The sequence below is a fragment of the Litoreibacter sp. GN1-5 genome (assembly GCF_055693805.1).
The window spans coordinates 1,074,366-1,184,730 of record NZ_JBVFUP010000001.1 but is presented as its reverse complement, the minus strand read 5'-3'; the positions used below and the strand labels follow the sequence as shown (position 1 = coordinate 1,184,730).

The window sequence follows — 110,365 nt, the reverse complement described above, 5'->3', positions numbered from 1 at the left end:
CCGGGAGAGATTTCCATCGTCAAAGCGGGCAAGGGCCACACCCAGGGTGAGGGTGCCGTGCGATCCGTCGTGTCCGGGTCGATGATCATCATTGAGGATGTCGTCGGTTTCCAGTCACCGGAGTATTTCAGTTACGCCTCCCGCAATGGCGCAATGCCGGTGAATGATTTCGCTGGCGAACTGTTCCTTGAACAACGGCCTGACGGGCTACTCGCGAGATACAGGGGTGGCTTCAATCCGAAGTATTTCGGGACCGGCTGGCTTTTTCGTGTCATTTTTCGCAGAGCACAGAATTCAGTCCTCCGGAGCCTCGGGAAGGCTTACGAAGGACGCTATGGAAGCGGGATCGATCGCGGTGTGAAACCTGACTAAGCCGACGCATTTGATACAATCAGACAATTCTCAGAGATGATCGCGCCTATTTCAAAAGGCCTCTGAGAGTTATCTGCAGCGTCAAGACAAACGAAAGACACAAGTCGCCAGTCAGCGCTGGCAGGAGAAAGAAAATGGCTGATACAACATTCGGACCGCAAGGCTGGACACCGGAGCGCCTGGGTTCACTGGAAGGCAAAACCTATGTCATTACGGGTGCCAATGCCGGGGCGGGATTTCAGGCTGCGCGCACGCTCCTCACCAAGGGCGCCAAGGTGGTGATGCTGAACCGCAGTGCCGACAAATCAAAGGCCGCCATCGCCGAATTAAAGGAAGAGTTCGGGCATGAGGCCGATGTGAGCTTCGTCCGCATGGACCTTGCTTCGCTGGCCAGCGTGCGCGAAGCCGCTGAAGAAGTCCTGAAAACCGTCCCCCGTATCGATGCGCTCATGTGCAATGCGGCGATCGCGCAGGTGCCGACGCAGCAGTTCACCGTAGACGGCCATGAGAGCATGCTGGGCACGAACCACTACGGACACTTCCTACTTTGCGGCCTGCTCTTCGAGCGGATCGAAGAGTCGAAGGGCCGGATCGTTGTGGTCAGCAGCCTTGGCTACAACATGGGGATCAAAGCCATTCAGTTCGATGACATGAATTGGGACAAGAACTACCACCAGAACAGGACCTATTCCCAAAGCAAGCTGGCGCAGATGATGTTCGCCTACGAGCTGCAGGATCGGTTGGCCGCTGCGGGCAAGACGGATGTCGAAGTTTACGTCTGCCACCCCGGCTCATCACGGACATCGCTGATCACCACCAGCGGTAATTTCGCGACACGGATCATGTTCAAACTCATGTCCCTTTCGCCGATGGTGCAATCGGCCGAGAAAGGTTCGTGGCCAGAAGTAATGTGTGCAACAGAGAATGGTCTGGAACAGCGAGCTCTCTACGGCCCCACGGGTCGCATGGAATTCGTCGGGCCGGTCGGCAAGGGCACGCTTCACCACCACGCATATGATAAGCACGTTATGGCAAAGTTGTGGGAGTTGTCTGAAAAGGCGACCGGGTTCATCTGGGCGCGATGATTACATCACATGCCGCACAGCCGACATTGGTGCGTGGTGCAGCATCAAGAAATTTGGGCTCGAACCGGACCTTAGCTGCGATCAATAGGAACGGCAGCTTACCCGATTTTCTCATTTTTGGGTCAGTTAGTGAAATGAAGGTCAAAGTCATCTGACGTTCGGCATTTCGGACGTTTCCTCAGCATCTGGAGCCGAAGCAGCCCAGCGGTTGAGCCATGCAAGTCCAGCCAGTGCCAGGCCAAGGGCCAATAGCGAGAACACGCGCGTCAGGCCTTGCAGGCCCGAGATATCGATGAAGAACACTTTAATCACGCTTAGCCCAATCACGATCATCGCCGCGCGACGCAGCAGGGCCGACTTGCGCGCAATCGCTTGATACAAAAGCAGCGCGCCCGTGAGGATCAAGATGACCGTGTAGCTGTACAGTTCGGGCTGTGTGGTGCCGGGCACGGACAAATCCGCCCCGCGCCAGAAATGTCGGATTGCGAACCCAACATAGAGGGCCACCAATCCAACAGCGCCCGCGTTGAACCCGATCAATACCCAGCGGGGCAGGTGGGTCAGATACCGCGCTGCGGCGGCAAAAAGTAGCGCGGGCAGAATGTAGGCCAGCAATAGCGTATTGGCGATGATCGGCCCCAGCACTGGCTCCGCCCAATCCATCAAAGGATTGCCAATGGTCAGAGCGGCAAGCAGGAATATGCAGCCGATGGCACTCAGCAGGATACCCAAAACCAGCCGCACCTTGGCCAATACGCCGCCAGCCTGCATCCGATAGAATTGTGCCATGCCGAGGATAAACCAGACCATAGCCGCCAAGCTTAGGAACCAATGACTGATAAGGTTGTCTCCATCAGTGTCGGTTGTAGTCCAACGCACCAGTAACAAAGTGCCGAAAATAGCCGCGTTCGACCAGAGCGCGGATTCCAACACGATCACCGTCACAGGCCGCTTAAATGGCGCAATCAGATATTGCGTTGCAAAAAGTGCGGCAAGGCTGCCAACATAGACCACCAGAAGCTCGATCAGTGGCGCGTCATAGCCCCAGAACAAGCCGGGATCAAACACCAGCCTGTAACCAATGATCAAGGCCATTGCTTGCATGAACCAGCCTAAAGCGGGCAGGTTGAATTTGCGATCTAACAGGCCAGCGGCAACCATTGTCACCGCAAGCGCGAGCGTCAATGTGGCAGAGCTGAGGATCAACGCGAAGGCCAAGGCAATCATCGACAGGCTTGCCAGCATGGCGAAGGAAGCACGCAAACGGTGATCCGGGCCGTCCTGACGGGCAAAGCGTTCGGCCAGCAACATCATGGCGATGGATAATGCAGCGGCATGTAAGGCCGTCGGGTAAGCCCCGATAACACGCGACGGGGCCCATATAAATTCCAGAACAACAAGAGTGACAGGGGCTATCCCCGCAGCCGCAGCACCCCATTGCATGCGCCACCGGGGCCGGGACAGGCTGCGGATTGCAGCGCACAGGCTCATCAGGGTGCCGGCTGCAAACAGAAGGCTGGCCTCTTTTGGCATGGGGGTCTCGGGCGGCCTGCTGGCAGCGTTTTGAAAAGCTTCAAAGGCGGGGCCATACTGATTGGCTTCGGCCATAAGTATTCCAAAGAAGGCAAGCGCGGGTAGTGCCGCCAGATCTGACAGGGCAGGGGCATCACGTAGCCACAGGGCAAACCCTGCAAACATTGCCACAAGGACCGCCATCGCGGTCCAGAAGTTGGACGCGTCGTTCGTATAGATCCACCAAATTGTACCAACCGCTGCAATCGTGGTGCCGCTGGTCAAACGGGTTGGAAACTCCGGCCATTTATTTCCAGAACGGGCTGCAAACAATTGGTACGTCAACGGGCCGTCATGGGTTGGGTTAAGCTGTAGGACAGGTATTGCGATACTGGCGGCGACCATAACGGCGATCACCAGCATATAAGCCTGCGCCCCGCCAACGCCGGAATACAGCATCCAGCAGCTTACAAATCCAAGCACCAGCGCCAGAACGGAAACCCATGCCCAGCGGCGCAGGGCATCGACCGCCAACCCGATCAGTGTGACCAGCAGAAAGTAACCATAGAGCCAATAGGGCGCTTCGCTCTCTCCACCGACCAGAAATGGCGCGACCATCGCGCCGGCAATGCCAACAGCGGCCAGCAATGGGCCATGAAACCACCCCAGAACAATCGCCAGAACCGCAGTTGCCACCATGCCGACAAATGCCATTTCCGGACCAATCAGATCGTACAGCATCCGGGCTGACAGAATAGCTGCAAACAAAGCAACCAGCCCCGCGCCCGAGAAGGTCGAGGGCAGATAGGCGGTCGCCACGTCCTCGCCATCGCCGTAGCGCTTGCGAATGAACTCCCCCGCACCGATCAGCGCGCCGCCAAAGGCAAGGGCCGCAGTGACCCGTGCCGTCGGGGGCAGCAGGCCGTTTTCCATCCCGTATTGCACAAGGAAGATCCCCGCCAACCCAAGAGAGACGGCCGAGATCGCGTAAAACCAGTTGTTCAGCAGCCAGACCCTGAAGGCCTCAAACCTGTTCGCAGTGAATACGACTGGCCCGTCTACAGGGACGGGAGCGTCTCGTGGGCTGCGCAGCTTCAGTTATGACTGTATCCTGCATATTCGTCTGCGCAGGGGCCGGGGTGTCCGCAGCCGGCGCGGGCATGTTGGGCGCATCACCCGTTTCAACTTGGAGCGCTGCATCCTGCGCCCCTGTCTCAACCGGGGTTTGCATTGCTGCATCTGGCGTGCCGCCGCTTTCAGCCTGCCGTGCTGCTTGCTGGGCTGCAATATGTTTCAGAAGCGTTGTGAGTCGCTGTTCTTGCTTGGCAAACTTGGTCGCAAGATCGCGATAGCGGAAAAACAGATAGATCAACCCGGCAAATAGCGCTGCCAGTATAATAAAGGCGACTACAATTGCACCGATGATCAACTCGTCAAACACGCCACGCGTCCGCTGTCCAGTCCCATTCCGCCACAAAGGAATGCCTATTATTCAGGCAATCACAAGAGATATATTATGTGACGGCCGGTTTAGTTAAACGCGGTAGCGGTGCTAGGCGTCTATAAAGCCCAGCTTTTCCAGTGCTTCGCGTGCTGTGGTGCGGATAGAACGGTCATCGCAGAACACATCATTGTTGAGCTTCGCAATCGTGGTGTGCAGGCATTTTGCAGCCGTCTGCATAAGGATGAATTGCGGCACGTCGCTATCTGGCATCGCCAGAATGCTTTCGGCCGTGACAGGCCGATCTGTTAAATAGTCTTTCATATGTCCCCCGACACGTTTCACCCTTGGCGCGTGGCGATGACGCTAAATGCTTTGCCCAATGGCGCAAGCATTTTTTTGTGCCGTGAAGGAAATAGGCGAAATTCGTTGTGGATAAGCCGTTAAAAATTTTTGGGCCGAATTTTACTCTTTTGAGGAATTTCGGGCGGGTAAACCTGACTTGTTAATGAGGCCATCTTAATGCACAATTTTTATGCATACTGTGAAAAGCTTATTGGTGCTACCCACCGATTTTTAAAACTAATCGCATATTTATATTAGGAGCATACGAATGCCTACAACGGTAAATGATCAGGCCTATGGTGGTGATTTTGATCCAGGCTTCCCGCCAACACTCCCGGCTTCTGTGACGGTAATATCAATCTCTTTGCTCGATTTTGATGATGACGGGTTAATAACCGCGAATGGCACCGATCAGGTGAATGGCAGCGATGTCACTCAAGTATTTAATGGCGATACCGTTACAATTGGTGGCGTGGTAATAGAGGGCGCTACTATATATACGGCAGATGGCGCGCGGTATTTCACGCCCACCGACAGCACTGTACTGGTTCCGGGAACGGTCACAGATACAGGTTTTGTAAACACATCTACTCAACTCACCCTTGCCAGTCTTGGCCCGCCTTGCCTGGTTGAAGGCACCCGTATCGAGACGATCGATAAGGATAAATGTGTCGAAGACCTAGAAGTCGGTGATCTCGTCAAAACCTACGACCGCGGATATCAACCGATCCGCTGGATTGGGCGGCGAAAAGTTCCGGGCGTTGGGAATTTTGCCCCAATCTGCTTTTCAAAAGGCAGCATTGGCAATGTGCGCCGGCTACGGATGTCGCCGCAGCATAGAATGATGGTATCGGGCTGGAAGTGCGAGACATTGTTTGCCGAACCAGAGGTTCTATGTGCGGCAAAGCATTTATATGATGGCGATCAAATCTATACTGACCCCTGTGAGACAGTGACTTATTATCATCTTATGTTTGATCAACATGAGATCATTTTTGCAGAAGGCGCCGCGACAGAAAGCTTTTTCCTGGGCGACTATGGCGCCAGAGCAGATCGTGAAACCCGCGAAGAAATAGAAGCTCTTTTTCCCGAACTTCCGGCAAGTGCCTTGGGTGTATATTTGGCCGCCAGACCCTTCCTTAAGGGGTTCGAAGCTGAATCGCTGAAAGCGTAAAACCGACCAAAAATTAATGTAACAGAGCCCTGCAAAGCAGCACCCGATCCGCCACGATCATCAGCGCGATCGCAAATGGCGGTATTGGGCTTTTGCTGACCCGGGGCGATCATCACTCAGAAGGATCGGGAAGAGGTCAGCCATTAACATCATCCCCATTATTCTGATGATTATGTTGCTGGATAGTTTTCTGGCTGGTTGCGTCGACGGCTTATCATCGGTAACGATAGAAGCCATTAGTGGTGGGGACTGCTATCGGTAATGAGTTTTGTGGAAGTGAATACATATGGCCCGCCTGTCTGCAGACACCTTAAAGGTGCACCCCGATTGTGATGTAACAGATTGTCAGTTTGGAAAATTCGTTGAAATAGGGCGGGGCAGCCGCCTGACCCATTCAGACATCGGGGATTATTCTTATTGTGATCGATACGCTGATATTGCCAATGCAAATATCGGGAAGTTTTCCAACATCTCCAGCTTCGTGCGGATCGGGGCAACGGATCATCCGCTAAGCTGCGCGTCGCTGCATCATTTCATGTATCGCTCGGATGATTACTGGGATGATGCCACGGCGGACGAGGCGTGGTTCGAACACCGCAAGTCGCGCCGTGCGATTATCGGCAACGATACATGGATCGGGCACAACGCGCAGATCAAACCCGGTGTCAGCCTGGGGCATGGGGTGGTCGTGGCCTCTGGTGCGATTGTGACCAAATCCGTGCGGCCCTATACGATTGTGGCAGGCGCTCCGGCCAAGACATTGCGCCAGCGCCAGCCTGACAATATCGCCGAACGGCTGATGTCCTTGGCGTGGTGGGACTGGAGCCACGAGGATATTCGCGAAGCGCTTGTGGATTTCCGGACCCTGAGGGCGGAGGAGTTTCTGGACAAGTATGAAGGACAGTAGCCCTTAGTGCAGTCGATCCAGCTTTAGGGCTTGTGCGGCTGTGACGGCGGTTTCGGGGTCTTTGCCATCCCATCTGATCATCAGCAAAGACTGATCGCCGGCATCTGAAAATGATAGGGTGATTTTACCCGTTTCATAGCGCGCGCTGGCCCAGTCCAAAGTTTTGCTGCCGGGAATATCTCTTTCTGCCAGCGCTTCCATCACCAGACGCTCTGCGCGTCTGTCGGTATTTTCCCAGGAATGATCATTCGCGGCGGCTGTGATCCATGTCTCGTAGGTATTTCGCGGGAACCGCCATGCGCCGAAATCGCCGTGCCATTCCACGAAGGGATCATCGACCATGATATCTGCGACATAATCGTTGCACCCGATGATGCCACAACTGCATCGACCGATCCGGGTTTTGCCACCTGCAAGCAGCATTGGTTGCGAGAATAGATCGGGCGGATCAAGGCCCATTACTCCTTTCAATGCGTCGAGAATATCCGCGCCATTGATCAGAATTCTTGCCTCATGATCTCCCGCTTCGGGCGACGGGGTAATGGCAAATTCAAGGGAGCGGACAATGGGTCTCATATCGCTTGCTAGCAAATCCCTATCGGCGGGTCGAGAGATTTGGCTAAGGCGCTGCCCACCGCACGCTGGTATAATAAAACCTAAACGCCTTTGCGCTAAACCGCCCCTCGACGTCAAAACGTGGTTACAGATTTCCGTCCGGTATGGCAGCCGGGGATATGCGGAACACCTGACAATCATGCATGAACCGGGGCCTTTGCCCCAAAGGTGCAGGGGTAGCGCCCTGTCTGGCATCAACCGCACCGGCGGCGCCGCCTTTCTTTGCAACAGTACCGAGATAGCCCCAGCCCGCAGCGTCCCACTGCCGTGGGCCTTTTTGGCGTGGGTTAGGGAAGGTCGGGCGCAGCTTGGCGTTTCCCCTCTGGCCATGTCTTGGCGCTGTTACTCTGCCTCAAGGGTTAGTGTGACCCGGTCGCCTGCGAACCATGTGTGGCCGAACTCGACCGGAGTGCCATGCAGGTCAGCGTTGATGTTGACCGTTCGCAGGATCGGTGTGCCTTCGCGGATGCGCAGGTGCAGGGCTTGGGTCGCGGTGGCGAGTTTTGCGGTCAGTCGGGTTGAGATGCGTGTGTAATCAGACACGCCGCACGCCGCGAGCGCTGCGGTTACAGAGCGCGTTTCGCGCAAAACGTCCGGCAAAGCAGCAAGCCGAGCGGCTGGAAACACGCTGCGAAAGACAGCGATTGGCTGGGCATAGGCCAGTGACAGGCCCTCATAGGCATGGACCTTCGCGCCGTCTTTCAATCCAAGGTGGCAGGCTTCTTCGGCCATGGCTGTGCGGGTCTCTAGGGACAGGATTTCCTTGGTTGGCAGATGTCCGGCTGCGCGCAGGTTTTGGTGAAAGCGGACTCGTGTGCCGATGGGGTACTCGGTTGGTGTATGGCTCACGAAGACGCCCGCGCCGCGGCGGGGTAGAACCAGACCATCCTCGGTCATTGCAGCCAATGCGTGTCGCACTGTATGGCGGTTGACGCCGAACCGCGTGGCCAGCTTGGCCTCGGTCGGTAGCTTTTCTCCCTTGGTATATTGGCCTGACGCGATGTCATTGGCCAGGGTCCGGGCAATGGATTTCCAGATCGGTGTGCGGGGCATGTCATCAAAGCTTCATCAAAGGGGGATTGTGCGACTCGCAGCACAGTTTTATAATTTGTCTAGTTGTATATAAATACGAATAAGATGTCTATATGGGCAATGCAGTGAACAGACAGAGATGGATGTCGCTATTGGCGAAAGCACCAGCGGCAGCATTGGATGAGCTTTGGGCTGGGCTTTGTATAACGCCCGCATATAATTTGCTGCGCCCGCCTGACATTATGGTGCGGGGACGGGCAGGCGGCACAGGTGCGCCCTTCAATCTGCGCGAGATGACCGAGTCTTCGCAGGACGAGAAATTCGTTTTGTATAGCGCGGATAATATTCAGGCAGAACTTGCACTGATCCGCAAGCTGCGCCGTAACGCAGAAAAAGCCGTGCGGGAGGCTGCGGAATGATCCGCTTAGTCCCCCGTTCTGGCGCGTTCGCGGGCGCGGGCGAGCCACGGGTCAATCTCCGGCTCTGGCAATTCTGCTTTGACGGCGGGTCCGCGACGCAGTCTCTTCCAAAGCAGGTTGGCAAGTATTTGCAGCACGAAGACCACAACGGCAAATCCAAGCACAAACATCATGATCGAGCCAAAGGTGAAATCAATATTCATGCACCAGCTGTCCCCTTCCGGCGGAAACAACATGGCCCGCAAGGGGCTGATAACTTCACTGCAACTCTGGCTGGTCAGGCTCATAATTCATCCCTTCCTCAATATACCCAATATCGGGGAAATATCCCCATTTGGCTATTGAAACCATTTGAAAACAAAAAGTTTTCAATTCCACCCCACGCAATACACATAAACACTTTGGCAACATTTTTCCAGATGGAAGTGACAAACCCATGACTGATCACAATTTTGCCTATCTTGATGAGCAGACCAAGCGAATGATCCGGCGGGCTATTGTGAAAGGTCTGGCGATCCCAGGCTATCAGGTGCCATTTGCCGCGCGCAAGATGCCGATGCCTTATGGCTGGGGCACGGGCGGGGTGCAGGTGTCGGCCGCGACCCTGACGCCAGAGGATACGTTCAATGTCATCGATCAGGACACGGATGATACAACCAACGCGGTTTCAATCCGCAAGTTCTTCAAGAAGACCGCAGGTGTGGACGTGACCGGTTTCGCCCCGAAAGCGGCCTGATGGCCGGGCGTCTGATTGCCGTTGTTGGCCCTTCAGGGGTCGGCAAGGACAGCGTTATGGCAGGGCTGGCGGCCCGCCGCCCTGATCTGCATCTGGTGCGCCGTATGATCACGCGTGCCGCTGATGCAGGGGGCGAGCCGTTTGAGCCGGTCAGCGAAGATGAGTTTGTCAGGCTGCGCGACACAGGCGCGTTTGCGCTTTGCTGGTCCGCTCATGGTTTGTCCTATGGCATTCCGGGCGGCGTGCAGGATGTGCTGACCGAAGGTCGTGACGCGCTGGTCAACCTGTCGCGCGGTGTGCTGGTGCAGGCGGCAGAGGTCTTTCCGGGGCTGTTGATCCTCAACCTGACCGCAAGCGCCGATGTTCTTGCCGCGCGGCTTGCGGCGCGGGGGCGTGAGGCATCTGACGATGTGAAACGCCGCCTTGCCCGTGTTGCACAGCCTTTGCCCACGCATCTGCCCGTAACAGAGGTGCCCAACAATGGTGCGCTTGAAACGACCATAACCGAGGCGCTGCGCGCGCTTTATCCGGAAAGGGTGTAGCGTTGGATCTCGTGGAAAAAACCGTCCTGTGCTTCCCCGGCAAGGGTCAGCGTGTCCAGCTGAAAGGGCTGCTCCAACATTGGGGCCAGTACCGGGGCGAGGGCGCGTTCAACCTCCAACGCCATCTCGGGCGTCAGTTTGCCCGACAGGGTGATGTGAAAGCGGAATTCCTCCATCACATAGGGATAGCCCCATTTGCACAGCAAAGCGTCCTGTCGAGGGGTAAGGTCGGCTTGCCTGCGTCGCGCCAACTCGGCCTGCGAAGGCGCGGCGCGAAACCGATCCAGCCGGGTCACAACGCGCCCCGCCAGCATCGCCAGATCGCTTATGTCGTCGGGCTGGCTCAGTTGGGGCGTCAGGGCCAGAAAGCTGCCGATCCAGCTGAGCTGCAATCGCCTCATGGCCACCGGGCGGCACTCTGCCGCCAGCGCAGCCACCGCTTGCATCAGGGCATCCGCATGCGTGCCCTCCGCCAGCCGGAAGGGTGGTTTCAGCGTTCCGTGCAAGCCGTATTTGCGTGGCGTGGCGGTGATGTCTGTGATGGGCACCGACAGCCCGTCAACCTGCGGGTGGGGGCAGGTCTGCCCTGTCGCCATATCCCAGCCCAGCCAGCCTGCGCCAAAATCGGCCAGTGCGCCGGGCGGCGGTGTGTAGTAGATCGCATAGCGGTTGAACTGCATCACGCCCCTCAGTTTTTCCGTCTTCCTTGCCAAGCGAATGTGACACTTTCATGACTCAGACTTTTGCCCTTGCCAATGCCATGCTTGTCTTACCCTCCGAAACTGTGCGTGGCGCAGTTTCGGTGCGCGATGGCAGGATCGCCGACATCTCGACTGGGGCTTCGGTGCCCAAAGGGGCAGAGGATTGCGACGGCCAGTTTATTGCCCCCGGTCTGATCGAATTGCATACCGATAATCTGGAACGCCACATTGCCCCACGGCCCAGAGTGGACTGGCCCCATATGGCCGCGATTGTGGCCCATGACAGCGAATTGGCGGGCACGGGCATCACCACGGTTTATGACGCGATGCGGGTGGGGTCTATCCCGACCGGCAAGACGCGCTACACGAAATACGCCCGCAACCTTGCCAATGAGCTTTTGGGGTTGCGCGCATCGGGTGGTTTGAAAATCAGCCATTTCCTGCATCTACGCGCGGAAATCTGTTCGGAAACGCTGATCCCCGAGCTGGCCGAATTCGGGCCGGAAGACCGGGTTGGCCTTGTTTCGCTGATGGATCACACGCCGGGGCAACGGCAGTTCCGCGATATGACCCAGATGAAAAACTACGTCATGGGCAAGAACAATCTGAGCGAGGATGAATTTGGCGATCACGTGGACATGCTGAAGGCCCTGCGCGACTGTGTGGGGGCGGCGCACGAGGCTGCGGCCGTGGCCGAGGGCCATCGTCTGGGGGCCGTGCTTGCCAGCCATGATGATACCACGGCGGATCACGTGGCGACTTCCCGCGCCAATGGCGTTGCCGTGGCAGAGTTCCCCACCAGCGTCGAGGCCGCACAGGCCTGCCGTGATCACGGGATCGCGGTGATCATGGGGGCGCCCAATCTGGTGCGGGGCGGGTCTCATTCGGGCAATGTTGCGGCGTCCGAGCTGGCCCAATTGGATTTGCTGGACATCCTGTCCTCTGACTATGTGCCTGCTGCCTTGTTGATGGGGGCAGTCCAACTGGGCCAGATCTGGGGGGATATGTCGAAGGGGCTTGCCACCGTCACCGGAACACCAGCCCGCCACATGGGCCTTCAGGACCGCGGCCGCCTGCAACCCGACCACCGCGCGGACCTGATACGGTTCCGTATGATCAATGACACCCCGGTTTTAAACGGTGTCTGGTCCAACGGCAGGCGGGTTGGTTGAGGGTTTTGTCTGCCAGCGACTGGGACAGTTTGTTTTTGTAAGGGAGTAGATCGCCCCTTAATCATGCTAAAAATTTGATCCGGACAAACCAAAATGTTTGTGCGGTTGAGATTTTTTGAAAGGCGAATGTAGTTATTGCTGTAGGACAACCTTAAAGTCAGCTTTGGTTCTTCCGCTATTGTTTTTTGCTTTCTGGCGACCGCTTGTTTCGCGTGGAATAGAGCAATCACGTATGACAGCGATTGGCATCGGTCCTGTCTCGCCCGTTGCCAACAACGACACTTCTGAGGGCCAAGCGCGCAACCGTCGGGTGGAGATGGTTCTGAAATGACCTGATCATCTTTGCTGGCCTCAAGACTGCTGGGGCATTCCACGTCGTGCCAGACGTCAGACACCTTTGACCTTTGCACCGCAACAGTGACCCAGATCGAAACCGGACCTCGATCATTCGCGCGGTTAGCGGCAGGAATGAGGCCACTTTACTGATTTACTGTGCTGCGACCAAAATCTGCTTTTGGTGACTTTGTTGTGAAAGCTTTGCTTCCGGGTATAGGACACCAGAGCTTTAAGAAGGCAGTTACGCTTTGCATGCATTCACGAAAGCCTCAAAAGCGCTCCAGATATCAGCGCTGGCTTGGCTGCGTTTCGGATGGATCAGCACGAATTCGAATTCCTGACCTTCATTGGCCGGCAGCTGGCTGACAACTTCATTGGCATAAACGTCGATCGTCGTCCGGGGTGATCTGGGCGAAAAGTTATGTTGTGCCGACTCCAGCTCTACGCCACCATGCATCGTCGCATTTGCTCCGGCGCCCATGACCCCTTTTGACAACGGCGCTTGCGCGCCGTGAACCTTGACGGTTTGATCATACTGCAATTTCGACGCGTCAAACTGTGCGCTGAACAAGTCGATCGTCGAAATGTTGCGGCGGCTGATGTGAAAATAGTTGTTGAAGTAAAGTATACGGATGTTGCAATTCGCCCCAGCAATCAACAACCCTGAATCGTCGTCTTGATACTGGGCCACTGCCCGCAAAGCATCCAGGGTTTCGGGCACGGACACAGCATTTTTTTGCCCGCCACTGGCTTTTTCTTTTAGCAGCCGGGTAATATTGTTGAAACAAGCTACCTGCGCCGGAGGGTCGTCAGATTTTTCCTGGCAAGTTAACATCAAGGCAGATAGCGGAAACTCTGTTCCATCGACGTTTAACATTTGCTCAGCTTTAACGGCGCTCGCCAAAATCCCGAGCGACATTGCAAAACCACATATCAGCATCTTCATTTATTGTACTCCGAAACAAGATCACCGCGCTTACCACAACTATCTTATTGATTACTTATTACGTTTTTCGTGGACGACGGTCGGCCGTCCCGGCCAAGGCAAATCGAAAAGCTTCGCCTTGGCCGCAGCTTTTATTGGGCAACTACCAAAAGATCAGTTACTCAGCACGAAGTCGATTTGATCGATGCCACTGTCTTCTGTGGTCGATGTGACGCGAATACCAATCGTTTCCTTTAGTGCGATCCACACGATACTGGTCGTTACAGCAACATAAGTGATGATGATCAAAACCGAGGACAGCTGCCCGAGAACGGTCGCGTCAGGGTTTGTGAAACCCGCAGCAATGGTGCCCCAGATGCCGCAGAACAGATGAACCGGGATGGCCCCTACAACGTCGTCAATTTCGAAATAGTCGAGAAGTTGAATGGCCCAGTAGATGATCAGACCACCGCCCATGCCAACCGCAAACGCCCAGAAAGGCGATGGGAAAAGCGGCTCTGCCGTGATCGAGACCAGGCCACCAAGTGCCCCGTTGAGCATGAAGGAAAGATCAAAGCGAAACTCCCGAAGGTACGACACAAAGGCTGCAACAATGACCTCGCCTGCAGCGGCCAAGCTCGTGTTCAGGAAAATACGCGACACATTGGAGGCGTCCGCATCTGTTGAGAAGCTGAGGTAGGAGCCCGCATTGAACCCGTACCATCCCATCCACAAGATCAGGGCCCCAATTGTCGCCAGCGGCATAGAGTAATTGCCAAGCGCGACTTTCTTACGGTTAACAAAGCGCTCTTTGCGCGCACCGACAAACAGCGCACCGGTCAATGCGGCAACACCGCCAACGACGTGAACAACTGTACTGCCGGCCAGCTCTTTAAAACCAAGGTCAGTTGCCAGGAAACCGCCACCCCAAGTCCAGGAGGCTTGGATGGGATAGATGATGGCGGTTAAAACGGCAGTGAAGATAAAGAACGACACAAGCTTCATGCGCTCCGCAACGGCGCCGGACACAATCGACGCAACAGCCACGCAGAACATTGACTGAAAGAAGATGTCACCGGCTCCGGCATGACCGCGACCGATGAAATCGGCATTGTATTCAACAACATCCGTGACCTCGATGATACCGTCAAACCCCAAGATACCGGGTAAGATCCAGCTCCCGTTTGGGAACATGATGCCGTATCCGGTCAGGATGAATGCCGTTGATGCGATGGCAAAAGACCAATGTTCTTGGCGCATTGGTTGATGACGTTTTTTCCGCGAACAAAGCCTGCTTCGATCATCGCGAAGCCCGCTGTCATCCACATGACCAGGACGCCGCAGAAGACAATGAACAACGTGTTCATGACAAAAGGTGAGACGCCTGACGACGCCTGTTGCGCAGCGGCAGGTCCGGCGAACAGCGCGGTCAGCAATGCGATTCCGATTACATTTTTCTTCATTTCGAACTCTCTTCATTATGAAACAATAATGCTGATCGCCCGCTTTTTTAGGCACAATTATGACCAAATGCGGAATTTATGAACACTATTCGAACGCACCGAGGTTTTGGTTGGAAACATGATGTTGCTGCTCCACCGGGAATTGGTCGCCACATCATGCAGCCCCTACGCAGTGGGGATCACGTCTGATCAAATCAATACCGGCGCAAACGCAATGCCGTCGGACCAAAGCCTGATGGCACATTTGTCGACGGACACCCGTTTGGAAGACACGGTCCCAAGTCCGCAGGAGATGGAAGACATCTGAATTGAGGTGTGACCTCGTAACCAGCGCCGATCTAGAGTCGAAATAGCGGTCATTGGCGCATCAGTCTGGCGGCGCTTGAAATCTGTCGCGCAGGATGTTCTTTTGGACTTTGCCCATTGTGTTGCGGGGCAGGGCGTCCAGTATTTCGTAGCGCCTCGGTTGTTTATGGCGCGCAAGGGCGGGTCTGATCGCCTGGCCGATGGCCGCAACATCCAGCACCTTACCTGCACCTTACCTGTTATGGGCACAAGCGCTGCCAGCACTGTTTCGCCGAAATCGGCATCTGCCACCCCGATCACAGCGCTTTCAAGAATGCCGGGTTGCGCGTCTAGGATCAGCTCAACCTCTTTGGGGTAGATGTTATACCCGCCCGAGATGATCAGGTCTTTGCTGCGTCCCACGATGCTGACGTAGCCCTGATCATCAATCAGTCCCAGATCACCGGTCTGGAAAAAGCCGTCCGGGCGTAAGTCTTCTGCGGTTTTATCCGGCATCTGCCAGTAGCCCCGAAAAACATTCGGGCCGCGCACCTCGATCTGACCGGTCTGCCCATCTGGCACCTGCACCCCATTGCTATCTGTAATCTTCAGTTCAACCCCCGGAAGGGGCAGACCAACCGTGCCAGCACGGCGCACGCCGTCATAGGGGTTGGAGGTGGACATGTTCGTCTCGGTCATTCCGTAGCGTTCCAGAATGCGGTGGTTCGTGCGGGCCTGAAATTGTTGGTGCGTGTCAGCCAACAAGGGCGCGCTGCCCGAGGTGAACAGGCGCATGTGCTGTGTCAGGCCTTCCGTGAAGCGCGGGTCATCCAACAAGCGTGTATAAAAGTTGGCACACCCATCATTGTGGTGGCATGGGGTATGGCAGCAATCATGCTGTCCAGATCGAATTTTGGCAGAAAGATCATCGCACCGCCAGCCAGAAGCAACGTATTGGTAGCGACGAACAGCCCGTGCGTGTGAAAGATCGGCAAAGCATGTATCAGCGTGTCTGCATTGGTGAAACGCCACAGATCGCGCAAGACAAGAGCATTCGACAGCAGGTTGTCATGGCTCAGCATTGCGCCTTTCGATCTGCCTGTGGTCCCCGATGTATAGAGCAATGCGGCCAGATCGTCCGGTTTGCGCGGCACTGTGTCAAACCTGCCCGGCTGTGTGCGTAAGGCGTCAGCGAAGCTACCTTCGGTTCCGTCCGTAGTCAGTGTCATCAGCTTGTGTGCGAAGGGCATCAGCGCCTCGGCTTGATCAGGGGCGCAGATCAACAGCTTTGCGCCGGAATCCTCCAGAAAATAGCGGGTTTCGGGCGCGGTATAGGCGGGGTTGAGTGGCAGATAGACGATCCCGGCCTGCACGCATCCTGCATAAATCGCCAGGGCAGTCGGGGATTTATCAACCTGCGCTACAAGCCGGTCGCCGGGCTGCAAGCCTGCTGCGGAAAACGTGTTCGCACACTGGGCTGCACGTTTGAGAAAGCCGTCATAGGTCGCTGTAACAGCGCCGCCCATAGCCTTGAGGAAGGGGGCTTCACTGCCCTGATGAGATTCAAAAAGTGAATTATATAAATGATTTATCATGCGAACCTGATGTTATTTCAATAATAGGACCTGAACATCGGCGACATTGGTTCCGGTGCCGCCGGTTATCAGCAAATCCCCCGCAGCGGCCAGCGCTGCGTTGCTGTCATTGTTATCAAGCAAAGCCTGTGGATCATGGCCCGCTGCGCGTATCCGGCTTATAGTGTTCGGGTCCACCAAGCCGCCTGCGGCCTCGGTCGGGCCATCACGGCCATCCGTGCCGCCTGATAGAAAGACCCAAGGGGGGCCCAAGTCTTGTGCTGCAAGGGCAAAACGCAGAGCAAGATCCTGATTGCGCCCGCCAAGACCGGTGCCGGTCAGAGTCACGGTGGTCTCGCCCCCAAATAACAGCGCGGCAGGGCGATTTGCGGCTTCTGCGATCCGGACAAGCTTTGGGGCGACATCGGCCACATTGCCGGTCAGGTGGTCATCAACGATCTGCGCGTCCCAGCCTTTGGCCGCAGCGCGCATCGCCTCAAGGCTGCGCCGGTTCGAGCAGATCAGATGGTTCTGCGCCGCTGGCAAAGGTGGCTCAGGCGGGACGGGGTCTGACAACAGCGTTTGCACGCTTTGGGGCATAGTGTTGAAAACTCCGTACTGCCTGAGCAGTTCAACAGCCTGCGCCCGTGTGCCGATAGGGGCCACGGTTGGGCCGCTGGCGATGACCCGTAAGTCATCCCCGATCACATCGGACAGGATATAGGCGGTGGCGGGGGCGGGGTCAGCCAGCCGCAGCATACCGCCGCCTTTCAGGCAGGATAGTTGCTGGCGCACAAGGTTCATCTGAGCAATGTCAACGCCTGCGCCCAGCAACGCGCGGCTGACTGCAGCCTTGTCGTCCAGCGAGATACCGGGCAGGGGGCGGGTAGCAAAGCCGACGCCCCGCCCGAGATCAGCGCTATGACCCGGTCCGACGCAGTCGCGCTACGAAGCAGGTCCGCGACTGCGCGCCCTGCGGCCTCGCCATATGCATCGGGGACGGGGTGGTTTGCTTTCATAACAGTGCAGCCCGGAATATCCTGCAGATTTTCCGGCAGATTTTCCGGATTGGTCACGGCCAGCGCACTACAGTCCGTACCCTTTGCCACGTGACGCAAGGCTTCGATCATCATCGGACAGGCAGCTTTACCGGCAGCGATCAGGATCAGCCTGCCACCCGGCGCAGCAAGAGGCGTTTGCCCCAGATACGCTCTTAGCGCCTGTGCGGGGTCGGCAGCGGCGATAGCCGCGTCAAACAAGGTGCGCGCCGTTTGGCGCAGATCGGCCAGATGCATTGCAAGGGCTCCGTTTCAGGTGCACCTTACGGATCAGGACAGGCTGTTCAATGCCTTATAGGTAGATTGATACCGGGTATAGGCCTGGGCAAACGGATCGACCAGCGTCGCATCCGGATCCAGCACTGCCGCGATCTTTGGCGGTGTGGCGACCCCGGTGTCGCCTGTAACAGCGATCATACCCAGCCGTGCTGCCCCGAAAGCCGCGCCGAAATCGCCGGCAACTGGCACTTTGATCGGCATGTTCAGCGCAGTTGCCATAGTGCTGAGCCATGTCGTTGACTGGCTACCTCCGCCCACGGCGATCAGGCTGTCAATCTGCGTGCCAGTTTGTTTCAGCGCCTCAAGACAATCGCGCATGGCGAAGGCCACACCTTCTAGAATGGCGCGGGTGCCAGCGGCAGTGTCGGTGACATGCTCCAGCCCGATGAAAGCACCTCGGACTTTGGCGTCGTTATGGGGGGTGCGCTCACCGCCCAGATAAGGCAGGAACAGCGGACGTCCGGGGGCTGTGACATTGCCCAGATCCGCCGTTAGCGCAGCGGGGGATTGGCCCACAAGCCGCCCGTACCATTCCAGTGCGTCTGCGGCCGCAAGGATCACCCCCATCTGGTGCCATGTATCCGGCAGCGCATGGCAGAACGTGTGCACAGCCGTTTCGGGCGCAGGTGCGTAGGCACCCGTTGCCGCAAACAGCACGCCAGAGGTGCCAAGGGATAAAAACGCCTGTCCGGGTTTGACCACACCAACGCCCACGGCCGTGGCGGCATTGTCACCACCGCCTCCTGCAACGGGTGTCCCTGCGGGGATGCCCCAGCGGTCGGCCAGTTCCTTGCGCAGACCGCCCGCTGGGGTGGAGCCTTCGACAAGCCTTGGCATATGGTCCCGCGTGAGGTGGGTTTTCTGTAGCAGATCGTCCGACCAGTCCCGCGCGCCTACATCAAGCCAGGAGGTGCCGGACGCGTCCGACATCTCGGACACGGACTCGCCCGTCAGCCAAAGGCCGATATAATCCTTGGGCAGCAGCACCTTGGCCGTAGCCTTGAACACATCCGGTTCATGTGCCTTTACCCAAGCCAGTTTCGGGGCGGTGAAGCCGGGAAAGACGATATTGCCCGACACGTCACGAAATTGCGGGTCGGCGTCAAGCGCGGCGGCTTCTTTATAAGACCGCGTATCGTTCCACAAAATGCAGGGGCGCAGCACGTCGCCTTTGGCGTCGATCAGGGTCGCGCCATGCATATGGCCAGACAGGCCAATGCCTTTAACAGCGCTCAGATCGACCTGCTGGCCCAGTGCCACAATCGTGTCAGACAGAGCGGTCAGCCAGTCGGCCGGGCATTGCTCGGCCCAGCCGGGGTGGGGGCGAGTGACATCAAGCGGCGCGTGCGCCTCTGCCAAAACGCCCTGATTGTCGTCAATCGCAATGGATTTGACGCCAGAGGTGCCCAGATCAAGGCCCAGATACATATTATGCCGCCTGTTTCGGATTTTTACCCAGAATGATCATGCTCAGGATGTCATCTTCGGTTACGTCCTCGACCCGCTCGGTCCCGACCATCTGGCCGTTTTTCATAACCGAGACACGGTCGCACAGCTCCATCATTTCGTGGGTGTCGTGTGAGATCAGGAAGATGCCAAGCCCTTGTTTTTTCAGCTCACCGATCAGTTCGGCCACCATCTGCGTTTCATGCACGCCAAGGGCTGCTGTCGGCTCATCCATGATCAGGATTTTGGCATTGAAGTATACTGCGCGCGCGATGGCGACGGATTGGCGTTGTCCGCCTGACAGGGCCGAAACTGGATCTTTCAGCTTTTTGAAATTGGGGTTGAGACGCGCCATGATCTTGGTGGTTTCAGCCTCCATCTTTGCGTCGTCGACGAAGCCCAAAGGGGTTGTCAGCTCGCGTCCCAGAAACAGGTTACTGGACGCATCCAGATTGTCGGCCAGCGCCAGCGTCTGGTAGATCGTCTCGATATTGTAGCGCCGCGCATCGCGGGGGAGTGGATCTCGGCCTTTTGGCCATTGATCCAGATCTCGCCGCTGTCTTTCGGGTAGGCGCCCGACAGGATTTTGATCAGGGTGGATTTCCCGGCGCCGTTATGGCCCAGAAGCCCGACAACTTCGCCCGGATGCAAATCGATAGAGACTTGATCGACCGCTTTGACACCGCCAAAGGCGATGGAGATGTCTTTCATTTCAACCAACGGAGCAGTCATTTACTTTGACCCCATATGTTTGCGGTAGATAATGTCGATCAACACGGCTGTGACCAGCACTGTGCCGACAACGATGTTCTGCAAGGGCGCGTCCACGCCTACCATGGCCATGCCGGACTGAAGCGACTGCATGATCAGCGCGCCAAGGATGGCCCCATGGATTGTGCCGATGCCGCCCGATAAGGCCGTGCCACCAATGACAGCGGCGGCGATCACGCGCAATTCGTCCAGCGTACCGATGTCGTTGGAATGGTTGGTCAAGCGCGCCGAGGCGACCACTGCCGACACCGCGCAGAGCGCGCCCATCAAGGCAAAGACCTTTACGGTCAGCAGGCGGGTGTTGATGCCTGAAAGCTCTGCCGCGTCGGGGTTGCCGCCTGTGGCGAAGATATAGCGCCCAAGCCGGGTCTTCTTGGCGATGACTGTCATACCAACGGCGATTGCGATAAGCAGCAGGACCGAGACGGGCAAGCCGTAAGAGGCGGTAAAGCCCTCGGGCATTTCCTGGCCTTGTGATGCGAAGATGCGTTTCAGGCGCGCTGTTGGAATTGTGTAGCTGTTCAGGATCGCAATGAAGCCAAGGATGCCGCCTGCGACCAGGGCTGCCATCACGCCTTCGGCCCAAAGTGGCTTGACCGGAAAATCATGGGCAAGTTTGTTGCGCCGCGCGCTGTACAAAGCCCAAAGAGCTGCGGCGACGGCGATAAAGCCTACGATCCAGCTCCAGGTCGCGCCTAGGGTGCCGTTGATACCGCCGAATTTCATGAAGGTCTGGTTCAAGGGCCCAATGGTGGCCCCGTCGGTCAGATACCAGCCGACATTGCGCCAGACAAGCAATCCCCCAAGGGTCACGATAAAGGCTGGGATGGTCAGATAGCCCACCAGATAGCCCTGAAACGCCCCGATCAGTGTGCCGGCACACAGACCGACCACAATAGCAATCCAGGGCATGGCCCAATGTCCAAGGGGCAGGCCCACCCATTGCGGAAGATACAGCGTCTGCGTCATCGCCATCAATGCCGAGCATGTTGCCAGCAGCGCACCACAGGCAAGATCGATATGCCGGGTGACAATGATGAAGACCATACCCGTGGCCATGATGGCAACAGAAACAGTCTGGATCGTCAGATTGAAGATGTTGCGCGGGGTTAGAAAACGCGCATCGGTCAGGATGTTGAATATCACGCAGACCAGTATGAAGGCGCCGATCATGCCCAGAAGGCGCGTATCGATTTCCAGCGTTTGAAGAAGACTACGCTTTTGCGGTGCTTGTTGAGATGTGGTGTCAGACATTGCCATGATCCTGCGGCCCATTTTTCATGTGGCCTTTAGTGCCCCGGCGCGTCTTGTAACGCGCCGGGTCCCGTTCCGTGTGTGTGATGTAGGGGGGAAAGAGACCTCGGCAACGCGCCGGGGCGGGGGTATTTACGGTTTTAGTTGCAGGGTGCTGGCCCGTTTGAAACGCCTTGGCACAGCTTGTCTTGCTCGATCCAGCCCGCATCGACGACAACGCTCAGGTTGTCTTTCGTAACCGGGATCGGTTCCAGGAAAACCGCTGTCAGATCAGTTCCACCGGGGGAGGTCCAGCTTTGCGCGTCTGGTACTTTGGTCATGTCTGCGTCACCCGCCAATGCCACGGCAATCTCGCCAGCGGCTTTGCCCAGCTCACGTGCATCTTTCCAGACGGACACGGTCTGCGTGCCAAGTGCGACACGGTTCAGTGCGGCATGGTCACCATCCTGACCGGATACTGGCGTGCCTTCCATGCCTTGCGCAGTCAGTGCAGCCACAACGCCACCGGCTGTGCCATCGTTCGAGGCCACGACCGCGTCGACCTTGTTGTCTTGCGCGGTCAGGATCTGCTCCATGTTGCGCTGCGCGTTGGCAGGCAGCCAGCCGTCTGTATAGGCTTCATCCACAATGGTGATGTCGCCCGCGTCAATCGCTTCTTGCAGGACTTCCTGTTGACCACCGCGCAAAAAATCTGCGTTCGGGTCAGTGGGGGAGCCTTTGATCATGACATAATTACCTTTTGGCATGGCCTCGAACACGGCACGTGCCTGCATCCGGCCCACTTCGACATTGTCAAAGGTCAGATAGAAGGCCCGAGGGTCTTCTATCAGGCGGTCATAGCCTACAACCGGGATACCTTCATCGGCAGCCGCATCGATAGCCGGGCCAATGGCGGCGCTGTCTTGCGCCAGAATGATCAAGGCATCGACGCCCTGTGCGATCAGGCTTTCTACATCAGAAAGCTGCTTGGATGATGATGATTGCGCATCGGCGGATACATAGGTGGCGCCTGCGGCTTCCAAAGCGCCTTTGATGGCAGCTTCGTCAGTTTTCCAGCGCTCTTCTTGAAAATTCGACCAGCTTACCCCGACGGTGATGTCTTGTGCCAGTGCAGATGTTGTAAAGCCGGCGAATGCAATCGCGGCAACGGTCAATGCTTTACGCATGAGATCCTCCCAGAAGTTATGCCTTTTTTATATATACGGCAGCGACGAGTTCGACTCGCAGCGCTATAAACATGAACACATTTAATTCATGTGTCAAAATTAAATTGACCTGTTACAGAAATATCTTACCATATTAAGGGGTGAAGTATTACGCTTTGCATAGCATACGGGTCATCGATCCATGTTGGGAGGGGGATTTAATTCTGGAAATGAAAAAAGTTAGCACCTCTGACACTGACACATCAGATATTGCCGATGATCGCATTGTCGGCTGTGGCCCTATTTTGCCTGATAACGCGGCTGGTAGCAAGCCATTGCGTCAGCAGGTGTTTGAGCGCGTGCGGGCTGCTGGTCAGACGCCTCGGGTCGATGTGGCGAAGATGCTTAACATCAGTCCCGGCTCGGTCACGGCGCTGACCTCCGAGCTGATTACTGCGGGCCTGATCCGCGAGATCGAAACGCCGCATACCAATGGTAATCGTGGCCGCCCGCCGGTTGCATTGGGCGTTGAACCGGGTGCGCGCCATGTTGTCGGTCTGAAGCTCAGCGATTTTACCCATTCCGCGGTCGTGGCGGATTTCGCAGGTAATCCGCTGGCAGAGGCGGATCAAAGCACCCCTTATCAAAAGAAAGACACGGACACCCTGATTGATGAGGCGGAAGTCCTGCTTGATAAGGTGTTGGACCGTGCCGGGCTGGAAAGGTCACAGATTTCGGCAGTAGGTCTGGGCCTGTCGGGCATAGTGGATCATACTAAGGGTATTGTGCCCTGGTCGCCCATTCTGCGGGATCGCGATGTCGCCTTGCGCGACAAACTATACGCCCGGCTTGGTTTGCCGGTGCATATCGACAATGACGCCAACATGCTGACCCTGGCTGAGCTGTGGTTCGGGGCCGGGCGGGGCATGAATTCATTCGCGGTGGTGACGATTGAACACGGTGTTGGCATGGGGCAGGTGCTGGATAATCGGCTTTATCGCGGGTCCATGGGGCTGGGGATGGAGCTTGGACATACCAAAGTGCAACTGGACGGCGCGCTCTGCCGCTGTGGTGCGCGCGGGTGTCTGGAGGCGTATGTGGCGGATTACGCGCTTGTCCGCGAAGCGTCGATCGCGCTGGAACTGCCATCAGATATGCCAGAGACCACCCACGGTATGCTGGAGACGCTCTATGATCAGGCGAAGGCAGGTAACGAGCGGGCGCGCACGATTTTCCGCCGTGCCGGGCGCTACTTATCTGTGGGGCTCAGCAATGTGGTGCATTTGTTCGACCCGGATCGGATCATCCTGTCGGGGGAGCGGATGCGCTATGATTACCTATATGCCGAAGATGTGCTGGCCGAGATGACTGCGTTGACGCTGGACAAGGGCCGTGCGCCCACGCAGGTCGATATCAATGTCTGGGGCGGCTATGTCTGGGCGCGTGGCGGTGTAGCACTTGCCCTGTCGGCGGTCACGGAAGAGGCCGTGGGGCAGGGCTGGGCCGAGGCATGAACTCCCTGACAGCGGTGTGTTGCCTGCTGCCGGGGCTCGCGCTGGCGGGGCCGGAATTTGAGCCGCACCTTTTGCCCGCGCAGCATATCTATTCCGGCGGCTGGGAACATTTCGTGGGCGGTGGCGCGGCCGTGTTTGATTGCACCGGCGATGGCCTGCCCGAACTGCTGGTGGCTGGTGGCACATCCCCGATGAGTTTGTTCATAAATACCACAGGCCCCGAAGGTGATATTGCATTTGACGTAGGCGGCTTCCCTGACATCACCGGGGCGACAGGCGCTTATCCTTTGGATATCGACAATGACGGTTGGCAAGACCTCGTGATTTTGCGGGTTGGGGCCAATATGCTGCTGAAAGGCGGGCGAGCCTGCGCATTCGAGGATATGACCGACGCTTGGGGTTTTGCGCCCGGAAACAGCTGGTCCACCGCCTTTGCCGCCACATGGGAAGACGGGCAGGACTGGCCCACACTGGTCATCGGCAATTACGTAGACCGGGACAACCCCAAAGGTCCCTTTGGGGCCTGTGATACAAACCGGCTCTATCGTTCTGACGGGGCGGGATACGGCGCGCCTGTCGCCTTGCCGGGTTTTTGCACTTTGTCTTTGTTGTTTTCTGACTGGCAGCGGCGCGGCACAGCTGACCTGCGCGTGTCCAATGACCGCCATTACTACATCCGCGACGGGTCCGAGCAGATGTGGCACATGCCCGACCTGACCCTGATGGAAGGCGACGGGTGGGACCCGATCAGCATCTGGGGCATGGGGATCGCCTCGCAAGACATCACCGGCGATGGGCGGCCCGAGGTGGTGCTGACCTCGATGGGGGATCAACTGATGCAGATCGCTGGCCCTGATGGATATACTATGGCCCCGTTCGAGATCGGAACCTATGCGCAGCGGCCCTATATTGGCGACGACGGCAGGCCTTCTACGGGATGGCATGCGCAGTTTGGGGATGTGAATAATGACGGATTGCCTGATCTGTTCATTGCAAAGGGCAATGTGGATCAGATGCCTGATATGGCGATGGCCGACCCGAACAACCTGTTGATGCAAGGCGCGGATGGCCGGTTTGTGGAACAGGGCGCTGAGGCGGGGATTGCGACGACGGACCGGTCCCGCGGGGCAGGGCTTGCGGATTTCAACGGGGACGGGCTGCTGGATCTTGTGGTGGTCAACCGCCGCGCCCCGGTGGAGCTGTACCAGAACATAAGTGCCGAAGCGGGCAACTGGGTTGCGTTGGAGTTGCACCAGACCGGGGCCAATCGTGATGCAATCGGCGCATGGGTCGAGCTGAAACTGGGCAACCGCATCCTATCTGTTGAGCGCACAATTGGTGGCGGCCATGCCAGTGGTCAATCCCAGCCAATGCATTTCGGCTTAGGCACGGCAGATCAGGCAGAGGTCCGGGTCATCTGGCCCGATGGCGTGGTCTCGGCCTGGACAGAGGTTGAGGCGAACGGCAGGTATGATATTTTTCGGGATGGTGTGGCGTTGAAAGTGTCGGAGAGGTAGCTATTTTCTGCTAAGCGTCAGATATGGTTGGTCCTTTTTCGATGGATATTCAACCGAGTTTTGAATGCGTAATGTTGGTATCAAACTCATAGGTAATGTCAGGTCCATTTGAGTTGACGATACCACGCGACCGCGTCCCGCTCCGCAGCTTGAATGAAGGGAGCTTTCCCGTCCACGTATTTATCCCATGGCGGATCACTTCCGCCTGTGAGCTCTGCTTTGAGTGCCGAATACTCGGCAGCTATTTGCGGGTGCGATGTCAGGTAGTCTCGGAAAGCGAGGTGCCGTTCGATATTTGGCGAACCTTCCGAGAAGATATGCAGGTGGTGGGTTCGCCGTCCCTTTGCATTGACCTTGCGAAAATACCTTCTGCCTTCAATGCCATAGGCCCCCATTGCCTCATATCCGAGCTTTTCCAAAGCACCAGAATGCGCATCGACTTCGCTGAGATCGCGAACCTCGCCAAGAAGGTCAATTATTGGCTTTGCAAGGATGCCGGGAATAGAAGTGCTGCCGATATGATGAAGTTTGATGCGCATATCTGCGACAGCTACATGGATTGCTGAGGCCTCTTCCGAGAAAGCTTCTTTCCATTCAGGATTATGTGGAACAACAGTCACGACCATTCAAAAAGTATGTATTCTGATGATGGTTTCGGTAATGGCGGCTTTGTGCAAAGATTAATCATTTTTTCGCAGCATCATCCAATTTGGGCTCTACGCGGGCCTTGGCCGTTTGGGGCGCGAAGGTTGGAGTTCCCCTGCTTCATGGTTACAGCGCCTTCCAGAACACGATCTTATCGTCGCCCGCCGCCCAGAAATCCCGGATGCGGGCTTCTTCGGCATAGCCGTTTCTGCGGTAGAAGGCGCGGGCTTGAGCGAATGGGTCCGTCCCTGACGTCTCGGCGATCAGGATGCGGTGGCCGCGCGCTTTCAGATCAGCCTCAAGATGTCTGGTGATGGCAGCGCCGCATCCTTTGTCCTGCTCGGATGGCAAAACGGCGATGGCGAGCATATTCCATGTGCCCTCTGCCAGCTGCTCGGGGGTGGCGTAGCAAAAGCCCACAGCTTTCCCTTCTGTTTCGCAGGTCAGCCAAAGGTCATGACTGTCATGGTCTGACAGAAACCCACCCAGCATATCGGGAAGCAAATCCCGTGGGAACAGCCCGGTGTCGTCCAGAACGCTTTGCAAGGCGGGGATGTCTTCACGTTGTGTTGGTCTGATCGTCATCGTTCATCTTCTTTCAAAATAATATCGCCGCGGAAGGGCGGGTGCCCATGCAACATGCGTTCTGTTTAATTTCGGGCGACTATAATGTAAGTCAGTTGCGGTGAGATACTATCATCATCCTTCGCATAGCAACCCGTTGAAAAGAGATGCTGGCAATGTATTATCTAGTGGATACGCCTTTTATCGGTGCTAACAAAGACATTGATCCCGCAGATGCGGATCTGGTTGTTTTTGGGGCACCACACGGGACAGTCTATCGCGATATCGATAATGAGCCATATGCTGACGCGCCCGACACTTTACGGCGCGCCTTGGAAGATGATGCCAGGTGGCTTGATCATTGGGATTTCGATTTGGACGGCCCTCTGCTTGGCGATAGGGGTTTTGCGGTCGCCGATGCTGGCAACCTTAAGACGTCTCCGTTGGACGGGGCTGGCAATAGACATCTTATCAGAGAGGCAACCGCTCAAATTGTGGATGGTGGTGCAATCCCGGTCATGATTGGCGGGGACGATTCTACCCCCATTCCTTTTATCGAAGCCCTCAAACCTCTTGGTCCACTGACAATAGTGCAAATCGATGCCCATATAGATTGGCGTGATGAACGACGCGGTGAGCCTATGGGGTTCTCCAGCACAATGAGACGTGCATCGGAACTGGAACATGTTGAGGCTATCATTCAGGTCGGTATTCGCGGGCCGGGGTCAGCACGCCGCGCTGAAGTTGATCTGGCAAAAGGTTGGGGCGCAAAAATTGTAACAGCGCGAGACCTGCATCGGGATGGAACAGCGGCTGTCATGCAGCATCTGAAAAGCGGTGCGAATTGCATGATAACCTTTGATTGTGACGGGTTGGACCCGGCCATAATGCCCGCGGTTATGGCACCGACACCGGGGGGATTGTCCTACACTCAATCAATTGATCTGATTGATGCTGTGGTCAAGAAATCCAGACTTGTTGCCTTTGATATGGTCGAGTTTGTTCCGTCGCGAGACCCAAATGGGATAGCGGCCATGACAGCCGCGCGCATTCTGGCAAATGGTATTGGCTGTCTTGCGCGTGGGTCATAACGGGATTTTCTGATCCGCATTTCTGATCCGCGGGGCGAGGAGACTGTTGCTTATAAATTCGGGCGAGGCTTGAAACGAAAAAGGCACCCTTGCGGATGCCTTTTGTTTGATCTGAACAGTGCTTTTTAGCAGCTATAGTACATCTTATATTCCATGGGGTGAGGTGTGTGCTCGTAAGCATAAACCTCTTCCCATTTCAGTTCCATATAGCCGTCAAGCTGATCCTTGGTGAAGACGTCACCGGCCAGCAGGAACTCATGATCGGCTTCCAGCGCGTCCAGCGCTTCACGCAAGGAGGCGCAGACGGTTGGGATGTCGGCCAGCTCTTCCGGCGGCAGGTCATAGAGATCCTTGTCTGAGCTTGGGCCGGGATCGATCTTGTTCTTAATCCCGTCGAGACCCGCCATCAGCAGGGCTGCGAAGCACAGATAGGGGTTCGCAGCCGGATCCGGGAAGCGGGCCTCTACGCGTTTTGCCTTTGGCGATTCCGCCCATGGGATGCGCACGCAGCCCGAGCGGTTGCGGGCTGAATAGGCACGCAGCACAGGGGCTTCAAACCCTGGGATCAGGCGTTTGTAGCTGTTCGTGGACGGGTTGGTGAACGCGTTCAGCGTCTTGGCATGTTTCAGGATGCCGCCGATGAAATACAGTGCTTCCTGAGACAGATCAGCGTATTTATCACCCGCAAACAAAGGTTTGCCGTCTTTCCAGATCGACATATTCACATGCATGCCCGTGCCATTATCACCGGCAATCGGCTTTGGCATGAACGTGGCCGATTTGCCGTAGGCGTGGGCGACGTTGTGGATCACGTATTTATATTTTTGCAACTCGTCTGCCTGCTTTGTCAGGCTGTCAAAGATCAAGCCAAGCTCATGCTGACAGGACGCCACTTCGTGGTGATGTTTGTCGACCTTCATGCCCATGCGCTTCATGGTCGACAGCATCTCGGAGCGCAGGTCTTGCGACGCATCGGTTGGGTTGACCGGGAAATAGCCGCCCTTGATGCCGGGGCGATGGCCCATATTGCCCATCTCGTATTCGGCATCGCTGTTCCATGACGCATCATTTGCGTCGACTTCGAACGATACTTTGTTCATCTCGACCGAGAAACGCACATCGTCAAATAGGAAGAATTCGGCTTCGGGGCCGAAATAAGCTGTGTCGCCAATGCCGGAGGATTTCAGATACGCCTCGGCGCGCTCGGCTGTGCCGCGCGGGTCGCGCTCATAGCTTTCGCCTGTATCAGGCTCAACGATGGAGCAATGCACACAGATGGTTTTCTCGGCATAGAACGGATCAACATAGGCGCTTGCCGGATCGGGCATCAGTTTCATGTCAGACTGGTCAATCGATTTCCAGCCCGCAATGGAGGAGCCGTCGAACATGAAGCCATCTTCAAGGAAATCCTCATCGACCTGATCGGCCATAACGGTGACGTGCTGCAACTTGCCGCGCGGGTCAGTGAAACGGATATCGACATATTCGACATCCTCATCTTTCATGGTCTTAAGCATATCCTTGGCGCTCATGTGACCTTTCCTCTCTGCTTTGGTGTGTGGAATGAAACGATTACAGGGCTTCGTCACCGGCCTCGCCGGTTCTGATGCGTATGGCTTGTTCGATGGTGGACACGAAAATTTTGCCGTCGCCAATTTTGTCGGTCTTTGCGGCAGCGATGATGCCTTCGATCGCGCTGTCCAGCTGATCGTCGGCAAGCACGACTTCGATTTTCACCTTGGGCAGGAAGTCGACAACATATTCTGCGCCCCGATAGAGCTCCGTATGGCCCTTCTGGCGACCAAAGCCTTTGACTTCTGTGACGCTCAAGCCTTGGATGCCAAGCTCTTGCAGCGCCTCTTTTACTTCATCAAGCTTGAATGGCTTGATAATGGCTTCGATCTTTTTCATCGCGGCCGACTCCCTTTAATATGTCTGATAGGCGTGAGACCACTTCTCATTCGGACGAACAATTGTCAAACTGGCAGTGGAATTGGGGGGACTTACGATTGCAGTCTTATTGCCTAAATTTTAGGCAAATAGATTTATTTTAGTGCAAAGTGTGAAGATTGGATAAATCGCAATGACGGAGCTTCTGACTGCTGCCCAGATGAAGGCCATTGAACAAGCAGCGATCAATAGCGGAGAGGTCACAGGGCTTGAGCTGATGGAACATGCCGGGCGGGGTGTTGTCGAAGCCGTATTCGAGCAATGGCCCGAGCTGGCAAAGGGATCTTTTCGCGCAGTGGTTCTGTGCGGGCCGGGCAATAATGGCGGCGACGGCTTTGTCGTCGCACGCCTGTTGAAAGAATGGGGCTGGGAGGTCGAGGTTTTTTTATACGGCGACCCGGATAAACTGCCGCCGGATGCGCGGGTGAATTATGAGCGGTGGGTTGAGGTGGGTGGGCTTGTTCTACCACTGACGGAAGATGTGATCGACGGTTACGGCGAGGATCACCCTGATACAGCGCTTGCAATTGACGCGCTGTTCGGGATGGGATTGACCCGCCCGTTTACTGCGCTTGGACGCGTGCAGGACGAACTGAATTACTGGCAAGCAGTTTGCGGCCATCAAAGCCTACCGAGGGTTGTTTCGATAGATGTGCCTAGCGGGCTGGCATCTGATACTGGCAGATATCCCGGCTATGAAGACGAAAACCCGATGGATAGCTGTATCGTGGCCAATTTGACTGTGACATTTCATAAGCCTTATATCGGTCACTACCTTCATTTTGGTCCGATTGCGTGTGGTGTGCTAAAGACGAAATCCATCGGGATAGAACGCTGGAATGATTTCGAAAACGATTTGTCAGGCGTCGTTCAAACGATCTCTGATCTGAGTGTTCCAGGTGCCCTGAAATATCGTCAACTGGTTCAGAAAAGATTTGGGCACAAATACTCCCACGGCCACGCGCTGATCCTCTCGGGTCCTGCGTCGAAAACAGGTGCGGCCCGTCTTGCGGCGCGGGGGGCGCTGCGAATAGGGGCAGGGGTGGTCACTGTTGGTGCCGCGCCTGAGACCGTGCCAACCTTAGCAGCACACCTGACGGCCATCATGATTGATGAAATTCAGGGCGACGAAGATTTAGCTGCGAAATGGGGGGCAGATAACCGGCTCAAGGGCATCTGCATTGGTCCGGCGCTTGGTGTGAACGCGCACTGTGAAGACATGGTGGCGGTTATCTTGCGCTTCAAAAAACCAACCGTGCTTGATGCTGACGCGATCTCTATTCTGGCACGGCGGCCTGATTTGTTTGATCTGCTCCATGACCAATGCGTTCTGACACCCCACGCGGGTGAGTTCGCCCGCTTATTTCCCGATCTTGCAGAAAAACTGAATGCAACGCCAACCAAAGGACCTGCCTACTCAAAGGTTGATGCGACGCGCGAGGCGGCGGCGCGGGCAGGGTGTGTTGTCTTGTTCAAAGGGCCTGATACGGTGATTGCTGATCCGGATGGCCGCGCAACGATCAATTCCGCTCAGTACGACCGGGCGGCACCATGGCTGGCCACTGCCGGATCAGGGGATGTTTTGGCAGGGTTCATTACCGGGCTTTTGGCGCGCGGGTTCGCACCGATGCAGGCCGCAGAAACGGCGGCTTATCTGCATGTAGACTGTGCCCGCGCTTTTGGGTCCGGCCTGATAGCAGAAGACCTGCCGGAGATGCTCCCGCAGGTCTTCCACGCTCTGGGTATAAATGGGTAGATCCCGGTTTAAGCGGCCATCGTTACGTCGGCTGAAACAGTGTTGGCAACGGGGCTGACGATTTCCAGACCTTCGGCGTAAAACACTTCTTCTTCGTCGAAGCGCAGGTCGAAAACTGTGTAGGTCTGTTCTTCATCCACCTGTGCGATAAATTCGTCATCGGCCATGCGCGCAATAGGCATGATCACCTGATTGCGGCCGAAAATCTTTTCGGCGCGCCAATCGCGCACCATGACTTGTGTATCAGGCGCGACCAGCATCGGGCTGTCGCTGCGACTGAAACCGGGGGTGCCTGGACCGACCTTGACCGGCTGCATATCCATGTCTTTACGGGCAAGCCTGCGAAGGTGGCGCACGCCGTTACGTGTGATGATGCGATCCCCTGCCTTGAGATTCTCGATCGGTACATACCCTGTCATTGTCAGAACCTGAGTTCCTGCAAGAAGGCCTGTTTGCGCGCTGTCCACGCGATCTTCATTTGACAGTACAAGTGTGGTGGCGGACATTTTTCGTCTCTCCCGGTGTTATTCGATGGAATAATGATTGCCTGCCAATTGGGGCGGAATCTGGCCTTGGGCCGGTCATCAGCGGGGCCATGTCTTGATTTTTGGATGGCAGAGTTAACAGGGCGGAAGTTTTCGCAGTATTGTTGACAAGAATACGACAGATAGGCGCATTTTCGACGTGCATCCTGTTTCGAGCTTTGCTAAACGGGCGCAAATTCAGCCGTGCCTGCGCGCGGCTGTCTTAGGTTTTTGCGGGTGTGGCGGAATTGGTAGACGCACCAGATTTAGGTTCTGGCGCCGCAAGGCGTGGGGGTTCAAGTCCCTTCACCCGCACCAAAGACATGTAAAGGACGGATAAACATGCAGGTCACAGAGACCCTGAACGAAGGCCTCAAGCGCGGCTACGCGATCACTGTCACAGCTGCTGAGCTGGACACAAAGGTCAATGAGAAGCTGAGCGAAGCACAACCGACTTTCGAAATGAAAGGCTTCCGCAAGGGCAAGGTGCCGATGGCATTGCTGAAGAAGCAATTTGGCGACCGGGTTCTGGGCGAGGCGATGCAGGAAAGCATCGATAGCGCTGTGTCTGATCATCTGAAGGAAACGGGCCATCGCCCTGCGGTTCAGCCCGAGATGAAGATGACCAATGAAGACTGGAAGCCCGGCGACGATGTCGAGGTGGCCGTTACTTATGAAAACCTGCCTGAAATACCGGATGTAGATCTTAAGAAGGTCAAACTTGAAAAGCTGGTCGTAAAGGCTGCTGACAAGGACGTGGACGAAGCACTGGCAAACCTGGCCGAGACGGCTCAGAATTTCGAGGACCGCAAGAAGGGCTCAAAGTCCAAGGACGGTGATCAGGTTGTCATCGACTTTCTTGGCAAGGTGGATGGTGAGCCGTTTGATGGTGGTGCTGCAGAAGATTACCCGTTGGTGTTGGGCTCAAAATCCTTCATTCCGGGGTTTGAGGATCAACTGATCGGCGTCAAGGCGGATCAGGATGTCGAGGTAAAGGTTGATTTCCCAGCAGACTATCAGGCAGAAAATCTGGCCGGAAAAGCGGCTGTGTTTGAATGCAAGATCAAAGCGGTGAAGGAACCCAAAGCGGCTGAGGTCAATGATGAGCTGGCTAAGCAATATGGTGCAGACGATCTGGCTGCCTTGAAAGGCCAGATCTCTGAGCGGCTTGAGACGGAATATTCCGGGGCGTCCCGGGCTGTTATGAAGCGCAAACTGCTGGATGAGCTGGACAAGCTGGTCAGCTTTGAATTGCCGCCCTCGCTGGTCGACATTGAAGCCAAGCAGATCGCCCATCAGCTTTGGCACGAAGAAAACCCTGATGTCGAGGGCCATGATCACCCTGAGATAGAGCCCACAGACGAGCATAACAAACTTGCCGAACGCCGCGTGCGCCTTGGGCTTTTGCTGGCCGAGATGGGCCGTAAGAACGAGATTGAGGTGACGGATGCGGAAATGACCCAGGCGGTCATGACTCAAGCACGGCAATACCCGGGGCAAGAACGGGAATTCTTCGAATTTGTTCAGAAGAACGCGCAGATGCAGCAACAACTGCGAGCGCCTTTGTTTGAAGATAAGGTCATCGACTACATCTTTGAATTGGCTGACGTGAAAGACAAAAAGGTCAAGAAGGCCGATCTTGAAAAAGCCGTCGAGGCGCTGGAAGACGAGATCAGCTGATCGCCTTGTAATCTTTACATGAAAGGGTCGCCTTGGGGCGGCCCTTTTGGGTTTAAGCAGCCGAATTTATCCTGAATGAGCCGTCTGTTGGGGGTAGGCTTCGGGGCGGCTGCGATGGAACTGGCTGATAAATGGCCGTCCAGAGCGTGGAAGTGAGGGTTTGCTTTGTATTTTGCTGCGCCTTGACCCAAGGTCAGCAGAGCGAGGGCTTGGCGCCGTGTTGCGAGGTCAAGGCATGACATGACTGTTCAGGCCGAGTGCTGAAACAAAATTGATCCATTGGGGCGACTGTGCCAGGATTAGATGATGAGCAAATCTTCAGCCGTTATCGCATCAAAAAACTTCCTAGACGAAGTCTGGATTGGTAAACCACCAACTATTTCTAGGCTCATTGAACTTCTTGATCGGCTACTTGTCAGTTACCACGATACGGATAGCGTCAAAGCACCATATCATGAGCTTGATCCGCCAGAAAGAGATTGGAAAGCCATTTATGATCAGGCTGGGAAACGGTTCCCTGATTTGGGGCTATACCCAATCACTGATCCGTCAGAAGAAGGTTTCGGGACACTGATGATGGGTGATGCGATTGATGATATTGCCGATATCACCTCAGATTTGAGGGAAATAATTTGGTACGCAGAAAATCACAGTGACGAATATGCAGAAGCTTACTTCAGGACATTCTACTTTCATTGGGGCAAACACGTCCGTGAATTACTTTTATTGCTGCATACGAAGCAAAGGAACCTAATGTAGCTTAGGGCTCGGAATTGACATGCGTCTGTAAAGAAAAAGCCCCCACATAAAGAGGGGGCTTTCTGTGTCGGGGCAAGACGCCTTACATTCAGGTCATATCAAAACTGTCAAACCTTGCTGACAATATTTCGGTTAGCTGTTGGATAAACGCGTCGAGCTGAGCGAAATCAGCGAAGATAAGTTGATCAGGAGCATCCTCGTTCAGAGCAGGGGGTTGCTGTGGCATTGGGTCGTCCATGACCTCTGGTTCAGGGTCCCTACTAACCGGGTCGAAGACAAACTCTATACCTTCCTCAGGCATTTCCACTGGTGCCTCTCTATCATCAATTGCAGCCGGAACTGCGGGAGCGACAACCTCAGGCACAGGCGCTTCAGCAACGGGGGCGGGTTGTGCCGGTGTGCTGGGTGCGTCGGTATTATCTTCGGTTAGTGTCGGCGCAGGCGTCGGATCGGTAGTTGGCACACTTGCCACGTCTTCAGGCTGTTCAACTGGTTGTTCGGGCTCGTTTGCCGGTGTCTGCGCTGGTTCATCAGGCATAACGTCTGCGACAACTTCTTCTGTGGGTTCAGCAGGCGGCGTTGCCGGGGCTATTATATCATCGTAAGCTGACGTATCTGCGCTGGTTCGCGCGAAGTTCTGAGTGATCATCATGGCATCATATGTTCTGCCATCTTTTGGGCTTGTAAAATCACCAAACTCAATCCCGATACCGATACTTGTAACATCGTCATCCAGAATGGATGCCCTGTGACCGGGGCTTTCCATCAAACCTTGGTGTTGTTCGCGTACGATCTCGCGCAGATCATTATCGGACAAATTACCGGTTGTGCCATACCATGATATGTTTTCACGCGCTTCCCAAGCCCCTTCCAAGGGGTAGTCTGCATCCGCAATGCGGTCCGAAGGTCTGGAGCCATCTGGCGTATTATGGTCAAAGAAGTTCCGGTTCAGCATGTCCTTGCTGTGATCTTCGCTTGCCTCATTTAAGCGTTTATTCAGCGTCAGCGGTTCCAGACCGCGTGATGTGCGTTCTTCATTAACAAGCTCAAGCATATATCGTTCGAGGTCACTCGCAGTAGACATTCGGGGTATCTCCTCTTCTTTTCCGGCCCCAATTCAGAGCCTGTGTACGGTTTGATGCTTCGCCTAAACGCGTGTGATATATGACACCCCCATTAAACTTCTTACCATTTATGGATCGAAGCTTTGATCATCATATCTTTCAGGCTTTCGCAAAACTTCCCAATTTAAACTTATATTTCAGCACATTAATCAAAGCCGTGTAGGTTTTGATGGCAAATTCTTATGAGCGGTACGCAATGAAATCAATACAGAAGCAGTGTATGTTGAGAAATCTGGTTTTGTCGGCATTTCTTCGCCGAAAAGGGCTTATAAAGGCGGCAAAAAATGCGCATGACTGTGTCTCAGTCTGCTTATTGGGAAGGGTTAGGTAAGGGATATGTCGGCAGTTTTTAAACTTTTAGGTATTCTGGCTATCTTGTGGGGGTGCCTCGATTTTTGGTTCATTACCCTTGGCATAGATTTGTACAGTCTTGTCGGAATTGAAGCGCCAGGATTTATCTATTCCTTCACCCATATTCTGGCGATTGCCTATGGTCTGATAACAATCATGGTCGCAAGCTATTTGCAGCGCGCGAAGCAGCCTGATGTCGAAATTCCTGACATCACCGACCCTTATTACATGCCCAAACCAAAACCTGTGATGGAAGGTCAGTCTTTATCATCTCATATCTGGTCCGCAGTACGGGCTGTTTTATGGGGTATTGCCATTAGTCTTTTCTATCTGCTGGTGTTTTTCAATCTGTTCCCGGATGGCCCCGAGATCGCCTTTGGCGCTGCTGATGTCGTTGATCCCAAGGCCAGGAAGATTTTCTATCTGTCCTCGATCATTCTGGTGGCGGTCCTGACATTTGCAGGCATGTTCATCTTGAACGCGAGAGGCGCTACAGGGATCGTGTTAATCTGGGCTGCTGCGGGCGTGACGGCTTTGGGTGTCAGTGGGGCAGCTTTATCTTACCCCAATGTGGGCACATCACTGTTTGGGCAGGACGTGATGCAAAGCGCCTATGTCAAAATGGGCTACCCGGAGGGGCGTCCCGAGGGATGGAGCGTTCAACGCGAATTCAACCGCACCATCCGAACGCTGCGAGGCAGGCACCGCCGCTGGTAGGGCGTTCTTACCTTGCATTTAAGGGCAGTTTACCAATGCGCCCTGAAGCCAGATGGTGCCTGAACTTGATTGTCGGTGGTCCACAATCCGCAAGCACTCAGACTGGCTGTCATTATTCCCGATCACCGCAAGGGCAACGGGGTCAGGGTTGACGGCCGACAGCAGCGCAGACCGAAGATAGATTGCTGTTCTCGGTTCTACGATTGCGCCGGGCCAAGCTGCCATGTCCATATCGCGGAGCGCAGGGTAGTACCAACCGTCCGGCTCATCCGTTTTTCCAAGGTAGGACCAGCCTATAGGGCTAAGATCAGCCCCTGCGCGCGCGGTTTCGGGGGCCACGCTTTCAGAGGCAACGAGGCCCGGTTCGATCTGATTTGCCGTAGGTTCTTCCGGTTCAGACAGCGAGAATATGTCAACGATAAGGGTTTTACCCGTCGGAAAAAAGCTGAGCGCAGCGACTGCCAATGCCGAGATCGCGCCTATATCTTTTATTAATGCGAGAATGGTTTTCGATATGGTAACAGCCTTGTCCCATTGCGTGGTTTCTTTCTCAACAGTGACGATCTCGACCTTAATAGGTTCTCGCATAGTAAGATTACCTCAAATAAATCACATGTGTTATTCTCAACCCATGTGCGTTTCGAGATCAACCTTTCGCCCGAAACAATGGTTACGGAAGCTCTGGCAACAGAAAATATCGCACAATGCCATAGGCGTAGAGTGCTGAGAACATGATATTGAGGTATTTGAGCTGTGGTTCTGTCCTTAACCAACCGCAATAGACCCATATCAGACAAAAGGGCAGACCAAGCAGCATTGCGGCCAATTGCCAGCCCTGCACAACACAAACTGTGCTGCAAAAGCCCAACACAACCGCGACCCACTTCAAAGGCTGCTCGTATGCAGCAATCGAAAACAAGTTCATCTCTAAAGCTTTCTGGATACCAGCGCCGTTAACCCGGCGTTCTGGCAGCTTTGACTTAACCGAAACACCCACCAGAAATCAATATCCAACGCACCTATATGGATCTTGTCACGTGGCGTGCCCGAATTTTCTTGCACAACGGCGCGGGGTCGTTATAACCCGCCCATCTCCGCAAGTCAGTTTGAACGCGGTGCCCCTCGTGGACGGGTGTGGAGATCGTGATGCCCGTCCTTTGAAGCACGCCTGAAAATATGAAAAGGAATGCCCATGCCGCTCTATGAGCATGTGTTTATTTCGCGTCAGGACCTGTCCAACACACAGGCCGAAGGTTTGATCGAACATTTCGGCGCAGTTCTGTCCGACAACGGTGGTAAAGTTGTCGAAAGCGAATACTGGGGCCTGAAGACAATGGCCTACAAGATCAACAAGAACCGCAAAGGCCATTATGCTTTTGTCCGCTCTGACGCGCCAGCGCCTGCCGTGCAGGAAATGGAACGCCTAATGCGCCTGCATGATGATGTGATGCGTGTGCTGACCATCAAGGTGGATGAGCATGAAGAAGGCCCATCAGCGCAAATGCAAAAGCGCGATGAGCGTGAACGCCGTCCGCGCAACTGATCTTGAAAAGGAGCTAACCCATGGCAGCTAAACCATTTTTCCGCCGTCGTAAGTCCGATCCCTTTGTTGGCGATAACGCGCCCAAGATCGACTATAAAGACACCCGCCTTTTGCAGCGCTACATTTCTGAGCGTGGCAAGATCGTGCCATCCCGGATCACCGCTGTTGGTGCGAAGAACCAACGCCAGTTGGCCCGTGCTATCAAGCGCGCCCGGTTTTTGGCACTTCTGCCTTATGCCGTGAAATAAGGAGAGCATTATGCAAGTTATCCTTCTTGAACGCGTCGCAAAGCTTGGCCAGATGGGCGAAGTTGTTGACGTGAAACCCGGCTATGCCCGCAACTACCTGTTGCCCCAGGGCAAGGCGATGAACGCGACGGATGCCAATAAGGCGACGTTTGAAGCTCAGAAAGCGCAGCTTGAAGCGCGCAATCTGGAAACCAAGAAAGAAGCCGAAGCGCTGGCGGACAAGCTGAACGGTCAACAGTTCATTGTGATCCGTCAAGCCTCTGACGCGGGCGCACTTTATGGCTCTGTCTCGACGCGCGATGCGGCAGAAGCCGCGACTGCTGAAGGCTTTACCGTGGACCGCGGACAGGTTGTTCTGGATCGTCCGATCAAAGAACTTGGCCTGCACGATGTACGTGTGGTTCTGCACCCCGAGGTTGATGCGACTTTCTCGTTGAATGTTGCCCGTTCCGTCGAAGAGGCAGAGCTTCAGGCTTCCGGCAAATCAATTCAGGAACTCGCCGCTGAGGCCGAGGCTGAGGCCGAGTTCGAAATCGCTGAATTGTTTGACGATATCGGAGCTGCTACAGCGGATGATGAAGCGCTGGCGGAAATCGTTGAAACGCCGGAAGCAGAAACCGAAGGCGAAGCCGAGACCAAAGACGACGACGCCTGATCTTTTCTGGACGATACTCAAAACGCAGCCGCAGGACAAAATCCTGCGGCTGTTTTTGTTTTAGACCTAAAGCCTGCGTTGTTGCGGATCCAGCGTCACGGACCATAGCTCTGTGTCGCCGCGATCCATTAAGCGAACGGTCATTTGTTCTGTGGCGCCATCAATATCGACTAGCCCAAAGAATTGCAAGCCAGCAGAGGGGGGCAGGTTCGCGCCTTGTTCCTTGGTTGGGGCTTTGAAGAACTTGACCTCCGGGCCGAATGTGCCGTCCAGACCGTTAGGGCCGAACGTGCCAGCATGTATCGGGCCTGAGACGAATTCCCAGAACGGTTCGAAATCCTGAAACTGTGCTTTGTTAGGATCATAGTAATGGGCGGCGGTGTAATGCACATCGGCGGTAAACCAGACGGTATTGGTCACACCCGCGGTCTTGATGAAGCGCAACAGCTCTGCCACTTCAAGTTCACGCCCTTTGGCAGCACCGTTATCCGCGTTCGAAATTGCCTCTGCACCGGTTCTTTCTTTGCTATTGTCCCAAACGATCAGGCCAATGGGCATGTCGGACGCGATAACTTTCCACGTGGCCTTTGAGGCTGCCAGTTCGCGTTTGAGCCAGGCCAGTTGCTCGGCCCCGAAGATGCGGGAGGTATCGGTCATTTCGGTCTCGGTCGAGGCGCCGTTTGGTCCGCGATAGGATCGCAAATCGATGAAGAACACGTCCAGCATTGGCCCGTAGTTGATCTTGCGATAGACACGTCCGGGCTCGGACGGGGTGTAGCGGATCGGGGTCATCTCGTGGAAGGCGTGCCCTGCGCGGGCAGCTAGCACATGGATGGATTTCTCGGAATAGCGATCATCCGAGATCAGGTCTTTTGAATCGGACCAATTGTTGACGATCTCATGGTCATCCCATTGAAAGAAGGTCGGTACGGACGCGTTCATGGCCTGAACGTGACGGTCCATCAAGTTGTATTTCCATTGTCCTCTGTACTCGTCCAGGGTCTCGGCCACTTTGCGTTTCTCGTTGATGATGGTGGAGTTGATCCATTTGGAGCCATCGGCCAGCTCGACCTCATCTTTTAGCGGCCCATCCGCATAGACCGTGTCGCCGGAATGAATGAAGAAATCGGGTTTGTGTGTGGTCATGGTCGCGTAAGTCACCATGCCCTCATCATCGATGCCCCAGCCCTGACCGGCGGTATCCCCGGACCAAGCAAATTTGACCGACCGGCGTGAGGCAGGTGCTGTGCGAAACTGGCCAACCAGTGGCTCAGAAACAGCATTGATGTCAGTCAAATCGTCAGCTGTGAAACGGTAGAAAATGTCCTGATCCGCAGGCAATCCGTCGATGAGCCGTTTTACGGCAAAGTCGCTGCCCGGCAATGCGTCCAGCGGGGCCAGTTTGCGGGCGTCTGCAAAACTTTCAGTGCTCGAGACTTCAACCATCACGCGGGCAGGGCGGTCTGTTCTGGTCCAGATCATGCCTGATGACATGTCGATATCCCCTGACTGCACGCCATGACTGAAGACGGGCCGGCTGGCTGCGCGGGAAATTGCAGGCATTGCAAGGCTGGCGCTGAAAGCCGTGCTGGTTGCTAAGAATCTGCGTCGGGTCGGGTGGTAAAACTTGCTCATGGTAGTGCTCCCCTGGATATGATGATCTTGGTTTCACGTCTGCCAAAGAGACATTCTTTAGTTACGGCTGGGTGTCGGACATATGATGCTTTAATGACGGTCAAGTGTCAGTGCGGGTAATACGAAAGTTCTAAGACTACTGTATCCGCTTGCGAAAAAATGAGACCAGATGTTTCATAACAATACAGTAAGTCTGAATTTTTCAGATGTGTAGTTAAGTTGGAAAAACTATAAGAGCGGGCTGTAATATTATGATTTTGTGATGTTTTGTAAAATTCACGCGAAGTTTACGGCCTGTGAACGGCGTTCAATGGCGCACATGGTCTGTTGATAGGTAACGAATTGTCTTTAAGATGTAACAAAAGGAATTAATTCTAGGTAGACCACTCAAACATGGAGTTACGTGAAATGAAGTCTTTTGTCCTTGCTGCCGGACTTGCGTTATCTACGACCGCTGCTTTCGCTGAAGCCGAGAAATACACCCTTGATCCGAGCCATAGCCAAGTTTTGTTTAACTATAATCACCTTGGGTTTTCCACGACATATGGGATGTTCTCGGGGTTTGAAGGCGAGATTATGTTTGATCAGGCCAACCCTGAAACATCCAGCGTTTCTGTCTCGATTCCCGTTACCTCAATGTTTACTGGCTGGGAAAAGCGGGAAGAGCATTTCCTAACTGAAGATTTCTTCGGTGCAAAAGAGGGGGACATGGTCACGTTCACATCAACCTCTATCGAGGTGACAGGCGACAACACCGCCAAGATCACCGGTGATCTGACGATGAATGATGTGACCAAATCCGTTGTTCTGGATACGACGCTCAACAAAGCGGACACGCATCCTATGCAAGAAAAGCCATGGATCGGCCTTGATGCGACAACGGTTCTGACTCGTAGCGATTTCAATCTGGGCGCATTCGCACCGGCGGTGAGCGATCAGGTTGGCATTGCTGTCTCTATCGAGGCACAGAAGGCCGAGTAGACTTCGGCCCCTGTCCCAGCTTACTTAGAAAAACCCCTGACGCCGCAGAGGCAGTTCAGGGGTTTTCCTTTTAGGGGATTAACTTCGTGCCTTTGGTGGGGTCGCCATCCGTCAGCGCGCTGTTTGTTGACACGCCTCCGTGGCGCGCCTACCGATAGGTGAGTTCAGGAGCTTGGGGGGAGAATGACGGCCAATTTGACAGCAGCGGTGATCGGTCTGGGCTCCATGGGGTGGGGCGCGGCAGTGTCGCTTTTACGGGCTGGTATCGTGACGCAGGGTGTAGACCTGCGGTTGGATGTTTTACAGAAATTTGAACGGCAGGGCGGGCGGGGCTACGGCTCTGCCGCGCAGGTCGCAGATGATGCGGATGTCGTCTTTACCTTTGTCGTTAATGCCGATCAGGCTGAGGATGTGTTGTTCGGTGATCAGGGGGCAGTTGCAACAGCGGCGCAAGGCACGGTCTTTGTGACCTGCGTAACAATGCCGCCGGACCGGGCGATTGGCATCGCGGATCGTTTGCATGAGGCCGGAATGCTGGCCATCGACGCGCCGGTTTCCGGGGGATCAATCAAGGCCGAAGCGGGTGAGATGACGATCATGGCGTCTGGTCCTGACGCTGCATTTGACAAGGCAGCCCCAGCGATTGAGGCAATTTCGACCAAAGTCTTCCGGCTGGGGGATGTGGCCGGGCCGGGGTCTCAGGTCAAGATGATCAACCAATTGCTGGCCGGTGTTCATATTGCCGCTGCGGCCGAGGCGTTGAGCCTGAGCGCAAAGATTGGGCTTGATCTGAAAACGGTGCATGAGGTCATTCAGGACTGCGCAGGAAATTCATGGATGTTCGGCAACCGCGGTGCGCATATAGTGGCAGGGGATTACACGCCCCATTCCGCTGTGGACATCTTTGTCAAAGACCTTGGCATCGTAACCGGTACAGCGGATGCGCTGGCTTTTCCAACACCCCTGAGCGACACGGCTTTGGCTTTGTTTCATGAAGCCGCTGCCGATGGGCTGGGCGGTGAAGATGATGCAGCCGTGGCAAAAGTTCTGGCCCGCAAAGGTGGTGTGCGTTTGCCCGGTGATACGGGATGAGCCTCTATCTGGGATGCATCGCAGATGATTTCACCGGAGCTGCTGATCTGGCCGGGCTTTTGGCGCGCAGTGGGGCGCAAGTGAACCTGCGTATCGGGGTGCCAGAGGGCCCACCTGCGGACACGGCCGCGTTTGAGGTCATTGCCCTGAAATGCCGCACCGCTGCGGTTGAGGATGCCGTGGCTGAATGCCGTGTTGCTTTGCGATGGTTACAGGATGGCGGGGCAGAGCGGTTCTTTTGGAAATACTGTTCAACCTTTGACAGCACGGCACAGGGCAATATCGGTCCTGTGGCTGAGGCGCTGATGGATGATCTGGGGTGCGATCAGACGATCTATTGTCCGGCCTTTCCTGAAAATGGCCGAGCGATTTTTATGGGCAATCTCTTTGTGGGGGAACAACCTCTGGCGGAAAGCCCGATGAAAGATCACCCCCTGACGCCCATGCGCGACAGCAACCTGATGCGACTGCTTGTGCCGCAGGTGACGCGCCCGGTTGGCCTTGCCAACAGGCTGAGCGTCGAGAAAGGCGTAGACGCATTGCAGGCACGTCTGGCGGCGCTGAAAGCTGACACTGTGGCCCATGTCGTGGTTGATGCGGTGTCGGATAATGATTTGCAGATTATTGCCGAGGCCTGCCGGGATATGCCCCTTATGACAGGGGGCAGCGCTTTGGCGATGCCTTTGCCCGCGCTTTATATCCGGGACGGTGCTTTGCCCGCCGAGGCGATCAGGACGGTGCGTCCGGCCTTTCCTGAAAATGGCCCCGGTCCGATTGTGTTGTCTGGCAGTTGCTCTGCCATGACCCGTGCGCAGGTTGCGGCGTATTTGCCCGATGCACTTGGGTTCCGACTGGACCCTGTGGAGCTGTCAGAGAGCGGGGAAGAGTCCGCGTTGAACTGGTTGAAGGCGCAGCCTTTGGAAGCACCGAAAATTCTGTATGCAACGGCAGACCCGGCGGCGGTGAAGGCCGCGCAGGACGCTTTGGGGACTGCCCGTGCCGGGCAGCTTGTTGAGGATGCGCTGGCGGCTCTTGCTGTGGCCGCACGTGATCTGGGGTATCGCCGGATCGTTGTGGCGGGGGGCGAAAGTTCAGGTGCTGTGACGAAAGCCCTGGGCGTGTCGCAGATGCAGATCGGGGCCGAGATCGCGCCAGGCGTTCCGTGGAGCTTTGCCCGTAGCGGTGGCCACACCATCGCATTGGCGCTGAAATCCGGGAATTTTGGGTCCGAGACCTTCTTTGCCGATGCTTTTGCCAAGCTGGAGCCGTCATGAGCGAAGACGCCAAGCTGCGCGAAGATATCTGCATGCTTGCGGCCTCGATGTATGATCGTGGGCTGACGGGCGGCGCATCGGGCAATATCTCGGCGCGTCTGTCTGATGGCCGGTTGCTGGTTACGCCAACCGGGTCTTGCTTTGGCAGGCTCGACCCGGCGCGTCTGGCGGTGCTGGAGGATGGCGCACATATCTCGGGCGATGCGCCGACGAAAGAAGTCGCCTTGCACACGGCTTTCTACGACACGCGCCCCACGGGCGCCGTGGTGCATCTGCATTCCTGTCATTCCGTGGCGTTGTCGATCCTGCCCGACACGGACCCGGACAACATGCTGCCGCCGATCACCGCATATGGGGTGATGAAGCTGGGCAAGGTGGCTTTGCTGCCCTATTTCATGCCGGGCGATCCGGCGATGGGCGAGGCGGTGCGCGGTCTTGCGGGCAAGCGTAGCGCGGTTGTGCTGGCCCATCACGGACCGGTCGTTGCAGGCAAGGACATAGAGGCCGCATGCTATGCCATGGAAGAGCTGGAAGAGACTGCGAAGCTGACCCTGATGACCCGTGGGATGTCGCCGACGCTCCTAAGCGATGCGCAGGTGCAGGGGCTGGTGCGCAAGTTTGATGTGGCTTGGGATGACTAGGTTTTCCGCCAATCTGGGGTTTCTGTGGACCGAGCTGGATTTGCCAGATGCTATCCGCGCGGCGAAACGGGCTGGGTTTGATGCGGTGGAATGTCATTGGCCTTATGATGTCGATGCGGCACGGGTGAAAGCCGCTTTGGATGAAACCGGTCTCGCGATGCTTGGCCTGAACACCCATCGCGGAAACCCGGGCGAGAATGGCCTGTCAGCTTTACCAGGGCGCGAGGCCGAGGCCCGCGCGGCAATTGATCAAGCACTGGCTTATGCGGATGTGGTGGATGCCGGCGCTGTGCATGTAATGGCCGGGTTTGGGCAAGGCGCTGCGGCGCGCGCGGCGTTTGTTGGCAATCTGCGCTATGCCTGTGATGTGGCCCCACATCGGACGATCCTGATAGAGCCGCTGAATGCCCATGATGTGCCGGGGTATTTTCTTGGAACGCTTCAGCTTGCCAGTGATGTGATTGCAGAGGTGGCGCGCGATAACCTGAAGATCATGTTCGACTGCTACCATGTGCGCTGGACCGAAGAAGATGTTGGTGCGCAGTTTCAGGCAGTCTTTTCACAGATCGGCCATGTGCAGTTTGCGTCCTACCCGGACCGCACAGAGCCCGATCAGGGCAGCTTCGACTACGCGCCAATTTTCCGCCAGCTTGCCGATCTGGGCTATGACCGCCCCCTTGGCGCTGAATACCGCCCAAAAACCAGCGTCGAAGCCGGACTTGGGTGGATGGAAACGCTGCGGGTTTGAAACGTGAGTGGTGGATTAAGCGGTAATGCCCGGTCGTGTCTCGGGCGGGGTGGGTGGCGCGTGTTCCACCTGTTGAACGTCAGGTGATTTTCAGCTTCACGTCACAAACTGCCCCAAAAATGAGAGAACCGGTAAAGCTGACCTTCAAGCGGATTGCGGCAAAGGTCTTAAAAGAGCCCTTTTTAACCGATGCTGCACGATGCGCCAACGTCAGCATTGTGCTGAAACAATCTTCAGCCACGCTCCGAGAAATCGTCCCTTGTGCTTTATAAAAAGTGCGTTTCAATTGCCCTATACGAAAAAGTCGCCGAGATATAAGGGGCAACAGTTGTGTCATACCGCTTATGAACAGGCAGGGCAGCGAAGAAACTAACATCAAGGTCGCTAAAAATCGTTGTAACCAACCCCTTCGGCCCAGTCGTCAAGATACCGAGCAATCCATTGTGGAAACGTAGCTGCCAAATGAGATGTTTCTTCGTCACCAAGCCTCCAATAGTGGATTGGTGCTGTCGGCACCGTTTCTTTTCTTAAGTCGGTTGTGTCAAAACAGAAAATGTTACCACCGCCATCGATACCAATCGCAATCAAATGCTCGGGCATGCCTCCGTCGACCGATTCTTCCGTCGCTTTCACCACTATCTCGGGTGCGAAAAGTTCCGCAAGATCAGGCATATCTATCTCACGAGCAAGGATGTTATGCAAAAGAGCTAGCGTTGCTGAAGCAGCACCGGCAGCACGAACCTGCTCGCTGTAATCGCTTGGAAACTTGATGTTCAACCGGGTTTCAGCAGTCTGTAATGATGTGAGAAGCACCGGTTCGGGCCGGGAAGCAGGATGACACCATCTGTCCACGAAGTTAACTAATTCCATCAAAGCGCTCCCGGTTTTCGCCAATACGAATATGTACCCAATGAGTACTCTTAAGACAACAAGGCCCGGTCTGGTTTGTCGCGGAGCTGGATGCAAACCCTGGAACCATGAGCTCGACCCTCGTTAGGCTTTTGCGTCCGAGTTGATCGGTCACTTAGCTTCGAAAACGACGGTATTTGGCGCGAGTATTTGATCAGCAATAACAGTGTGCGGTAGGAAGCAGTCATTGGTTTAGCCGCAGCGAAAGTCGGCAAAGTCCCGCACACCTGACCTTAGCTACTCAACCGCTTCGGTGCGAAAAAGCCACTTTAGGGCCGGTGTAGCAATCGCAGCCGCTCCCAACTGTACCAGCACAAACATTGCGATATGCGCTGGATCAATGCCCGCAAAGGTGTCGCTGAGGCCGCGCGCGATGGTCACGGCGGGGTTCGCGAAACTGGTGGAAGAGGTGAACCAATAAGCCCCGGTGATATAAAGCGCCACAAGTGCGGGCACTGCATCCGGGCGTGACCGCAGGCCACCAAAGATCACAAACAAGAGCCCGAAAGTTGCAATAGCCTCGGAAAACCACTGGCTTGATCCGGTCCGGGCGGTGGTCGAGAGTTGCAGGATCGGCAAGTCGAACATTGCGTGGCAGGCCCAGACGCCCAGAATGCCGCCTGTAATTTGGCACAGCACATAAAAACCCGCGCGAGGCAGGGGGATTTCCCGGCGGATCAGAAACGCCAGTGTAACCGCCGGGTTGAAATGCGCGCCCGAAACAGGCCCAAGCGTTGTGATAATCGCATAGAGCATGCAGCCCGTCGCAATTGCATTTGCCAGAAGGGCAAGGGCGACGTTTCCGCCAGCCAAATTCTCGGCCATGATGCCAGAGCCTACGACGCTGATCAGCAGCAGTGCTGTGCCCAGAAATTCTGCAACATAGAAACGGGTCATGGATCGCTACTATATCCGATGCGCAAGGTTGATGGTTTCAAAGCTTGGGCCCCCAATATTCCGGCACATTTTCTATGAAGGTTGCGTAACAGATTTATGTCCACGCCGTCAGTCAAACATATCCCGCAGATCAACGGTGGAGTTCACGTTGATGTCGCCCCAATGATTGCGCAGAAACGTCTCGGCTGCATCGCGCCCCGATTGTTTGAGTTTGCGCAGCACTGGTGGGGTTGGGATCAGCTTGGTGGCGACACTGAGCTGGTTCATCAGGTCGTCATCGGCCACCATATGGATCAGAACATTTTTCATGGTGCCGGGGTTGATGCGCCCGTCAGAAAGCAGGCGGCGCACGAAATGGATGGCGCGCAATTCGCGGAACAGGGAGCCGTTGAAGCTGATCTCGTTGATCCGGTTCTGGATTTCCTGCGCGCTGCGCGGCAGGTTTTCGCGGTGCAGCGGGTTTATGTTGACAATCAGGATGTCGTCGGGCAGCTCGGGTTCGAATAGCGGGAACAGGGCAGGGTTGCCCATGTAGCCGCCATCCCAATAGGATTCGAGCCGCCCTGTGGCCGGATCGTCAATCTCGACCGCCTGAAAAATGGTTGGCAGACAACCAGACGCGAGGATCGATTCGGTCGAAATCGTGTCATGCGAGAATATGCGGATTTTGCCAGTGCGTACATTCGTGGCGCAGATATAAAGCTCTGGCCCATCCATGGCGCAGACGCGATCAAAGGAAAACTGCTCAACGATGTTGCGCAGGGGGTGCGCATAAAACGGCCCATAGGCATAAGGTGACGAGATACGACTGACCGCATCGATTGCCATGAACATGGGGGAGTGCTGGACGGCATGGCTAACACTGCTGATGTTGACGCCGCTCATCCAGCCATCAAGATATGTGTGATCCGCCGCGCCGATTTCACCCCAAAGCCATTCCAGCTTGTCCTTTGCGCCCTGATGCCCGCCATCCAGCAAGCCAGATTTTACCGCAGCCCCGTTCAGTGCGCCTGCAGAGGTGCCGGAAATGGCCGCGATCTCTAGCTTGTCTTCCTCTAGCAGCCGATCCAGCACGCCCCAGGTATACGCCCCATGGGCGCCACCGCCTTGCAGGGCCAGATTGATGCTCTTGCTTTTGGATTTTGCCATGTTATGCGCCCAGATTTTCGAGGGTTAATATGTGCAATTTGCTTTTGGTAAACTGCCTTGCCCGGCCCATTATAATGCGGTCCACCCGCCATCGACACTGATCGTTGTGCCGGTGATCTGCGTGGCCGCGTCTGAGCACAGGAAGGTTGCAACACCGCCAAGCTGCTCGGTCGTGGCAAATTCCTTTGAGGGCTGACGTTCCAGCATAACCTCTTTGATAACCGTTTCGCGGTCCATGTCATATTTCTTCATCGTGTCGGGAATTTGCGATTCGACCAGTGGGGTCATCACGTAGCCGGGGCAGATGGCATTTGCTGTGATCGGTTCCTGTGCGGTTTCCAGTGCAACCACTTTGGTCATTCCGACCACACCATGTTTTGCCGCGACATAAGCCGATTTATAGGGCGAAGCTGTCAGGCCATGGGCCGACGAGATATTGATGACCCGTCCCCAACCGGCCTTACGCATCATTGGCAAAGCCGCCGCTGTGGTATGAAAGACCGAGGACAACATGATTGCGATAATGGCATCCCATTTCTCGGTCGGAAATTCGTCAATTGGGGCCACGTGCTGAATACCGGCATTGTTGATGAGAATATCCACTTGGCCAGCTGTTTCGATCAGCCGCCGCGCGTCTTCACCTTTGGAGAGATCAGCCTGAATATAGCGCGCTTCATTCCCGGTGACGCGGGTGATTTCATCGGCCAGAGCGTGATCTTCCTTATTGGCCGTGTAGGAGTTCAAAACGACATTTGCCCCGGCTTTCGCCAGCTCTTGGGCTATCCCAAGACCGATACCAGAGTTAGAGCCAGTAATGACGGCAGTTTTTCCAGAGAGCGGCATGAGATACCCTTTCGCTTATTTATCTGTTGACGGCACTTTATATGCTGCAACTGCAAAGAACAGGGCAAGTTCCACACGAGCTTGTGACAATACCACGGCAAGGCCAAAAAAAACGCCAGCACGAAGCTGGCGTTAAGTTATTGAGGCAGGTTTCATACAGGCAAGAAACCTATCGAGCAGTGCCCTCTTTATAAGCAACAGATTGCCCGCCGCCAAGCTAAAAGTTTGAAACTGTTAGATTCCCTCGGTAAGCTTGTGGATAACATCTCGGGCACAAGAGGGAATATTATAAAAATGAAACAAGTTTTGTCCCAATCATTGCGTGGCGCGGTCATTTTGATGCTGATTCCTATCGCCGGATCAGCTTTGGCAGAGCCAAAACATGGCATAGCTATGTATGGGGACCCCGCCTTACCACCGGATTTTGTGTCGCTGCCTTATGCCAATCCGAATGCGCCGACAGGCGGGCGTGTTGTTGTTGGTGAGGTCGGCACTTTCGATTCTCTGAACCCGCATATCCTGAAAGGACGCGTTCCGTGGCAGCTCCGCTACCTTGCTTACGAAAGCTTGATGGGACGAAGCTATGATGAACCTTTCACGCTATACGGTCTTCTGGCCGAATCGATAGAGACTGATTCCACCCATAAATGGGTCGAATTTACCTTGCGAGAGGAGGCCCGATTCTCGGACGGGAGCCCCGTGACGGTCGACGATGTTATCTGGAGCTATGAGATACTTGGCACACAAGGCCACCCCCGCTATCTGAGCGCGTGGGATAAGATCGAGAAATCTGAGAAGACAGGCGACCGGTCGGTCCGCTTCACCTTCACCGAGCAAGACTGGGAACTGGCTCTGATCATGGGCCTGCGTCCGATCCTGAAAAAAGCGCAGTGGGAAGATAAAGATTTCACCCAAAGCGGGCTGACGGAAATTCCTATTAGTACGGCCCCTTATGTGGTCGATGATTTTGAGGCAGGGCGGTTCGTCTCGCTGAAACGCGACCCGGACTATTGGGGTAAGGATTTGCCATTTCGCAAAGGTACGAATGTTATCGATGAGGTGCGGATGGAATTCTTCGGCGATGCGACCGCCATGTTCGAAGCTTTCAAAGCCGGTGAGCTGAACACCATCCGCGAGACAAATACAGCGAAGTGGGATCAGCAATATAATTTCCCACGCGTGCGCTCTGGCGATGTGATCAAGTCAGAAATCACCCATGAGCGGCCCTCTGGAATGACAGGGTTCGTGATGAACACCCGCCGTCCGCAATTTCAGGATTGGCGTGTGCGCGAGGCGCTGATTCAGGCGTTCAACTTCGAATTCATCAATCAGGCTTTGAATGGTGGGGTGCAGCCGCGCATTACGTCTTATTTCTCGAACTCAGATCTGGCGATGCAGCATGGCCCGGCAGAAGGCAAAGTGGCTGAACTGTTGGAGCCTTTCAAAGCTGATTTAGCGCCCGGTACGCTGGAAGGGTATGACCTGCCTGTCTCGAACGGATCGGAACGCAACCGCAAAAACATTCGCGGCGCGACCAAATTGCTGGAAGAGGCCGGTTGGGTAGTTCAGGATGGTAAGCTGAAAGATGAGGCCGGCCAGCCTTTCGCCTTTGAAATATTGCTGGAGACGGGGTCTTCCGAGAACCAGTCGATTATCAATATCTATCGGGAAGCGCTGGAGCGGCTTGGCATTTTCCCGAAAGTGACTCTGATCGACAAGGCGCAGTATAAAGAACGTACTGATGCATATGATTTCGACATGACCTATTTCCAGCGTGGTCTGTCGCTGAGCCCTGGCAATGAGCAGACGACCTATTGGGGCTCAGACACAGTCGAGACACCCGGCGGGCGCAACCTGATGGGTATCGCGTCGCCTGCGGTTGATGCGATGATCAAAGAAATACTTACATCTGACAATCAGGAAGATTACGTCGCCGCTGTGCGCGCACTGGACCGTATTCTGACCGCCGGGCGCTATGTCATCCCGCTATGGTATCTGGACCGAAGCATGCTGGTCCATGATAAAGAGCTGAAATATCCTGAAAAGCTGCCAATCTACGGCGATTTCATTGGCTTTCATCCCGATGTCTGGTGGTATGAGGAAGGGTAGGGACAGTGCGATGAGCAGACCCCTCTGTTACATCGTACTTGGGTAAGATTGTGCATATCGCCGCCCAAAAGTTTGATAGAGCCGAGATGGAAAAGGTTTTGAACGCCTAAAACCAACTCAGAAACAGTGCGTTGCATCTGCAACTCTTGAGGCCACTCCCGATAATGTGAACAGGGCAGCGCCTAGACAGAACGATGCCAACACGGTAGCTCACCTGTTGGTGCGTTTTGGAAGTCTCTTAGGGATGTGACGATGATTAAAAGAGTGGTTTATCTGTTTTCTTTACTGGCAGTCATGGTTCTTGCCGGGTGCTCGACCGGGTCTCCGAATGGTCCCGCTCAGGCATCCAAAGGCGAAATTCTGGAATTGGCCGCAGATATTCGTGCGCTTGGCAGCGATGTTGATCCCGAAGAAGCGTATCGTGCCGCAGAAATTGCCCATCTCTATACGCATCAATTGTCGCAGCAATATCAGATCACGGATGGGCCGCTGATCCATAACATGAAGGTCAATATGGGCAATCGACCACGCGGACTATGCTACCATTGGGCGGAAGACATCGAAGCCCGTTTAAAGCAGGAAAACTTCCAGACCCTTGATTTGCACCGCGCCATTGCCAACGCGGAAAACCCGTTCCGGCTGGAACATAGCACGGCGATCATCAGCCGTCGCGGGGACACGATGTTCAAAGGCATGGTACTTGACCCATGGCGCAAGGGCGGTGTGCTACATTGGGACACTGTGGAGAAAGACACGAAATACAATTGGGTGCCACGCGACAAAGTCATGCTGAGAAAGCGGGAATTGCGCCTTTCACGGGAACGGGGTGAGCGTTCGCGCGCTTCGGGTTAAGGCATTTCGCGGCTACCAGCTGCCGGACGCACCGCCGCCAGAAGAACTACCGCCGCCGAAGGACCCACCGCCGCTGCTTCCACCAGAAGAGCCGTAGCTGTCCGAGTCATTATCGGGTAGCATTGGAATGACGGCGGTTTCGCTGTGGCGATGCTTGCAGTTATTACAATAGTGATCAAGCCGGGCTGTGCCGGTGCTGTGTTGCGTGGCCTGCTTCTGGACCGTGCGGTCTGTCTCGTAGCATTTGTAATTGCAGTTTGGGCAGGCTTTATATCGTGAAAATGGCTTCGGATAGCTCAGAACCGTGACATGGTCATCAACTGTACAGTGCCAAACATCGTAATTCTTTGATTTGATACGCTCTTCAACAAGCTGTCCGTGATCAAGATAGTGGTCTTCCTGCACGTCGCCCAAGCGCGTCATTCTGCGTCGGCATAGTGGGCAGCGGCGCGGTAATCGTCGTCTCAGAAATCGCCAGCCAATTGTCAGGCCGCCAAGACCAAAGATCGCCAGAAGCCCGGCACCAAACGGGTCCTGTTGCGCGCTTTCCGACGCGTATCGCGCCTCTGCCATCCAACGCTCGGGGCTGGTGAAAGAGCTTTTGCGGGCATTCAGATCAATCCGATTCAGTACCGCTTGAGTGCCATTTATGATGCCCCGCTCATAACGATTGTTGCGAAATTCCGGAAGCATGACACTGTCGATTATGCGCTTGGCCATTCCGTCATAGACCGGCGTATAGCCTGACCCAAGGGCAATCCGCATATCTCGATCCTGCACGGCTACAAGCATCAGAATACCATCGTGCCGTTCTGCATTGCCAACATTCCAGTCGTTGAACAAGTCCTTGGCGAATGTCTCGATCGAGGACGATTGCCCATAGTCAGTGAGGCTGCGGATTGTCACTACGGTCATTTCCAGATCACGCTCTGCTTTGGCATCCCGCAACATCTGATCCAATTGCTGCTCGGTCTGAGGGCTTAGGATGTCAGCAAAGTCATTAACTGTTGTAGATGTATAATCAGGAAAATTCTGCGCATAGAGAACACTGGGTAAAATACAGGCAAGAAATAGAAAAACACGTAACATTATAAATCCGATGTAATAGGTGCGATAGGGTCACGACCCAAGCATAGCATCGATCTCTGAACTGGAGGCGACATTCAAAAGCGGCGTCAAATCACCTTGGTCAAACATGGCACGGCCAGCATCAAGGATTGCTTTATGTGTGACCCGCGCCAAAGCCGATCCAAGCGAGATACGGGCGACGCCGGTTTCGGCAAATTCAGCCACACTCAGCTTTGCAAATTTACCCACAGCCAAGGCGTTGACAGGTTTTGAGGTCGCCTGCACGATCCGACGCAGATCCTCAACCGTTTTGGGCAAAGGTACATACAGCCCGTCGGCCCCGGCGTCATCAAAAGCCTGAATACGGCGGATGGCTTCGTCAATATCGTAAGACCCGGTCAGAATCCCATCCGCGCGGGCGACCAGCACGAAATCCTGTGACAATGCACGTGCGGCGGCGCTTGCGGCGCGGATACGCTCGACTGCCTGCTCAAACGGGTAGGGGTTTTGATCGGGCAGGGCCGTATCCTCGATGCAGATGCCAGCCAGCCCGATTTCCGCTGACAGCCGCACTGTTTCAGCGCAGGTATCGGGGTCATGACCAAACCCGTTCTCAAAATCGCCAGACACAGACACAGGGACCGCAGCTATCAAATCTTGCGCGTGGGCCAATGCCTCGTCCCGTGTCATGGTGCCGCCATCCGGGCGACCTAGAGTAAAGGCATGGGCAGCAGAAGACGTCGCAATTGCCTTGGCCCCCATCGCCACAAGCATCTTGGCCGAGCCCGCATCCCAGGCATTGGCCATAATGAACGGATCGCCGGGCCGATGCAGTGTCCGAAACAGCGCGCCTTGATCTTGGGTCATGGGGACATCCTTTTTCTGCTTAAAGCGACAAGGCCATGGGCTGCCCACGATGTCAAATCAACGGTTGTGATGAGCCGTTTGCAGGATTGCTGATGTGGTGCCCGGCTCTCAGAGGATCAGTATGTGCCCCACCAATCCGACAAGGAAACCAAGAACAGCGCCCAATTGCGGAGCCCAACGCGGCTTAAGCTCGGCTTGAGGCGCGATGTCTTTGAATATCAAATAGATGATACCACTTGCTGCTGCGAGCATAACAGCCCCTAAGATCGACGGGCTGTCGGACAGAAATTCGAAACCAAGATAGGCACATAATGGACCAATAAGGATCATAAGCCAGAAACTTGTCAGGACCTTCTTCTTGGTATGGCCGCCGCTTTCTGTGAGTTCCCGATAGGCGTTGAAGCCCTCAGGCAGATTTTGCAAAGCAATCAGAAAAGCCAACAAAATTCCGGTTGATTGTCCCATGGCAAGGGCCGCCCCCAAGGCCAGCGCTTCCGGGATGAAATCAAGCAACATCGCGATGAGTTGCGATGCAGAGCCGCTGCGCAGGGCAATGAGGCGATCAATAAAAAAGAACCCAATCCCGCCAGATAAGAATGAAATAACGACCCAGAACAAAGACAATTTTTCGATACCATCTGGCACCAGAACAAGTGAGGTTGCGGCCAGAAGAACACCACCGCCAAAGGCGATCACACTGTGGCGCAATTCTTCTTCCAGCCATTTCGGTTGGATATTCTCGATGCAGGCCAGATGAGCGCCAATTGGAATTGTGGCACCGGCCAATAGCGCAAGCAAGAGAGAAAGCCAGATTATCCATCAACACTTATCCTCCTATTTCCGGCATATCCCCCATCAGGTAACGGGGGCCGGGGCCAGAGCGGTGCGCGCGGTCTGCCGGGTTGTATAGCTTGCATTGGCTCAGCGATAGGCACCCGCAACCGATACACCCGTCCAGCCGGTCGCGCAGTTGAACAAGGCCGTCGATACGGGCGTCAATATCGGCACGGAAGGCTTTGCTGATCTTCGCCCAATCGGTTTTCGTCGGGGGTCGGCCTTGGGGCAGTCCAGCCAAAAGGGCTGCAATCTCTGCCAGAGAAAACCCAAGCTGCTGCGAGATCATCACGAAAGACAACTTGCGAATGTCAGAGCGTTCAAACTGCCGCTGCCCGCCTGCGTTTCGGATGGGCGCGACCAGCCCTTTTTCTTCGTAGAAGCGGATGGCCGATACCGCCAGCCCGGTCCGCTTTGCCAACTCCCCTATCGACAAGCCTTTCTGCAGGGCCATGAAATTTCCTCTTGAGCTCAAGTTAACTTGAGGGATTACACAAGAAAACATAACGACTCAATGGCAAAGGAAAACATCATGTCCATCGCACAATTAGAGCATGCGAATTTCACCGTATCAGACCCAAAGGCAACGGCTGCGATGCTGCAGAACCTGTTTGGGTGGGAAACCCGCTGGGAAGGGTTCGCCATGAACGGCGCAGGGTATACGGTGCATGTTGGCACCTCAGATCGCTACCTTGCGCTTTACGGGCCAAAAGCCGAAAATCTGACGGATGGCCCGTCGAATTACATGCAAAAGGGCGGTCTCAATCATCTTGGCGTTGTGGTGGATGACCTTGATGTGGTTGAGCAGGCTGTAAAGAATATGGGGTTCAAAACCCATTCCCATGCCGATTACGAACCCGGCAGGCGGTTTTACTTTCACGATAAAGACGGGATTGAATTCGAAATTGTCAGCTACGCCTGATCCAGCGCAGCCTGCACCTTTTTAGGCAGGCTGGCACGCACAATATCGTAAGAGGTTTGCAGCCGTTCGCGTAATTCGTCGTCATCTACATGCCCCCAAGGCAGCCTAACCCAGCTTTTGTGAAAATACGGTGCGCGTACCGCGCGCCCCACTTCGATCAACAAGGTGGCGGTTTCAACATCCGCCGTTTTGACCGAAACACCGTCATTCATCTGGCCAATGCAGGCGAACATCTTACCGCCCACCTTCCAGGTCTCAAGGCTGCCTTCGCCGGTCCCGGCCCATTCTGTACCGGGCAGACTGGCGCAATAAGTGTCTGTGACGTCTCGTGTCATCAGTTCTTCCTCTTGGCGGCAGGTCGCGGCCATGCTATCATACATATATGACAAAGACCTGCATCATTATTTGCTGCTGCATTACCATCTGACAATGTCAGGCGGGTCTTAACCATTTTCTTCATAGATGTAAGTTGATAAGCCCGCCGCGTGACCGCGTGTGAGGACCTATGACCGAGATCAAACTCTACAACACCAAGACCCGCCGTAAAGAGGTCTTTGAACCGCTCGACCCGGACAACGTGCGGATGTATGTCTGCGGCCCCACGGTTTATGATCGTGCGCATCTGGGCAATGCGCGGCCGGTGGTTGTGTTCGACATACTCTACCGCCTGTTGCGCCACGAATATGGTGCGGATCATGTGAAATATGTGCGCAACTTCACGGATGTGGATGACAAGATCAACGCGCGTGCGGCTGAAACCGGCCGTCCTATTGGTGATATTACAGCGGAGACGACGCAGTGGTTTCTAGAGGATATGGCTGCACTGGGCGCGTTGGAGCCCACAGACATGCCGCGCGCGACGCAATATATCCCGCAGATGATTGTGATGATTGAAGATCTGATCGCCAAAGGTCACGCCTATGAGGCCGAGGGGCATGTGCTTTTCAAGGTGCGCTCTTACGCTGAATACGGTGCGTTATCCGGGCGCAGTGTTGACGACATGATCGCTGGTGCGCGGGTCGAGGTTGCGCCGTATAAAGACGACCCGATGGATTTCGTCCTGTGGAAACCGTCTTCTGATGATTTGCCGGGGTGGAATAGTCCTTGGGGCAGGGGACGGCCCGGGTGGCATATCGAATGCTCGGCCATGGCCTATGAGCTGCTGGGCGCACGTTTCGACATCCATGGCGGCGGCAATGACCTGACCTTCCCTCACCATGAAAACGAGATCGCCCAGTCCAAATGCGCAGGCCACGGCTTTGCGAATGTCTGGATGCATAACGAGATGTTGCAGGTCGAGGGCAAGAAAATGTCCAAGTCCCTGGGCAATTTCTTCACCGTGCGGGACCTGCTGGACCAGGGCGTCCCGGGCGAGGTGATCCGGTTCGTGATGCTGTCAACGCATTATCGGAAGCCGATGGATTGGACGGAGAAGAAGCGGGAGGAGGCGGAGAAGACATTAAGGCGATGGTATTCCCAAATTGCAGCCAAACCAAACGATGGTTACAGAACGCCTAACGCATTTCTGAGACTCTTATCGGACGATTTGAATACTTCGGGTGCTATCACAACGCTTCATGGCCTCAGTGAACTTGGCAATGTAAGCGAATTGAAAGGGGGACTCAAGCTAATGGGTATGCTCGATGAAAAGGTACCTGGTTGGACCTCAGTAGTTTCTTTCGATCTTTTGCCATTTCAAGCGATGCTCTTGGACGCGCGCGTAGCGGCGAAAAAAAATAAGAATTTCAGTGAAGTTGATCGCATCAAGTCTATTTTGCTCGATGCGGGGATCGAGGTGCGGATGAGCAAAGAGAATGTCGAATTGGAGATTACACCAAGTTTCGAACCTAAAAAACTGGAACAATTATGACCTATGAATTTTGGATTACCATTCTAGCAATCGTCGTTGGTCCACTACTTGCTGTTCTCGTGACAAAAGGGTTGGACAAAAACCGCAGGTCATATGAGCGAAAGCTTGACGTTTTCCGAACTCTTATGAGTACACGACGAACATGGGGAAGCGGCGAACATGTTTCTGCATTGAATTTGGTCGAGATCGAGTTCCATGGTTGCACGGATGTTTTGAAAGCTTACAAAGCTTTGCTTGATTATTTTAATGGGGGTATTTCGCGCAGAGATGATGAGAGCGATCTCGCCTTCGAAAACCGATGCACAGAAAAGCATTCTAATCTTCTGAGTGCACTCCTTAAAGAAATTTCAAAGAACCTTAAATATCGTCATGATCAATTCGAAATACTGCGCGGTGGCTACTCTCCAGAACTTCATGGTCAAATTGAACAAGATCAAGAGAAGATAAGAAAATTATTTGTTGGATTGCATGACGGAACGAGAGCTTTGCCAATTTCTGTATTAGATATTCGGCACCCAGAAAAATTGTTGGAGCAGTCATTACAAACACAGCTGTTGCTCGAACATGCGTCTAATAATAAAGCAAACCAAGAATGATCCGCGAACCCCTCTCCCTTTTCGACACAACCCTGCGCGACGGGCAGCAGACGCAAGGCGTGCAATTCTCGGCGGCTGAGAAAAGCCAAATCGCAGCTATGTTGGATGATCTGGGCATCGACTATATCGAAGGTGGCTGGCCCGGCGCGAACCCGACGGACTCGGAGTTCTTCGCAAACCTGCCCAAAACCCGCGCGATGATGACTGCGTTCGGGATGACCAAACGATCTGGCCGTAGCGCGGAAAATGACGATGTTCTGGCCGCTGTTATGAACGCGGGCACAGAGGCCGTTTGTCTGGTCGGCAAGTCCCATGATTACCACGTCGAAAAGGCGCTGGGGATCAGCCTTGAGGAAAATCTTGAAAACCTGTCGGCCTCGTTCCGACATATCGTTGCCCAAGGCCGCGAAGCCCTGTTCGATGCCGAGCACTTCTTTGACGGCTACGCCGCCAACCCTGATTATGCGCTGAAATGCCTTCACGCCGCTTACGATGCTGGCACCCGCTGGATTGTGCTATGCGACACCAATGGCGGTGCCTTGCCCTATGCGGTTCACGAGGTTACGAAATCGGTGATTGCCAGCGGTATTCCTGGCACTCATCTGGCCATCCACACCCATAATGATACGGAAAACGCCGTTGCAAATACGCTGGCCGCTGTTGATGCAGGGGCCAGACAAATTCAGGGGACCTTGAACGGGTTGGGGGAGCGGTGCGGCAATGCCAACCTGACTTCGATCATCCCAACGCTGCTTTTGAAAGAGCCCTACAAAAGCCAGTTTCAGACCGGGATTGACCCCGAAAACCTGCACTTGCTGACCCGGACCAGCCGCAAGCTTGACGACATCCTGAACCGCGTTCCTAACAAACATGCGGCCTATGTCGGTGCCTCGGCCTTTGCCCACAAGGCGGGGCTGCATGCCAGTGCGATCCTGAAAGATCCCAGTACCTATGAACATGTTGATCCCGCGTCAGTCGGCAACGCCCGCATTATCCCCATGTCCAATCAGGCAGGTCAATCCAACCTGCGGGAACGGCTGGCAGATATGGGCGTGCGGGACATCGACAAAGCGGCACTGCCGCGCATCCTTGAGCGGATCAAGGCGCAGGAAGACCAGGGCTATTCCTATGACACGGCGCAAGCCTCGTTTGAGCTGCTGGCGCGGGATGAGTTGGGTCAGTTGCCGAAATTCTTTGAGGTCAAGCGCTACAAGGTCACGGTCGAGCGGCGCAAGAACAAGTATAACAAGATGGTCAGCCTGTCCGAAGCTGTGGTCGTTGTGAAGATTGGCGGCACCAAGATGCTGTCCGTGTCGGAGTCGATGGACGAAACCGGTGGGGATCGTGGCCCGGTCAATGCGCTTGCCAAAGCTCTGGCTAAGGATCTTGGGCCGTATCAAAGCGCTGTCGAGGATATGCGGCTGGTCGATTTCAAGGTCCGTATTACCCAAGGCGGTACTGAAGCCGTCACCCGTGTCATTATCGATAGCGAAGACGGCGCTGGGCGTCGCTGGTCCACTGTGGGTGTCTCACCCAACATAGTGGACGCGTCATTCGAGGCGCTGTTGGATGCGATCAACTGGAAGCTGGTGCAAGACGGTGATGTCACGTGATTGCGTTTCGGCCAGCGATATGGGTTTAGAGGCCTGCGCTGATCTGGTCGAACGTGCGGACCCGGACAGGTTCATGACCATCATGGCAGCCCCTGCGCAGGCGCGGCCGAAACTGCTGCCACTTTATGCGTTCAATATCGAAGTGTCGCGCGCCCCATGGGTGACTGCTGAGCCGATGATTGCCGAGATGCGCTTGCAGTGGTGGCGCGACGCGGTAGAGGAAATCGGGCAGGGCGGTGATGTGCGCAACCATGAGGTGACACTGCCTTTGGCCGATATTGTCCGGCAGGCAGGTATTCCCACGGCGCTTCTTGATCAGATGATCACCGCGCGGCGTTGGGACATCTACAAGGATGCGTTTGAGGATCAGGCGCATTTCGACAGCTATATCAATCACACGGCAGGCAATCTGATATGGGCGGCGTGTTTGAGTCTGAACGCTCCCTCCGATACGGAACAAGTGGTGCGCGATTTCGCCTATGGCGCAGGGGTTGCTGCCCTGCTGAGTGCCGCGGCGGAGTTGGAGGCGCGGGGTCGCAAACCTCTGCTGGATGGCACACAGGATGGGATCAGCACGTTGGCGCACATGGCGCTGGGCCGGATTGCCAAGGCCAGACGGGCGGGCAATCTGTCTAAGGCAATGTCCCCGGCGCTCTGGCCGGGTTGGCAGGCCGAGGCTTTATTGAAGCGCGCGGCGAAAAACCCTGCTTTGGTGGCGGATGGCGCTTTGCGGCTCAGCGAATTTTCTCGAAAATTCGGATTGTTAAAGCGGCAGATCACCGGGCACTGGTAGATCAGGCGACTTGTCGGGGCCGCATCATCAGCCATATCAACGCGCCCCCGGCCAGCGCCAGAAATGGCACCATCGCCATGTTCACGGCCGTCCAGCCTTCAATCGGGGTGCCGCCTGAGCAATTCATCAACCCGCCCGAGGCAAGCGAAGCCAGCGTCACGCAGCCAAATACGATCGTGTCGTTCATGCCTTGCATACGCCCGCGTTCTTGCGGTGTATGGGATTGGGCCAGAAGAGTCGTTGCACCAATGAAGCCAAAATTCCAGCCAATCCCCAGCAGAATCAACGCAACAAAGAAATTCGTAAGCGTTACCCCTTGAAGGGCAACCAACCCGGCGCAACCCAGTATCAAAAGCCCGGTTGCAATAATAGTTTTCACCCCGAAGCGTGCAATCAGGTGGCCGGTGAAGAAAGACGGAGCGAACATGGCCAACACATGACCGGATACGATATCGTTGGCGTCTCCTTCGGTATATCCGCACCCCATGACAGCCAGTGGTGTTGACGTCATGACCAAATTCATCAACGCGTAGGAAACCATGGCGCAAATCACTGCGACGCCGATATTGGGGTTCTTCAAAAGCTCCATCCGGCTGCGGACAAGTTTGCTGGCATCAGCCAGCTGTGCTGTTGTCTGTTTGGGCAAATCAAGCCCAAAGAACAAAAACAACCCGACAAGGTTCAACACAATGACGGCAACATAAGTACCAAGGAAGGGGATCACGCTGTAATCATGCACGATCTTGTTCAGTTGCGGGCCAATCACTGCAGAAACAAGCCCTCCCGCCATAACGTATGAAATTGCTTTGGGCCGGAACGCGTCCGAGGCTGTGTCGGCTGCTGCAAACCGGTAAAACCCTTGGGCCGACATATAAATGCCGGTCAGGTAGCTGCCCACCAGAAGCAGTGCGAAAGAGCCATGATAAAGCCCGATGGCCGAGACCGTGGCCCCGATAGCACCCCCTAACGCACCGATTACAAACCCGACCCGCCGTCCGTGTTTTTGCATCAATGGGCTGAGCCAAGGCGCGGTGGTCATGGACCCGAACACGATCAATGAAATGGGCAGCGTAGCAAGGCACGGGTTGGTGGCAAGCTGATTGCCCGCAAGTCCGCCGACGACAAAGATCATCGGCATCTGACTGCCCAGAATTGCCTGAGCAAGTACCAGAACGGCGACATTGCGAATGGCGCGTTTATCATCAATGGCAGGTGTCATGAGCCAACGGGTATAGGCTTGCTCAGATCAGGGCAAGGCACTGTCGATAATATGGGCGAAAGAACCGCAAACCTTGCCGTGCCGCAGCCCCATTGGGGGCAAGGCAGTGCCTTCAGCGTCCGTCGCGTTGAACAATGCGGGCCCTTCGGCTTTGAGTGTCGTGGCATAGTGAAATTCATGACCCTTGTAATGACCCGTAAAAGGCCCGCTAAGGCCGTGAAGTGTGCGGTAGCCGAGGTGGAGCTTTCTTCGCGCAAAACTGGTCCGCAATGGAAGAAGACCTGCCATGGGGTGTTCATGCCCATCAGCGTCAATAAGCGTCTCACCAAGGGTCATGTATCCGCCGCATTCTCCATATATTTCAGTATCTTTTGAGGCGTTTCTCAAGTTTTCCATAAAATTTGAAGCGTTTGACAGTTGTTCGGCATGAAGCTCGGGGTAGCCGCCGGGCAGGAAGATGAGATCGGCCTTAGGTGCTGGCTCATCCGCGAGCGGAGAGAAGAACGATAATTCAGCCCCCGCGTCCTGCCAATCTTTCAACAGATGCGGGTAAGTGAAGGCAAAAGCAATGTCTCGGGCGATGGCGATGCGTTGTGCCGGGGGCGCGTTGGGGCGGCGGACGATGTCAGATGGCAGAGGGCGGGCCAATGCCTGCAACGCGTTCAGGTCAATCGCTTCGCCAATCGTGTCTGCGGCTTGGTCAAGGAACGCTTGCAGGTCGGGGTGTTCCCCGGCTTGGACAAGCCCTAAATGGCGCGACGGTGTAGCAAGCGCCGCAGTGCGGTGAATGGCCCCCAGAACAGGTAGATCAAGGGCTGCGCGTAGCATGGCCTCGTGACGGGGGGAGCCGACTTTGTTCAGGATCACGCCTGCGATTTCTACCTGCGGGTCATACCGTGCAAAGCCATTGACCAGCGGCGCTATGGATTGCGCCATATGAGAGGCATCCACAATAAGAATAACGGGCAGGCCAAGGATGCGCGCAAGATCGGCTGTTGCACCTTTGCCATCCGGAGGTGCGCCGTCAAACAAGCCCATAGCCCCCTCGATGAGCAGCAAGTCTGGACCTGACGCAAGGGCTTTGATCCGCTTGGGGGACATAGCGTAGGCGTCAAGTGTCAGGCAAGGCGCGCCGCAGGCGGCTTCATGAAAGCGTGGATCGATATAGTCAGGGCCGGATTTGGCAGCACGCACAGGCGTGGCGCGCTGGCGAAAGGCGCGTAGCAGACCAAGCGTCACGGTCGTTTTGCCACTTCCAGAGCTTGGCGCGGCAAGGATCAGCCCCGGCATTGAGATTTTTCTTCGAAAAATCGTTTTGTGAATTTTTGGAAAAAATTCATCAGGCGCTTTCCGCGGGACGCCCCCGACCCAATGGGTCTGTGTCGCGTGGGGCTTCGCCTGCGGCCTGGGCTTGCCAGTCAAGGGCTTGCCGCATCAAGACAGAACGGCCAACGCAGATGATTGCCGGGGGCGTCAGGCCTGCGGTTTCTATGTCTTCTACCACAGTCGCAAGGGTGGTTTCCAACACTTGCTGTGCCTCGGTTGTGGCGGTTGTGACCACCGCAACAGGCTCGGCCCCCGGACGGCCTGCGTCGATCAAAGCCTGAGAAATTCGCGCGATATGCTTCATGCCCATATAGATAACAATCACCTGTGAGCCTTGCGCGATTGCACGCCAGTCCAGCGAAGACGGCGTGTTGCCGGATTGATCATGACCCGTCACAAATGTCACCGACTGATTGACATCACGGTGGGTGACGGGAATGCCCGCATAGGCAAGACCACCGATCCCGGCAGAAATGCCAGGGATAATGCGGATCGGAATACCGTGCTGCACCAGCGTTTGCGCCTCTTCTCCGCCACGGCCAAACACGAAAGGATCGCCGCCTTTCAGGCGCAGGACCCGTTTGCCCGCATGGGCCAGATCGATCAGTTTGAGCGAGATATCGCGCTGTTTTGCAGAAGCCTTGCCGCCACGCTTGCCAGCATAGATATGGTCTGCCTGTGGCGCCCAGCCAAGTATATCTTCTTGAACAAGCGCATCGTAAATCACGACATCGGCCTGTTTTAAAGCATTTAGCGCATGTAATGTCAGAAGCCCCGGATCGCCGGGGCCAGCGCCGCACAGCCATACCCAGCCGGGCAACAGCACGGGCCAGTTCTGGTCAGGCAGGGCAGGCGAGTCGGTCATTCTGCGTTTATGGCGCGTTTCAGGCCGCGCGCAAAGGAAAAGAGCGACGCAGAAAGTGCCATTGGCGGCGTGGGCGGGTCTGTCTATAGTCCGGCCTCATGAGCGATGCTGACCCACCCAAACTGCGCCGTGGCTGGACCACTGGGGCCTGCGCAACCGCTGCGCTTAAGGCTGCGCTGCAGGCGCTTTGGGGTGGGACGTTTCCGAAAGATGTTCAGATCGAATTGCCCAAGGGTGAGGTGCCGCGCTTTGCATTGGCTTATACGGCCAAGGGGGATGACTGGGCGGAGGTCGGCATCGAGAAAGATGCGGGCGATGATCCGGATGTGACCCATGGGGCGGTGATCCATGTCCGGGTCTCGGCGTCGCGTGGCGGCGTGGTGTTTGAGGCGGGCGAGGGTGTGGGTATCGTAACCAAGCCCGGTTTGCCCATTGCCGTAGGAGAGCCCGCAATTAACCCGGTGCCACGTCAAATGATGCAAAGCATTATTGCCGAGATGGCGGAAACTTATGGTCGCAAGGGGGACGTAACAGTGCGGGTCAGCGTCCCCGGTGGGGCGGCGCTGGCGCAGAAAACTTGGAACCCGCGGCTGGGGATCGAAGGCGGTCTATCCATTTTGGGAACAACGGGTGTGGTAAGGCCATTCAGTTGTGCGGCCTGGATCGCCTCGATCCATCGGGGCATTGATGTCGCGCGGGCTGATGGGCTGACCCATGTGGCGGGCTGCACGGGGGCAACAAGCGAACGGGTGGTGCAAGACATGTTCGACTTGCCAGATTGCGCCATGCTGGATATGGGCGATTTCGCCGGGGGTTTGCTGAAATATCTGGCGAAGCATCCCGTGGATCGGATCACCATTGGCGGGGGTATTGGCAAGATCACCAAGCTTGCACAGGGCGCACGGGATTTGCATTCGAAACGCTCTCAGGTCGATTTTGAGCAACTTGGCGACTGGGCTATTGCCGCCGGGCTACCTGATGTAAGGGCTGCCAACACGGCGCTGGAGGCGGTGGAGCAGGCAGGGACCCCCTTGGCGGGGATCGTGGCTGAACACGCTTTAGGTCATGTGGACGCTATGCTGGCTGGCACAGGCATACAGACTGGTATCGTCATTATCGACCGCGCGGGCACAGTTTTGGCAAAGGCTGGTCTGGCAAGGGCTGGCGCATGAAAATATTGCTGCTTGCCGGAACCGGAGAGGCCCGTTTGCTTGCCAAGGGTCTAAAGGGGCAGGGACATGATGTGGTGGCCTCGCTGGCCGGGGCCACGCGTGCGCCGCTGGATTTGGGCGTCGAGACGCGTGTAGGCGGTTTTGGTGGGCGTGAGGGTTTTCTGGCATGGGTCGAGACGCAGAAGCCTGATCTGGTACTGGATGCGACCCATCCGTTTGCGCACCGGATGTCGCGCAGAACCTATGAGGTTTGTCAAAACATTGGTCTTGTTTATCTTCAGCTACTGCGTCCGCGATGGAGACCACAGACCGGTGATACCTGGACATTGATCGAGAACGCAAAAGAAGCAAAGACCCATATCCATGCAGGCGCGCGGGTCTTTCTGGCAACGGGGCGTCAGACATTGTTGGAGTTCCAGGGTTTGCAAGACTGTACCTTGTTTTGCCGTCAGATTGATCCGCCCGATGCACCTTTTCCCTTTGCAAACGGAGAATTTGTAGTGGGGCGACCGCCGTTCTCGGTTGCAGATGAAGTGGCGTTGTTTACGCGGCTGAAAATTGATTGGCTGGTGGTGAAAAATGCTGGCGGGCAGGCGTCACGCTCCAAACTGGATGCGGCGCGACAGATGGGGATGCCGGTGTTAATGATTGAGCGGCCTGTGCAACCTGACGGGCCAAAAGCGCAGAGCGTCGAAGACGCGTTGGAGTGGGTGCGGCACTATGCGGATCATTGAAACGGATGCCTGCGTCACAGAAGGTGCAGCCTATCTGGCGCGACTTGACCCACGTTTTGCGCAGGCATTGCAAGAGGTTGGTCCATTACCTTTGCGTCGCAAACCCGATGGGTTTGGTGAATTGTTGAGCGCGATTGTCAGCCAACAGGTCAGCGTGGCCTCGGCCAACGCAATATGGGCGCGGCTGTGTGAGGCGGGGTTGAATGACGAGGTCGCTGTCGCACGGGCAAGTGACGAGGATCTGCGCGCTTGTGGCTTATCCCGCCAGAAGATCCGTTATTCAAAAGCGCTGGCCGAAGCTGGGATCGACTATATCGCATTGCGCGATGCGCCGACAGCGGAGGTCATAAAAACCCTTGTGAAAGTGTCGGGCATAGGCCCTTGGACCGCGGAAATATACGTGATGTTCTCGCTTGGTCATGCGGATGTTTTTGCGCCGGGTGATCTGGCCTTGCAAGAAGCCGCCCGAATTCTGTTTGCGTTGGAAGAACGTCCAAGCGAAAAACAGCTACGTGCCATGGCTTTGGACTGGTCGCCATGGCAATCGGTTGCTGCTCGGATACTCTGGGCCTATTACCGGGTGGCAAAGGAACGGGAAGGGATCAGATGACTCGTATTCTGGAAAGCAAGCGCAAGGCTTCGAAATCGGGCGAAGACAGTTCCCTGGTGATTTTTCTGCATGGCTACGGTGCTGACGGCAACGATTTGCTGGGCTTGGCTGACCCGTTATCCGAACATTTGCCTGATACGGTGTTTGTTGCGCCGGATGCGCCTGAAAAAAGTATCGCTAATCCGATAGGCTTTCAGTGGTTTCCAATACCGTGGATTGACGGATCAAGCGAAGAAGAAGCCGAGGCGGGAATGGATCGCGCGGCAGAGGATCTGAACGCCTATATTGATGCCACGATGGAGGCCGAAGGTGTCAGTGACGCCGAGACTGTTCTGGTGGGCTTTTCGCAAGGCACAATGATGGCGCTGCATGTCGCGCCGCGCCGTCCCAATGAGATTGCCGGGATTGTGGGTTTTTCCGGCAGGTTACTGCGCCCCGAGCTTTTGGCCGCAGAAGCGGTGACAAAACCACCAATCCTGCTGATCCATGGTGATCAGGATGAGGTGGTGCCGCCGATCTCGATGCCCGAGGCAGGGGACGCATTGATGGAAGCAGGATTTCAGGTCTATGGCCATGTCATGGAGGGTACGGGACATAGCATTGCCCCGGATGGGCTGGGTGTCGCATTGTCCTTCATTGGTCAGCAATTCGGGCTAGATTTAGGGTAACGCCAAGGGCCTTGTCCTCTGTGGATAACGTCATACCTTTGTTACCTGTCAAACTTACATAACTTCGGGAATACCACTGCATATAGCGGGGGTTGTCAGGGGCGAAAGACTATATATAGTTTTCGCAAAGACTGGGGCGGGATGTCCCGCCTTGGTGCCATAAAAACGGGCAGCGCAAGGCGGGAGAGTTTTTGACCGATGGACGGCGATTTCAGGCACGAATTTGTAAGGGAACCGGGGAGCCTGCGGCATAACCCTGCGTTGGTTTTGAACGCAGATTACAGGCCGTTGTCTTATTATCCCTTGTCACTTTGGAGTTGGCAGGAAGCCGTGAAAGCTGCATTTTTGGATCGTGTGACTATTCTTGCGGAATATGAGGATGTGGTGCGCAGCCCCACGACGGAAATCCGTATCCCATCGGTGGTGGTGCTAAAGGATTACGTCAAACCGCAAAAACGTGTGGCCTTCACGCGGTTCAATCTTTTCCTGCGGGACGAGTTCTGTTGCCAATATTGCGGTGCCAAAGGCGATTTGACATTTGACCATGTGATCCCACGTGCCCGTGGCGGCATTACAAGCTGGGAAAATGTGGTGGCTGCCTGTTCGCGGTGCAATCTGCAAAAGGGATCAAAATCCCTGCGGCAGTCCGGCATGGGATTGCGTAAACCGCCACGCCAACCCGAGGCCGAGCAGTTGCGCAATTTAGGCCGAAAGTTCCCACCAAACCACCTGCATGAAAGCTGGATAGACTTCCTGTACTGGGATGCTGAATTGCAGCAAGAGTAGACCGATACAAAGAAGACGTCAGCCGGAACAGCTTGCACCACCAAGAACACAGAATTTGGCGCAATGGGGGTGGTTCAGGTGGACGTCTTTCTCGGCCTGTTCCAGTGTTTCGCCCAATTCAAACTCTGGTGCGTAGGGCAGCAGGGTACATGCGATCACGGCGGGTTTGGCAGCCCCTTTGCGTTTGACCACCATGCGAGAGGACGCACACATCACCGCATCGGGGGATTTGTTAAGGATATCCCAGCAGGCTGTGGTGATTTCAGGAACATCAGCGCCCTCATCCATTTCAGGAAAAATGACTGTATTACCGTGATCTTGCGCATCAATTTTAAAGTTATATTTTGCGTATAGCGCGGCGTAGCCAGCGCGTGCCTCGACATCGTTTTCACCCCAGACTGACCGTCCGGCGACAGCCATTGTTGCGCCTTGGTCTCGCAGCCATTCCATACCTTCGATGGTTTTGGCAAAAGCCCCCGCGCCGCGTTCTTTGTCATGTAGGTCTGCGGACCAGTGATCAACAGAAATGCGGAAGGTCAGTTTGTCGCCATATTGCTTGATCAATTGGATCAACCCGGCACGCACGGATTTGCGCGTCATTGGACGCATCGCATTGGTCAGGATCAACACATCATAACCACGCTCAAGACAACGACGCGTCATGTCGATCATGTCGGGATTCATGAAAGGTTCGCCCCCTGTGAAGCCGATTTCCCGGACATTCCAGTTACGGGCCTCAAGCTGATCCAAATAGGTGCTGACTTCATCCGCGGTGATGTAGACCAGCGCGTCATTGGTGGGTGAGCTGAAAATATAGCAATTCTCGCATTCGATATTGCAGAGCGTCCCAGTGTTGAACCACAAGGTCTCAGGGTTGCTTAGGGACACTTTGGCACGCTGGTCCCCTTTTGCTGTGACAAACCGGTCCTGAAACTTGCCTGTATTTGGTGCTATTTCGCCTGTAATCTGGTCTTTCATACGGTCTGCTCCGTTCGCGTTTGCCCGTTGCTAGCTGTTTGTGCGACCAAGAGAAAGTCCTGTTAAAACGACTGACAGGGATGTGATGGTACTTGTAGGGCGGGACAGCCATGGTAGACTTTGATTGCATCCATCCTTAAACGGATACCGTTAGCGCTAACAGCGCAGTTATATTGGCAAAGGGGCAGCTTATGGTATCACGCGTTATTCCAGTAGAGCCGTTTGATCTTGTTATATTTGGGGGCACAGGGGATCTGGCCCGCCGTAAAATCTTGCCAGGGTTGTATCGGCGGTTTCTCTCGGGGCAAATGCCACCGGAGGCACGTATTATCGGTGCCGCCCGGACCGATCAGGATGACGCCGCATTTCGCAACTTTGTAGGGGCTGCGATTAAGGAGTTTGTGCCTAAAAACAGGTGTGATCCAAAGGCGATTGATAGGTTTCTGGCGCAAATCAGCTATATCACCGTTGATGTGCGGGGGGATAAGGGTTGGAACACGCTGGCCAAGATGATCCGCAGTGACGTGGTGCAGGCGTTTTATTTCTCGGTCGGGCCGGGGCTGTTTGGCGACATTGCCACGCGGTTGAATGATTACAAGATCGCAACGCCCTTGTCGCGTATCGTGGTTGAAAAACCCTTCGGACGTGATCTGACCAGCGCTAAAGAGCTGAATGCTGTTCTTGCGGCAAGCTTTGAGGAGCAGCAGATTTACCGCATCGACCATTATCTGGGAAAAGAAACGGTCCAGAATCTGATGGCAGTTCGGTTTGCCAATGTGCTGTTTGAGCCGCTTTGGAACGCGCAATATATTGACCATGTGCAGATCACCGTGGCAGAAACTGTGGGCGTTGGCGGTCGTGGCGGGTATTACGACAAATCAGGCGCCATGCGTGATATGGTGCAGAACCATTTGATGCAACTGTTGTGCCTGACAGCGATGGAACCACCCGCGCAGTTTGAACCGGATGCCATGCGCGATGAAAAACTGAAGGTGATCAGGGCGTTGGACCCTGTGGATGCCAGCGATATTGTGCGCGGGCAATATGGCGGCGATCCGTCCTATCTTGACGATTGCGAAAACCCTGCCAGCCTGACGGAAAGCTATATCGCGCTAAAAGTTGATATTTCCAATTGGCGCTGGAAAGGCACGCCCTTCTATTTGCGGACAGGCAAGCGTCTGAAGGGGCGTATGTCGGAAATTGTGGTGCATTTCAAGGAAACGCCGCATTCGATCTTTGATGATGATGCCGGCCGTCACGCAAATATTTTGTCGATCAGGTTGCAACCGGATGAAGGTATTGACCTGCGCGTGACAATCAAGGAACCAGGGCCGGGGGGGATGCGTCTGGTGGATGTGCCGCTGGACATGACTTTTGCTGATGCGTTGGGCCCGGAGGCCAAGGATGTGCCCGACGCTTACGAACGGCTGATCATGGATGTGATCCGTGGCAATCAAACCCTGTTCATGCGCGGCGACGAGGTCGAGGCGGCATGGGCCTGGACGGACCCGATCATCGAGCGCTGGCAAGCCCGCAGGGATAAGCCTAAGACATACGAAGCTGGCAGCAGTGGCCCGGAAGATGCATTAATGCTGCTGCACAAAGACCACCGCCGCTGGAGGGAGATCAAGGCATGAACCTCATAGAATATCCTGATCAGGACATGATGATGATTGAACTTGCCCAGCGTCTGACGGGTGAGTTGACGGAATGTCTTCTGGTCCATGAACATGCGTCTTTCGCCGTGCCGGGTGGAACCACGCCGGGGCCTGTTTTTGATGCGCTGTGCGCTGCCAATCTGGATTGGCAGCGGGTGCATGTGTTGTTGACCGATGAACGGCGGGTGCCGCCGGATCATCCGCGCTCGAACGAACGTCTGTTGCGCGAACGGCTGCTGGTTGATCGCGCCGCTGCCGCACAATACGTGAGTATTCTGCCATCCCCGGATCAGATCGGGGCGGATATGGACCGCCTGCCACTGTTGATTGCTGATGAGCTGCCGATCTCGGTGCTGCTGCTTGGCATGGGGACGGATATGCACACGGCGTCGTTGTTTCCCGGCTCCCCCGATCTTAAGGCGGCTTTGGCTAAAGATGCGCTGTCTTTGATGGCTGTAGAGGCATCGGATGGGCTGGAGCCACGCATAACCCTGACGGCCCCGGTGCTGGAAGGTGCGATGAGCACCCATGTGCTGATCACAGGCGCTGAAAAGCGGGAAGCCATTGAAAAGGCAGCTTACCTTGAGCCAGAACAGGCACCTATCAAGCTGGTGCTTGGCACGGCACATGTGCATTGGGCTCCATGAAAATTTCTTAAAGAACTGGTGACGTATCATGAGTTGGAAGACGCTACGCGCTTTGGGCGAAAACCCTCGACCTATCCTGTCGCTGTTTGATGCTGATCCTGACCGCGCCACAGATTTCTCGGCCCGGCTGGGGGACCTGCTTTTTGATTACTCCAAGACACATATAGACGCTGATATTCGCGCCGCGCTGATTGATATGGCTGTTCAGGCTGATATGCATGGCCGTCGTGACGCGATGTTTGCAGGCGAAAAGATAAACGAGACTGAGGGGCGTGCGGTCTTACACACGGCCTTGCGGAACCTGTCCGGCGATGCGGTTCTGGTTGACGGCCAGGATGTCATGCCGGGGGTTCTGGCGACTAAGCAGCGGATGGCTGAATTTGCTACAGTTGTGCGCAACGGTAAGTTCAAAGGGCAGGGAGGGGCGATCACGGACGTGGTCAATATCGGCATCGGCGGGTCTGATCTTGGCCCTGCAATGGCGGTTCTGGCCCTTGCACCCTACCATGACGGACCTCGGACGCATTTTGTCTCCAACATCGACGGGGCGCATATCGCCGACACGTTGAAAGGGTTGGATCCGGAAACAACGCTGGTCATTGTGGCCTCCAAAACATTTACCACGATTGAGACCATGACCAACGCGCGCACTGCGTTTGATTGGATGGCGCAGAAACTGGCTGATCCGGGTGCGCAGTTCGCAGCACTGTCGACGGCTGAGGAAAAGACCGCCGCCTTCGGCATCGCGCCCGAGCGCGTCTTCGGGTTCGAAGATTGGGTCGGCGGGCGTTATTCCATCTGGGGTCCGATTGGGCTGTCATTGATGATTGCCATAGGGCCAGAGCAGTTCGAAGATTTCCTACGCGGCGGCTTTGAAATGGACCAGCATTTTCGCAAAGCAGAGTTTACCAACAACCTGCCTGTGCTTCTGGCGTTGGTGGGCATCTGGCACAATCAGGGCTGTAGGCACGCAACCCGTACTGTGCTGCCCTATGATCAGCGCCTGTCACGCCTGCCTGCCTATTTGCAACAGCTTGAAATGGAAAGTAACGGCAAATCCGTTGCCATGGATGGCAGCGATCTGGCAGTGAATTCCGGCCCCGTGGTCTGGGGGAACCCGGCACAAACGGCCAGCACGCCTTTTATCAACTGATCCATCAGGGCACCCGCGTTGTGCCGTGTGAATTCATGGTGGCAGCGCAAGGGCATGAGCCTGATCTGGCCCACCAACACCAGCTTCTTGTGGCCAATTGCCTTGCCCAATCCGAAGCGCTGCTGCGTGGTCGGTCCTTGCCCGAAGCCCGCGCGATCATGCAAGCCAAAGGTCTGGACGGGGCAGAACTGGACCGTCAGGCCCGCCACCGCGTCTTCCCCGGTGACAGACCCTCAACGACATTGATCTACCCGAAACTGACGCCTTATGTGCTGGGCCAGATCATTGCGCTCTATGAGCACCGGGTCTTCGTTGAAGGTGTGATTCTGGGCATCAATTCCTATGATCAATGGGGCGTCGAGCTGGGCAAAGAACTTGCCACTGCGCTGACCCCGATCCTGTCCAAAGAGGCATCTGCCGATGGCAAGGACGGATCAACACGAGGGTTGTTGGGATATATTTGGGAGAATTCTGGCAGGTGAGTCCGGGGTGCGCGTTCAATACGGCTGCGATTTACGTTGGCGTCTGCGGGCGGGTTGCTTCCGCAAAAACCCCATTTGAACGTATAGAGCGTCGCAAACCTACGACTCGATGCAGCGGGTTTTCTGAATCCTATCAAGGGGACGCGTCATGCAATATTGGCCTAAACGTCAAGTCTTCCTGACCCAGAGCGGACCTTCATCGTGGCCTGCGCCAAGGCCTGCACATGGGACGAAGCTACCGCTCGCCTTGAGTTCGCCCATGGCCGCTTCCAGCCCAAAGTGGAGGTTGCAGAAGCGGCCAAATAATCCATGCAAGGGCTCACAGGAAACACGTTGGGCACAGCTTTCCCACCAAGCAACAAATCGGCGTTTGATGAAGCTGCTGATGACCTAGAGGTCGTCACGGCAGTCCATGATCTTAGTCACTTTACGTAGAAAAAATTCTTTCGGATATCCTTCATCCATATCCGACGTATCTACTAACATCCCTGACACCGCTTCGTGCATCCAGTCTGGTAAAATGAATTCGCTAGGGTTTGCACCTTCGGACCTTGCGTATCTCTCCCAAGTTTCTGCTGAAACAGAGTTATTATGTTCTGTTTGGAATGCACTGCTGGAGATCGAACCCGACTGAAAACGTTCAAACAAGGTTAGGCAGAGTTTTCGCTCTCCTGCTTCCCAGAGGTCTCTGCCACCATTGCGATAGAGTTTGCCGAGTAAGAAATACTCGGGGGCCGTGAGCCAAAACATTGTATGCGCGGTGGCACGATCCAAGGCGGCTTGTTCGGCAAGCCAAAGAAGCGGGGCCATCCCATTGTCCCAATTATAGGTGCAGACGACCTTATGCCAATCTTCTGGGTTCTTGCCTTTCATCCAATCCAGCAATCGCTCATTTAATGGCGTCTCATTCATCTCGTTTTTTTCATTCCTATGCTTTTGCATCAAACCGGATAACAGTTTGAGCTACTTCAAACAATGAGTAAAGGTGATGCAGCATCTAGCCGCCCAAGTCCGCTTTACACCACTCTGCAGTCATCGGCGCACCGCGCAGCATCTGGAACTATGGGCTCTCTAGGCACCTTCGCCGCGCTGATTACGAGTGACCGGTTCGGGAAACACCGCCGTTGGCTGCGCCGTGTGCGAACTGGTAAGACGCGGGACAAAATGTGAATTCGCTGCGGCTGCACCAATGTCAGCTTTTAAGTAACTTCTCTCGGCAAACTCGCCTAAATGGCGATTTTTCAGATACCTAGATGTATGCATCTGACACGGACCCCTCCTCGGATGCTCGATTGAGGCTTACCGCCTAGTTCGCAGCAAGAGCCTCGAATATCTGATCCGTCGCATCGTCCATCGGGTAGTAGAGCTCGATCTTCAGATCATCCAGAAGCAAGTCTTCAGGTGTTCCAAACTGCGAGATCGTAGCAAGCATTGATAGTCGCCGACCTCCCATTTTCAGCACTGTAGGCACAACCGGTGTCGAGGTTGGTGTATACGCGGCGGCTGCGGAAGTCAGATATTGGATCGCTTCGGTGAATTCTGGAATCCCACCCTGTGCGGCGCTTTCGGTACGCAGACGGAGTGCGGCATGATGGGCAACCTCAGGCCAATTCTCGATAACTTGCGGCAGCCCTTCAAGCATCATCATGTCCAATAAACTGCCACCGATTCCGACGCCCAATGGCGCGAACAGTGCGAGTGCAGCCGGGTTCGCCTCACGTATATTCCAAAGACGATCAAGGGCCATCCCCGGATACGGCATGTGACGCTGCAACTGGCGCGATACAGCGCGCCGGATGGGCACCATCGCTTTGTCGTCCCAATCCCGCGCGGTGTACCTGATGGCGAAGCCTGCATGGGTCAGCATCTGGTTGCGGGCATCCAGCGGCAACTCTAGCGCCTCACCCAACCGCACAACCATCTCTCTACTGGGACGTGCGCGGCCGGTTTCCAGAAAGGAAAGGTGGCGCGCCGAAATCTCGGCCTCCATCGCGAGGTCAAGCTGGCTGTAGCGCCGCGTTGCGCGCCAGGTCTTAAGTGTCGTCGAAAAATCGTTCATGCTGTTTTGTAGCGCATTCACGTCGGTGCCGCACTTACCTCCGAGGTAATTGATTGTCGGCTGCTGACTTCGGTAAGACTTCCGTGTCCTAAGAAGGAGGTGCCGGGAATGGCGTCGGACACAGTACATAAACGATGGCTCAAAGTCTCTGCACTTGTCATTGGTTTCTTCGGGCCTGTTCTGACCTTGGGAACAATTCCCGCCACCACTGAACTAGCGCGGCTCGGCCTTGATATCCTAACCTGGCCGGTGGACGGATTCCCGTCGTACACCTCTGAGGAAATCCGGTTCCTGTCTGCATTAACCGGTGGATTCCTTGTCGGTTGGGGCGTCACCATCTGGATGCTGTCGGCCTTGGTCTATGACGCCGCTCCGGAAGCTGTGCATAAATCTGTACTGTATGGAGCCCTTGCGTGGTTCGTTTTTGACAGTTTCGGCTCGATAACTTCCGGCCAGTGGCCGAATGCACTCTGGAACGTGCTTGTACTCTTGCTGGTTGTGGGCCCGATGTGGCGGCCCGCAGAGTCCCCAAACCCGAACCAAGAAGGAATTCTCTGATGACCGGATTTCGCTATGTTCTTATCGCCATGACGATGCTGATCTTAGTGTTCACTATGGCGGCCGTCGCCAATAGTGGGATCAACTTGATTACGCCGTTCTTGTCGCCGATCTTGGCATTCAGTTGGCAAGGTCAGTTCAATATCGACTTCATATGCTACCTCGTCCTGTCGGGCATTTGGATGGCATGGCGAGGCGGGTTCACCGGCGGCAGCATCGCCCTCGGGATATTGACGCCATCGCTAGGTATCTTGTTTTTCGCACCTTATCTTCTCTATCTGGTCGGCAAATCAAATGGCGATCCGCGCCGACTTCTATTGGGCGTACACTCTTAATAGTGTGAATGCGCGACCTTGCCGAAATTGCAGAGCAGCGTTCTCAGCAGGGCTGTCCTGAGTACGCTCAAAAGGCCTCTACCTGTTGTCGTCGAGGTGCTTCCTCATCTGCTCCAAATCGCCCCGTATGCGGCGCATGATTGTGAGTTGGTCCGCTCCAATGACATGCTGGAATTGCTCAGTCACAAGCGCAATTGCCGCTTCGCGAAAGGCGCGTCCGGTTTCGGTCAGGTAGACCCGTTTGCCGCGACCGTCTTCCGGGTCTGGCTGCACGTCGATATATCCTCGATCTTGCAGCACTTTCAGCGAATGGGTCATGGTGTTTTTGGTAACCTGCATGGCCGACGCGATCCGCATGGGCGTTTTCCCGTCGCCCATGCGCGCCAGGTGGTTCAGGATGGAGAAATGGGATGGGTGAACGCCGTCGGGCAGGCTTTTGGCGAACATGGCTGTCGATAATTGGTTAATGATTCCAATTTCGGTAAAGAAGCCAAAGACTTCGTCCGCATTGCCACTGTCTTTGCTCACACCGTTCCGATCTTTGCCTCTATCGGCCAGCGAGGACTGACCGCTACCTGTGGACCGTAGCCGATCCGTGCCAACATTTGAACTGTTCCGCCTGTTGGAGCAAGGCGCTGGTGTGTTTCGTCATAGTTTTCTGCCATCTCAGGATATTCCTGAAGCGCTTGGCTCAGCGGTTGGAAACCCAAACCTTCGGCCGTGCAGGCGAGGTTGACCCGCAGCCAATCGGCACCGGCAGCGATTTGATCCCGTCTGGTGTTGCCTTGCGTGACCATCCACAGGTGCCCCATCGCCGTCTCAGTATTTGCGAGAACGGCCTTCATTCCCTCCTGAAACCCGGTCGACGATGTATCCAACAATGCGTCACGCGTCATGACACCTGCAATCGCGAGGGTCTCAAACAGCGTGCCACTGAAATCGATACCGTCCGGGTTGGCGTTGATCTCGGCCTTGCCGATCCGCATCAAATCCACGCTTTCCTTGTAGGTGTGGGGTGTCTCAATCTCGATTGTGAGAGCCCGTGTCGTGAGCTGCCGCCAATAGGCGATGTCATCTGTGTCGATGGACCCCCCGATTTGGGTCTGACGAGCAACGGTTAATATCCGCGCGAGCGCCTCAGGTGGCACCGTGCGCGACGTATCAAAGGGCTCCTTGTTGGAGCGTCGGCTTAGCATGTGATCCAACAGCGGGTCGCGCGCAGCTGTCCCTTCTGTGAAAGTGGCGCGGGCAATGGGGCGAGTGTCCAAACCGCCAACATCCTCGCCTTCGGGGAATAATGTAACGTCGACTTCGTAACCATCGGCATTCGCAGCCATCCGCATGAGCTCAAGAAAGCAGCCGAGACCTATAGTGAGCTGTCGATCAAAGGGGTCGGTGTGCGGTAACTGCTTATCGGTGTCGAAATACAATGTGAGCCCATCATCGCCATCGAGGTTTATGATCCATGGCTGCCGATTATGCGGGTTTGGCGCAAGAATGGCGTGCGAGAGCGCGTTTTTGCGCGGGTCATCATAGCTGCCGATCAGCCCCCAAGGTGCCAAAGCATCGTTTGGTGTGCGGGTCGCAGCAAAAAGACCAGCGCCTCCAGCCGCAAGGACGATCCCCCCGCCAGCTATTTTCAGAAAGTTTCTACGGTTCATTACGAGTCTCCTATAGTTCTATATCGTACTATATAGTGCTATATAGAACTAGTAAAGAGTGCATGTGTTGTTTGAAGCAATTGGCGTTGGGAGCAAAATGCTTGACTGATGGGAAGCCAGTTTCAATGGCTTAAACAGCCATTGGTGCCTAGCGCGGCATTGCGAGAAATGGGCTCTCCACCGCCATTCGCCACATCAACCATGAACCGCTGGTTTGTGATGAGCCTATCGCCGCCTGCCGTTGAACTGCCATAATATCTTGAGGGAGCACTACCCCAGCCAGTAAGATTGGTGCTCACCAGCCAGCGCGATCCGAACGCGATGTGAATCCTGACACTCGATAGTTTACGCAAATGCCCTTGGATCAGAGCTGTCAATCGGCATTGAACATTAACCCTTTACCGGCATCCAATATTGACCCCCTTGATGCTGAGCAGGCCCGGCGCTGCGTAGTCTTCATATAACGCAGCAGTGGCGGGCCTGCGGGTTTTCGGGTCTGGCGTTATGCGCGGTTCTTGAAGCGCCAGCTTTCGTTTCCGGTTTCGACGATTTCGCAATGGTGTGTGAGCCTGTCGAGCAGTGCGGTGGTCATCTTCGCGTCCCCAAATACGCTCGGCCATTCCCCGAACGCGAGGTTGGTGGTGACGATGATCGAAGTGCGTTCGTAGAGCTTGCTGATCAGGTGGAACAGTAGCTGGCCGCCGGTCTGCGCGAAGGGCAGATAACCCAGTTCGTCCAGGATCAGGAAGTCGAGACGGGATATGAGGTCGGCGGTTCGCCCCTGTCTTTCTGCGCGGGCTTCTGCGTCGAGCTTGTTCACCAGATCGACGACATTGAAGAACCGTCCGCGACGCCCGTTTCGGATGCAGGCCCGAGCGATGCTGACAGCGAGATGGGTTTTGCCGGTTCCAGTGCCGCCGATCAGGACCAAATTACGTTGATGATCGAGGAAGTCGCCGGTGGCCAGATCACGGATCAGGGTCTCGTTGACCTCAGCCGCTTCGAAGTCAAACTCTTCCAGTTCCTTGGCCAGCGGCAGCTTGGCGATGGTCATTTGATATTTGATTGAGCGGGCCTGCTTCTCGCTGATCTCGGCGGTCAGTAAATCGCCGATAATCTGTTGGGGTTCGTGTTGCCGTTTGACGGCTGTGGTCAGGATCTCGTCATAGGCGGCCCTCATTCCGTAGAGCTTCAGCTTCCCCATCGCGTCGATCACGTCTGAGCGTTCCATATGTTTGTCTCCTCAAGCTGTCATAGCGGTCGCAATTTGCAGCGGGCTCACACGAGAGCTGCAACGCGTCCGGGGTGGCAATTGTCAAAGGTGGCGGTGGTTCGCGGTGCCGGGCCAGAATGTTTAGAACAACACCGGCAGAGTGGACGTTGTGCGACAGCGCCTCGGCACAAGCGGCTTCAACAGCACCGATTCCATCCGTCAGCACAGCGCTCAGGATATCGACCATCTGACGGTCGCCGCCGGGTTGGCGTTCCAGTTTGCGCTGCACGCGCCGGATCGGGGTCGGCAGCTCCCACTCCTTGAAGGGCGCACCGTTGCGCAAAGCGCCGGGTTTGCGGGCCAGAACTGGTATGTAATGCAATGGGTCAAAGATCGTCTTGTCTCGCCCGAAGGCACGCGTGTGGTTGCCGACAATCCCACCGTCCTGCCAGCATTCCAGCCGATCGGCATAGGCCCTGATCTCGACGGGCCGACCCACGGCACGGGCATCGACCGAGTACCTGTTTTTATCGAACCGCACGAGGCAGGTCTTTGACACTGATGCCGGGACCGCGTGGAATCCATCGAACGGGCCAATGTAAGGAACAAGGCTCGGGCGCTCCTCGACGAACACCTCCCAGACCGTTCTGTCCCGCATCTCCGGGTGCTTGTTTGCCTTCGCATAGGCCAGGCATCGATCTTCCAGCCAGGCATTCAGCTCCGCATAGGACTTGAACTTTGGACGCGGGACGAAGAACCGGCGACGGATCACACCCACCTGATTCTCGACCTGACCCTTCTCCCAGCCTGATGCAGGGGTGCATGCGACAGGTTCGACAAGATAGTGGCCGCACATTTGCTGGAACCGGCGGTTATAGGCCCGATCCTTGCCGACAAAGATCGCATCGACCGCCGTCTTCATATTGTCATAGATGCCCCGCGCACAAGCACCGCCAAAGAAAGCGAACGCCCGATCATGGGCATCAAACACCATCTCTTGGGTCTCACGAGGATACGCGCGCACATATGGCATTCTGCTGTGAGACAGACGCACATGCGCCACCTTTACCGTCGTGGTCACTACCGTCGATCAGAACGACTTCATGGCTCCAGTCGAACTGATAAGCCTCGCCGGGATCGAAGCTCAGTGGCACATAAGCTGCAGCCGATGCTTCTCGTGTCGCCTTCGACCAACTGGCCGCATATCGGCGTACAGCATCGTAACTGCCGTCATAGCCCCGGTTGCGCAGCTCTTCGTAAACCCGGACAAACGTCAAACGTTGGCGCTTTGGCTGCCGCGCGTTCTCCGCCAGCATCCAATCCAGGTCGGACCGCCACGGATCGATCTTGGGCCGGGGCTGGGTCGAACGGTCATAGCTGAACTCTGTCGCACCCGACCGCACCACCTTGCGCACCGTGTTCCGTGACACGCGCAGTTCTCGGCAGATCTGCTTGATCGACTTCCCCTGAATGAAATACGCCCGCCGGATCTTCGCAATCGTCTCCACAACCAACATCCCTAATCTGCTCCCTCAAAACCTCGAGGAAGCATTTGAACAGAAATATCAGGGGGGTCACTTTTGGACGCCGATTACCCCAATACTGGGGTCAATCTTGCATGCCTGTTCACAGTCCGGTCAGTTTTCGAACTACCCATCCTCAAAGCAAGTCGGGTTTGCAGAACGTATCGCCAGAATGAAGCGGCGCGAAGTCCCGCAAGAGTGCTTCAGAGATCGCACCATGATGTCCAAATGGATCGATGCGAACCGGTAAAGTCATGCGGTCGCGTTGACCCGTCTCCGAGTTCTGAACGCAAGGTACAATGAAATATGCCTCTCACGATGAGGCTATCTTACCTAGACCGCTTCCACTTTGACTTGTGGACATGACCAGCTGTTGCCAGGACGGGGAATGCGGTGGCCATGAGGTGCGAATTGATAAGCTTTAGATCCCGCAGTACGTCGAGATGCATTGCACTTGTGGACAATGTATCAGGCGATCCAAGTGCCAACCGGTCGAGGTGTGCCACGGAGCTGTCGTCCACAAGTTTGCGAACCTGGCCTTTGCGCTCAACCAACTGAAGTGCCAACTCATCGTCCTGTGTGAGGAACGTGTTGATGGTAAGCGCAACATTTTCGGCGGTCAGGTCGTGAAGCTTGCCGATTTCAGCGCCTCCTTCAGGTGAGAACCTCTTTCCCTTCGCAAGCTGTTTTCTAGCCACATCAAGCAGATTGGCGTCAATCACGTCACCGATATGTTCCATGTTTGCAATGAAGTTGAGCAATTCGATGGCTTTGGCGCTTTCAACCTCGCTCAGAGAAACCTGCGTCAGGTCAGCAAGGTACTGTTTTGTTGCTACGTAGATATCGTCGATCTCGTTCTCGACTTTTTCCATCGCTTCAATCGTTTCGGGGCGAGGGTTCTTGAGCAACTGTCCGACCATCACAACGTTAGTTTGGACGCGATCTGCCATGCGAAGGGCTTCACGTTTTGCGCAAGCTAGAGCTTCTGTGGGGCGTTCAAGAACAGTCCTATCCAGGTTAGATACAAAGTCCTCAGAAGGGCGGTGCCCCGACATCCCAATGACACGTTGAGCCGCGGATAATATGGGGTCGAGTAGAGCAAGACCGAGGATTGCAACGCCAAGGTTCAGGGTGAGGTGCATGACCGGCACAAGGAACGCGGCTTTCCATGCAGCGGGGAACACGTCAAACAGCATGTCGGCCGAAAACCAGAGCAAAATCCCTCCCAACACGCGCAATGCAACGTTTGAAGCCAGTGGCGACAATGCTTCATCATCTGCGGTCAAGTTCGAGAGAACGGGCAGGAGAGCACCCCCGATATTTGCGCCGACAACCATAGTGAGCGAAGCCATATCTGAGACCGCATCGGCCTGATGTAGCTGCGCAATGAGAAGAATGATCGCCAGGCTCGAATGCGAAAGATAGGTTGCCACGGCGGCACCAATGGCCAAGAGCACAGGAAAGGTTTGCAATGCATCTAGAAGGTTGGAAACAGAGCTGTCCTGCAGTGAGCCAGTCGAAAGGCTCTTGATCGTCGCAAGCGCCAGCAAAAGAAGTCCCAAACCTGTCAGGGCCTTTCCGATATTTCTCGGACGTGACCGGCTGCTCCAAAGTGTAAGTGAAACGCCAGTTAAGATGAGGATACCTTGCAACGCCTGACCGTCGATAGCGCTTGCGAGGAAGACGGCACCAGCGGTTCCAACATCCGCCCCCAAGATGATGGCGAAGGCAGCTGCTGAACTCAGTATATTCTGGCTGACAAATTTCGCTGCAATCAGGGCCGTAGCCGTACTGCTCTGCAACACCGCCGCAATCCCCATACCGGAGAAAAACGATGCCAGTCGGGCTGAATCTGCACGCTTTGCGAAACTGCGAAGCTCGTTGCCATAGGCACTCAGAAGCCCACGCTGGATCTGGCGCAGGCTCCAAATGAGGAGAGCAACATTAGCGAAAAAGGCAATCACGCCGAGCATTGGGACTCACTGACGGTTTTGACGGTGCACGAGAGCATTAAGGTGACGTGAGAAGGCTTCACCAAGTTGAGGGCTGTATTCAGGGCCTCAAAATCTGCGAGAAATTTCATTCCGATCATCACTATACGTTCCGTTTAGTTAACGAGCCCGGCCTCAACCAGAGCTACATATGGGTCTACAATCCAATTTAAACGCATTATGCAATTTAATATTGGAGATCACTAATTCTTCCGACTAAGTTCTGCTTTTCGCCAACAAACCAAGCATCAAACAGTCGTAAAATTGTTCAGTTCTATCGGCGGCCATCGATATAGGCGTTGCCCCGGCTTGTGACAGAGCCAGGGAACAACCCCTCAAACACAGGTATGCTTGCCGCCCCCAGTGCGCCGGTGCGCGGACCAAGACTAGAAGCGACAATCTTTGCGTTTGGTACACCTCTCGACGGCCCCGGCAGTTGAACTCTCTTCACCCTTTGGACCAGCTCACTGTTGAGAGTGTTTGGAAGCCGCCCACCCAAAATAATTATCTCAGGGTCCAAGAAAGCTGTCGCAATACGTGACACTTCAGCAATCTGTTCTGCGGCGCGGGTGAGCCATGTTTCGATCTCATCTGGATACTCGTCTACGATGCTCTCGATATCGGTAATGTCATTCACCGGTGCACCTGCACGCCGGAGCGTTTCGATCAGGTCTTGTCCAGAAGGGCGGGGCTTATCGTACGGGAATAATGCGCCAGGTTTCGAAGAGTTTCCATGTGGGCCACGATAGAGATTACCGTTGATTATCGTGCCACCACCAAGTCCATGACCAATGTGAACAAAGAAGAAGTTCTTATGATTGCGGCCACGGCCATGCAGGAACTCGCCAACTGCAGCGCACGCGCCATCTGTTTCAACTGCGCAAAATAGCTGAAGTGCTTCTTCAAGAATGGGACGCAAATTGACGCCATCCAAGGCCTCAAAATAATCATGGGCGCGCAGGGTTTCGCCATCTGATGCAAAGTTGCCGGGAACAGAAAACCCTGCGCCAAGTAGATCCTTTCGGCAGACACCGGCTTCGGCAAGGATTCGTTCAAGGGATGCACTTGTCATCTCAGCTACAGCGGTTGGTGTCACTTCACCAAATTCAAGCCTTTGTGTTGCTATGGCTTCGCCAGTCCAATCGACCAATGCGATATCAAAGCGATTGCGCATGAAGTTAACGCCAATGGAGTAGGCTCTGCCTGGGACCAACGAAAGGTGTCGGACGGGTTGCCCCATGGCACCGCTCCTCTGCGCCTCCTCAGAAATCAGACCTTTCTCGAGCATGCCGGCAACGATTCGGGTAACCGTGGCGCTCGTCAGCCCGGTCTTCGCAGCGATGGACGGGCGCGTCGTAGCGCTGCCTCTGAACACCAATTCAACCAGCAAACGTTCGTTATATTTGAGGGGTGTGTCTGTAAGATTCATGCTGGGAAAATGACATACTTTACAAAGTTGCACAATGTAATTAAATTGTCATATTGGGAGGATATGGAGCATCTGTCGTCAAGGTGGCGGCGCATTCTCTCAGTCTTTGAAAGGGAGGTCTCAATGAAGATCAAAACAATTTCGACCGCCGCTATAGCAGTCGGTTCAGTATCGTTCATGGCAAGCGCAGCACTCGCAGAAGCACTTGTCGTGTATTCACCGCAACCACCAGAAAACATGGCCGTCCTGGAAGCGGCTGCAGAAGAAGCACTTGGCTTTGACATTGAGTTCGTCAATGCTGGCGGCGGCGCGGTCCATGACCGCATCATCGCAGAGAAGAACAATCCGCAGGCGGATGTTGTTTATGGTCTTATCGACCTGCTATTGGCGAGCCTGAAGCAAAACGAAGTGCTGATGCCTTACTCGCCAAATACACTCGAAGGCTTGCCGGAACGGTTCATCGATCCAGATGGCTACTTCTATGGCTATCGCCAAACACCGTTGGCAATGGCCGTCAACACCGACCAGATGTCACTTGCTGACGCTCCGTCATCTTGGGAAGATCTTGCGGATCCGAAGTACAAGGGCAAATTCGTCATCGGTGGCCTGACATGGCAAACTACCCGTGGACTGCTCTCTGGCATTTTCACACGTCAGCTGGATGCCGATGGAAACATGACCGACGAAGGTTGGGAGTGGATGGCAGGCTTCTACGACAACGCGCAGGTGTATTTCGACGGCATGGACCGTGTGAAGCTGATCGCCAGCGGTGAGGCCCCAATCACACTGAACCATTTCACTGGGATTCAGGGCCAGGCAGCGGAAGGTGGCTACAACTTTGAGTATGTTCAAACACCCGGTGGCACAGTTGTCGTAGGCGAAGGCAATGCTATCGTGGCTGGCACCGATCAGTTCGACAATGCGCTCAAATTCATCGAATTTGCCTCATCCGTAGAATGGCAAATCAGAGCCGCTGAAGAGTTTGGTATCTTGCCTGCACACCCCGACGCGATTGCTGGATCACCCGACGAGATCAAAAACAATCCAGCCTTGAGCTTGGAGCCCCAGGTCATTGATTGGGACAACATGGCCAAGCAAATGCCTGCATGGCTTGAAAAAATCGAACTCGACCTCCTGTAGAGTTCCTCCCAAGGTACACAGGAGAATTGACCGGGGGCGGCCAGAAGTCGCCCCCGGCCGCAAAAAGAGTATGGAACCACGGAATGATCGAGCTCGACAATATTACAATCAAATATGGAAGCGCGACGGTCATAGACGGCCTGTCCCTGACAGTTGAAAAGGGCGAGTTCTTCACACTCCTAGGATCGTCAGGTTGCGGCAAAACAACGTTGCTCAGAGCGATTGCAGGTTTCATCAAACCGTCGTCTGGCAGAATTGTCGTTGACGGCGAAGACGTAACTTCGACCGGACCCGAAGATCGCGACGTAGGGATCGTCTTCCAAAACTACGCTCTGTTCCCGCACATGACTGTTTTTGAAAACGTCGCGTTTGGGCTTCGCGTTGCGCGGAAATCAAAGGCGGAGATCGCACAGGAAGTGAACGACACCCTTAACAGGGTAGGGGTCTTTGAACATGCTCAAAAGAAACCCAGTGAGCTATCTGGTGGACAACAACAACGGGTAGCCATCGCGCGCGCATTGGTTCTCGGCGCTCAGGTAATTCTGCTCGATGAGCCGCTTTCAAATCTCGACGCAAAGATGCGGGAAACCATGCGAAGTGAGATCCGCAACCTCCAACAGAAATTCGGTCTCACTGCGGTATATGTCACCCATGACCAGCAGGAAGCCTTGGTGCTGTCAGACAAGATAGCGGTTCTTGTTGGCGGCGAAATCGAACAGCTCGGCACGCCTCGAGAGATTTACCATCAACCCGCGACGGAGAATATCTTCCGGTTTATTGGTGAAGCCACAATGCTCTCTGCGGCAACCCTGGGCGACCTTGGAGAAGCAGATCTGGCGGCTCAGGCAGGAACCCGGCAGTGCTTTGCGCGTCCAGAGGACTTTGTGATTGGCGAGAAGACGGGGCCAGAATGGCTGAACCTCAACGCAGAGGTCGTGAGCTCTGAGTTCCGTGGCAACTCAATGCGGCTGACGTTGAAGATAGGCGATAGCACAGTGCTTTGCGATACGGTTGGGCGATATCAAGACCCTGAAGTTGGCTCCGCACAACCCGTTTCTCTGCGTCGAGAACACCTGCGCATCTATGGAGCAGGCTAATGCGGTTGAAGGGATTGACAAACAAAGGTCTGTTTTTTGCGGCGCTAGCGGTGCTAATTTGGTTGGCGGTCAGCTTTCTCTACTATCCGGTATTCGCTGTTTTGCGAGAAGCGTTTGGCCAAGAAGGGGTGAATACCTCCGAAACGATTGATCGACTTGTCGGGTCCAAAAACGTTCGCGAAAGCGTCTACAACACGCTTTTTATGGCCTGCCTTACAGTTATTACCGTGAACATCGTTGGACTGTTTCAGGTCGCGATCCTTGAATTCTTCAGCGTGCGTGGCAGCAAATACTTGAAGATTGCCTTTGCGACGCCGATTGTCTTCACCTCTGTCACTGCCATCTCAGGGTATTGGTTTGTCTACGGAGAGTTTGGCATTTTCACCAAATTCCTGACCCTGTTCAATCCAGACCTAAATGCCAAGTGGTTCGCAGGATGGCCCGCGGTCCTCATCGCGAACACCTTTCTGATGACCTATTTCCATTTCTTGTTCGTGCGGGCAGCTATTCGGCGCGTCGATTTTTCAACCGTTGAAGCTGCACGGAGCCTAGGCGCATCTCCTGGGCTGACTTTCATCAAGATCGTACTGCCTGTCATCGCACCGACCGTTTTGGCGGTTTCGCTCTTGGTATTTCTTGAAACACTTGTTCAATTCGCAGCCCCAGCGATCCTAGGCGGGCGGGATTTCCGAATGCTTTCACAGATGATCTTGTCCCTTCAGAGCATTGGGCGCACCGATATGGCCTCACTTCTTGCCCTCGTTTTGGGTGTATCCGCACTGATCGTGTTCTTGCTGATGCAGTGGATTGAGGCTCGCGGAAAGTTCACTGGCGGCACGAAAACGCCCGTCCCAATGCAGAAAATCCGGATCAGAAACCCGCTTTCGAATGGGCTCGTTCATTTGCTGGCTTATGTCCTCACCATTATCTATTTCGTGCCGGTTTTCCTGACAATTGCGTTCTCATTTGCGCCGGGCAAGTCCTTGGCGACAGAACTGTTTCCGACCACCTTTACGCTAAAGAACTACATCTCAATCCTATCTACTGATCGGCATGTCGAGCCAATTATCAACTCGATCGTCATGGGTGTCAGCACGGTCTCTGTGATGCTTTGCATCTGTGTTTTTGCAACGCATTTGATTGCGAAGAACAAGAACATCTGGTCAAGTCTCCTCGAGTTCTCACTCTTCATCCCTTGGGTATTGCCGGGAGCATTGGTCGCCGTCAGCCTGATTTCCGCCTACGATCTGCCCAACCCACTCATTTTTGGGAATGTCCTGCTCGGCTCCTACGTCATCTTGCCGATAGCTTACGGCATCGTCATTTTGCCTGTGATGGTTCGATTGCTCAGCGCCGCAATGGCCAGCCTTGATCCAACTCTGGACGATGCAGGCCGATCACTTGGGGCGACGGGTTTCTATATCTTCAGGCGCATCACGCTACCGATCCTGGCACCGGTGATCGTCCTCGTCGGAGCAATGAAGTTTACCACCATTTTGAACGAGTACACTGCGTCCGCATTCCTATACAACGCCAACAACACACCTCTTGGCGTGGCAATGGTCGCCAATATCAACGATCCCAGGGATCCTGAATACCGGGCAAAAGCTCTGGTATTTGCCACAATCGTAATGGCGCTCGCGTTTTGCGTTGTGATGATCGCTGAGAAGTTAAGCCTCGGGAAAACAGAGGAGGCAGCGACATGAGTGCTGATCCAACAACGACGCCCCCCACCAGCATTACGGCATGGCATTGGCCCACACACGAGCGTTGGTATGACGAAGGCATTCGCCGGTCTCTGTTACGCATGAAGGCGGCTGGCTTCACACACGTAAATTGGAACTGCGACGCAGGTTATTCCTATATCTACGGACCGTCAGAAATGGAGTTCATTGCTGAGGTAATCGAAACTGAGGGACTTCAGGCTTGGGCGATCCACGGCTCAAACGGAAAGAACCCGACCACAGAAGTTGGTGGCGGCCATTTGGAGACTCGCAAGGATTTCCTGTCATCCAACGAATGGCAGAGGCAGGCAGGTGTTGAGCTCATCCGGAACCGGATCCAACTCGCAGAGCGTATTGGATCGCCCTGCGTTGTCATGCATTTCGATATTGATCCGGATGTCATGGCCGACAAAGACTCCAAAGATGCCTATTTTGCCGTCCTCCACAAATCCCTGAACGAGCTCAGAGACGACTGCGAACGAACCGACGTTCGTATCGCTGTCGAGAATCTGACCAATGCGCCTATAGATCAAACACTCGAACAACTCGGGCGAATTTTCGAGCACCACACAAGTGATGTCGTTGGCCTGTGCTATGATTCTGGCCATGCAGAGCTGGCCGAAAAGGGTAAGTTTCGCATTCTCGAGCAATACTCTGATCGGTTGATCACAACCCATCTGAATGACAACCGATCTGTCAGGGATGACCATTTGCTTCCGGGCGATGGCAACATTGATTGGGAACATCTTGCAGGTCTCATCGCAAACTCGCCTTGTCCGGCACCCTTTGTCTGGGAAACGCCCTATCTCCACCACGGGATGGGCTACAACATCGGTGAAGCTGCTTTCTTTCTCAGGGCCCATCCTTTGATTGCTGCGTTCGAGGAGACCGTATCGCACATCCGCTCCAGTGCACTAAGCGAAGCGGGTAGCTCATGAGTTCAGTTTCAACAGATGAAGTCCGGCAAAGCATCGCAACAACAGAAAATGTCGTTTCTCTCGAGCAGATCATTATCGATGCTGGAAAAATTGCCTGTGAGCTCTTTGATCAGCGCGAAGCATTTTTGGTCGATGAAAAGTCACCGGGTCAATTCGTTTCTGAGGCTGATCGTCGGATAGAGACGTTTCTGCGCACCCAACTGAAGCAAAGATTTGGTGACCGCCCGGTTGTCGGAGAAGAGCTGGGTGGAAAGTACGACGGCGATGGATGGGTAATTGATCCGATCGATGGAACGTCAAACTTCTTATGCGGCCTACCGCTCTGGTCAATATCCATTGCTTACATGGAGCAGGGAGAACCGGTTCTAGGTGCGGTCTATGCACCGCTTATCGACACTTTGGCTGCCGCCTGCATCGGTCAAGGCATCAGAAAGGACCGAACTCCATTTACTCGCAATGATAGTCGAAATCCGGTGCCAACGTTCAGTGTCGGAGAAAACACGATCTGGCAACGCGAGAACATTCTTCGGACTCTCGAACAGTTGCGTGGGGATGGCTTTGAGATTGTCCGTTTGAGGAGTGCGAGCCTGTCTCTCGCGATGGCTGGCTTGGGTCAGCTTGACGGCTTTGTTGAGCGCCATCTCAAGATCTGGGACATCGCCGCTGGCTGGCTCTTGTGTCTTGAAGGCGGTCTCAAGGTGAATGTCGAGGAACATCGCGGGCATGAACGGTCGATTTGGACCGGTGTTGGCGAAGCATGAGGGCCCGCCGTCGAACATTTCAATCCCTGTTGGCCTCCCGAAGACATCAAATTGCCCATGGAAGTTCTCCCGGACATGGGCACCAAGTGGGCGCTCTGCGAAACGAGGGACAGTTAAAACTAGCGCGCGCAGAGCGTCCATTTCTTTTTCGCTCCAAGGACGCAGCGCAATGACCCAGCAAACCAAAACGGCCCTTGTGACCGGCGCGGCAGGTGCAATAGGTCGTGCTGTGTCAGCGCGTCTTGTTGAGCTCGGACATCAAGTTGTTCTTGTCGATGTCGACGAGGAAGGCGTCGAAAACGCTGCCAAAACCCTTGGTGATCTCGCAATTCCCTTTACTTGTGATCTTTCATCCGAAGATGAGATCGCAAGCTTTATAGACGGTGTGAAGTCGAGCGTTGGCAGCATCGACGTGCTGGTGAACAACGCCGGCATCTTGTCGAACAACAAGATTGCAGAAACCAAGCTCGATGAATGGCGCAGAGTCCACCAAATCAACCTGGACGCGGCGTTTCAGCTGACCCAAGGGTTTCTTCCCGAAATGCGCCACAACAAATGGGGTCGTATCATCAATATGTCGTCATATGCGGCCAAGTCTGGCGGACTGACGGCTGGAACAGCCTATACGGTTACCAAGAGCGCGATGATCGGTCTGACCTTTTCGACAGCACGGGAAGTTGTCTCCGACGGCATCACCGCCAACGCGATTGCGCCCTGCTACGTCGTATCACCGATGATCACCGAACAACTGACCGAAGAGCAACGTCAGGCTCAGCTCGCGGACATTCCTGTTGGCCGTTTTTGTGAGCCTGAAGAAGTGGCTCACGCTGTCGAATTTCTGGCAAGCCCATTGTCGGGTTTCATCACCGGCGAAGTGATCGACATGAACGGCGGATTTCATTTCGATTGAGGAGGGGTTCGATGATCAAAGCCATCGATGCACATCATCATTTCTGGGACACGGCAAACGGCGATTATTCATGGATGACATCGGCGCATGATCCGATCAATCGTGTCTTTGAGCCCAACCATCTTGAACCTCTTCTTGGCCCTGCTGGTGTTGACGGAACCGTGCTTGTTCAAACCTGGTCAAGCTTAGATGAGACATATGACTTTCTGAAAATTGCCGCGCAGACGGACTTCGTCAAAGGCGTGGTGGGTTGGATCGACATGACAACCGCAAGGGTCAAAGAAGACCTGTCTGGATTGATCACAAGCGACAACGGAAACTTTCTGAAAGGCATTCGCCATCAGGTCCACGACGAAGAGGACCCAATGTGGCTATTGCGATCAGACGTCACAGAAGCGCTGACGGAGATCGAAGGATCAGATTTGGTCTTTGATCTGCTCATACGGCCAAGGGAAATCCCTACCTCCCTCGAAGTTGTGGCGTCCTTTCCAAACCTTCGCTTCGTGGTCGACCACATTGCCAAGCCGGAAATAGCTCAAAACGGTTTTGATAGCTGGTCGTCAGGAATGGCAGGTTTCGCTGCTCATCGCTCAAACGTTTGGTGCAAACTCTCCGGGATGGTCACCGAAGCCGATTGGAATGATTGGTCATCCGCCGACTACCGGAAATACATTGATCGGGTCATTGAAATATTCGGTATCGATCGGGTCATGTTAGGTTCAGATTGGCCTGTTTGCACACTCGCGACTGACTACAAGTCGACGCTCGATATCGTGCGGGACGCTATTAAGGATCGATCCTACGAAGATCAGATCAAGGTTCTGCGCACCAACGCCATCGATGCTTACAAGCTGGCAGTTTCTGAATGAGTGCTTCACACCTTGATCAGTCTGGACTTGCAAATCTGGGACCGGGCGTGTCCGCACCCCGATACGACCGAAGCACAACCAAATGCGGGATAGTTCACCTCGGCGTCGGAAATTTTCATCGCGCGCACCAAGCTGTCTACTGTGACGATGTGCTTGAGGCCGGTGATCTCAACTGGGCCATATCCGGCGTTTCACTCAGATCGCCCAATGTTCGGAATGATCTCGTGCCGCAGGATTGCCTCTACACGGTCTGCGAGCGTGACGGCGCACAAAAGACGGCCAGGGTCATAGGGTCTATAATGGAGGTGCTTTTTGCACCAGAGAACCCGCATCGCGTTCTCGACCGGCTCAATAGTCCTGCCACGAAAATCGTTTCTCTGACCATCACAGAAAAAGGCTACGTGTGGCCGGAAGGTGTTTACCCAAATTGGAAGGCGGAGACCTTTTGCGATCAAGCGAGCCCCGCACTGCTGTTCATAGTCGAGGCCCTCTGGCGCCGTTGGAAGATCCAAGCCAAACCCTTCACGCTACTGAGCTGTGATAACCTGTCCTCAAATGGGCCAACGCTCAAGCAAGCGGTCTTACACTTGGCCTCAGATCGAGACCCGAAGTTTTCTTCAACACTTGAAAAGCAGTTGTCCTGCCCCTCAACCACGGTGGATCGGATCGTGCCGCGACCATCGTCTGATGACAGAAAAAGCATCAACGCACTTATTGGTTTCCAGGATGCTGCCTCTGTGGTCACCGAACCGTTTTCTCAATGGGTTATCGAGGACGAATTCCCACTTGGTCGCCCAGCATGGCAAAACCATGGTGTCACATTCGTTGAGGATGTCGGTCCCTATGAGGACATGAAACTTCGTTTTTTGAACGGAGCACATACTTTTATCGCGCTCTTTGGCCAACTTTGCGACCTAGAGCATGTGTCGGACGTCATCACAGAGAACCAGGTCGATCAGTTTCTAGACGCTTTCTGGTCCCAAACGTCGAAAACCCTTACCGTCACAATCAATCTTGCTGACTACCAAAGAGACCTCAAATCGCGGTTTTCGAATGCATCACTGAAGCATCGAACGGCGCAAATCGCCATGGACACGTCCCAGAAGCTTCCACAGCGGATCATTGCACCAATATTGGAACTTGATAGGGCCGGTCAGGACACACGGCCGCATTCTTTTGTTGTCGCTCTTTGGATGGCTTACCTTTTAGGCACAAGTGAGAGCGGGAAGGGGATCAACATCGATGATCCGCTTGCCGATCAATTGCAACGACGCGCCCAAAGCCGCGAGATCGGCCGGTTCGTTGAGATCGAAAGCATCTTTCCGGCGGAATTCAGAGACAATCCACAATTGATCTTGGAAGTCGCGCAACTCTTCGCACAAATCGCATCGATTGGGGCAGGGCCCGCGCTTTCCGATCTGTTGGATCAACTCAAGTCAGGGAAAGCAGCATGATCGAAACATGGAGATGGTTTGGACCGGATGATCCGGTCTCATTGCGCAATGTCGCGCAAGCCGGTGTGGCCGGCATTGTCACAGCGCTTCACGATCTACCAATTGGTGAGACCTGGCCTCTCGAAGCAATTCGCGCACGAAGATCTGACATTGAAGCAGCAGATCTTGTCTGGTCCGTGTGTGAATCGATACCAACACCAGACGCCATAAAGCTGAAGGGCAGGGCAGCCACAAGCGAGATTGCGGCATGGAAAGACACACTCGCAAATCTCGGCAAATGTGGAATCAAGACCGTCTGCTACAACTTCATGCCGGTTCTAGATTGGACACGGACAGATTTGTCTTACGAGCTGCCGCATGGTGGCCGTGCCTTGCGGTTCGATTGGATCGATCTGATCGCATTTGATGCACATATCCTTAATCGTCCGGGTGCTTTGGAAGGGCTTTCGCACGATGTTGTCGGCGCAGCAGGTGCAGTCGCGGAGCAGTTTTCAGATAGTAGGAAAGAAGAACTGGAGCGGACGATCTTGGCAGGTTTGCCGGGTGGTGCGGAAGGGCTCACAAAGGATGATTTTCTTTCCAAGATCGCGCCATTTGACGACCTGAGCGGCGATGACATGCGTGGCCATCTCAATGAATTCTTGGCTGAGATTTGCCCCGTAGCCGATGAGTTTGGTATTCGTCTGGCGATCCATCCTGACGATCCGCCGTTTCCCATTTTTGGATTGCCGCGCATTGTATCTACGCAATCCGATGCTCTGAAAATTCTTGCTGCAAACACCAGTGCTGCGAATGGTCTTACCTTCTGCACCGGATCCTATGGAGCGCGTCCGGACAATGATCTCACAGCCTTTGCACGGGCTGTCAAAGAACGGGTGCATTTCGCGCACCTCAGAAACGTGAAGATCGAGCATGAAAGAACGTTCCATGAAGCCGATCACCTGACCGGCTCAGCGGACATGGTGGAGGTCATTGATCTTCTTTTGGACGTTGAGAGCAACAAGGACGAAATACCGTTCCGTCCTGATCATGGGCACGAGCTCGCCCATGACATCGGCCAAGGGGGCAATCCTGGTTACTCCTATATCGGCCGTTTGAAGGGACTGGCGGAGTTGAGAGGTATCATTGCGACGCTGGAACATAGGAAACGAACCGCATGATAAAGAAACGTAGAACTGGAACCGGCCTCGATTTGTCAGAACTGAGCTTTGGATGCGGCGCGATCGGAGGCTTGTACCGTGCGGTCAGTGATGCGCAAGCTGACGAAGTCTTAAATGCGGCCTGGGATGCCGGAATTCGATATTTTGACACAGCGCCGTTCTATGGACATGGCCGATCGGAACAGCGTCTTGGAAAATTCCTACGCGGCAAGCCCCGCGACGAGTACGTTCTGTCCACCAAAGTTGGAAAGCTTTTGGTCCCCGTGTCCGAGGACAATGTACCAGACTTTCAATTTGTCGATCCCCTGCCAAACGACGTCGTTTTCGACTACACGAGCCAAGGGATCCAACGCTCGTATGAGGATAGCTTGGGACGCCTCGGCCTTGATCGGATCGACGTTCTGTATGTCCACGACCTTGAACCGAGAAGCCACTCAGAGAAACAGTATGACGAGCACATGGCGGACCTTCTGTCGGACGGCATAAACGCGCTTCATGTTCTCAAGGAAACCGGTCAGATCAGCGCCTTTGGTCTTGGCGTGAATCAAGTCGAGCCCTGCATAGAAGTTCTCAAACATGTTGCGCTCGACATCATTTTGCTTGCTGGACGTTACACGCTTCTCGACAGATCAGCGGAGGTGCAATTGCTGGGTCTTTGTAAGAGCAACGACACAGATCTCGTGATCGGCGGTGTGTTCAACTCTGGGATTCTGGCAACGGGGGCGCGTCCAGGTGCGAATTTCGACTACCGTCCGGCATCAGATGATGTTCTGAAGGCTGTCAAACACCTCGAGGAATTGTGCGAACAAAACGATGCAGAACTCGCGGCGGTCGCGCTACAGTTTCCCTTGCAAAACCCACTCGTCAAAAGCGTCTTAGTTGGGACGGCAAACCCTGACTCCCTTCGGCGCAATCTCAATGGATACCTGTCTGATCTACCAGAGATGTTGCAGAAAACTCTTAAGGCACCCGTGTCTGCTTTCCCGAGCCATTGACGTCAAACAAACCTTGGAGGGGAGATTGATCGATAGGCTATCAAAGAGAATAAACACCAAAGTACGGCAAGCAACACTAAACGATAGTCAGCTTATTCTCGACGTGCACCGGAGTTCGATCCTCAATCTCGGTGCAAAACACTACACCTTGGCAGAATGTGAAAGCTGGGTGTCAATCGGCATTGAACATTAACCCTTTACCGGCATCCAATATTGACCCCCTTGATGCTGAGCAGGCCCGGCGCTGCGTAGTCTTCATATAACGCAGCAGTGGCGGGCCTGCGGGTTTTCGGGTCTGGCGTTATGCGCGGTTCTTGAAGCGCCAGCTTTCGTTTCCGGTTTCGACGATTTCGCAATGGTGTGTGAGCCTGTCGAGCAGTGCGGTGGTCATCTTCGCGTCCCCAAATACGCTCGGCCATTCCCCGAACGCGAGGTTGGTGGTGACGATGATCGAAGTGCGTTCGTAGAGCTTGCTGATCAGGTGGAACAGTAGCTGGCCGCCGGTCTGCGCGAAGGGCAGATAACCCAGTTCGTCCAGGATCAGGAAGTCGAGACGGGATATGAGGTCGGCGGTTCGCCCCTGTCTTTCTGCGCGGGCTTCTGCGTCGAGCTTGTTCACCAGATCGACGACATTGAAGAACCGTCCGCGACGCCCGTTTCGGATGCAGGCCCGAGCGATGCTGACAGCGAGATGGGTTTTGCCGGTTCCAGTGCCGCCGATCAGGACCAAATTACGTTGATGATCGAGGAAGTCGCCGGTGGCCAGATCACGGATCAGGGTCTCGTTGACCTCAGCCGCTTCGAAGTCAAACTCTTCCAGTTCCTTGGCCAGCGGCAGCTTGGCGATGGTCATTTGATATTTGATTGAGCGGGCCTGCTTCTCGCTGATCTCGGCGGTCAGTAAATCGCCGATAATCTGTTGGGGTTCGTGTTGCCGTTTGACGGCTGTGGTCAGGATCTCGTCATAGGCGGCCCTCATTCCGTAGAGCTTCAGCTTCCCCATCGCGTCGATCACGTCTGAGCGTTCCATATGTTTGTCTCCTCAAGCTGTCATAGCGGTCGCAATTTGCAGCGGGCTCACACGAGAGCTGCAACGCGTCCGGGGTGGCAATTGTCAAAGGTGGCGGTGGTTCGCGGTGCCGGGCCAGAATGTTTAGAACAACACCGGCAGAGTGGACGTTGTGCGACAGCGCCTCGGCACAAGCGGCTTCAACAGCACCGATTCCATCCGTCAGCACAGCGCTCAGGATATCGACCATCTGACGGTCGCCGCCGGGTTGGCGTTCCAGTTTGCGCTGCACGCGCCGGATCGGGGTCGGCAGCTCCCACTCCTTGAAGGGCGCACCGTTGCGCAAAGCGCCGGGTTTGCGGGCCAGAACTGGTATGTAATGCAATGGGTCAAAGATCGTCTTGTCTCGCCCGAAGGCACGCGTGTGGTTGCCGACAATCCCACCGTCCTGCCAGCATTCCAGCCGATCGGCATAGGCCCTGATCTCGACGGGCCGACCCACGGCACGGGCATCGACCGAGTACCTGTTTTTATCGAACCGCACGAGGCAGGTCTTTGACACTGATGCCGGGACCGCGTGGAATCCATCGAACGGGCCAATGTAAGGAACAAGGCTCGGGCGCTCCTCGACGAACACCTCCCAGACCGTTCTGTCCCGCATCTCCGGGTGCTTGTTTGCCTTCGCATAGGCCAGGCATCGATCTTCCAGCCAGGCATTCAGCTCCGCATAGGACTTGAACTTTGGACGCGGGACGAAGAACCGGCGACGGATCACACCCACCTGATTCTCGACCTGACCCTTCTCCCAGCCTGATGCAGGGGTGCATGCGACAGGTTCGACAAGATAGTGGCCGCACATTTGCTGGAACCGGCGGTTATAGGCCCGATCCTTGCCGACAAAGATCGCATCGACCGCCGTCTTCATATTGTCATAGATGCCCCGCGCACAAGCACCGCCAAAGAAAGCGAACGCCCGATCATGGGCATCAAACACCATCTCTTGGGTCTCACGAGGATACGCGCGCACATATGGCATTCTGCTGTGAGACAGACGCACATGCGCCACCTTTACCGTCGTGGTCACTACCGTCGATCAGAACGACTTCATGGCTCCAGTCGAACTGATAAGCCTCGCCGGGATCGAAGCTCAGTGGCACATAAGCTGCAGCCGATGCTTCTCGTGTCGCCTTCGACCAACTGGCCGCATATCGGCGTACAGCATCGTAACTGCCGTCATAGCCCCGGTTGCGCAGCTCTTCGTAAACCCGGACAAACGTCAAACGTTGGCGCTTTGGCTGCCGCGCGTTCTCCGCCAGCATCCAATCCAGGTCGGACCGCCACGGATCGATCTTGGGCCGGGGCTGGGTCGAACGGTCATAGCTGAACTCTGTCGCACCCGACCGCACCACCTTGCGCACCGTGTTCCGTGACACGCGCAGTTCTCGGCAGATCTGCTTGATCGACTTCCCCTGAATGAAATACGCCCGCCGGATCTTCGCAATCGTCTCCACAACCAACATCCCTAATCTGCTCCCTCAAAACCTCGAGGAAGCATTTGAACAGAAATATCAGGGGGGTCACTTTTGGACGCCGATTACCCCAATACTGGGGTCAATCTTGCATGCCTGTTCACAGCCCTTGGATCAGAGCAGCATTCGAGGCGCTGTCGTCCGCCGTTCGGGATCGACGAGAGATGATTGAAGGTGCCCCAACGCCAGGGCCTTACCACGTTTGAAGGAAATCTGTCGAAGATCTATAAATATCAGTTCTCGCCCCGACGCTGACCCTGAAACGGCTCTGGCCGATTGTCGGTAACATCTGGGAGGTAGCCAAAGCCGGGCATGATCTCGTCCATTCTGAACGGTGGAGCACCATCATCTTCGCGCCGGATTTCACCGTCGATCAGCAGCATTGCGTAGCCATGCACGAGGCTCCAAAGCATCCATTCGGTACGCCAGGGTCCGCCCGGTGCCTTCGCCTTATCCCAGTCCAGACCATGGGACACATCGCGCAACACGCTGTAGCTTGCCCAACCGGCTCGCTTCAACGTGTCATCCTCTGAAAGGTGGAAACGGCTCGTGAACATGAGCTTGAACAACTCAGGGTTCTCCAAAGCGAAGCGCACGTATCCGTTGCACGCCGCGTCGAGGCGGGCCTTGCCCGGGGGATGATCTTCGACGCCGCGCTGCATTTCGGCGGCATGTCGTAGAAACCCGACTGTCGCCATCGCGGTCAGCAGACCACGTAGCCCGTCAAAGTGGTTTTTGGGCGCTGTATGGCTGACCCCGACCCGCCCCGCGATGGATCGAAGCGATACAGATTCGAGCCCTTTTTCCTCAAGATCTGCCAGACCAGCCTCGACCAAAGCCACTTTAAGGTCACCATGATGATATTTTTTCTTGTTTTCTTTCAGCATACTAGTGCCTCCATGTTTCCAATGTAAATTTTTCTTCTGGACATTGCAAGAGATCGCACTCAATAAATTACCAGTGGAAATTTCCAGTGGTGATATAAAATGACCCCAGAACTTCTCTTTTCTCATGTTGGCACCGCCGCGATGGCTGGATGGGCTTTGCTAATCCTTGGCCCCAGGCGTTTCGTATGGCTCAACGCACTTCCGCTATGGATCATCCCCGCAGGTCTGTCTGCCGTCTATGCCGCGCTGATCTTCAGCCGCTTCTCAGGCATGGGTGGGGGATTTGATAGCCTGACCAATGTCGCAACGCTTCTGGCCGACGACTGGGCGCTGCTTGCCGCCTGGGTGCACTTTCTCGCCTTTGATCTGTTCATCGGGGCGGTGATGGCGGCCCGAATGGATCGCGTTGGCGTCGGCCGCCTGGTTCAGACACCAATCCTGCTATCGACCTTCATGCTTGGGCCGCTTGGCTTTCTGATCGCGGCCCTGACCGAGCTGGGCCTGCGTGCCCGGCGTCTTCCGACACAAACCAAATCCCTTGAAGGAACGCATTATGTCTTTGCTTGAAACCAACCTGCCCGTTGTTCCGGCCCCTGCGCCGACCCAATTCACTTCGCTGACTGTTGTGGCAATTGTCCTTGCTGCCCTATCCGTTCTCTGGGGTTTTGTGGACCCCCGCCTGATTGAAGGCGTCCCGGTCTGGATGAAGCCGCTCAAATTCGCGCTGAGTTTCGCGCTGCTCTTCGGAACTCTGGCCTTGGTCGAAACCCGGCTGTCGGCCCCGGCCCGCGACGGCTGGACAATGCAAATCACGGGCTGGGTCATGGCGGCGGCATTTCTGTCCGAGATGGGCTACATGATTTATCAGGCCGGTCGCGGAGAGGCATCGCATTTCAACCTGTCCACGCCCTTTACCGAATTGATGTACACGACCGTCATGGCGGTAGGCGCGGTGGCCCTTGTCATCGGGACAGCCGTGGTCGGCTGGGTCGTCAAGCGCGATCAGGCTGCATCCCTCAGCCCTGCGCTGCGCGAAGCGATCTGGCTTGGCTTTCTTCTGACCTTCGTGCTGACGATGATCGTAGCGGGCTACATGAGCATTGGGAGTACGCGATTTGTCGGCCTGCACCCCGACGGCGCGCCAACCCTACCGCTGGTCGGATGGTCCGGCGTCACCGGTGACCTGCGCCCGGCACATTTCGCATCGCTGCACGCCATGCAGGCGCTGCCCCTTCTGGCGCTTTGGCTTGGTCGTGCCGGAGAAGCGCCTAGCGCCGTCCGAACCATCCGCATCGCCGCACTCGGCTATGCCATTCTGACATTCGCCATCTTTGCACAAGCCCTGATGGGCCTGCCCCTGATCCCTCTGGGATAACACTCCCTCCGGTCGCTCACGCATGCGCGGCCGGTCTTAACTCCACCTCTGAAAGGACAATAGAATGCCTCTAAAGACCTCAATTCTCGCACTCTGCATAGGTGTACTGACACCAACGCTTGCATTTGCAACAACGCCTGACGATGTGCTTGGCACATGGAAAACCGGGATAGGTGAACAGCCCGCCCTCGATGGCGGCACTGCATATCTGCAAGTGACAACGGTCTTCACTGAAACGGCACAAGACCTGATCTTCGAAATCTTTGCGGACGAGGCGCTGCAAATGCCTCTGTTCAAGTACCATTCCAGCGGCCCCTGGGACCCACAGGGTGCATCGACGGAAGTTCCAGGTGCGATGGAAGTCAACATGACAAACGACTTTTCGCGCGTTGAGATCTTTGTCGATGCGCCCGAAATCTGGGAGGCTCTCAACATGGCCGATTGCCCACTTGAAATCGGAGTCGCCGTCGAAGTGGCAGACTGCGTGAATGGCCCGCCGTTTATCGTATCGGACTGCATGGACATGGATTTGGTGATGGTCGATCAGGATGGTCAGCGTCTGCGTTACGGCGGCGGCGATGTGAACCGATGCGAGGTTCGGCCGACCGAGATGTCGGCTGACGCTTACTTCAAAGTTGACTAAGTGAGCACCTATGGCTGCCAAGCTCCCCGAGGCTCGCTGGGAAGTGTTTCCTCGCGAGCCTTTCCAAGTTCTCGATATGACAGCATTGAAGTCCAACTGTTGCAACCGTCCGTTCGGACCCGCGGGTATCATGACTCATTTCATGCCGAAGTTGGTTTAGACTTCAGCGTGAGTTCGTTGAACTGACGACTGGCCGAGCCTTCGTCAAAGCAGCCATTCAAACAAACTGCAGCATCGGTCAAAGTGGGCTCACAGCGGACATTCACCGCGATCTGCAAGAACGGCGGCTTTTCACTTTTCTCAAACTTCGGTCAGTTTGTGATGTGAAGGCCAAAGTCATCTGATGTTCAACGATAGGGTCTGCGTTCACGCCTGATGGGCCTCTTGCCAGGCCACAGGATCCTTCAGGAAGGCTTCAACCTCTGTCAGGGTTTCGGTGTCGAATGTCTGTTGATCTTTGGCGACGGCAAGAACATCCCACCATGTGCACAGGTGATGCAGCGCGATGCCGTGGCTTTGCAAGGTCGGGATCGTCTCGGGGAAGATGTCGTAATAGAAGATCACCGCCGTATGGGCGCAGTTGGCGCCTGTCTCACGGATCGCCTCGACAAAGCTCAGTTTGGAGCCGCCATCTGTCGTCATATCTTCGACCAGCAAGACGCGCTCGCCTTCGATCATGGTGCCTTCGATACGCGCATTGCGGCCATAGCCTTTGGGCTTCTTGCGCACATAGGTCATGGGCAGGGCCATCCGCTCGGCCACGAGGGCGGCAAAAGGGATGCCAGCGGTTTCACCCCCGGCAATGTTGTCGAAACTCTCAAAGCCTGCATTGCGCATGACGGTACAGGTGAGGAAATCCATCAACGTGGCGCGAATGCGGGGATAGCTGATCAGCTTGCGGCAATCCACATAAGTCGGGGCCTTTTTGCCGGATGAATGGGTGAAAAGCTCACGGGCATTGAAATGCACCGCACCGATTTCAAGAAGCATCGCAGCGGACAGTTTGGCGATTTCGGCTTTGTCAGGATAGGCGGAGGGGATCATGGCGACCTTCAGGTTTGAGGATATCTAGGAAGATGATGAAACCTGCCAGTGCAGGAGCATTTGCGGATCGAACACAGTCACCGGGCCATCTTCGGTTGCGATTTGGTCGGGGTAGGCCACGGGGTCGCCTTTGGTAAGGGTGATCGTGTCCTCATTAACGGGCAGTTTGTAGAAAGTCGGACCATTGAGAGAAGCAAATTTTTCGAGTTGGTTCAGGGCATTTTCCTGCTCGAACACTTCTGCAAGGATCGAGAGCGTATTGGTTGCGGTGAAACACCCGGCACAGCCACAGGGCAGCAGCTTATTTGCATCCGTATGGGGGGCGCTGTCGGTGCCCAGAAAGTAGGTCGGATCGCCTGAGGTCGCGGCTTTGCGCAGGGCAAGACGATGTTCCTCGCGTTTGGCCACTGGAAGGCAATAGTAATGTGGCTTGATACCACCGGCCAGGATGTGATTTCGGTTGATCACCAGATGATGCGTGGTGATCGTGGCTGCCAGATCCGGGCCGCCGTCGCGTGCGTAGTCAGCACCCTGACGCGTCGTGATATGTTCCATCACAACCCGTAGGCCGGGGATGTCGCGGCGGATCGGATCAAGGACGGTATCTATGAACACGGCTTCCCGGTCGAAAATGTCTACGTCCGGGTCTGTGACCTCGCCATGGACGCAAAGGGGCAGGCCGATTTGGGCCATGTTGTCCAACACGCGCTTGACCTTGGTCATGTCCTTTACGCCCGAGGCAGAGTTCGTCGTGGCCCCGGCTGGGTAAAGCTTCACAGCGGTGATCAGCCCGATCTCGGCCGCTGCGCGCAGGTCTCTAACGTCCGTGTCTTCCGTCAGGTAGAGCGTCATGAGCGGCTGAAACTTTGAATTGTCAGGCTTGGCCGCCATGATCCGGTCGCGATATTCAGCGGCCTGAGCCGCAGTAACAACAGGCGGCACGAGGTTTGGCATGATGATTGCACGGGCGAAATGGCGGGCGGTTTCCGGAAGTACGGCCCTAAGCATCGCGCCATCGCGTAGGTGCAGGTGCCAGTCATCGGGGCGGCGAAGGGTCAAAGAGGTCATGCTATATCCGCGCATCTATGAGTGCCCATCGCTTAGCCAATCAGCGCGAGATTGGCCAGATGTCATGATGCGAATGTCTAAAAATTAGGCGTATGACGGGTAAGCATCGCGGGTAATACGGAAATTCGGGGGTGAATGATTGCACCTTGGCCTCATGTCGTTAGGTTGATGATCAGTTTTTGATCAATCCGTGGCTCGCATGCTCGATCTCTTTGTGACACCTGATTTGCAACGGACCAAGGGCCATGCGTCTGTTGGTCTGGATATGAAAGCGGGCAGCGTGCGGCTGACGACGCTGCATCAATCAGGCTCGGCCAAGGTGATGCTGCCGCGTGTCCATGGCCCCGTGCCGGAAGTTGTTTTCTAAACACCGCCGGGGGGATCACAGGCGGTGACAGGCTGTCTTACAAAGTTGATCTTGGGGGCGGCGCGCAGGCTGTTGCGACGACCCAAACAGCGGAGCGTGCCTATAAAAGCACCGGCGCTGCAGGCGTGATTGAAACGCAGATTACAGTCGGGGCAGGGGCTGCGCTGGATTGGTTGCCGCAGGAAACCATTTTGTTCGAGAATTCCAATCTTCGGCGTGATCTTGTGGTGCAATTGGCCGAAGATGCACGATTTCTGTTCGTCGAGACTTTGGCGCTGGGGCGTCAGGCTATGGGGGAAAACCCTGTCGCTTTGCGTTTGTCGGATCGCCGAAAAATCTATCGCGCAGGGCGGCTGATCTATGCAGAACCAGTGTCACTGACGCCAGAAAGCATTGGCACAGTCAGCCCGGCCCTTTTGGGTGAGGCAAAAGCCATTGCGACCCTTGGCTTTTTTGCGCCCGATGCCGAGGATGCGCTTAGCTCATTGCGCGCGGTTCTGCCGAAAGGGGATGTTGTGGTTGCAGCCAGCGCTTGGGATGGCAAACTTATCCTAAGGTTGGCCGCGCAGGATTTGTGGCCCTTGCGCTGCGTTCTGGTGACGGTTTTGGAACATCTCAGGGGGTGCGCGGCACCCCGTGTGTGGCAAATATGAAGGATTGGCAAAGATGACAGGGAAACCATGAACCTGAGCCCTCGTGAAAAAGACAAGTTGCTGATCAGTGTTGCGGCTATGGTCGCGCGTGGCAGGCTGGCGCGCGGTGTGAAGCTGAACCACCCCGAAGCGATTGCCCTGATCACAGATTACGTGGTCGAAGGCGCGCGGGATGGCCGTAGCGTTGCTGATCTGATGGAAGCCGGCGCCCATGTGGTGCGTGCGGAACAATGCATGGACGGGATCGCCTCGATGATACACGATGTACAGGTCGAGGCGACATTTCCCGACGGAACAAAGCTGGTCACGGTGCATCATCCGATCCGGTAAGGTGTTATGACGGCGGGGAATGTTTCCGGTAATATGATGACAAGGGAGAATGAAAATGTGTGACATCTGTGTAATGAACAAGGTGAAAGAACGGATGCTGTCGCGGCGTGATTTGTTCAAGGTCTCGGCCGGTGCGGCGGCCGTTGCAACTGTTGGGGCAGCACCCGCAGCTTTGGCAGATGGTCACGGCTCGGTCATGGATATGACCCATGTCTATGACGGAGATTTCCCGACGTTTTTCAACGAACCGGGGATCACCTATGACCAGAAATTCAACTGGGATGAGCACAAGTTCAACCTGTTTGACCTGACAATACGTGAACATACGGGCACCCATATTGATGCACCGCTGCATTTTTCCGAGAATGGGAATTCGGTGGATGAAATCCCCGTGGGCAATCTGATCGTACCACTTTGCGTCGTCGATATCCGGGAAAAAGTAGATGGCGACGCAGATGCACAGGTCACACCGGATGATTTGCAGGTTTGGATTGATGCGAATGGCGATATTCCTGATCGGGCTTGTGTGGCGATGAATTCGGGCTGGGCGTCGAAAGTCGCAACGCCGGATTTCCGCAATGCTGATGATGAAGGCACACTGCATTTCCCCGGCTTCCACGTAGAGGCGACGCAAATGTTGCTGGAACAAAGCTCTGCGGCGGCGATTGCCGTGGATACTTTGTCACTGGATCACGGGATTTCGCCAGATTTCGCGACCCATTATGAATGGCTTCCAGCCGGGCGCTACGGGATCGAGAACCTTGCCGGCCTTGATCAGGTGCCGGAGGCCGGGGCTACGCTCGTGGTTGGCGCGCCGACCCATAAGGGCGGCACTGGTGGCCCGGCCCGCATCTTTGCGATGGTATAAATCATGGTGCCGGGTGAAGTAATCGTTGCCGAGGGTGATATCGTTCTGAACAATGGGCGTGAAGCCGTGACACTGGAGGTCGCCAATACCGGCGACCGCCCGGTGCAGGTTGGCTCACATTACCATTTTGCCGAGGCCAATGCAGGCCTGTCCTTTGATCGCGATGCCGCAAAAGGCATGCGACTGGATATCGCTGCGGGGACCGCTGTGCGGTTTGAGCCGGGCCAAAGGCGGGAGGTCAACTTGGTGTCCTTGGGTGGCAAGCGAGAGGTCTACGGGTTCAATCAGGCGGTAATGGGGAAGTTGTGAGTATAGGTCCTACTGATCCGGCTGAGAAAACTCTCTGGCGCACGCAGCGACAACAAGTTCGCAAAATCCTTTGGGAAGACTGGGATCCGATTGGAGTGAACGATGAGCAGGGTGCGTCTGGTGAATACGACGCCTACGCAGATAAGGTGACATCAATGCTGCGAGAAGGGCACTCGACTCAAGAGGTTTATGATTACCTAAACCACGTTGTGAAACACCGTATCACCGTCGGCCCAATGCTTATTTGGGGTAAAGATACGAAATTACAGCTTAGGTTAGAAGCTGTCGGTATTGGAGCGTAACGAAATGCCCACAAAAATCCCCCGCGACACCTATGCCTCCATGTTCGGACCGACCACGGGCGACCGGGTGCGGCTTGCGGATACGGACCTGATCATTGAGGTCGAAAAGGACCTCACGACCTACGGCGAGGAGGTCAAATTTGGCGGTGGTAAGGTGATCCGCGACGGGATGGGGCAGTCTCAGGTGACGCGGGCGAATGGCGCGGTTGATACTGTCATCACCAACGCGCTGATCGTGGATCATACCGGCATTTACAAGGCCGATGTGGGTCTGAAAGACGGGCTGATCCACGCGATTGGCAAAGCGGGTAATCCGGACACGCAGGACGGCGTCGACATCATCATCGGCCCCGGAACCGAGGCGATTGCAGGCGAAGGCAAAATCCTGACCGCCGGGGGCTTTGACGCGCATATTCATTTCATCTGTCCGCAGCAAATAGATGACGCGTTGCATTCTGGCCTGACTACGATGCTTGGCGGCGGCACTGGCCCGGCCCATGGCACGTTGGCGACGACCTGCACGCCGGGGCCTTGGCATATCGGGCGGATGATGCAGGCGGTGGATGGTGTGCCTATGAATATCGGCTTCTCCTGCAAGGGCAATGCCTCCAAACCCGAAGCACTGGTCGAGATGGTTAAGGCCGGTGCCTGCGCCATGAAGCTGCACGAGGATTGGGGCACGACCCCCGGCGCCATCGATTGCTGCCTGTCTGTTGCCGACGAGATGGACGTGCAGGTGATGATCCACACCGATACGCTGAACGAAAGTGGCTTTGTCGAGAACACGCTGGACGCCATCAAAGGCCGAACTATCCACGCATTCCATACGGAAGGGGCAGGGGGCGGTCATGCGCCGGATATTATGAAGGTAGTCAGCTCTCAGAACGTGATCCCGTCAAGCACCAACCCGACGATGCCTTATACGGTTAACACGCTGGAAGAGCATCTGGATATGTTGATGGTATGCCACCACCTCGACAAATCCATCCCCGAGGATGTGGCCTTCGCCGAAAGCCGCATTCGCAAGGAAACCATCGCCGCCGAAGACATCCTGCATGATATGGGGGCGTTCAGCATCATTGCGTCAGACAGTCAGGCGATGGGTCGTGTGGGCGAGGTTATCATCCGCACATGGCAAACGGCGGATAAGATGAAGAAACAGCGTGGGCGTCTAAGTGAAGAACAAGGCGAGAACGATAACCTGCGGGTTCGTCGCTATATCGCAAAATACACGATTAACCCGGCGATTGCCCATGGTATCTCGAAACATATCGGCTCGGTCGAGCCCGGCAAACGCGCGGACCTATGCCTTTGGAACCCTGCGTTTTTCGGGGTGAAGCCCGAGATGGTGTTGCTCGACGGCTCCATTGCCTGTGCGCAAATGGGCGATCCCAATGCCTCGATCCCGACGCCGCAACCGGTTTATTCCCGACCTATGTTCGGCGCGATGGCGCGTGCGGTGGAAAACTCGGCGGTGATCTTTACGTCGGCGGGCGCTGATACCGCACCGCTTGGGCTTGCGAAACAATGCGTGGCTGTCGAGAACACGCGCCAGATCAGCAAATCCGATATGATCCTGAACAATGCGACGCCGCAGGTTGATGTGGACCCTGAAACCTATGAGGTCCGTGCCGATGGGGAACTTCTGACATGTGAACCTGCGCAAGAGCTGCCTATGGCACAGCGGTATTTCATGTTCTGAGATCGGACATTCTTTGCCGGAACTCCTCTGCTTATGGCGGACCCGTTCCGCATATCCCATCAGGCGTGGTATGCTGCGCGTAATAGAAAAACAAATGTTGAGGCGCGATATGAAACATATTCAGATAGTTCTGGGCGCGGTGGCCGCACTGGCGGCTTGCACCCCCACGATTTACGAAGTCCCCGGCGTGCAGGAAGTCAGCGCAAATGACGTGGCGAACTGCACCTTTATTGGCACGGTCACAGGCAAACCGGGCGTGTACGGGCCGTTGAAGGATATAGGCATTCAGGATGCTAAAAAATCCGCGAAAGAGCGCGCAAAACAGGAAGGTGGCAATACGATTGTCTTTGAAATGATCACACCAGGTGAAGATGTGTATGAACTTCCCGCGCAGATTTATAATTGTTAACAAAGTGTTATAAGCGTGGTTTGCGCTGGGCGCATGGCGGGAATGCGTAAATGTATCTGGATATGGAAGCAATCATGACATATTTTTCAATCAACCGGTGGGGATATCCACTAGACAGATTGGAACCATGTTATGGCCTTTATTACACAAACCGAAAACCGCACCGATATTCTGGGCGGCCTTCGCAGCTTCTTTGCTGCACTAGGTGCCGCGATGATGACGTCGCCAAGTGCCAATGCACGCCTTGCACATATGGAAAAGCTGAACGCAAAGACCGATGCGGAATTGGCGCAGATCGGCCTGCGCCGCGAAGATATCGCACGCTACGTCTTCAAAGACATCTTGTACCTGTAAATACTCAGGATGCGGCATGACTGTGCCGCTGATCAAAGCCACACGCGTTTTGCTTGGCGGCTCGGATGATGCCGGGGATCATATCTCTCTGACCTATGATGGCAGGTTGTTGCGGCGCAAGCGGCTTGTCTCGGATGGGGGCGTGACTTTCTGGTTGATCTGCCTGAAGTGACCAACCTGCAGGACCGTGACGCGTTTGAGCTGGAAGATAACAGCTTGATCGGGATACGTGCCGCGGACGAGGAATTGCTGAAGGTTCAAGGTGATCTGACCCGGTTGGCTTGGCATATCGGCAATCGGCATACGCCCTGTCAAATTGCGAACGACCATTTGCTGATACAGGATGATCACGTTCTGGCCGCAATGCTGAAGGGACTTGGTGCCGATTTGCAGACTGTCACAGCGCCCTTTACGCCAGAAGGTGGCGCTTATGGGCATGGTCGCACCTTTGGACATAGCCACGACCATACAGCGTCTGACCTGGATCATTCCCACGAATGAGCGATTATTTGACTCTGACCCAATGGCTGTCACCTGCATTCCCGGTGGGCAGTTTTGCCTATTCGCATGGCTTGGAATGGGCCATGCAGGCAGGCGATGTGTATGACGCTGATAGCTTGAAAAATTGGCTTGAGGCTGTACTGCGCCATGGTGCCGGGCTGTCGGACGCGATTTTGTTGGTTCATGCTATGAAAGGGCAAGATGTCGACGATTTGGCCGATCTGGCCCGTGCCTTGGCCCCAAGTGCCGAACGGTGGCAAGAGACGATCAACCAAGGCCACGCCTTTCTGGCGACGACCAACGCGCTTTATGGCGACACGCTGCCCGATATGGCATTTCCGGTCGCGGTTGGGACGGTTGCACGTCGGCTGGCTTTGACGCCGGAACAGGTTGCACAACTTTACTTGCACGGGTTCGCCTCGAACCTTGTCTCTGCCGCTGTCAGGTTTATCCCATTGGGCCAGACAGAAGGTCAAAGGGTGCTAAATGCTTTGCACCCGGCAATCGTGGATGTGGCCGGGACGGCAGCTGAAGCCAGCTTAGAAGACATCGAAACAGCGGCATTTGGTGCGGATATGGCCGCAATGCTGCACGAAACCCTTGAGAGCAGGATTTTCAGAACATGAAGGTTGTTCTATGGGTGCTGAAGCTAGTCTTTATGGGCAGCGGCTATGCCGCATATACAGTTACAGGACGTATTTCATGAGCAAGACAAACGGCCCCTTGCGGGTGGGTATCGGTGGGCCGGTAGGGGCTGGCAAGACAACACTGACCGAAAAATTGTGCCGCGCGATGGGTCAGGATCACTCCGTCGCTGTGATCACCAACGATATTTTCACCCGTGAAGATGCGGAATATCTGATGCGGGCGCAGGCGCTGCCGTTGGAACGTATCAAAGGGGTCGAGACCGGTGGGTGCCCTCATACGGCCATCCGTGAGGATGCGTCGATAAATCTGGCGGCTGTGGCGCAGTTGCGTGCGGATATCCCTGACCTCGATGTGATTTTCATCGAGTCAGGTGGTGACAATCTGGCGGCGACCTTCAGCCCGGAACTGGCCGATCTGACGCTTTATGTGATTGATACTGCTGCCGGGCAAGACATCCCGCGCAAGAAAGGGCCGGGGATTACGAAATCTGATCTGTTGATCATCAATAAAACGGACCTTGCACCTTACGTGGGCGTCGATCCGCAGCTTTTGCAAAGTGACGCGGCCACCGCACGTCAAGGGCGGGAATTCGTGATGGCAAGTCTGAAATCTGATGTTGGCGTGGAACAGATCGTCACGTTTCTGAAACGTGAAGGCGGGCTTTGATACATTGTATCTGTTAAGGATCGTTTCAGCTTTTAAGTTAATACCGTTACATAGGGTATGGGCTGGCGCAAGCTGGCCCCCGAAAACCTGAGTAATAAACGGCAGTCTGCGCTTATGAAAATCACAATCGTCACCACTATGCGCAATGAGGGGCCGCATCTGCTGGAATGGATTGCCCATCACCGCGCAGCGGGCGTAACCGGGTTCGTGATCTACTCGAACGATTGTGAAGATGGCACGGATGTGCTTCTTGATCTGTTGCAAGAGGCCGGGATCGTCAGCCATATCCGGCAGGAGGGTGACGACAAGCCCCCGCAATGGCGGGCTTTGAAAGCGGCATGGGATCGTCCGGAGGTGGCGCAGGCAGACTGGGTTGCCTGCATCGATTGTGATGAATTTATAAATTTAGGCGAAAGCTTGCCAAGTATACCTCAATTGATCAGGAAGGCCGATGCTGATGCGATCCTGCTTTCATGGCGATTGTTTGGCCATAGTGGCCAAACCTCCCTGTCAACCACCCCGACGACCGAGAGGTTTACACACGCTGCTCCGTCGGATTTGCTGTTTCCGCCTATCGGCTGCTATTTCAAAACCCTGTTTCGAAAAGATGGCCCATTTCGGCAGCTTGGCGTGCATCGGCCCCGTCAGAAGAACACACAACACCAC

At 55.2% G+C, this 110,365-nt stretch carries 112 protein-coding genes, 1 tRNA gene and 9 pseudogenes (2 of these 122 only partly in view); 70 read left to right on the top strand and 52 right to left on the bottom strand.

Annotation, left to right across the window (positions count from 1 at the left end; all coding sequences use genetic code 11):
* Both ACZ1HF_RS06135 and ACZ1HF_RS06130 read left to right on the top strand, forming a co-directional pair.
* Positions 1–372, top strand: partial view of an SRPBCC family protein gene (locus ACZ1HF_RS06135; RefSeq protein ID WP_472656667.1) — the 3' portion only. It extends 117 nt beyond the left edge of the window; only the last 372 of its 489 coding nucleotides appear in the window; the start codon falls outside the window, past its left edge; its stop codon occupies positions 370–372.
* 134 nt (positions 373–506) lie between these two features.
* On the top strand, positions 507–1,457 hold the full coding sequence (locus ACZ1HF_RS06130) for an SDR family oxidoreductase (RefSeq protein ID WP_472656666.1): 951 nt from the start codon (positions 507–509) through the stop codon (positions 1,455–1,457).
* Positions 1,458–1,604: 147 nt separating this feature from the next.
* Here the strand turns inward: ACZ1HF_RS06130 and ACZ1HF_RS06125 are convergent, their stop codons facing one another.
* The 3 genes from ACZ1HF_RS06125 to ACZ1HF_RS06115 all read right to left on the bottom strand — a co-directional run bounded on the left by ACZ1HF_RS06125 (position 1,605) and on the right by ACZ1HF_RS06115 (position 4,734).
* Positions 1,605–3,974: a DUF2339 domain-containing protein gene (locus ACZ1HF_RS06125; RefSeq protein WP_472658990.1), complete on the bottom strand. Its 2,370-nt coding sequence runs from the start codon at positions 3,972–3,974 to the stop codon at positions 1,605–1,607.
* A 19-nt stretch (positions 3,975–3,993) separates the two neighbouring features.
* A complete protein-coding gene (locus tag ACZ1HF_RS06120) occupies positions 3,994–4,410 on the bottom strand; it encodes a hypothetical protein (protein WP_472656665.1) in 417 nt (138 codons plus the stop codon).
* 111 nt (positions 4,411–4,521) lie between these two features.
* Positions 4,522–4,734, bottom strand: a complete 213-nt coding sequence (locus tag ACZ1HF_RS06115; protein ID WP_472656664.1) for a hypothetical protein — start codon at positions 4,732–4,734, stop codon at positions 4,522–4,524.
* Positions 4,735–5,023: 289 nt separating this feature from the next.
* Here ACZ1HF_RS06115 and ACZ1HF_RS06110 point away from each other — a divergent pair, with 289 nt between their 5' ends.
* From ACZ1HF_RS06110 to ACZ1HF_RS06100, 3 genes and pseudogenes are all read left to right on the top strand, one after another.
* Complete coding sequence (locus ACZ1HF_RS06110; protein WP_472656663.1) at positions 5,024–5,929, top strand: Hint domain-containing protein; 906 nt, start codon at positions 5,024–5,026, stop codon at positions 5,927–5,929.
* Positions 5,930–5,958: 29 nt separating this feature from the next.
* Positions 5,959–6,169, top strand: a pseudogene (locus ACZ1HF_RS06105) (phosphonate ABC transporter, permease protein PhnE); the annotation flags it as partial.
* A 46-nt stretch (positions 6,170–6,215) separates the two neighbouring features.
* Positions 6,216–6,836, top strand: coding sequence for a DapH/DapD/GlmU-related protein (locus ACZ1HF_RS06100; protein WP_472656662.1), 621 nt, complete (start codon positions 6,216–6,218; stop codon positions 6,834–6,836).
* A 3-nt stretch (positions 6,837–6,839) separates the two neighbouring features.
* Here ACZ1HF_RS06100 and ACZ1HF_RS06095 read toward each other — a convergent pair whose 3' ends face one another.
* Both ACZ1HF_RS06095 and phnF read right to left on the bottom strand, forming a co-directional pair.
* Positions 6,840–7,412 (bottom strand): hypothetical protein, encoded by a 573-nt coding sequence (locus tag ACZ1HF_RS06095; protein ID WP_472656661.1) that lies wholly within the window; start codon positions 7,410–7,412, stop codon positions 6,840–6,842.
* 381 nt (positions 7,413–7,793) lie between these two features.
* Positions 7,794–8,504: a phosphonate metabolism transcriptional regulator PhnF gene (gene phnF, locus ACZ1HF_RS06090; protein WP_472656660.1), complete on the bottom strand. Its 711-nt coding sequence runs from the start codon at positions 8,502–8,504 to the stop codon at positions 7,794–7,796.
* Positions 8,505–8,596: 92 nt separating this feature from the next.
* Here phnF and ACZ1HF_RS06085 point away from each other — a divergent pair, with 92 nt between their 5' ends.
* Positions 8,597–8,902 (top strand): phosphonate C-P lyase system protein PhnG, encoded by a 306-nt coding sequence (locus ACZ1HF_RS06085; protein WP_472656659.1) that lies wholly within the window; start codon positions 8,597–8,599, stop codon positions 8,900–8,902.
* A gap of 5 nt (positions 8,903–8,907) precedes the next feature.
* Here ACZ1HF_RS06085 and ACZ1HF_RS06080 read toward each other — a convergent pair whose 3' ends face one another.
* On the bottom strand, positions 8,908–9,189 hold the full coding sequence (locus tag ACZ1HF_RS06080; protein WP_472656658.1) for a hypothetical protein: 282 nt from the start codon (positions 9,187–9,189) through the stop codon (positions 8,908–8,910).
* 149 nt (positions 9,190–9,338) lie between these two features.
* On the opposite strand from ACZ1HF_RS06080, the pseudogene ACZ1HF_RS06075 reads away from it, so the two are divergent.
* Both ACZ1HF_RS06075 and phnN read left to right on the top strand, forming a co-directional pair.
* Positions 9,339–9,635, top strand: a pseudogene (locus tag ACZ1HF_RS06075) (alpha-D-ribose 1-methylphosphonate 5-phosphate C-P-lyase PhnJ); the annotation flags it as partial.
* Positions 9,636–9,637: 2 nt separating this feature from the next.
* Positions 9,638–10,180, top strand: coding sequence for a phosphonate metabolism protein/1,5-bisphosphokinase (PRPP-forming) PhnN (gene phnN, locus ACZ1HF_RS06070; protein ID WP_472656657.1), 543 nt, complete (start codon positions 9,638–9,640; stop codon positions 10,178–10,180).
* Here the strand turns inward: phnN and ACZ1HF_RS06065 are convergent.
* Positions 10,162–10,860 (bottom strand): DUF1045 domain-containing protein, encoded by a 699-nt coding sequence (locus tag ACZ1HF_RS06065; protein ID WP_472656656.1) that lies wholly within the window; start codon positions 10,858–10,860, stop codon positions 10,162–10,164. The two genes, phnN and ACZ1HF_RS06065, sit on opposite strands and share 19 nt — an antisense overlap.
* A gap of 50 nt (positions 10,861–10,910) precedes the next feature.
* Here ACZ1HF_RS06065 and ACZ1HF_RS06060 point away from each other — a divergent pair, with 50 nt between their 5' ends.
* The gene (locus tag ACZ1HF_RS06060; protein ID WP_472656655.1) at positions 10,911–12,053 is read left to right on the top strand and encodes an alpha-D-ribose 1-methylphosphonate 5-triphosphate diphosphatase; all 1,143 of its coding nucleotides are present in this window, start codon (positions 10,911–10,913) and stop codon (positions 12,051–12,053) included.
* 577 nt (positions 12,054–12,630) lie between these two features.
* Here ACZ1HF_RS06060 and ACZ1HF_RS06055 read toward each other — a convergent pair.
* From ACZ1HF_RS06055 to ACZ1HF_RS06045, 3 genes are all read right to left on the bottom strand, one after another.
* On the bottom strand, positions 12,631–13,335 hold the full coding sequence (locus ACZ1HF_RS06055) for a hypothetical protein (RefSeq protein ID WP_472656654.1): 705 nt from the start codon (positions 13,333–13,335) through the stop codon (positions 12,631–12,633).
* 153 nt (positions 13,336–13,488) lie between these two features.
* Positions 13,489–14,640 carry an ammonium transporter family protein gene (locus ACZ1HF_RS06050; RefSeq protein WP_472656653.1) on the bottom strand — a complete coding sequence of 384 codons (1,152 nt, stop codon included), beginning with the start codon at positions 14,638–14,640 and terminating at the stop codon, positions 13,489–13,491.
* On the bottom strand, positions 14,523–14,777 hold the full coding sequence (locus ACZ1HF_RS06045) for a hypothetical protein (protein ID WP_472659094.1): 255 nt from the start codon (positions 14,775–14,777) through the stop codon (positions 14,523–14,525). The genes ACZ1HF_RS06050 and ACZ1HF_RS06045 overlap by 118 nt, the downstream gene beginning before the upstream one ends.
* Positions 14,778–14,895: 118 nt before the next feature.
* On the opposite strand from ACZ1HF_RS06045, the gene ACZ1HF_RS06040 reads away from it, so the two are divergent.
* Positions 14,896–15,084: a hypothetical protein gene (locus tag ACZ1HF_RS06040; RefSeq protein ID WP_472656652.1), complete on the top strand. Its 189-nt coding sequence runs from the start codon at positions 14,896–14,898 to the stop codon at positions 15,082–15,084.
* Positions 15,085–15,144: 60 nt separating this feature from the next.
* Here the strand turns inward: ACZ1HF_RS06040 and ACZ1HF_RS06035 are convergent.
* From ACZ1HF_RS06035 to xylF, 7 genes and pseudogenes are all read right to left on the bottom strand, one after another.
* A pseudogene (locus tag ACZ1HF_RS06035) lies at positions 15,145–16,657 on the bottom strand (malonate--CoA ligase).
* 12 nt (positions 16,658–16,669) lie between these two features.
* Complete coding sequence (locus ACZ1HF_RS06030; protein WP_472658989.1) at positions 16,670–17,128, bottom strand: MOFRL family protein; 459 nt, start codon at positions 17,126–17,128, stop codon at positions 16,670–16,672.
* Between the two features lie 141 nt (positions 17,129–17,269).
* Positions 17,270–17,931 (bottom strand): annotated as a pseudogene (locus tag ACZ1HF_RS06025) (DUF4147 domain-containing protein); the annotation flags it as partial.
* 33 nt (positions 17,932–17,964) lie between these two features.
* Positions 17,965–19,401 (bottom strand): xylulokinase, encoded by a 1,437-nt coding sequence (xylB, locus tag ACZ1HF_RS06020; protein WP_472656651.1) that lies wholly within the window; start codon positions 19,399–19,401, stop codon positions 17,965–17,967.
* A 1-nt stretch (position 19,402) separates the two neighbouring features.
* A pseudogene (locus ACZ1HF_RS06015) lies at positions 19,403–20,151 on the bottom strand (ATP-binding cassette domain-containing protein).
* Positions 20,152–21,444 carry a sugar ABC transporter permease gene (locus ACZ1HF_RS06010; protein WP_472656650.1) on the bottom strand — a complete coding sequence of 431 codons (1,293 nt, stop codon included), beginning with the start codon at positions 21,442–21,444 and terminating at the stop codon, positions 20,152–20,154. It lies immediately after the preceding pseudogene.
* A 140-nt stretch (positions 21,445–21,584) separates the two neighbouring features.
* On the bottom strand, positions 21,585–22,610 hold the full coding sequence (gene xylF / locus ACZ1HF_RS06005; RefSeq protein ID WP_472656649.1) for a D-xylose ABC transporter substrate-binding protein: 1,026 nt from the start codon (positions 22,608–22,610) through the stop codon (positions 21,585–21,587).
* A gap of 209 nt (positions 22,611–22,819) precedes the next feature.
* Here xylF and ACZ1HF_RS06000 point away from each other — a divergent pair, with 209 nt between their 5' ends.
* Positions 22,820–24,103 carry an ROK family protein gene (locus ACZ1HF_RS06000; protein ID WP_472656648.1) on the top strand — a complete coding sequence of 428 codons (1,284 nt, stop codon included), beginning with the start codon at positions 22,820–22,822 and terminating at the stop codon, positions 24,101–24,103.
* On the top strand, positions 24,100–25,620 hold the full coding sequence (locus ACZ1HF_RS05995; RefSeq protein WP_472656647.1) for a CRTAC1 family protein: 1,521 nt from the start codon (positions 24,100–24,102) through the stop codon (positions 25,618–25,620). The genes ACZ1HF_RS06000 and ACZ1HF_RS05995 overlap by 4 nt, the downstream gene beginning before the upstream one ends.
* A gap of 98 nt (positions 25,621–25,718) precedes the next feature.
* Here ACZ1HF_RS05995 and ACZ1HF_RS05990 read toward each other — a convergent pair whose 3' ends face one another.
* Entirely contained in the window at positions 25,719–26,240 is a 522-nt protein-coding gene (locus ACZ1HF_RS05990) for a GrpB family protein (protein ID WP_472656646.1), read from the bottom strand.
* A gap of 151 nt (positions 26,241–26,391) precedes the next feature.
* A complete protein-coding gene (locus ACZ1HF_RS05985) occupies positions 26,392–26,850 on the bottom strand; it encodes a GNAT family N-acetyltransferase (protein ID WP_472656645.1) in 459 nt (152 codons plus the stop codon).
* A 155-nt stretch (positions 26,851–27,005) separates the two neighbouring features.
* Here ACZ1HF_RS05985 and ACZ1HF_RS05980 point away from each other — a divergent pair, with 155 nt between their 5' ends.
* Positions 27,006–27,920, top strand: a complete 915-nt coding sequence (locus ACZ1HF_RS05980) for an arginase family protein (RefSeq protein WP_472656644.1) — start codon at positions 27,006–27,008, stop codon at positions 27,918–27,920.
* A gap of 125 nt (positions 27,921–28,045) precedes the next feature.
* Here ACZ1HF_RS05980 and glnA read toward each other — a convergent pair whose 3' ends face one another.
* Together glnA and ACZ1HF_RS05970 are read right to left on the bottom strand one after the other, a co-directional pair.
* A complete protein-coding gene (gene glnA, locus ACZ1HF_RS05975) occupies positions 28,046–29,452 on the bottom strand; it encodes a type I glutamate--ammonia ligase (protein ID WP_472656643.1) in 1,407 nt (468 codons plus the stop codon).
* A 40-nt stretch (positions 29,453–29,492) separates the two neighbouring features.
* On the bottom strand, positions 29,493–29,831 hold the full coding sequence (locus ACZ1HF_RS05970) for a P-II family nitrogen regulator (protein WP_472656642.1): 339 nt from the start codon (positions 29,829–29,831) through the stop codon (positions 29,493–29,495).
* Between the two features lie 172 nt (positions 29,832–30,003).
* On the opposite strand from ACZ1HF_RS05970, the gene ACZ1HF_RS05965 reads away from it, so the two are divergent.
* Positions 30,004–31,626, top strand: coding sequence for an NAD(P)H-hydrate dehydratase (locus tag ACZ1HF_RS05965; protein ID WP_472656641.1), 1,623 nt, complete (start codon positions 30,004–30,006; stop codon positions 31,624–31,626).
* Between the two features lie 8 nt (positions 31,627–31,634).
* Here ACZ1HF_RS05965 and ACZ1HF_RS05960 read toward each other — a convergent pair whose 3' ends face one another.
* Positions 31,635–32,132, bottom strand: a complete 498-nt coding sequence (locus tag ACZ1HF_RS05960; RefSeq protein ID WP_472656640.1) for a Hint domain-containing protein — start codon at positions 32,130–32,132, stop codon at positions 31,635–31,637.
* Positions 32,133–32,383: 251 nt separating this feature from the next.
* On the opposite strand from ACZ1HF_RS05960, the gene ACZ1HF_RS05955 reads away from it, so the two are divergent.
* The 3 genes from ACZ1HF_RS05955 (at position 32,384) to ACZ1HF_RS05945 (ending at position 34,589) form a co-directional block, all read left to right on the top strand.
* Positions 32,384–32,468, top strand: a tRNA-Leu gene (locus ACZ1HF_RS05955).
* A gap of 24 nt (positions 32,469–32,492) precedes the next feature.
* Positions 32,493–33,830 (top strand): trigger factor, encoded by a 1,338-nt coding sequence (tig, locus tag ACZ1HF_RS05950; protein ID WP_472656639.1) that lies wholly within the window; start codon positions 32,493–32,495, stop codon positions 33,828–33,830.
* A gap of 303 nt (positions 33,831–34,133) precedes the next feature.
* On the top strand, positions 34,134–34,589 hold the full coding sequence (locus ACZ1HF_RS05945; RefSeq protein WP_472656638.1) for a hypothetical protein: 456 nt from the start codon (positions 34,134–34,136) through the stop codon (positions 34,587–34,589).
* Positions 34,590–34,677: 88 nt separating this feature from the next.
* On the opposite strand, the gene ACZ1HF_RS05940 is transcribed toward ACZ1HF_RS05945, so the two are convergent.
* Positions 34,678–35,673 (bottom strand): CAP domain-containing protein, encoded by a 996-nt coding sequence (locus ACZ1HF_RS05940; protein ID WP_472656637.1) that lies wholly within the window; start codon positions 35,671–35,673, stop codon positions 34,678–34,680.
* Positions 35,674–36,049: 376 nt separating this feature from the next.
* Between ACZ1HF_RS05940 and ACZ1HF_RS05935 the strand changes: the two genes are divergently transcribed.
* Positions 36,050–36,781: a hypothetical protein gene (locus ACZ1HF_RS05935; protein WP_472656636.1), complete on the top strand. Its 732-nt coding sequence runs from the start codon at positions 36,050–36,052 to the stop codon at positions 36,779–36,781.
* 18 nt (positions 36,782–36,799) lie between these two features.
* Here the strand turns inward: ACZ1HF_RS05935 and ACZ1HF_RS05930 are convergent, their stop codons facing one another.
* Together ACZ1HF_RS05930 and ACZ1HF_RS05925 are read right to left on the bottom strand one after the other, a co-directional pair.
* A complete protein-coding gene (locus ACZ1HF_RS05930; protein WP_472656635.1) occupies positions 36,800–37,369 on the bottom strand; it encodes a hypothetical protein in 570 nt (189 codons plus the stop codon).
* 82 nt (positions 37,370–37,451) lie between these two features.
* Positions 37,452–37,778, bottom strand: a complete 327-nt coding sequence (locus tag ACZ1HF_RS05925) for a peptidase (RefSeq protein ID WP_472656634.1) — start codon at positions 37,776–37,778, stop codon at positions 37,452–37,454.
* Between the two features lie 195 nt (positions 37,779–37,973).
* Here ACZ1HF_RS05925 and rpsF point away from each other — a divergent pair, with 195 nt between their 5' ends.
* From rpsF to rplI, 3 genes are read left to right on the top strand one after another with little or no spacing between them, the layout of a single operon-like run.
* Positions 37,974–38,324, top strand: a complete 351-nt coding sequence (gene rpsF / locus ACZ1HF_RS05920) for a 30S ribosomal protein S6 (RefSeq protein WP_472656633.1) — start codon at positions 37,974–37,976, stop codon at positions 38,322–38,324.
* A gap of 20 nt (positions 38,325–38,344) precedes the next feature.
* Positions 38,345–38,572, top strand: coding sequence for a 30S ribosomal protein S18 (rpsR, locus tag ACZ1HF_RS05915; RefSeq protein ID WP_472656632.1), 228 nt, complete (start codon positions 38,345–38,347; stop codon positions 38,570–38,572).
* A 10-nt stretch (positions 38,573–38,582) separates the two neighbouring features.
* Positions 38,583–39,227 carry a 50S ribosomal protein L9 gene (rplI, locus tag ACZ1HF_RS05910; protein ID WP_472656631.1) on the top strand — a complete coding sequence of 215 codons (645 nt, stop codon included), beginning with the start codon at positions 38,583–38,585 and terminating at the stop codon, positions 39,225–39,227.
* Positions 39,228–39,293: 66 nt separating this feature from the next.
* Here rplI and ACZ1HF_RS05905 read toward each other — a convergent pair whose 3' ends face one another.
* Positions 39,294–40,862 carry an alkaline phosphatase D family protein gene (locus tag ACZ1HF_RS05905; RefSeq protein ID WP_472656630.1) on the bottom strand — a complete coding sequence of 523 codons (1,569 nt, stop codon included), beginning with the start codon at positions 40,860–40,862 and terminating at the stop codon, positions 39,294–39,296.
* A 408-nt stretch (positions 40,863–41,270) separates the two neighbouring features.
* Here ACZ1HF_RS05905 and ACZ1HF_RS05900 point away from each other — a divergent pair, with 408 nt between their 5' ends.
* The 6 genes from ACZ1HF_RS05900 (at position 41,271) to ACZ1HF_RS05875 (ending at position 45,870) form a co-directional block, all read left to right on the top strand.
* Complete coding sequence (locus ACZ1HF_RS05900) at positions 41,271–41,843, top strand: YceI family protein (RefSeq protein ID WP_472656629.1); 573 nt, start codon at positions 41,271–41,273, stop codon at positions 41,841–41,843.
* 183 nt (positions 41,844–42,026) lie between these two features.
* Positions 42,027–42,935: an L-threonate dehydrogenase gene (gene ltnD, locus ACZ1HF_RS05895; protein WP_472656628.1), complete on the top strand. Its 909-nt coding sequence runs from the start codon at positions 42,027–42,029 to the stop codon at positions 42,933–42,935.
* On the top strand, positions 42,932–44,209 hold the full coding sequence (otnK, locus tag ACZ1HF_RS05890) for a 3-oxo-tetronate kinase (RefSeq protein ID WP_472656627.1): 1,278 nt from the start codon (positions 42,932–42,934) through the stop codon (positions 44,207–44,209). The genes ltnD and otnK overlap by 4 nt, the downstream gene beginning before the upstream one ends.
* Positions 44,206–44,850, top strand: coding sequence for a 3-oxo-tetronate 4-phosphate decarboxylase (otnC, locus tag ACZ1HF_RS05885; RefSeq protein WP_472656626.1), 645 nt, complete (start codon positions 44,206–44,208; stop codon positions 44,848–44,850). Before otnK ends, otnC begins: the two co-directional genes overlap by 4 nt.
* Positions 44,843–45,598, top strand: a complete 756-nt coding sequence (locus ACZ1HF_RS05880; RefSeq protein WP_472656625.1) for a hydroxypyruvate isomerase family protein — start codon at positions 44,843–44,845, stop codon at positions 45,596–45,598. Before otnC ends, ACZ1HF_RS05880 begins: the two co-directional genes overlap by 8 nt.
* Positions 45,599–45,651: 53 nt before the next feature.
* A complete protein-coding gene (locus tag ACZ1HF_RS05875; protein ID WP_472656624.1) occupies positions 45,652–45,870 on the top strand; it encodes a hypothetical protein in 219 nt (72 codons plus the stop codon).
* 112 nt (positions 45,871–45,982) lie between these two features.
* Here the strand turns inward: ACZ1HF_RS05875 and ACZ1HF_RS05870 are convergent, their stop codons facing one another.
* From ACZ1HF_RS05870 to ACZ1HF_RS05855, 4 genes are all read right to left on the bottom strand, one after another.
* On the bottom strand, positions 45,983–46,468 hold the full coding sequence (locus tag ACZ1HF_RS05870) for an SMI1/KNR4 family protein (RefSeq protein WP_472656623.1): 486 nt from the start codon (positions 46,466–46,468) through the stop codon (positions 45,983–45,985).
* Positions 46,469–46,744: 276 nt separating this feature from the next.
* Positions 46,745–47,404: an aquaporin gene (locus tag ACZ1HF_RS05865; protein WP_472656622.1), complete on the bottom strand. Its 660-nt coding sequence runs from the start codon at positions 47,402–47,404 to the stop codon at positions 46,745–46,747.
* Positions 47,405–47,512: 108 nt separating this feature from the next.
* A complete protein-coding gene (locus ACZ1HF_RS05860; protein ID WP_472656621.1) occupies positions 47,513–48,553 on the bottom strand; it encodes a patatin-like phospholipase family protein in 1,041 nt (346 codons plus the stop codon).
* Between the two features lie 69 nt (positions 48,554–48,622).
* The gene (locus ACZ1HF_RS05855; protein ID WP_472656620.1) at positions 48,623–49,396 is read right to left on the bottom strand and encodes a 3-hydroxybutyrate dehydrogenase; all 774 of its coding nucleotides are present in this window, start codon (positions 49,394–49,396) and stop codon (positions 48,623–48,625) included.
* A gap of 294 nt (positions 49,397–49,690) precedes the next feature.
* Between ACZ1HF_RS05855 and ACZ1HF_RS05850 the strand changes: the two genes are divergently transcribed.
* Together ACZ1HF_RS05850 and ACZ1HF_RS05845 are read left to right on the top strand one after the other, a co-directional pair.
* Positions 49,691–51,505 (top strand): extracellular solute-binding protein, encoded by a 1,815-nt coding sequence (locus ACZ1HF_RS05850; protein ID WP_472656619.1) that lies wholly within the window; start codon positions 49,691–49,693, stop codon positions 51,503–51,505.
* A 252-nt stretch (positions 51,506–51,757) separates the two neighbouring features.
* Positions 51,758–52,357, top strand: a complete 600-nt coding sequence (locus ACZ1HF_RS05845; RefSeq protein ID WP_472656618.1) for a hypothetical protein — start codon at positions 51,758–51,760, stop codon at positions 52,355–52,357.
* A gap of 12 nt (positions 52,358–52,369) precedes the next feature.
* Here the strand turns inward: ACZ1HF_RS05845 and ACZ1HF_RS05840 are convergent, their stop codons facing one another.
* The 4 genes from ACZ1HF_RS05840 to soxR form a co-directional block, all read right to left on the bottom strand.
* Complete coding sequence (locus ACZ1HF_RS05840) at positions 52,370–53,446, bottom strand: TPM domain-containing protein (protein WP_472656617.1); 1,077 nt, start codon at positions 53,444–53,446, stop codon at positions 52,370–52,372.
* A gap of 30 nt (positions 53,447–53,476) precedes the next feature.
* Positions 53,477–54,292, bottom strand: a complete 816-nt coding sequence (locus ACZ1HF_RS05835; RefSeq protein WP_472656616.1) for an isocitrate lyase/PEP mutase family protein — start codon at positions 54,290–54,292, stop codon at positions 53,477–53,479.
* 108 nt (positions 54,293–54,400) lie between these two features.
* On the bottom strand, positions 54,401–55,090 hold the full coding sequence (locus ACZ1HF_RS05830) for a ZIP family metal transporter (protein WP_472656615.1): 690 nt from the start codon (positions 55,088–55,090) through the stop codon (positions 54,401–54,403).
* Between the two features lie 28 nt (positions 55,091–55,118).
* Positions 55,119–55,580 carry a redox-sensitive transcriptional activator SoxR gene (soxR, locus tag ACZ1HF_RS05825; protein WP_472656614.1) on the bottom strand — a complete coding sequence of 154 codons (462 nt, stop codon included), beginning with the start codon at positions 55,578–55,580 and terminating at the stop codon, positions 55,119–55,121.
* A 78-nt stretch (positions 55,581–55,658) separates the two neighbouring features.
* Here soxR and ACZ1HF_RS05820 point away from each other — a divergent pair, with 78 nt between their 5' ends.
* On the top strand, positions 55,659–56,048 hold the full coding sequence (locus tag ACZ1HF_RS05820) for a VOC family protein (protein ID WP_472656613.1): 390 nt from the start codon (positions 55,659–55,661) through the stop codon (positions 56,046–56,048).
* Here the strand turns inward: ACZ1HF_RS05820 and ACZ1HF_RS05815 are convergent.
* Positions 56,039–56,383, bottom strand: coding sequence for an MmcQ/YjbR family DNA-binding protein (locus ACZ1HF_RS05815; protein ID WP_472656612.1), 345 nt, complete (start codon positions 56,381–56,383; stop codon positions 56,039–56,041). The genes ACZ1HF_RS05820 and ACZ1HF_RS05815 overlap by 10 nt on opposite strands.
* 170 nt (positions 56,384–56,553) lie before the next feature.
* Between ACZ1HF_RS05815 and cysS the strand changes: the two genes are divergently transcribed.
* From cysS to ACZ1HF_RS05795, 4 genes are read left to right on the top strand one after another with little or no spacing between them, the layout of a single operon-like run.
* Positions 56,554–57,918: a cysteine--tRNA ligase gene (cysS, locus tag ACZ1HF_RS05810; RefSeq protein WP_472656611.1), complete on the top strand. Its 1,365-nt coding sequence runs from the start codon at positions 56,554–56,556 to the stop codon at positions 57,916–57,918.
* Positions 57,915–58,514: a DUF6680 family protein gene (locus ACZ1HF_RS05805; protein WP_472656610.1), complete on the top strand. Its 600-nt coding sequence runs from the start codon at positions 57,915–57,917 to the stop codon at positions 58,512–58,514. Before cysS ends, ACZ1HF_RS05805 begins: the two co-directional genes overlap by 4 nt.
* Positions 58,511–60,127 (top strand): citramalate synthase, encoded by a 1,617-nt coding sequence (gene cimA, locus ACZ1HF_RS05800; protein ID WP_472656609.1) that lies wholly within the window; start codon positions 58,511–58,513, stop codon positions 60,125–60,127. The genes ACZ1HF_RS05805 and cimA overlap by 4 nt, the downstream gene beginning before the upstream one ends.
* Positions 60,084–60,920, top strand: a complete 837-nt coding sequence (locus ACZ1HF_RS05795) for a phytoene/squalene synthase family protein (RefSeq protein WP_472656608.1) — start codon at positions 60,084–60,086, stop codon at positions 60,918–60,920. Before cimA ends, ACZ1HF_RS05795 begins: the two co-directional genes overlap by 44 nt.
* 1 nt (position 60,921) lies before the next feature.
* On the opposite strand, the gene ACZ1HF_RS05790 is transcribed toward ACZ1HF_RS05795, so the two are convergent.
* Genes ACZ1HF_RS05790 through cobA form a run of 3 tightly spaced genes read right to left on the bottom strand, consistent with a single transcriptional unit; the run spans position 60,922 to position 64,330 of the window.
* Positions 60,922–62,139: an MFS transporter gene (locus ACZ1HF_RS05790; protein ID WP_472656607.1), complete on the bottom strand. Its 1,218-nt coding sequence runs from the start codon at positions 62,137–62,139 to the stop codon at positions 60,922–60,924.
* Between the two features lie 27 nt (positions 62,140–62,166).
* Positions 62,167–63,429: a cobyrinate a,c-diamide synthase gene (locus tag ACZ1HF_RS05785; RefSeq protein ID WP_472656606.1), complete on the bottom strand. Its 1,263-nt coding sequence runs from the start codon at positions 63,427–63,429 to the stop codon at positions 62,167–62,169.
* A gap of 49 nt (positions 63,430–63,478) precedes the next feature.
* On the bottom strand, positions 63,479–64,330 hold the full coding sequence (cobA, locus tag ACZ1HF_RS05780) for a uroporphyrinogen-III C-methyltransferase (RefSeq protein WP_472656605.1): 852 nt from the start codon (positions 64,328–64,330) through the stop codon (positions 63,479–63,481).
* 98 nt (positions 64,331–64,428) lie between these two features.
* Between cobA and ACZ1HF_RS05775 the strand changes: the two genes are divergently transcribed.
* From ACZ1HF_RS05775 to ACZ1HF_RS05755, 5 genes are all read left to right on the top strand, one after another.
* Positions 64,429–65,502, top strand: a complete 1,074-nt coding sequence (locus ACZ1HF_RS05775) for a cobalt-precorrin-5B (C(1))-methyltransferase (RefSeq protein ID WP_472656604.1) — start codon at positions 64,429–64,431, stop codon at positions 65,500–65,502.
* Positions 65,499–66,236, top strand: coding sequence for a cobalt-precorrin-6A reductase (locus ACZ1HF_RS05770; RefSeq protein ID WP_472656603.1), 738 nt, complete (start codon positions 65,499–65,501; stop codon positions 66,234–66,236). Before ACZ1HF_RS05775 ends, ACZ1HF_RS05770 begins: the two co-directional genes overlap by 4 nt.
* Entirely contained in the window at positions 66,223–66,846 is a 624-nt protein-coding gene (locus tag ACZ1HF_RS05765; protein WP_472656602.1) for a DNA-3-methyladenine glycosylase family protein, read from the top strand. Before ACZ1HF_RS05770 ends, ACZ1HF_RS05765 begins: the two co-directional genes overlap by 14 nt.
* Complete coding sequence (locus tag ACZ1HF_RS05760; RefSeq protein ID WP_472656601.1) at positions 66,843–67,514, top strand: alpha/beta hydrolase; 672 nt, start codon at positions 66,843–66,845, stop codon at positions 67,512–67,514. The genes ACZ1HF_RS05765 and ACZ1HF_RS05760 overlap by 4 nt, the downstream gene beginning before the upstream one ends.
* 198 nt (positions 67,515–67,712) lie before the next feature.
* Positions 67,713–68,300 carry an HNH endonuclease gene (locus ACZ1HF_RS05755; protein WP_472656600.1) on the top strand — a complete coding sequence of 196 codons (588 nt, stop codon included), beginning with the start codon at positions 67,713–67,715 and terminating at the stop codon, positions 68,298–68,300.
* An 18-nt stretch (positions 68,301–68,318) separates the two neighbouring features.
* Here ACZ1HF_RS05755 and ACZ1HF_RS05750 read toward each other — a convergent pair whose 3' ends face one another.
* A complete protein-coding gene (locus tag ACZ1HF_RS05750; protein ID WP_472656599.1) occupies positions 68,319–69,278 on the bottom strand; it encodes a radical SAM protein in 960 nt (319 codons plus the stop codon).
* 191 nt (positions 69,279–69,469) lie between these two features.
* On the opposite strand from ACZ1HF_RS05750, the gene zwf reads away from it, so the two are divergent.
* The 3 genes and pseudogenes from zwf to pgi all read left to right on the top strand — a co-directional run bounded on the left by zwf (position 69,470) and on the right by pgi (position 73,218).
* Positions 69,470–70,915 carry a glucose-6-phosphate dehydrogenase gene (gene zwf / locus ACZ1HF_RS05745; protein WP_472656598.1) on the top strand — a complete coding sequence of 482 codons (1,446 nt, stop codon included), beginning with the start codon at positions 69,470–69,472 and terminating at the stop codon, positions 70,913–70,915.
* Positions 70,912–71,583: a 6-phosphogluconolactonase gene (gene pgl, locus ACZ1HF_RS05740; RefSeq protein ID WP_472656597.1), complete on the top strand. Its 672-nt coding sequence runs from the start codon at positions 70,912–70,914 to the stop codon at positions 71,581–71,583. The genes zwf and pgl overlap by 4 nt, the downstream gene beginning before the upstream one ends.
* A 28-nt stretch (positions 71,584–71,611) precedes the next feature.
* A pseudogene (gene pgi, locus ACZ1HF_RS05735) lies at positions 71,612–73,218 on the top strand (glucose-6-phosphate isomerase).
* A gap of 390 nt (positions 73,219–73,608) precedes the next feature.
* On the opposite strand, the gene ACZ1HF_RS05730 reads toward pgi, so the two are convergent.
* Both ACZ1HF_RS05730 and ACZ1HF_RS05725 read right to left on the bottom strand, forming a co-directional pair.
* Positions 73,609–74,130 (bottom strand): DUF4274 domain-containing protein, encoded by a 522-nt coding sequence (locus ACZ1HF_RS05730; RefSeq protein WP_472656596.1) that lies wholly within the window; start codon positions 74,128–74,130, stop codon positions 73,609–73,611.
* Between the two features lie 394 nt (positions 74,131–74,524).
* Positions 74,525–75,277, bottom strand: coding sequence for a helix-turn-helix domain-containing protein (locus ACZ1HF_RS05725; RefSeq protein WP_472656595.1), 753 nt, complete (start codon positions 75,275–75,277; stop codon positions 74,525–74,527).
* A gap of 108 nt (positions 75,278–75,385) precedes the next feature.
* Here ACZ1HF_RS05725 and ACZ1HF_RS05720 point away from each other — a divergent pair, with 108 nt between their 5' ends.
* Positions 75,386–75,835: a hypothetical protein gene (locus ACZ1HF_RS05720; protein WP_472656594.1), complete on the top strand. Its 450-nt coding sequence runs from the start codon at positions 75,386–75,388 to the stop codon at positions 75,833–75,835.
* Complete coding sequence (locus tag ACZ1HF_RS05715) at positions 75,835–76,170, top strand: hypothetical protein (RefSeq protein WP_472656593.1); 336 nt, start codon at positions 75,835–75,837, stop codon at positions 76,168–76,170. The genes ACZ1HF_RS05720 and ACZ1HF_RS05715 overlap by 1 nt, the downstream gene beginning before the upstream one ends.
* 78 nt (positions 76,171–76,248) lie before the next feature.
* Here the strand turns inward: ACZ1HF_RS05715 and ACZ1HF_RS05710 are convergent, their stop codons facing one another.
* From ACZ1HF_RS05710 to ACZ1HF_RS05685, 6 genes and pseudogenes are all read right to left on the bottom strand, one after another.
* Positions 76,249–76,698 (bottom strand): MarR family winged helix-turn-helix transcriptional regulator, encoded by a 450-nt coding sequence (locus ACZ1HF_RS05710; protein ID WP_472656592.1) that lies wholly within the window; start codon positions 76,696–76,698, stop codon positions 76,249–76,251.
* Positions 76,695–77,831 (bottom strand): Acg family FMN-binding oxidoreductase, encoded by a 1,137-nt coding sequence (locus tag ACZ1HF_RS05705; protein WP_472656591.1) that lies wholly within the window; start codon positions 77,829–77,831, stop codon positions 76,695–76,697. Before ACZ1HF_RS05705 ends, ACZ1HF_RS05710 begins: the two co-directional genes overlap by 4 nt.
* Positions 77,832–78,333: 502 nt before the next feature.
* Positions 78,334–79,062 (bottom strand): IS21-like element helper ATPase IstB, encoded by a 729-nt coding sequence (istB, locus tag ACZ1HF_RS05700; RefSeq protein WP_472656578.1) that lies wholly within the window; start codon positions 79,060–79,062, stop codon positions 78,334–78,336.
* A pseudogene (gene istA, locus ACZ1HF_RS05695) lies at positions 78,995–80,561 on the bottom strand (IS21 family transposase). The gene istB (ACZ1HF_RS05700) and the pseudogene istA (ACZ1HF_RS05695) overlap by 68 nt, the downstream one beginning before the upstream one ends.
* 335 nt (positions 80,562–80,896) lie before the next feature.
* Positions 80,897–82,540: a Na/Pi cotransporter family protein gene (locus ACZ1HF_RS05690; protein WP_472656590.1), complete on the bottom strand. Its 1,644-nt coding sequence runs from the start codon at positions 82,538–82,540 to the stop codon at positions 80,897–80,899.
* 292 nt (positions 82,541–82,832) lie between these two features.
* Complete coding sequence (locus ACZ1HF_RS05685; RefSeq protein ID WP_472656589.1) at positions 82,833–83,798, bottom strand: ROK family protein; 966 nt, start codon at positions 83,796–83,798, stop codon at positions 82,833–82,835.
* A 312-nt stretch (positions 83,799–84,110) separates the two neighbouring features.
* Here ACZ1HF_RS05685 and ACZ1HF_RS05680 point away from each other — a divergent pair, with 312 nt between their 5' ends.
* The 10 genes from ACZ1HF_RS05680 (at position 84,111) to ACZ1HF_RS05635 (ending at position 95,035) form a co-directional block, all read left to right on the top strand.
* Complete coding sequence (locus ACZ1HF_RS05680; RefSeq protein WP_472656588.1) at positions 84,111–85,127, top strand: extracellular solute-binding protein; 1,017 nt, start codon at positions 84,111–84,113, stop codon at positions 85,125–85,127.
* An 83-nt stretch (positions 85,128–85,210) separates the two neighbouring features.
* Entirely contained in the window at positions 85,211–86,224 is a 1,014-nt protein-coding gene (locus ACZ1HF_RS05675) for an ABC transporter ATP-binding protein (RefSeq protein WP_472656587.1), read from the top strand.
* Between the two features lie 50 nt (positions 86,225–86,274).
* Positions 86,275–87,930 (top strand): ABC transporter permease, encoded by a 1,656-nt coding sequence (locus tag ACZ1HF_RS05670; RefSeq protein WP_472656586.1) that lies wholly within the window; start codon positions 86,275–86,277, stop codon positions 87,928–87,930.
* Complete coding sequence (locus ACZ1HF_RS05665) at positions 87,927–88,886, top strand: sugar phosphate isomerase/epimerase family protein (RefSeq protein WP_472656585.1); 960 nt, start codon at positions 87,927–87,929, stop codon at positions 88,884–88,886. The genes ACZ1HF_RS05670 and ACZ1HF_RS05665 overlap by 4 nt, the downstream gene beginning before the upstream one ends.
* A complete protein-coding gene (locus tag ACZ1HF_RS05660) occupies positions 88,883–89,647 on the top strand; it encodes an inositol monophosphatase family protein (protein WP_472656584.1) in 765 nt (254 codons plus the stop codon). Before ACZ1HF_RS05665 ends, ACZ1HF_RS05660 begins: the two co-directional genes overlap by 4 nt.
* Positions 89,648–89,816: 169 nt before the next feature.
* Positions 89,817–90,557, top strand: a complete 741-nt coding sequence (locus tag ACZ1HF_RS05655) for an SDR family NAD(P)-dependent oxidoreductase (protein WP_472656583.1) — start codon at positions 89,817–89,819, stop codon at positions 90,555–90,557.
* 11 nt (positions 90,558–90,568) lie between these two features.
* Entirely contained in the window at positions 90,569–91,426 is an 858-nt protein-coding gene (locus tag ACZ1HF_RS05650; RefSeq protein ID WP_472656582.1) for an amidohydrolase family protein, read from the top strand.
* Positions 91,423–92,880, top strand: coding sequence for a mannitol dehydrogenase family protein (locus tag ACZ1HF_RS05645; RefSeq protein WP_472656581.1), 1,458 nt, complete (start codon positions 91,423–91,425; stop codon positions 92,878–92,880). Before ACZ1HF_RS05650 ends, ACZ1HF_RS05645 begins: the two co-directional genes overlap by 4 nt.
* Entirely contained in the window at positions 92,877–94,040 is a 1,164-nt protein-coding gene (uxuA, locus tag ACZ1HF_RS05640) for a mannonate dehydratase (protein ID WP_472656580.1), read from the top strand. The genes ACZ1HF_RS05645 and uxuA overlap by 4 nt, the downstream gene beginning before the upstream one ends.
* The gene (locus tag ACZ1HF_RS05635) at positions 94,037–95,035 is read left to right on the top strand and encodes an aldo/keto reductase (RefSeq protein WP_472656579.1); all 999 of its coding nucleotides are present in this window, start codon (positions 94,037–94,039) and stop codon (positions 95,033–95,035) included. Before uxuA ends, ACZ1HF_RS05635 begins: the two co-directional genes overlap by 4 nt.
* 301 nt (positions 95,036–95,336) lie before the next feature.
* Here the strand turns inward: ACZ1HF_RS05635 and istB (ACZ1HF_RS05630) are convergent, their stop codons facing one another.
* From istB (ACZ1HF_RS05630) to ACZ1HF_RS05620, 3 genes and pseudogenes are all read right to left on the bottom strand, one after another.
* The gene (gene istB / locus ACZ1HF_RS05630; RefSeq protein ID WP_472656578.1) at positions 95,337–96,065 is read right to left on the bottom strand and encodes an IS21-like element helper ATPase IstB; all 729 of its coding nucleotides are present in this window, start codon (positions 96,063–96,065) and stop codon (positions 95,337–95,339) included.
* Positions 95,998–97,564: pseudogene (istA, locus tag ACZ1HF_RS05625) on the bottom strand (IS21 family transposase). The gene istB (ACZ1HF_RS05630) and the pseudogene istA (ACZ1HF_RS05625) overlap by 68 nt, the downstream one beginning before the upstream one ends.
* Positions 97,565–97,806: 242 nt before the next feature.
* Complete coding sequence (locus ACZ1HF_RS05620) at positions 97,807–98,460, bottom strand: TetR/AcrR family transcriptional regulator (RefSeq protein WP_472656577.1); 654 nt, start codon at positions 98,458–98,460, stop codon at positions 97,807–97,809.
* A gap of 99 nt (positions 98,461–98,559) precedes the next feature.
* Between ACZ1HF_RS05620 and ACZ1HF_RS05615 the strand changes: the two genes are divergently transcribed.
* The 3 genes from ACZ1HF_RS05615 (at position 98,560) to ACZ1HF_RS05605 (ending at position 100,478) form a co-directional block, all read left to right on the top strand.
* Positions 98,560–99,027 carry an ABA4-like family protein gene (locus ACZ1HF_RS05615; RefSeq protein ID WP_472656576.1) on the top strand — a complete coding sequence of 156 codons (468 nt, stop codon included), beginning with the start codon at positions 98,560–98,562 and terminating at the stop codon, positions 99,025–99,027.
* Complete coding sequence (locus ACZ1HF_RS05610; protein WP_472656575.1) at positions 99,014–99,835, top strand: hypothetical protein; 822 nt, start codon at positions 99,014–99,016, stop codon at positions 99,833–99,835. The genes ACZ1HF_RS05615 and ACZ1HF_RS05610 overlap by 14 nt, the downstream gene beginning before the upstream one ends.
* Positions 99,836–99,899: 64 nt before the next feature.
* Entirely contained in the window at positions 99,900–100,478 is a 579-nt protein-coding gene (locus ACZ1HF_RS05605; protein ID WP_472656574.1) for a hypothetical protein, read from the top strand.
* Between the two features lie 366 nt (positions 100,479–100,844).
* Here ACZ1HF_RS05605 and ACZ1HF_RS05600 read toward each other — a convergent pair whose 3' ends face one another.
* Positions 100,845–101,522, bottom strand: a complete 678-nt coding sequence (locus ACZ1HF_RS05600; protein WP_472656573.1) for an orotate phosphoribosyltransferase — start codon at positions 101,520–101,522, stop codon at positions 100,845–100,847.
* Positions 101,523–101,546: 24 nt separating this feature from the next.
* Positions 101,547–102,590, bottom strand: coding sequence for a dihydroorotase (gene pyrC, locus ACZ1HF_RS05595; RefSeq protein ID WP_472656572.1), 1,044 nt, complete (start codon positions 102,588–102,590; stop codon positions 101,547–101,549).
* A gap of 190 nt (positions 102,591–102,780) precedes the next feature.
* Between pyrC and ACZ1HF_RS05590 the strand changes: the two genes are divergently transcribed.
* The 13 genes and pseudogenes from ACZ1HF_RS05590 to ACZ1HF_RS05530 all read left to right on the top strand — a co-directional run.
* Complete coding sequence (locus ACZ1HF_RS05590) at positions 102,781–102,957, top strand: hypothetical protein (RefSeq protein ID WP_472656571.1); 177 nt, start codon at positions 102,781–102,783, stop codon at positions 102,955–102,957.
* On the top strand, positions 102,894–103,610 hold the full coding sequence (locus ACZ1HF_RS05585; RefSeq protein ID WP_472658988.1) for an urease accessory protein UreD: 717 nt from the start codon (positions 102,894–102,896) through the stop codon (positions 103,608–103,610). The genes ACZ1HF_RS05590 and ACZ1HF_RS05585 overlap by 64 nt, the downstream gene beginning before the upstream one ends.
* 27 nt (positions 103,611–103,637) lie before the next feature.
* Positions 103,638–103,940 carry an urease subunit gamma gene (locus ACZ1HF_RS05580; protein WP_472656570.1) on the top strand — a complete coding sequence of 101 codons (303 nt, stop codon included), beginning with the start codon at positions 103,638–103,640 and terminating at the stop codon, positions 103,938–103,940.
* Positions 103,941–103,995: 55 nt separating this feature from the next.
* Positions 103,996–104,808, top strand: coding sequence for a cyclase family protein (locus ACZ1HF_RS05575; protein ID WP_472656569.1), 813 nt, complete (start codon positions 103,996–103,998; stop codon positions 104,806–104,808).
* A 3-nt stretch (positions 104,809–104,811) separates the two neighbouring features.
* On the top strand, positions 104,812–105,117 hold the full coding sequence (locus ACZ1HF_RS05570; RefSeq protein ID WP_472656568.1) for an urease subunit beta: 306 nt from the start codon (positions 104,812–104,814) through the stop codon (positions 105,115–105,117).
* Positions 105,114–105,419, top strand: a complete 306-nt coding sequence (locus ACZ1HF_RS05565) for a hypothetical protein (protein WP_472656567.1) — start codon at positions 105,114–105,116, stop codon at positions 105,417–105,419. The genes ACZ1HF_RS05570 and ACZ1HF_RS05565 overlap by 4 nt, the downstream gene beginning before the upstream one ends.
* Positions 105,420–105,423: 4 nt before the next feature.
* Complete coding sequence (ureC, locus tag ACZ1HF_RS05560; RefSeq protein WP_472656566.1) at positions 105,424–107,121, top strand: urease subunit alpha; 1,698 nt, start codon at positions 105,424–105,426, stop codon at positions 107,119–107,121.
* Between the two features lie 109 nt (positions 107,122–107,230).
* On the top strand, positions 107,231–107,530 hold the full coding sequence (locus ACZ1HF_RS05555; RefSeq protein ID WP_472656565.1) for a DUF4156 domain-containing protein: 300 nt from the start codon (positions 107,231–107,233) through the stop codon (positions 107,528–107,530).
* A gap of 132 nt (positions 107,531–107,662) precedes the next feature.
* Complete coding sequence (locus tag ACZ1HF_RS05550) at positions 107,663–107,884, top strand: DUF1127 domain-containing protein (protein ID WP_472656564.1); 222 nt, start codon at positions 107,663–107,665, stop codon at positions 107,882–107,884.
* 16 nt (positions 107,885–107,900) lie between these two features.
* Positions 107,901–108,385: pseudogene (locus ACZ1HF_RS05545) on the top strand (urease accessory protein UreE).
* Positions 108,382–109,011 (top strand): urease accessory protein UreF, encoded by a 630-nt coding sequence (locus tag ACZ1HF_RS05540; RefSeq protein WP_472656563.1) that lies wholly within the window; start codon positions 108,382–108,384, stop codon positions 109,009–109,011. The pseudogene ACZ1HF_RS05545 and the gene ACZ1HF_RS05540 overlap by 4 nt, the downstream one beginning before the upstream one ends.
* 76 nt (positions 109,012–109,087) lie before the next feature.
* Positions 109,088–109,699 carry an urease accessory protein UreG gene (gene ureG / locus ACZ1HF_RS05535; RefSeq protein WP_472656562.1) on the top strand — a complete coding sequence of 204 codons (612 nt, stop codon included), beginning with the start codon at positions 109,088–109,090 and terminating at the stop codon, positions 109,697–109,699.
* 114 nt (positions 109,700–109,813) lie between these two features.
* A protein-coding gene (locus ACZ1HF_RS05530; RefSeq protein ID WP_472656561.1) for a glycosyltransferase family 2 protein crosses the window boundary here: on the top strand, positions 109,814–110,365 show its 5' portion. 489 nt of this gene lie beyond the right edge of the window; 552 of the gene's 1,041 nt are visible here — the first part of the coding sequence; its start codon is at positions 109,814–109,816; the stop codon falls past the right edge of the window.

Bases quoted from the DNA above. Each gene is read 5' to 3' on its own strand.
- ACZ1HF_RS06130 (WP_472656666.1), top strand. From the start codon at position 507: ATGGCTGATACAACATTCGGACCGCAAGGCTGGACACCGGAGCGCCTG.
- ACZ1HF_RS06115 (WP_472656664.1), bottom strand. From the start codon at position 4,734: ATGAAAGACTATTTAACAGATCGGCCTGTCACGGCCGAAAGCATTCTG.
- ACZ1HF_RS06110 (WP_472656663.1), top strand. From the start codon at position 5,024: ATGCCTACAACGGTAAATGATCAGGCCTATGGTGGTGATTTTGATCCA.
- ACZ1HF_RS06100 (WP_472656662.1), top strand. From the start codon at position 6,216: ATGGCCCGCCTGTCTGCAGACACCTTAAAGGTGCACCCCGATTGTGAT.
- ACZ1HF_RS06095 (WP_472656661.1), bottom strand. From the start codon at position 7,412: ATGAGACCCATTGTCCGCTCCCTTGAATTTGCCATTACCCCGTCGCCC.
- phnF (WP_472656660.1), bottom strand. From the start codon at position 8,504: ATGCCCCGCACACCGATCTGGAAATCCATTGCCCGGACCCTGGCCAAT.
- ACZ1HF_RS06085 (WP_472656659.1), top strand. From the start codon at position 8,597: ATGGGCAATGCAGTGAACAGACAGAGATGGATGTCGCTATTGGCGAAA.
- ACZ1HF_RS06080 (WP_472656658.1), bottom strand. From the start codon at position 9,189: ATGAGCCTGACCAGCCAGAGTTGCAGTGAAGTTATCAGCCCCTTGCGG.
- phnN (WP_472656657.1), top strand. From the start codon at position 9,638: ATGGCCGGGCGTCTGATTGCCGTTGTTGGCCCTTCAGGGGTCGGCAAG.
- ACZ1HF_RS06065 (WP_472656656.1), bottom strand. From the start codon at position 10,860: ATGCAGTTCAACCGCTATGCGATCTACTACACACCGCCGCCCGGCGCA.
- ACZ1HF_RS06060 (WP_472656655.1), top strand. From the start codon at position 10,911: ATGACTCAGACTTTTGCCCTTGCCAATGCCATGCTTGTCTTACCCTCC.
- ACZ1HF_RS06055 (WP_472656654.1), bottom strand. From the start codon at position 13,335: ATGAAGATGCTGATATGTGGTTTTGCAATGTCGCTCGGGATTTTGGCG.
- ACZ1HF_RS06045 (WP_472659094.1), bottom strand. From the start codon at position 14,777: ATGAAGAAAAATGTAATCGGAATCGCATTGCTGACCGCGCTGTTCGCC.
- ACZ1HF_RS06040 (WP_472656652.1), top strand. From the start codon at position 14,896: ATGATGTTGCTGCTCCACCGGGAATTGGTCGCCACATCATGCAGCCCC.
- ACZ1HF_RS06030 (WP_472658989.1), bottom strand. From the start codon at position 17,128: ATGCGCGCTGCGGCCAAAGGCTGGGACGCGCAGATCGTTGATGACCAC.
- xylB (WP_472656651.1), bottom strand. From the start codon at position 19,401: ATGTATCTGGGCCTTGATCTGGGCACCTCTGGCGTCAAATCCATTGCG.
- ACZ1HF_RS06010 (WP_472656650.1), bottom strand. From the start codon at position 21,444: ATGTCTGACACCACATCTCAACAAGCACCGCAAAAGCGTAGTCTTCTT.
- xylF (WP_472656649.1), bottom strand. From the start codon at position 22,610: ATGCGTAAAGCATTGACCGTTGCCGCGATTGCATTCGCCGGCTTTACA.
- ACZ1HF_RS06000 (WP_472656648.1), top strand. From the start codon at position 22,820: ATGAAAAAAGTTAGCACCTCTGACACTGACACATCAGATATTGCCGAT.
- ACZ1HF_RS05995 (WP_472656647.1), top strand. From the start codon at position 24,100: ATGAACTCCCTGACAGCGGTGTGTTGCCTGCTGCCGGGGCTCGCGCTG.
- ACZ1HF_RS05985 (WP_472656645.1), bottom strand. From the start codon at position 26,850: ATGACGATCAGACCAACACAACGTGAAGACATCCCCGCCTTGCAAAGC.
- ACZ1HF_RS05980 (WP_472656644.1), top strand. From the start codon at position 27,006: ATGTATTATCTAGTGGATACGCCTTTTATCGGTGCTAACAAAGACATT.
- glnA (WP_472656643.1), bottom strand. From the start codon at position 29,452: ATGAGCGCCAAGGATATGCTTAAGACCATGAAAGATGAGGATGTCGAA.
- ACZ1HF_RS05970 (WP_472656642.1), bottom strand. From the start codon at position 29,831: ATGAAAAAGATCGAAGCCATTATCAAGCCATTCAAGCTTGATGAAGTA.
- ACZ1HF_RS05965 (WP_472656641.1), top strand. From the start codon at position 30,004: ATGACGGAGCTTCTGACTGCTGCCCAGATGAAGGCCATTGAACAAGCA.
- ACZ1HF_RS05960 (WP_472656640.1), bottom strand. From the start codon at position 32,132: ATGTCCGCCACCACACTTGTACTGTCAAATGAAGATCGCGTGGACAGC.
- tig (WP_472656639.1), top strand. From the start codon at position 32,493: ATGCAGGTCACAGAGACCCTGAACGAAGGCCTCAAGCGCGGCTACGCG.
- ACZ1HF_RS05945 (WP_472656638.1), top strand. From the start codon at position 34,134: ATGATGAGCAAATCTTCAGCCGTTATCGCATCAAAAAACTTCCTAGAC.
- ACZ1HF_RS05940 (WP_472656637.1), bottom strand. From the start codon at position 35,673: ATGTCTACTGCGAGTGACCTCGAACGATATATGCTTGAGCTTGTTAAT.
- ACZ1HF_RS05935 (WP_472656636.1), top strand. From the start codon at position 36,050: ATGTCGGCAGTTTTTAAACTTTTAGGTATTCTGGCTATCTTGTGGGGG.
- ACZ1HF_RS05930 (WP_472656635.1), bottom strand. From the start codon at position 37,369: ATGCGAGAACCTATTAAGGTCGAGATCGTCACTGTTGAGAAAGAAACC.
- rpsF (WP_472656633.1), top strand. From the start codon at position 37,974: ATGCCGCTCTATGAGCATGTGTTTATTTCGCGTCAGGACCTGTCCAAC.
- rpsR (WP_472656632.1), top strand. From the start codon at position 38,345: ATGGCAGCTAAACCATTTTTCCGCCGTCGTAAGTCCGATCCCTTTGTT.
- rplI (WP_472656631.1), top strand. From the start codon at position 38,583: ATGCAAGTTATCCTTCTTGAACGCGTCGCAAAGCTTGGCCAGATGGGC.
- ACZ1HF_RS05905 (WP_472656630.1), bottom strand. From the start codon at position 40,862: ATGAGCAAGTTTTACCACCCGACCCGACGCAGATTCTTAGCAACCAGC.
- ACZ1HF_RS05900 (WP_472656629.1), top strand. From the start codon at position 41,271: ATGAAGTCTTTTGTCCTTGCTGCCGGACTTGCGTTATCTACGACCGCT.
- ltnD (WP_472656628.1), top strand. From the start codon at position 42,027: ATGACGGCCAATTTGACAGCAGCGGTGATCGGTCTGGGCTCCATGGGG.
- otnK (WP_472656627.1), top strand. From the start codon at position 42,932: ATGAGCCTCTATCTGGGATGCATCGCAGATGATTTCACCGGAGCTGCT.
- otnC (WP_472656626.1), top strand. From the start codon at position 44,206: ATGAGCGAAGACGCCAAGCTGCGCGAAGATATCTGCATGCTTGCGGCC.
- ACZ1HF_RS05880 (WP_472656625.1), top strand. From the start codon at position 44,843: ATGACTAGGTTTTCCGCCAATCTGGGGTTTCTGTGGACCGAGCTGGAT.
- ACZ1HF_RS05870 (WP_472656623.1), bottom strand. From the start codon at position 46,468: ATGGAATTAGTTAACTTCGTGGACAGATGGTGTCATCCTGCTTCCCGG.
- ACZ1HF_RS05865 (WP_472656622.1), bottom strand. From the start codon at position 47,404: ATGACCCGTTTCTATGTTGCAGAATTTCTGGGCACAGCACTGCTGCTG.
- ACZ1HF_RS05860 (WP_472656621.1), bottom strand. From the start codon at position 48,553: ATGGCAAAATCCAAAAGCAAGAGCATCAATCTGGCCCTGCAAGGCGGT.
- ACZ1HF_RS05855 (WP_472656620.1), bottom strand. From the start codon at position 49,396: ATGCCGCTCTCTGGAAAAACTGCCGTCATTACTGGCTCTAACTCTGGT.
- ACZ1HF_RS05850 (WP_472656619.1), top strand. From the start codon at position 49,691: ATGAAACAAGTTTTGTCCCAATCATTGCGTGGCGCGGTCATTTTGATG.
- ACZ1HF_RS05845 (WP_472656618.1), top strand. From the start codon at position 51,758: ATGATTAAAAGAGTGGTTTATCTGTTTTCTTTACTGGCAGTCATGGTT.
- ACZ1HF_RS05840 (WP_472656617.1), bottom strand. From the start codon at position 53,446: ATGTTACGTGTTTTTCTATTTCTTGCCTGTATTTTACCCAGTGTTCTC.
- ACZ1HF_RS05835 (WP_472656616.1), bottom strand. From the start codon at position 54,292: ATGACCCAAGATCAAGGCGCGCTGTTTCGGACACTGCATCGGCCCGGC.
- soxR (WP_472656614.1), bottom strand. From the start codon at position 55,580: ATGGCCCTGCAGAAAGGCTTGTCGATAGGGGAGTTGGCAAAGCGGACC.
- ACZ1HF_RS05820 (WP_472656613.1), top strand. From the start codon at position 55,659: ATGTCCATCGCACAATTAGAGCATGCGAATTTCACCGTATCAGACCCA.
- ACZ1HF_RS05815 (WP_472656612.1), bottom strand. From the start codon at position 56,383: ATGACACGAGACGTCACAGACACTTATTGCGCCAGTCTGCCCGGTACA.
- cysS (WP_472656611.1), top strand. From the start codon at position 56,554: ATGACCGAGATCAAACTCTACAACACCAAGACCCGCCGTAAAGAGGTC.
- ACZ1HF_RS05805 (WP_472656610.1), top strand. From the start codon at position 57,915: ATGACCTATGAATTTTGGATTACCATTCTAGCAATCGTCGTTGGTCCA.
- cimA (WP_472656609.1), top strand. From the start codon at position 58,511: ATGATCCGCGAACCCCTCTCCCTTTTCGACACAACCCTGCGCGACGGG.
- ACZ1HF_RS05795 (WP_472656608.1), top strand. From the start codon at position 60,084: ATGCGATCAACTGGAAGCTGGTGCAAGACGGTGATGTCACGTGATTGC.
- ACZ1HF_RS05790 (WP_472656607.1), bottom strand. From the start codon at position 62,139: ATGACACCTGCCATTGATGATAAACGCGCCATTCGCAATGTCGCCGTT.
- ACZ1HF_RS05785 (WP_472656606.1), bottom strand. From the start codon at position 63,429: ATGCCGGGGCTGATCCTTGCCGCGCCAAGCTCTGGAAGTGGCAAAACG.
- cobA (WP_472656605.1), bottom strand. From the start codon at position 64,330: ATGACCGACTCGCCTGCCCTGCCTGACCAGAACTGGCCCGTGCTGTTG.
- ACZ1HF_RS05775 (WP_472656604.1), top strand. From the start codon at position 64,429: ATGAGCGATGCTGACCCACCCAAACTGCGCCGTGGCTGGACCACTGGG.
- ACZ1HF_RS05770 (WP_472656603.1), top strand. From the start codon at position 65,499: ATGAAAATATTGCTGCTTGCCGGAACCGGAGAGGCCCGTTTGCTTGCC.
- ACZ1HF_RS05765 (WP_472656602.1), top strand. From the start codon at position 66,223: ATGCGGATCATTGAAACGGATGCCTGCGTCACAGAAGGTGCAGCCTAT.
- ACZ1HF_RS05760 (WP_472656601.1), top strand. From the start codon at position 66,843: ATGACTCGTATTCTGGAAAGCAAGCGCAAGGCTTCGAAATCGGGCGAA.
- ACZ1HF_RS05755 (WP_472656600.1), top strand. From the start codon at position 67,713: ATGGACGGCGATTTCAGGCACGAATTTGTAAGGGAACCGGGGAGCCTG.
- ACZ1HF_RS05750 (WP_472656599.1), bottom strand. From the start codon at position 69,278: ATGAAAGACCAGATTACAGGCGAAATAGCACCAAATACAGGCAAGTTT.
- zwf (WP_472656598.1), top strand. From the start codon at position 69,470: ATGGTATCACGCGTTATTCCAGTAGAGCCGTTTGATCTTGTTATATTT.
- pgl (WP_472656597.1), top strand. From the start codon at position 70,912: ATGAACCTCATAGAATATCCTGATCAGGACATGATGATGATTGAACTT.
- ACZ1HF_RS05730 (WP_472656596.1), bottom strand. From the start codon at position 74,130: ATGAATGAGACGCCATTAAATGAGCGATTGCTGGATTGGATGAAAGGC.
- ACZ1HF_RS05725 (WP_472656595.1), bottom strand. From the start codon at position 75,277: ATGAACGATTTTTCGACGACACTTAAGACCTGGCGCGCAACGCGGCGC.
- ACZ1HF_RS05720 (WP_472656594.1), top strand. From the start codon at position 75,386: ATGGCGTCGGACACAGTACATAAACGATGGCTCAAAGTCTCTGCACTT.
- ACZ1HF_RS05715 (WP_472656593.1), top strand. From the start codon at position 75,835: ATGACCGGATTTCGCTATGTTCTTATCGCCATGACGATGCTGATCTTA.
- ACZ1HF_RS05705 (WP_472656591.1), bottom strand. From the start codon at position 77,831: ATGAACCGTAGAAACTTTCTGAAAATAGCTGGCGGGGGGATCGTCCTT.
- istB (WP_472656578.1), bottom strand. From the start codon at position 79,062: ATGGAACGCTCAGACGTGATCGACGCGATGGGGAAGCTGAAGCTCTAC.
- ACZ1HF_RS05690 (WP_472656590.1), bottom strand. From the start codon at position 82,540: ATGCTCGGCGTGATTGCCTTTTTCGCTAATGTTGCTCTCCTCATTTGG.
- ACZ1HF_RS05685 (WP_472656589.1), bottom strand. From the start codon at position 83,798: ATGGGGCAACCCGTCCGACACCTTTCGTTGGTCCCAGGCAGAGCCTAC.
- ACZ1HF_RS05680 (WP_472656588.1), top strand. From the start codon at position 84,111: ATGAAGATCAAAACAATTTCGACCGCCGCTATAGCAGTCGGTTCAGTA.
- ACZ1HF_RS05675 (WP_472656587.1), top strand. From the start codon at position 85,211: ATGATCGAGCTCGACAATATTACAATCAAATATGGAAGCGCGACGGTC.
- ACZ1HF_RS05665 (WP_472656585.1), top strand. From the start codon at position 87,927: ATGAGTGCTGATCCAACAACGACGCCCCCCACCAGCATTACGGCATGG.
- ACZ1HF_RS05660 (WP_472656584.1), top strand. From the start codon at position 88,883: ATGAGTTCAGTTTCAACAGATGAAGTCCGGCAAAGCATCGCAACAACA.
- ACZ1HF_RS05655 (WP_472656583.1), top strand. From the start codon at position 89,817: ATGACCCAGCAAACCAAAACGGCCCTTGTGACCGGCGCGGCAGGTGCA.
- ACZ1HF_RS05650 (WP_472656582.1), top strand. From the start codon at position 90,569: ATGATCAAAGCCATCGATGCACATCATCATTTCTGGGACACGGCAAAC.
- ACZ1HF_RS05645 (WP_472656581.1), top strand. From the start codon at position 91,423: ATGAGTGCTTCACACCTTGATCAGTCTGGACTTGCAAATCTGGGACCG.
- uxuA (WP_472656580.1), top strand. From the start codon at position 92,877: ATGATCGAAACATGGAGATGGTTTGGACCGGATGATCCGGTCTCATTG.
- ACZ1HF_RS05635 (WP_472656579.1), top strand. From the start codon at position 94,037: ATGATAAAGAAACGTAGAACTGGAACCGGCCTCGATTTGTCAGAACTG.
- istB (WP_472656578.1), bottom strand. From the start codon at position 96,065: ATGGAACGCTCAGACGTGATCGACGCGATGGGGAAGCTGAAGCTCTAC.
- ACZ1HF_RS05620 (WP_472656577.1), bottom strand. From the start codon at position 98,460: ATGCTGAAAGAAAACAAGAAAAAATATCATCATGGTGACCTTAAAGTG.
- ACZ1HF_RS05615 (WP_472656576.1), top strand. From the start codon at position 98,560: ATGACCCCAGAACTTCTCTTTTCTCATGTTGGCACCGCCGCGATGGCT.
- ACZ1HF_RS05610 (WP_472656575.1), top strand. From the start codon at position 99,014: ATGTCTTTGCTTGAAACCAACCTGCCCGTTGTTCCGGCCCCTGCGCCG.
- ACZ1HF_RS05605 (WP_472656574.1), top strand. From the start codon at position 99,900: ATGCCTCTAAAGACCTCAATTCTCGCACTCTGCATAGGTGTACTGACA.
- ACZ1HF_RS05600 (WP_472656573.1), bottom strand. From the start codon at position 101,522: ATGATCCCCTCCGCCTATCCTGACAAAGCCGAAATCGCCAAACTGTCC.
- pyrC (WP_472656572.1), bottom strand. From the start codon at position 102,590: ATGACCTCTTTGACCCTTCGCCGCCCCGATGACTGGCACCTGCACCTA.
- ACZ1HF_RS05580 (WP_472656570.1), top strand. From the start codon at position 103,638: ATGAACCTGAGCCCTCGTGAAAAAGACAAGTTGCTGATCAGTGTTGCG.
- ACZ1HF_RS05575 (WP_472656569.1), top strand. From the start codon at position 103,996: ATGTGTGACATCTGTGTAATGAACAAGGTGAAAGAACGGATGCTGTCG.
- ACZ1HF_RS05570 (WP_472656568.1), top strand. From the start codon at position 104,812: ATGGTGCCGGGTGAAGTAATCGTTGCCGAGGGTGATATCGTTCTGAAC.
- ureC (WP_472656566.1), top strand. From the start codon at position 105,424: ATGCCCACAAAAATCCCCCGCGACACCTATGCCTCCATGTTCGGACCG.
- ACZ1HF_RS05555 (WP_472656565.1), top strand. From the start codon at position 107,231: ATGAAACATATTCAGATAGTTCTGGGCGCGGTGGCCGCACTGGCGGCT.
- ACZ1HF_RS05550 (WP_472656564.1), top strand. From the start codon at position 107,663: ATGGCCTTTATTACACAAACCGAAAACCGCACCGATATTCTGGGCGGC.
- ACZ1HF_RS05540 (WP_472656563.1), top strand. From the start codon at position 108,382: ATGAGCGATTATTTGACTCTGACCCAATGGCTGTCACCTGCATTCCCG.
- ureG (WP_472656562.1), top strand. From the start codon at position 109,088: ATGAGCAAGACAAACGGCCCCTTGCGGGTGGGTATCGGTGGGCCGGTA.